Here is a 98,929-nt window from a genome sequence, read left to right on the forward strand (position 1 = left end):
GCGAGCGCTCGGGCGACGGGCGACTACACCATCGCACGGCCCGCGCCCGGTCCCGGCCGGCAAACGTTGCGGGGGCCGGAGTGCAGGGGGCGATCCCGCAGCCACGGGCGCTACTGTCTGAGCGCGCATGCGCTTACTCCGAGCTTTGCTCGCCGGGTGCCTCGGCGGGCTGGCGGCCGCGCGTCGTCGGCGCTGCCTGATCGGGGCGCAGCGGCCGCACGCCGACCTCGCCGAGCTGCACGGCCTCACCGTCTGGCAGGGCCAGGACGGCGTCGGGCCAGTCCTGACGGGGTGTGCTGAGCGCCATGCGCACCTTGTGCGGCAGGCGCCGCTGGTAGGCCCACTCCTCCAGCCATTCCGGCTCGGTCTCGCCCTCGGGGACGCCGAAATAGGCGAGCTCGAAGGTCTCCACCTGCGGTAGCAGCACGGTGCGCCCATAGGCGCCGGCCGCGATGTCTCTATCCAGCGGCCCGGCATCGGCCAGGGTGGCGCCGCTCTCGAACAGGGGCTCCCAGGGCGGATAGTCGTCTCCGCCCTCGAGCACCTCCGGATGCAGCAGCCAGCGCACCAGCACCAGGCGGTCGTGCTCGCCGGCGGGCTCCAACACCAGGCGCAGGATGTAGAGCCCCGGGATGCCCACATGCTCGGACAAAGGCGCGGCGAGCTCTAGGCCCTCTGTATCGCCCGCGAAGATGGGCCATTGCTCGCCATCGAAGACGACGCTCGCCGGCCGTGCCTGACGCAGGGTGCGCTCGATGAAGTTGCGGGCCACACGCAGATCGTTGACCCGATCCGAGACGGTCTCGACCCCTTCCCAGGCGCGCGAGCCGAGCCGCAGCCCGGAGAACATGAGCACGGTGATGACGCTGATGAGCACCAAGGCGATGAGCAGCTCCACCAGGGTGAAGCCCCGGAACGAGCGCCGCGGCGAGCGCCGCCGGCTGTGTCGCTGCGCGGGAGCCATTGCCGACACGCGGCTCAAAGGCCGGGCGTCAGCGGCTCGGCGAGCCGCACCGAGCGCAGCGTCACCTGACGGGCGCCGTTCGGGGTGGGGAGCGAGGCCACCGCGGTGACCTGCAGAGGCGTCAGCGGCGGGGCGAAATCCCCGCCCAGCCAGCCCTCGGGCTGATAGGGCTGGATACTAACGATCCAATCCATGCCATTCTCCGGATCACCGGTATGGACGCCTTCCTCCAACGGGATATCGCCGCCAACGGCGGTGAGCTTGGCTTCCGCCAGAGCGACGATGCGACTGTACTCGCTGCTCAAGGCGGTCGTGGTCATGGCGCGCTGGAAGATTTGCATCAGCACACCCAGGCTGAGGGCGAGGATGGCGAAGGCGACGAGGACTTCGAGGAGGGAGAAGCCCTGAGCGCGGCGCCGACCTCGCGTGGTACGGAGTACGGCGTACGAAGTACCTCGGGCCTGTCGCGAGCCCCGCCCGTACTGCGTACTCCGTACTCCGCACTCGTATTGCCGCCCACCGGTCGTCATGCGTCTCACTTCAAACTTCACCCTTCAAACTTCCCTCATTCCTCCCACTCCGCAATCAGAATCCGCCCCGTCAGCCAGTTGACGCCCACTTGGTAGCCGCTGTCGCCGCGCTTGAGGATCACCCGGCCGCCGGAGGAGCTGCCGTCGGGGTAGAAGCGGATAGCGCCGACGGACTCGGTCTGCATCTCTTCCTCCGCGGCCACCAGCTCCAGATCCAGGCCGCCGGGCAGACGACCGCCACGCGAATCGCCCTCGATGCTGTAACGGTTCTGCTCCACGTCCACCACCCAGGCGGCGTCGCGGCCCTGGGCGACCGCGATCTCACGGGCGAGCCGCAGCCCGGCCGCGGTGCGGCGCGCGGCGGCCTTGTGCTCGACTCCCGGCATGACCGCCGTGATCAGCGGCGGCGTCACCGCCAGCAGCAGGCCGCCGATGGCGAGCACCACCAGCAGCTCCACTAGGGTGAAGCCTCGGCCGGCGGAGCGCCCGACGACGCGGTTGCACTGCGACGTCGGGGCTCGCATCAGCCCGCAAGGGCGCCGACGGGGATGGCTCGCGGCGCGCCGGATTCAGGCACACCCGATTCAGGCACGTTGAGACCAGCTGGTGACGTCGCTGTCTTCGCCTTCGCCGCCCTCCTGGCCATCGGCACCCAGGGACCAGATATCCACAGGCCCGTGCTGGCCCGGGGCGCGGTACTGGTATTCGTTGCCCCAGGGGTCCTTAGGGACCTCGCCTTTTCGCAGATAGGGGCCGTTCCAATTGGGCGCGTTACCCGGGTCCTGCACCAGGGCGTCCAGGCTCTCGGGATAATTACCGATCTCCAGCCGGTACAGATCCAGGGTCGCGGCGAGGTCCTCGATCTGCAGCGCCGCTGTCTTGGTCTTGGAGGTGCCGAGGAATTTCATCACCTGCGGGCCGACGAGGCCGGCCAACAGGCCCAGGATGGCCAGCACCACCAGCAGCTCCACCAGGGTGAAGCCAGCGCTGCGGCGCGGGTGGCGCGATGTGCGCTTGAACATCGTTGTCTCCTCAATGCGTCGGAATTGTCATGCGCGCGGGCAGAGCCGGCTGCGCGCGAGCGGCGATGCGGGAGATGATACAACGCGCGCCGGTAGACGCCCTGCCGACAACGGAGCGGGGCGTGCTTCTCACCGACGAGCCCAAGCGACGGGTGCGGGCTTCAGTCGTTGCCTTCGGGGTCGATGCCCAGCTCCCGCAGGCGCTTGGCATAACGCTCGGCGCGCTCCTTGGCCTGCTGAAGGTGGTCCTCGGCCTGCTTGCGCTCCTCGGCCTCCTGCCGCCAGCGCTGCTCGAGCGCCGCGGCGCCCAACAGCGGCTCGCCGGTGGCGGCCTCGACGATGACCACGCCGCGGTGGCCGGGCTCGGTGGCAAACTCGAGCCCGGTGGCGCGGCTCAGCAGACGGCCGCGGGCATCGGGCAGCATCGGCCGGTAGCCAGCGTCCACCAGGCGGTAGCCCTGCACGGAGTAATTGACGACGCCCACCGGCTCGAAGGTCTTGACGATCAGGTATTCGGCAATACCGGCGCGGCGGTAGATCTCGACCTTGTCGGTCTCATCGCCGTCCTGGTAGGGGGAGACCACTTCGATCACCAGGCTCGGCCGTGTCCCTTCCGTGGGCACATGGAAGGCCTGGCGTGGTCGATCACGATCCCGGATGTCCGGGATCACGGCGACGTCGGGGGCCGGCTCCTTGAGGCCGGGCATGCCCCACTTGATCTTGACGTCGCTGTAGACCGCGCGGGTCGGGTCGTTGCGGAAGTGATGGCGCAGCCGCGCGGCCAGGTCGATGACGCAGAAGTCGTGCTCCGTCCCCTGGATCAAGTGGTCGCCCTCCTGCGGGTCGAGGAAGGCGTCCGGCGGCAGCGGCTCCTCGCGATAGCCGCGGGAGCCGTCCGGCCGGCGCACCGGCACCTCGCGCCAACCGGGCGGCGCCGATTCGTGCTCGACGGAGATCGCATGCGGCTGCATGGCACTGCCTCCAGGCTCCAGTCGGGGTGGATGTATGCCTCAGTATAGCAACGAGGTTTTCTCGCGCGCCGCCGCGCTGGCGCGCTTCATGCGCGATGCAGCGGTCAGAGCACCAGCTCGTTCGCGCCCAGAATAGCCATCAGGATGGACACGATGATGCCAGCGATGACGATGCCGAGGCCGATGATCAGCACCGGCTCCAACAGGGTCAGCATGCGCTGCACGCTGGCGCGGGTTTCGCGGTCGAAGATGTCGGCCACCTTGGCGAGCATCGCATCCAGGGTGCCGGATTCCTCGCCGACGCGGATCATCTGCAACGCCAGCTCCGGCAGCACCTGCCGGGTGGCCATGGGCTCGGCGAGGCCGCGGCCGTGCTTCAAGCCGTCGGCAACCTCGTTTAGCCCCTCGCCGATCTTGCGGTTGTCCACCACCTCTTTCGCCAAATTCAAACCGGAGAGCAGCGGTAGGCCGTTCTTGAGCAGGGTCGAGAGGGTGTGACAGAAACGGGCGGTCTCCATTTTCCAGATGAGATCACCCAACAGCGGCAGCGCCATGACCCAATAGTCGAAGCGTCGTCGGTTGTCCGGATTCATGAGCCAGCGCTCGAGAAGCAAAGCGATGACGGCCACAGCCACCAGCAGCGCCCACCAGTAGCCGCGGACGATCTCCCCGGCGCCGACGACGATGCGCGTCGGCAGCGGCAGGGCCGCACCCATGTCATCGAACAGCACGGTGAACTGCGGCACCACGAATACCAGCAGCAGGATCACCGACAGCCCGGCGACGAAGAGCAGGATGGACGGATAGACAAGGGCCGAGGTCACGGTACCGCGCAGCTCGGCGCTGCGCTCCAGGTAGTCCGCGAGCCGAAGCATGACCTCGTCCACGGCGCCGCTGGCCTCGCCGGCGCGCACCATGTTGACGTAGAGCTTCGGGAACTGGCCGTCCTGGGCCTCCAGCGCCGTGGACAGGGTAGAGCCGCCGCGGACCCGGTCCTGAAGGTCCGCTAGCACCCGCACCACATGCTCCTCTGTGGTGAGCCCGGCCAGCACGGTCAGCGCACGGTCCAGCGGCAGGCCGGCCTGCAGCAGCGTCGCCAGCTGGCGAGTGACGATCTCCACGTCCTTGGCCGACAGGCGCTTGCGCCGGCGCCGTGCGAGCGTCGCCGTGAGGCCGCCGGCGGAGCGGGTCTGTAGAGGGATCAGCCCTTCGGCCTGAAGGTGGGCGACTAGTGCGCCCTCGTCCAGGGCCTCCTGCTCGCCCTCGACCTCTTCGCCGTCGAGCTTGACTGCTTTGTAGAAATAGCGGGGCATGTCGGTGCAGCAATGCTGCTCGGCTGTGGGCGCCAGCGCGCTACCGGACGTCCCACGGGTTGATCAGTCGGACACCCGTCGGCCGAAAATCTTCGACATCACGGGTGGCAACCGCCATGCGTTGCGCCAGCGCGATGGCCGCGATCTGGCCGTCGCCGACCCGGACGCTTCGCCCGGCGCGCTCCGCAGCAGCGACGGCAAAGCCGTAGCGCTCCGCCGCCGGGACATCGAATGCGAAGGTGCGGCCGGCGAATCGCCGCCGCGTCTCCTCCCAGAAGCGCAGCAGACTGAGGCGGCGCCTGCCTTCGGCCAGACGCTCGATGCCATAGCGCAGCTCCGCCAAGGCGACGCTCGGCAAGCTGAGGTGCGGCTCGTTACTCCGCCAGCCAATCGACCACTTGCGGCGCTGGCCGTGGCTTGGTGAGCTCTGAGAGCACGTTCGTGTCGAGCAGGATCACAGCTCGACGGGACTCTGCTGCTCGTGCTGTTCCGCAATCAGGGGCTCGATATCCGCACCGGGCTCCAGCAGCGCGATCAGGTCGTGCGGAAAGCGTACGGCAGACGTGGGTTGCGGCGCGCCTGCTGCCTGGTCCAGCAGGCTGCGCACATGGGCCTCAAGGCTTCGGCCGCTGGCGACCGCCTGCTGGCGGAGCCTGGTTTTGGTTTCCTCGGACAGGTTGCGTACCGTGATGCTGGTCATGACAAGGCCCTTTACGCCGTTCGTCACCGCGAATGATTGCATGCAATCATTTCCTCGACAAGCAGACTGATGGCGGCACAGCATCATCGCACCCCCGCGCGGCTGCACGTCCAGCTGCCAATCCATCAGTCATCCGCCACGGACGCCACCCGCAGGACCTCTTCCACGGTCGTGTGCCCGGCGGCGGCCTTGCGTAGGCCGTCTTGGTACATGGTGAGCATGTCCTGCTCGATGGCGATGCGCTGGACTTCGGTGGCCGTCGCGTGGTTGAGCACGGCCTGGCGGATGCGGTCGGTCATCACCAGCACCTCGGCGATGACCAGTCGGCCGCGGTAGCCGCTGCCTTGACAGGCGTCGCAGCCGCGCGGGTGGTAGAGCATGAGATCGGACTCGTCGACGCCGGGCAGGCTCAGGAAGCGCGCCGCCATCTCCGGGCGCGGGCGGAAGGGCTCACGGCAGTCGGGGCAGAGCCGGCGCACCAGGCGCTGGGCGAGGATGCCGTTGATGGTGCTGGTGAGCAGGTAGTCCTCCACACCCATGTCCAGCAGGCGGGTGACGCCGCTGGCGGCATCGTTGGTGTGCAGGGTGGACAGCACGACGTGGCCGGTGAGGGCGGACTGCACGGCGATGCGGGCTGTCTCCAGGTCGCGCATCTCGCCCACCATGATGACGTCCGGGTCCTGGCGCACGATGGCGCGCAGGGCATGAGCGAAGGTCATGCCGATGCTGGCCTTCACGGGGATCTGATTGATTCCGGCTACCTGGTATTCCACCGGGTCCTCGACGGTGATGATCTTGCGCGCCTCGGTGTTGAGCCGCGACAGGGCCGTGTAGAGCGTGGTGCTCTTACCGCTGCCCGTGGGGCCGGTGACCAGGAAGATGCCGTAGGGCTGCTCCAAGATTTCGAGCACCCGCTCCCGCGGCGGGCCGTCGAAGCCGAGCGCATCGAAATCGAAGCGCACGGATTCCTTGTCCAGCAGGCGCATGACCACGCTCTCGCCGAACATGGTGGGCACCGTGGACACGCGCAGGTCCAGCTCCTTGCCCTGGATGCGCAGCGGAATGCGACCGTCCTGGGGCAGGCGGCGCTCGGCGATATTGAGCTTGGCCATGATCTTGATGCGGGAGATCACGGCGGCCGTGGAGCGCACCGGCGGCGATTCGGTCTCTTTGAGGATGCCGTCGATGCGGTAGCGCACCTTGAGCTCATCGGCGAAGGGCTCGATGTGCACGTCCGATGCGCGCGACTCCACCGCCCGCTGCATGATCTGGTTCACCAGCCGGATCACCGGCGCCTCACTGGCGAGGTCGCGCAGGTGCTCGATGTCCTCTTCGGAGAAGTTGCCGAGGTCGGCATCCATGTCCGCGTCCGCCTCGGCGGGCTCGGGGGTCTCGTACAGGCGCTCCAGCGCCGCCTCGATCTCCGTCGGCAGGCCCACGCGCAGCCGCGCCGGCCGCCCCGCCGCCATTTCCACGGCGCGCACGGCGGAGTCGTCCACCGGGTCGGCGACCGCCAGCTCCAGGGCGTCGGCGTGCTCGCGCAGCGGCACCATCCGCACGTCTTTGAGAAAGCGCAGACTGAGCTCGTCCTCCGCCACCGGGGCATCCGGATAGTCCTCGGCGGCGATAAGGTCCAGATCCAGCACCGCCGCATAGGCCGCCGCCATGTCGCGGTCCGACACCAGGCCGAGGCGCACGAGCATGGTGCGCAACGGCTCGGCGCCGTCGTCGGCGAGCTTGCGGGCACGGGCCAGATCGCCGTCGGAGAGCTTGCCGTGGCTGCGCAGATAGGCGATCACGCCCGCCTCCGGCGTATCCGCGGCCGCGGCCGGGACGCCAGCCATGGCCGCCGGCATGTCGCCCTCTGCCGCGATCTGCTGGCCCGGTGCTGTGCCGGCACCGAGGTCCGGCGCCGGCGCTGCGTGGTCGACAGCCACCGACGGCGCCTCGGCGACCTCGCCGCCCGCGTCTTCGGCGGGCGCTTGACCTTCATCGGGCTGATGCCACGGCTGCAGCGCAGTGCGCTCCGCCGCCCCGGCCTGTGCCTGGGCGAGTCCCAGCTCAGCGGCTGCCGGTTGCTCCGCGAGATCCGCGTCGGCGGTCTCGGTCGGCTCGGGCGGCGGCCCGGCCGGGTCGACAAGCGCATCCGGCGTCGCGGGAGCGGGCGCCGATCCTGTGTTGGCGCGCCGCTGCGCCTGCCGCTGGCGGTACTCGGCCTCTCGGGCTTCGAGCGAGGCGGCGTCCAGCAGCTCGTCCTCGAAGTCCAGGTTCAGATCGATGCTCGGCTCCGGGGGGGCGCCGGCGTCGGACATGCTGTCGATGTCGAGATCGTCGTCGAACATCGGATCGGTGGCCGCGGGGGGCCGGTCTTGCTGGCGCTGCCGGCGATGGAGGACATCAGACATGAGTCGCCTCGGGCATTTCCACGGGTCGCGGTGCGGCGTCGGCCTGCCATTGCGGAACGACCTCCCGCAAACGGGCCGTGAGTGCCGCAGTGTCGCACTGCTCGATACAGGCTTCCAAGCCGGCTCGCCAAGCGGCGACCGCATCGGCGTCGGCGGCTTCGCGCCGGGCGATACGAATCTTCGGGTGCAGGGTTTCGGCGAGCGCTTCGACGTCGTAGAACAGCTCCTCGAAGCGCTTCTCCCCGGGACGCATGCCAATGTAGCGGATCTCGATGTCATGGCCGGGCTCGCATCCCGCCAGGCGGATCATGTGCTCGGCCATGTCGCGGATCTTCACGGGCTGCCCCATGTCCAGCACGAAGATCTCGCCGCCGGCGCCGATGACCGCCGCCTGCATGATGAGCTGGCAGGCCTCGGGGATGGTCATGAAGTAGCGCTCGACGTCGGGGTCGGTGACGGTCACGGGTCCGCCGCGCTCGATCTGGCGCTGAAACAGGGGCACGACACTGCCGGCAGAGCCAAGCACATTCCCGAAGCGCACGGTCATGAACCGCGTGCTCGAGCCCGCCGCCAGACCCTGACAGAGGATCTCCGCGGCGCGCTTGCTCGCGCCCATGACGTTGGCCGGATTCACCGCCTTGTCGGTGGAGATGAGCACGAAGCGCTCCGCACCATGACGGCGCGCAGCCTCGGCGACGACACCAGTGCCGAGGACATTGTTGCGCACCGCCGCGCGCAATTGGTCTTCCAGCAGGGGCACATGCTTGTAGGCGGCCGCATGGAAGACGATCTGCGGGCGCTCGCGCGCGAACAGGGCATGGACGCCGGTGCGGTCGCCCACATCCAGCAGATAGCGCCCGAGGCCCAGGGTCGGATGGTACTCAGCGAATTCCTGCTCCATGCGGTAGAGGTTGAACTCGCAATTGTCCAGCATCAGCAGCCGTCGCGGCGCCGCCGCCACCACCTGCCGGCAGAGCTCGGCGCCAATGGAGCCGCCGGCCCCGGTGACCAGCACCACCCGGTCCGCGAGCCCGTCGCGCAGCCCGGCCCAGTCCAGGGTCACCGGGTTGCGGCCAAGCAGATCCTCGATGGAGACGGGGCGCAGCTGGTTGATGCTGACCTGGCCGGTCATCAGGCTCTCCAGCTGCGGCACGGTGCGAAGGGGCTTGCCGGCGGCCTCGCACAGACCCACCACCCGCTGCATCTCCGCCGTCGTGGCGCTGGGGATGGCGAGCAGGATCAGATCGATGGCGAGCTGCTCGCACAGCTCCGGGATCAGCTGCGTACCGCCGCGAATGGGCACGCCATGGATGTCGGCACCATGGCGGCGGAGCTTGTCGTCGACGAAGGCCACCGGCTCGTAGCGGCGCGCACCAGCGCGGCGCATGTCGCGCACGAGCATCTCGCCGGCGCGCCCGGCGCCGACGATCAGCACCCGCTCGCCGCTGCCGAGGGATAGGCGATGGTCCTTGAGCCAGCGGTACAGCACCCGCGGGCCGGCGAGCAGCACCAATTGGAACAGCAGGAACAACAGCGGCACCGAGCGCGGCAGGTTCGCGCTGCGATTGATGACGAACAACACCACCACGACGGCGAGCGTGGTGGCGGCAACGGCCTTCAGGATGCGCAGCAGATCCGGCAGGGAGGCGAAGCGCCAAACGCCGCGGTAGAGCCCGAAGGTCCAGTACAAGACGGCGCACAATGCCATCACCACCGGCAGCATCTGCACGGCCGTCCCCAGGAACTCCGCCGGGATGTGCTCGAAGTTGAAGCGGGTCCAGTAGGCCAGCAGCCAGGCCACCGGCACCATCAGCAGGTCGTGTGCGAAGGCGGCGGTGCGCGAGCGCAGGCGATCCACCCAGGGCGTCATCGCGGCGGCATCCTCAGGGTCGGTCCGGCGCCGCGGATTGACCACGCTCGACCAAGTCGACCCGCAGATGCACCAGACCGTAGAGGCCGGCCCAGCCCGCAAGCAGCAGCCATTGCTCCGGCGCCGTCAGATCGCGGGCGCCGATGGCGCTGGCCGCGGCGGCTCCCATCAGCACATAGGCCCAAAAGAGGGTTCGCCGCGTGGACCAACCGGCCAGCACCAGGCGCTGGTAGTGATGCTCCCGGTGGGCCTGCCACACGGGCGCACCCCGTGCGAGGCGGCGCAGCAGGGTCCAGGTGGCGTCCACCAGGAAGGGCGAGAAGACCAGCAGGCCGAGCCAAAGCGGAAACAGGCCGCGGCCGGCACCCCAGAGCAGAAGCACGGCCGCCCAGAAGCCGAGCACCGTCGAGCCGACGTCGCCGAGGAAAATCCCGGCCCGCGGCAGGTTGTGCACCAGGAAGCCGCCGGCGGCAGCGGCGATGACCGCTGCCACCAGGGCGTAGTCCGCCGCGCCGGCGAGCATGCCGAGCACCGCCAGTGCACCGAAGCCGATGACCGCCATGCCGCCGGCGAGACCATCCATGCCGTCCATGAAGTTGTACAGGTTGATGATCCAGACAATCAGCACGAGGGTCAGGGCCGGCGCCAGCCAGCCGGGCAGCAGCAAGCCGCCGAGCCCCGGGAGGCCGAGCGCGCGCCAGGCGACGCCCGCGACCAGCGCCAGAGCCGCGGCCGTCAGCTGTGCCGCGAGCCGATAGCGCGCCGGCACGTGGTGATGGTCGTCCAACAGGGACACGCCCGCCAGTAGGGCGGTGGCGAGCACCAGGGACGCGACAGACCAGCCGGCAGCGGGGGCCAGCAGCCAGGGCAGGGTGAGCGCCAGTCCGCCGGCGGCGCCGAGCAAGACGCCGACGCCGCCCGTACGCGGGACCGGCGCTTGGTGAAGGGAGCGCTCGTTGGGCTGATCGAGGATGCGCAGCAGCAAGAGCCGGTTGCGCCGCAGCAGCCAAACCACAGACGCGGCTACCAGCAAGGCCAGCACTGGCGCGGCGATACCGATAGCGAGCGGCAATAGCGTGTCGGGTGCCACCGCCGAAGACAGGGTCGCCGCGTGGGCTTGCATGCACCGCCCCGCCGCGTCAGTGCGGGCGCATCAGCTTGGACTCCACCGTGTCGCGCTCTGCCCGGCCTGCCAGCAGCTCGATCAGGTGCAGGGCGAAGTCCATCGCCGTCCCCGGCCCGCGAGAAGTGACCACCTTGCCGTCGGTGACCACCGGCTCCTCGCTGAGGCGAATACCCGGGTGCTTATCGGTGTCCAGCGCGCCGGGGAAGCTCGTCGCCGTGCGGCCCTCCAGCAGGCCGGCGTCGGCGAGCACCAGTGGTGCTGCACAAACGGCGGCACACCAACGGCCCTGCTCGGCGTGGCGGGCGAGCAGCCGGTGCAGGCGCTCATCGGCATTCAGGTTGGTGGCGCCCGGCAGACCGCCGGGCAGCGCCACCATGTCGAAGTCCTCGCCGACGACGGCGTCCAAGGTGGTCTCGGGCACGAGCACCGTGCCGCGGCTCGCCTGCACCGGCGCTGCATCCAGGCCGGCGGTGATCACCTCGATGCCGGCGCGGCGCAGCAGGTCGATGATGGTGACGGCTTCGAGCTCTTCGCAGCCTTGGGCCAGGGGCACCAATACCCGGGTCATTGCGGATCGCCTCCTCCGCCTGCGGCGGTCGTGGCTGTTGTGGGGGTCGGACGGGGGATCATTCGCGCTTGGCCGCGGCGCCGCGGAAGAGGTTCAGCCCCTTCAGCACATTGAGCGCCTCGGCCAGCTGGTAGTCCTCGGCCACCAGCGGCGCATCGTCGTCCTGCTCGCCTTCGCCGACGGCCTCGCCGTTCTCAGGGTCTTCGAGATGGCGCATGAGGTCCGCCTCTTTGAGCGGCGCCACGTCCGGCTCGTCTTCCAGCGCGACCTTGCCGCGCACCAGCTCGATGTCCGGCTCGATACCCAGCGCCTGGATGGAGCGCCCGGACGGTGTGTAGTAGCGTGCCGTCGTGAGCTTGAGCGCGGTGCGATCGTCGATGGGCACGATGGTCTGCACCGAGCCTTTGCCGAAAGTCTTCTCCCCCATGATCACGGCGCGGCCCTGGTCCTGCAAAGCGCCGGCGACGATCTCCGACGCCGACGCGCTGCCGCTGTTGACCAGCACCGCCAGCGGCGCTCCGTCGAGCACGTCGTCGGGGCCGGCCTTGAACTCGAGCTTATTGTCTTCGTCGCGGCCCTGCGTGTAGACGATGAGGCCGCTGTCGAGGAAGGCGTCGCTGACGCCGACGGCGGCGTTGAGGACACCGCCGGGGTTGTTGCGCAGGTCCAGCACCACGCCCTTGAGACCGTCGCTGTTGTCGGACTTGAGCTCGGCGACCGCTTCCAGCAGGTCTTCGGTGGTGCCGGCCTGGAAGTTGGAGACCCGCAGATAGCCGTAGCCGGGGTCGAGGGTACGGCTCTTGACGCTCGCGACCTTGATGACATCCCGGACGATGCTGACCTGAAGCGGGTTGCCCTCGCCCTCGCGCACCACCGTCAGCTCGATCTCCGAGCCGGGCTTGCCGCGCATCATGGTGACGGCCTCGCTCAGGCTCAGGCCTTTCACGGGCTTGCCGTCGATGCGCACGATCAGGTCGCCGGCGCGAATGCCAGCCCGGGCCGCCGGGGTATCGTCGATGGGAGCGATGACCTTCACGAAGCCGTCTTCCAGGCCAACCTCGATGCCGAGGCCGCCAAACTCCCCCGTGGTGCCGACGCGAAGCTCGCGGTAGGCATCCGGGTCGAGATAGGAGGAGTGTGGATCCAGACCCCCCAGCATGCCGCGGATGGCGCTGGCGAGGAGCTCGCGGTCCTCCACGTCCTCGACATAGTCGCTCTTGATGCGGCCGAAGACTTCCGCGAAGGTGCGCAGATCGTCCAGCGGCAGGGTGTTGCCGTCCTCGGCGGCCGTGTCTGCGGCGGTATCTTCCGTGTCGGCAGCATCCGTAGCGCCATCCTCGGGCGCATCGCTCGGGCTCGCCTCGCCGTCGTCCGACTGCTCGGTGACAGCCGGGCTGGCGGGGGTTTTCGCGTCGCTCGGGCCGTTGGCATCAGCGGCCGGTGCATCGGCGGCGTCCGCCGGCGGCAGCTCTGTTGGCGGGGCCACGGGTGCCGGTGGCTGATGCGGCGCTGCCTGCGCTTGTGTCGTGAACGGCGTGTCCATCGGGGCTTGGCCCGCGCGCGCTGGGGTGGGGCGCGCGGGCGTCTCGCCCGCCGACAGCGGCAGGGCGCTCACGGTGAGCGCACCGAGCAGGGCAGCCAGGGCTGCGGCCGGCGCGCGATGGGATAATTGGGACATGGGCGTCTCGGGGCGCATCTGGTGCTGGTCAGGTCAGTTTGAATCTCGTCACGCCGGCGGCGCAGGGCGTGCGTCTCGGCGATGCTGTGCGGAGTTAGAAGCGCGGCCGGCGCGGGTGTTCCGCGTTGTGCACCCGAGCCGTTGTGCATGCCCAAGTGGCGGCGGCATCCGGCCACTCAGCCGGAGTCCGAGGCCAGCCAAGGGGCCGGATCGACGGGCGCACCCTCGCGACGAAGCGCGAAGTATAGCCTCCCGGCCGCCACAACCGCGTCAATGCGATCTATATCGGTGCTGGAAACGGTTCCGGAAAGGGCCAGGACATCGCCGGGATCCACCCATTCGCCGACTTCTTTGAGCAGCGCTTGGTTGTGGCCGTAGAGGGTCATGTAACCGTCGCCGTGGTCGACGACGACCAGTAGGCCGAAGCCACGCAGCCAGTCGGCATAGACCACTTGGCCATGGTGCACCGGGAAGACCTCGCTGCCCACGGGTGCGGCGAACAACACTCCGTCGGCATGCAAGTCCCCAGGGCTTGCCTTGCCGGCAAAAGGGCGCACCAGGCGGGCGTCGGTGATGGGCGGTGGCAATTGGCCGCGGCGGTGATGAATGGCCTCCTCGGTGATCGCGATCTCGTCGGCGATTTTGGCCCGCGCGCGCAGCTTGGCCACCACCGCGCGCAGGGCGGCGGCGTTGGCGTCCAGCTCGGCGACCTCTGCCCGGTCGTCGGCAATGGCCGTCTCGAGGTCCGCGAGCACGGCACGGCGGGCCCGGCTCGCGGCCTGCAACGCCGTCTGTGTGCGGCGCTCCTGGGCCGCCAGAGCCGCCAGCCGATCGGCTTCGCGCCCGGCCTCCCGCCGCAGATCTGCCAGCGCCCGGCCCAGGCGCTCGACGTCCGCCATGCGCGCGGCGCGCAATCGGCCCACAGCGCGGAAGTAACCGAGCTGACGCCCGGCTCGCGCAGGATCCTGTTGATTCAGCAACAGACGCAGCCGGTCACCAGGCCCCACGGCGTAAGCGGCGCGGATCAACGCCCTGAGCTGCTGGCGCACGGCGGCGAGCTCGGCGCGGGCCCCTGCCAGGCGCTCATCCAGATCGGCCACCAGGGCTTTTTGGTCGGCATGGCGCTCGGCGAGGTCGCGCACCGTACGGGCGAGAGCGGCGATATCGCGGTCGTTGCGCTCGAGCTCGGCGTAGAGCGCGTCCCGGTAGGCTTCGCGGTCCGTGAGCGTCTCGCGCAAGCCGGCAAGCCGAGCCTCGGCGGCGCGCAGCTCCGCCTCCTGCACTTCCAGCGGCTGGCCCTGCAAGGACGCCGCCGGCGCCGCGCCGTCACCGGCGCCGCCCGCCGCATCGGCGCCCGGCATCGCTGCGAGCAAGCCAAGCATTAGCCAGGCCGCCGCCACCCCGCCCATGCGCCCTGGAGCCCTGGTGTCGGCAGCCGCGGATACGCCGCGGACCGCGCCGGCAGGGATCTGCTTGGCAACCCGAAAGTTTATTATCGTTTGATGATGGATTGATATAGAATCCGAGTCCATGATGTCCGATGCTCCCGCCACGCCCAATCCAGTGCTGAACGAAGCGCGCCATGACGACGATGTCGAGCTGTTCGCAGACGATGCCGACATTGAGCGCGCGTCGCGCTCGCTCAAGGCCATGTCGCACCCGCTGCGGCTCAAAATCCTCTGCACCCTGGGCGCCGAAGAGGTGAGCGTCCAGGACATCGTCGAGCACGTGGGCACCTCGCAGAGCAACATCTCGCAGCACCTCGCTATCCTGCGTGACAAGGGCATCCTCGCCTCGCGCAAGGACGCCAACCGGGTGTACTACCGTGTCGGCGATGCCCGCACGCTACAGCTCATCGGCATGATGCGGGAAGTCTTCTGCCACCACGCGCGCTGAGCGCCCAACCCCGGCCGCCAGCACCGGCGGTCGAGATGACGGCCCGCGCGCACGTCTTTATACTCCCTGCTCCCTAGCAAAACCATTCCGCTCGGGCCGCCCAAGAGGCCCGAGATCAACCCGCACGGCTCGTCCCAATGCAGGCACAGATGATCGAGTTCATGGGCAACCATTGGGTGTTGTTCATGGCCCTGGGCGTGATCCTCGGGCTGCTCACCTACAACCTTCTGGTCGGTGACAAAGGCTCCGTCGACCCAGTGGCCGCCACCGCGCTCATCAACCAGCAAGATGCCGCCGTGGTGGACGTGCGCCCGGCCGCCGACTTCGCGAAGGGCCACATCCTGCACGCCACGAATATCCCGATGAACGGGTTCAAGAATCAAACCGGTGCGCTGGCCAAGTACAAGGATAAGCCCATCATCGTCACTTGCCGCTCCGGGTCGCAATCCCAAGCCGCCTGCCATGTGCTGCGCAAAGCGGGCTTCCCGGACGTCTACAATCTCAAGGGCGGCGTCCTCGCCTGGGAGAGCGCCAACCTCCCGCTGACACGCAAGAAGCGCTGAGGCAGCTCGCCGCTGCGCAAGCGCTCGCGTTCCGCCGCCGCAATCGGAGCACGCCACCGGAGCATCTGACCATGGCCGAAGACACCCAAGCCCAGGGCGGCGCCGAGCGCCAGTTCGCGCTGCGCACGATCTACATCAAGGACCTCTCTTTCGAGTCGCCGAACGCCCCCGAGGTCTTCCAGGGCGAGTGGAAGCCGGAGACCTCGCTGCACATGGACATCAAGGTGAGCCAGCTAGAGGCGCAGACGCACGAGATCGTGCTCACCATCACGGTGACGGCCAAGGCCGGCGACAAGACCGCCTACTTGGTGGAGGTTCAGCAAGCCGGTATCGTCGCCGCCCAGGGCTTCGAGCAGCAGGAATACGGGCCGCTGTTCTACGTCTACTGCCCGAGCATCCTCTTTCCCTATGCCCGCCAAGCGGTCACGGACGTGGTTGCCAAGGGCGGCTTCCCGCAGCTGGTGCTCCAGCACATCAACTTCGACGCCATCTATGCCCAGAAGGTTGCCGAGAAGCAGCAGCAGGAAGGCGCCGGCGGCGACGGCCAGCCCACCACCCATTGAGGCGGTGTCATGACCGAGCAGCCGCAGGAGCAGATCGCCGTGCTCGGCGCCGGTTCCTGGGGTACGGCGCTCGCGTTGCTGCTCTGCCGTAACGGTCACGGCGTGCGCCTGTGGGGGCACGATCCCGCCCACATCGACGCGCTGGCGCACGACGGCGAGAACCGCAGCTTCCTGCCGGGCTTTCCCCTGCCCGCAGCACTCGCCCCAATGGCGACGCTCGACGAGGCGCTGGACGGCGCCACGGCCGTGCTGGTGGTGGTCCCGAGCCAGTTCTTCGGCACTGTGCTCGCCCAGCTGGCGCCGGTGCTGCCCGCCGACCTCGGCCTCGCCTGGGCCACCAAGGGCTTCGAGCCCGACAGCGGCCGGCTGCTGCACGAGGTGGCACTGGAGCAGCTCGGCCCGCGGGAGCTCGGCATCCTGTCGGGACCCACCTTCGCGCGCGAAGTCGCCGGGGGTCTGCCCACCGCTATCGCCGTCGCCGCCTCGGCCCCGGCCTATGCGCAGCGCCTTGCGGACCTGGTGCATGCGCCCCGCTTCCGGGCGTACACCCAAAACGATCTCGTCGGCGTGCAGGTGGGCGGTGCCGCCAAGAACGTCGTCGCCATCGCCACGGGCATCGCCGATGGGCTTGGGTTCGGTGCCAATACCCGCGCCGCGCTCATCACCCGAGGACTCGCGGAAATCATCCGCCTCGGCGAAGCCTTGGGCGCCCGCCGCGAGACCTTCATGGGCCTCGCCGGACTTGGTGACTTGGTGCTCACCTGCACCGATGATCAATCCCGCAATCGCCGCCTGGGGCTGGCGCTGGCGGCCGGCAAGCCGGCGGCGGATGCCATGGCGGAGATCGGCCAGGAGGTGGAGGGCGTGGTGACGGCGCGGGCGGTGCATGCGATGGCCGCTAAGCATGGCGTCGACATGCCCATCTCCGATGAAGTCCATGCCGTCCTGTACGAGTCGCGCACACCGGGCGAAGCCACCCGACGACTCCTGGAGCGCGCCAGCAAGTCCGAAGTGGATCACTGAGTCAGCCATCGCCGTGGACGATGCCTGGACGCCGCTTGTCAGCACCGGGTCTCAGCGCCAGATCTCAGCGCCGGCGAATCCGCACTGGCGCCAGGCTTCGTAGACCACCACGGCGACTGCATTGGACAGATTCAGGCTGCGGCTCTCGGGCCGCATGGGCAGGCGCAGCCGCTGCGCGGGCGCCAGCCCATCCAGCACCGCCTGCGGCAGCCCGCGGGTCTCGGCCCCGAACAGCAGCGCGTCACCCGGTTGGTAGCGGCAATCGGCATAGTGGGCTCGCCCACGAGTGCTGAAGGCCAGGAGTCGGCGCCAGCGTACGGCCTCGGCGCAGGCCGCCAGGGAGTCGTGAACCCGCACCTCGGTATATTCCCGGTAGTCCAGCCCGGCCCGGCGCAGGCGTCGGTCGTCCAGCTCGAACCCGAGCGGGCCGACCAAGTGCAGCGCGGCCCCGGTGTTGGCGCAAAGCCGAATCACGTTGCCGGTGTTGGGCGGAATCTCGGGCTGATGCAGAATGACGTGGAACATGGGGCTCGGCGGCATCCCCCCGCGGCTGTGCCAAGTGCTGCGCCCGTGCTGCGCTAGACGATTGACCATCATCCGCCAAAGCGTGGTATATTAATAGTTCTGCATATTCCGGACCGGACAGCTGCACCGGAGCGCTCGCCCGAAGGTGTGCCCGATAGCGCACGCCAGAGAGCAAGCGAGAGCGCACCTGGCCGCTGGCCGACTCGGCTGAATCATCCGAAGACCCGATGGGGAGACGACCATGAGCGACATCGCTGCGCTGAAGCAAGAAAAGCAGGAGCTGATCGACAAGATGCTGGAGATGCAGAAGCAGTTCATCGATCACGAGCACGAGCACGGCGTGTCCGGCAAGGATTACTGGGCCTCCAGCGAGGGCCTGCTCGCGAGCTACCGCCAAGAGTACATGGATATGGCCAATCGCGTCGTGGACATCGCCCACGAGATCGTCGGCTCCAACCGCCTCTGATACAGCACGCATCCCAGCCGCGCGCTTGCGCGAGCGCGTACACCTGCGTTCCTGCGTTCCTGCTTGCGCAGACGCGCGAATGGGGATCGGCACGACTCGAAAGACCCCGCTGCGGCTTAGGCACAGCGGGGTTTTTTGAGCTGAGCCACCGCGCTAGCGCCCTCCGGCGGCCCCGCCTCAGTGCAGCAGGCCGGTCCAGCGCTCGCGATATTCGCCCTCGAAGAAGAACTCCGACTCGCCGAAGGCGGGCTTGAGCTCATCCAGCCAAGTCGCCTGCGGGTCGAACTGCGCGAAGAACGGCCGGTTGACCCAGTCCGGGTTGCGGGCCTGTAGGAAGCGCAGCACGAACACCTTCTCGCCCGCCACTTCCGTGACGCCCGTGATCTCGACCTTGCCCGGGCCGGCGCTCATGCTCGGCCCGCGGACGGTGCGCGCCAGGCCCGACACCTGTTGGATCGCCTCGCGGTAGACCTCCCAAGCACGCACCAGCGGCACCTTGAAGTGGTGGTGGGCGCCGGTATCACGCTCCACGAACATGTAATAAGGGATGACGCCCAAGCGCACTTGCTGGCGCCAGAGCGGCGCCCAGGCATCGGGGTCGTCGTTGATGTGGGCGAGCAGCGGGCCCTGGCTTCGAACCTCCGCGCCGGTGGCGCGGATGCGCTCGATGGCCCGCTCGCAAATGTCCGTGTCCATCTCGCGCCAGTGGTTGAAGTGCGCCATCAATGCCACATGCTTGCCGGCGGCCACCAGCCGCTCCAGCAGCGCCAGCAGGGCATCGCTGTCCGGATCTGTCACGAACCGATAGGGCCAGAAGCTCAGCGCCTTGGTGCCAAGACGGATGGTTTGGACATGATCGAAGTCCCGGTGGAGCAAGGGCTCCAGATAAGTCTCAAGGTGGCGGGTCTTCATGACCATGGGGTCACCGCCGGTGACCAGCAGGTCGGTGACGCAACGATGCTGGCGCAGGTAGGCGTGCAGGCCCTCGGCCTCGTTGGTGGCGATGCGCAGCTCCTTATCGCCGACGAACTGCGCCCAGCGGAAGCAGAAACTGCAATACGCGTGGCAAGTCTGCCCCTGGCTGGGGAAGAACAGGACCGTCTCGCGGTACTTGTGCTGTAAGCCTGTGACCACGTCGCCGTTGGGCAGGCGCGGCGTATTGAGCTCGCGCTGACCGGCTGGATGCGGGTTCAGCTCCTCGCGGATCCGCGCCACGGTGGCATCGAGCTCGGCTTCCACGGTACTTGGACCTATGTTGGAGCTGGCGTCGCGGCGCAGCAGGTCGGCGACCTGCGCATAGTGCTCCGGCGACAGCATCCCGGGCTGGGGGAAGGTGAGCTGGAAGATCGGGTCATCCGGCACATTGGCCCAGTCGATGAGTCGCTCGATGACGTATTCGTTCACCCGAAAGGGCAACACCGTCGAGACGACCTTCATCGCAAAACGCTGGTCCGCCGGTAGATGGCGAATCGCGGTGATGCGATCGAGGTCGCGCTGTGTGTAGACACGGAAGGGCCGTCCCTGTTCGGGCACACTGGCACCGATCTCGCCCGTCTGGAGCAGGTTTGTTGCGGTCATGGTCGTTTCTCCTTCCTGCAGTGTCAGCCCGGCGACCGCAGCGGACAGTCCTGCGTGCTCGCAGTGCTGCGCGCGACGTTGCGGTGGTGGGCTTCGAGAGCACCCGCGGTGCCGGATCTGTGCCCGGTGCGAACCCGAGGTGTCGGGAGTCCCGCGAAACGGCGGGTGGGTGGCAGGCAGTCTAGTCGTGTTTCACCGAGGCTTTGTCACGATCCAGTGACAGCGCTCGGCGAGGGTCCCTTATGTGACCCTACAGGGTAGCACAAGCCTCTGGCTCGACAACACTCCCAGTCGCGGCTATCAGCGTCGAGATCGGCCGTCCGTCCAGGGGTCTGCTTGGCCGGTTGGCGTTGCCAGGGCGGCGGGCTCTTGGTGGTGGCTGCGTGCTGGTGGGCCGTCGTGGTGGGCCCTCGCCGCGGCGCTGGCTATTCGTCGCGGATGTGGCGTTGGTACTTGGGGACGTCGTGCATCTTGAGCTCGATGGCGCTGCCGCTCGCCACCAAATCCGGCGCCTCGCCTTGGAAGTGCAGCTCGACCCGGATAGCACCCCGACTGGACAGAGGCAGCGGGATCATATCCCGGTAGGTGTAGATGTTGTCATCGATGTCCCCGCCCGCGCAGGCGAGCGGCCCTTCTGGCACCGGCCCGTCCAGCTCCGGTGCATCCAAGAGCAAGTCGCCGCTCTGCCACCAGAGTGTCTTCTCGGCCGATCCGGTCATGGTCTTGATGATGACGGCCCGCGAGAAGTGAATCCGCAGGCGCTCCGCGGTGTGCTCGATGCTGTCGATGTGAGAGTCGGCGAGCTGGATGCTGCTGCTGTCCATGATTGTTCTTACTGTCTACGAACCTGTGGCGGCGGCCTCGATGATGGGGAGATGTCGATGCCGAAGGCCCGGCATTCAACCCGGACACGGCCCACAGGCGCGGCTCAACACCCGGGCCTCAGGCGGCGTCCTCGTCATCCTCGCCGCCGTTGCCCGTGCCAAAGTCCATATTGAGGTCCTTGATCTTGCGCGTGAGGGTGTTGCGCCCCCAGCCCAGGAGCCTGGCCGCCTCCTGGCGGCGCCCGCCGGTATGCTCCAAAGCGACTTGGATGAGGATGCGCTCGAATGCGGGCAACGCCGACTCCAGGATAGCGCCGTCACCCTGGCGCAGCCGTCGGCGGGTCCAGGCCCGCAGGGCTGTCTCCCATTGCTCGTCGTTGCCGCCGGCACCCTCCGACTCGCACAGATCCGGCGGTAGGTCATTGACGTGGATCTCCTTGGTGGAGGCCATGACCGTAAGCCAGCGGGCAGTGTTCTCCAACTGGCGCACGTTGCCGGGCCAATCGAGCCGCTCCAGGTGGGCAAGGGCGTCCGGCGCGATGGTCTTCGGCTCGCAGCCCAGCTCCTGGGCCGCCTGAGTGAGGAAATGGCGCATGAGCAGGCCGATGTCCTCGCGACGCTCGCGCAGGGCCGGCAGGTGAATCCGAATCACATTGAGCCGGTGGAAGAGATCCTCGCGGAAGCGGCCCTGGCGTACGTGCTCCTGGAGGTGCTGGTGGGTGGCGGCGATGATGCGCACGTCCACCTTGATGGGCGACAAGCCGCCGACGCGGTAGAACTCGCCGTCGGCGAGCACCCGCAGCAGCCGGGTTTGCAGCTCCGCCGGCATGTCGCCGATCTCGTCTAGGAACAGGGTGCCGCCGTCGGCCTGCTCGAAGCGCCCCTCCCGGCGGGTCTGGGCGCCGGTGAAGGCCCCGCGCTCGTGGCCGAACAGCTCGGACTCCATCAAATCGCGCGGGATGGCCGCCATGTTCAGCGCGATGAAGGGGGCGCCCGAGCGCGGGCTGTGCCGGTGCAGCGCGCGGGCGACCAGCTCCTTGCCGGTACCGGACTCGCCGTTGATCAGCACCGTGATGTTGGAGCGCGCCAGGCGGCCGATGGCGCGAAACACCTCCTGCATGGAGGGCGCCTCGCCGATGATGTCCGGGCTGTTCTCCAGGGATATGGCGCCTTCGCCCGCCTGCTCCTGTGCCCGGCAGGCGCGGCGCACCTGGTCGACGGCCTCGTCCAGATCGAAGGGCTTCGGCAGGTACTCGAAGGCACCGCCATGGAAGGCCGAGACGGCGCTATCGAGATCCGAGTGCGCCGTCATGATGATGACGGGCAGGCTCGGATAACGGCTGTTGACCTGCTGGAGCAGCTCCAAGCCGTCGACCCCAGGCATGCGGATGTCCGACAGGATCACGTCCGGGCGGTCGCGATTGAGCGCGTCCATGATGCCCACGCCGTTGGAGAAGCAGGTCACATCCATATCCGCCTGTCGCAGGGCACGCTCCAGCACCCAGCGGATGGAGCGGTCGTCGTCGATGACCCAAACGCTCGGCACCTTCGTCATCGCTGACCTCAGTCTTCGTTCGGCTCAAGGGGCAGGTAGACGAAAAACCGGGTGCTGCCCGGCCGGCTCTCGCACTCGATGAGCCCCCCGTGTTGGTTGATGAGCTCCTGGGCAATGGGGAGCCCGAGTCCGCTGCCGCCGGTGCGTCCCGACACCATGGGGAAGAAGATACGGTCCAGAAGCTTCTCCGGGATACCCGGCCCGGTGTCCTCGATCTCCACCCGCAATACCAGCCGGTGCAGCTCGTTGCCGAGCGTGAACTGCCGCAGCACCCGGGTGCGAAAGCTGAGCTCGCCGTTGTCGCCGGCTGCCTCTGCGCCGTTGCGGGCGATGTTCAGGAGCGCCTGGATGAGGCGATCCGAGTCCGCGCGCAGATCCGGGATGCTCGGATCATAGTCTCGGCCGATAGCGGGTCCGCCCGGATACTCTGCGCTGAGGAGACTGCGCACGTGCTCCAGCACATGGTGGATGTTGACCTCGCGCAGCTGGGGCAGCTGATTCGGGCCGAGCATGCGGTTGAGCAGCCCCTGGAGGCGATCTGCTTCGTCGATGATGATGCGTGTGTACTCGCGCAGATCCTGACTCGGCAGCTCGCGCTCCAGCAGCTGCGCCGCACCGCGCAGCCCGCCCAGCGGATTCTTGATCTCGTGCGCCAAGCCGCGCAGCAACGCCTGGGTGGCTTGATGCTGAGAGATCAGATGCTCTTCACGGGTGATGCGGATCTGCCGGTCCACCTGATGCAGCTCCATCAGGAGATCGGCACCCGACTCGAATTGGTGCACCGGCAGCACCGTACAGTTCACCCGAATCAGCTCGCCATCCGGCCTGCGCAGCTCCACTTCGCGCTCGGTGAAGGGCTGGCGGGTCTTCTGGGACTCCCTTAACCGTTCTTCCACGGGCTCTGCCGGACAGGGCACCAAGTCACCGGCGGTCTTGCCGAGCACGGCATTGGCGCTGACGGCGAGCAGGAGCTCGCCGGCGGAGTTGATGTAACAAAGCCGTAGCTCCGCGTCGAACAACAGCACCGCGGTGTTCAGATTGCCCAGGATCGAAGATGCCAATTGATTGTTTTCCAAAGTCTTCTGCTTCATGGAGCTGACTCGATCCGCGAACGGGCAGCGGCGTGCGCCGCCGGCAAGGGCACAGGGCCATTGTCGGCGGCGAAACCACCGCGAGTGCCGCCGGCCGCTTGAGCAGCCAAGGCAGCGCGGACTGAGATCAAGCAAGAACTGCACCAGCCTAATCCTTGCCGGTATCCGCCGACGAGGACACGGCCTAGCGGGCGAGTCGCTCGCCGCCGCCTCGCGTGCCTGGCGGGCTTGCACAATGTTAGTGCGCACGACGCCCTAGACCAGGGCTGTTTGTCGGCTCAAGGAGCGAGCATCCGCGCCGACATGGGCAGCGCCCGAGCTTGCGGGCGTGCTCCGGCTCTGGGGCTCTGGGGCGGGGCGTGATGATGGATGGCCGCAGCCGGCTCCAGGGCAGCGCGGGCGGCGGCCGGCCTGATCAGGGCTTCGCCGCTTCAGGCAATGGTGGGAGCACGTGGACGTGAATGGGCGGCGTCGACGCGACGACGGCAGCCGCGGCATCCTGAACGACGGCGCGGATGCGGTGCGTACCCAGCGCGAGCCCCCGCAGGAGCACTTGGCTGGGGCTCGGCAAATCGCCCTCGGCGGGCACGCCGTCGACTTCCACCACCAAGCGGTGCCCTTCCATCAGTGCCGGAGAGATCACGAGCGATACCGCAAGCTCCCCCTCGGCATCGCGGATGCGGTGCTCGTCGGCGGGGGCGACAATCTCGAGCATGTCGTAAGGACCGAGGAAACCGGCATCCTCGGACCGAGCAGCTTGGGGCGTCGCCTCCGCCGGGCCGTCGCCCGGCAGCGGGATGTCCAGCGCACGCGCGTTGGGCGACGGCCTGTCCGTGAACACGGGGCGCCCATCGGGCCCCACCGACTGGTAGACCTGTGCCTGGGCCAATGGCGCCAAGAGCGCCAGCAGGAGCATCGCCGGGGGTGCGCGCATGATTGCCTCCGCGGCTCGCGGCGTCATTGACAGCTGTGCAAGTGGAGCGCGGTGATTCGCCCCCCACGGCGGCGTTCTAACCCAGCACAGGCGGGTCGTACAAGCCGAGACGGCGCGAGCTGAGACGGGCATCGCGGCGGTGGCGGACGGGATCGGCAGGCTGCGCAGCCGGATGAGCGGATGCCGTTGCGGTGGGCACTCGGTGGCAGGCAGGCCCCTCGCGCAGAGACCAAGGGCAGGCGCAGCCGTTGGCTAGGGAGGTGGCCGCGCCGGGGCGAGGGGGGCAAGCGGGCATCCTGCCCGAGGCAGTGCTCCGATAGCGATGCTCCGATATGGCGAGATTGGGCAAGTAATGCCAGTCGCTGCGGCGATCGCGCGAGGGATCGGTCGGGGTTAGCGACGGCGTAGCCCGACAATCAACCGATCGGGAGGGCCGCATCGGGTTAGGCTGCGCTAACCCGATCGACACGGCCTTGATGTTTGCCCAGTCCCTGCCGCGGCGCCCTTAGAGGCTGTAGTACATGTCGAACTCGATGGGATGGGTGGTCATGCGCAGCTGCGTGACCTCGCCCATCTTGAGTGCGATGTAGCCGTCGATGACGTCATCGGTGAAGACACCGCCCTGGGTGAGGAACTCGCGGTCGTTGTCCAGCGCCTCCAGCGCCTGGTCCAGGGAGTAGCAGACCTGCGGGATGGCCTTCTCTTCCTCGGGCGGCAGGTCGTAGAGGTCCTTATCCATGGCGTCCCCGGGGTGGATCTTGTTCTGGATGCCGTCGAGGCCGGCCATCATCATCGCCGCGAAGGACAGGTAGGGGTTGCCCATGCTGTCCGGGAAGCGGACCTCGATGCGGGTCGCCTTGGGGTTGGCATCGTGGGGGATGCGGATGGAGGCCGAGCGGTTCTTGGCCGAGTAGGCCAGCATCACCGGCGCCTCGAAGCCAGGCACCAGACGCTTGTAGGAGTTGGTGGAGGCGTTGGTGAAGGCGTTCAGGGCGCGGGCGTGCTTGATGATGCCGCCGATGTAGTACAGCGCCGTCTCCGAGAGCCCGCCGTACTTATCGCCGGCGAAGATGTTGGTGCCATCCTTCGCCAGGGACTGGTGCACGTGCATGCCGTTGCCGTTGTCGCCCACCAGCGGCTTGGGCATGAAGGTGGCCGTCTTGCCGTAGGCGTGGGCGACATTGTGGACGCAGTATTTCAGGGTCTGGTTCCAGTCGGCGCGCTTCACCAGGGTCGTGAACTTGGTGCCGATCTCACACTGGCCGGCGGTGGCCACCTCGTGGTGATGGACCTCCACGGGTACGCCCATCTCTTCCATAGCCAGGCACATGGCCGCGCGCAGGTCGTTCAGGGAGTCCACCGGCGGCACCGGGAAGTAGCCGCCCTTGACGCTCGGGCGGTGGCCCATGTTGCCGTCTTCGAAGACGCGCTCGGAATTCCAGTCGGCCTCATCGGAGTCCACCTTGTAGAAGGCGCCGCTCATGTCCGCGCCCCAGCGCACGTCGTCCAGCACGAAAAACTCGGGCTCCGGGCCGAAGAAGGCCGTGTCGGCGATGCCCGTGGACTTGAGGTAGGCCTCGGCGCGCTTGGCCACCGAGCGGGGATCGCGCTCATAGCCTTGCATGGTGGCGGGCTCGAGGATGTCGCAGCGCACGATCAGCGTGTTCTCGTCGGCGAAGGGATCCAGGATCGCCGTGTCCTCTTCGGGCATCAGCACCATGTCCGAGGCCTCGATGCCCTTCCAGCCGGCGATGGAGGAGCCATCGAACATTTTGCCGTCCTGGAACAGCGAATCCTCCACCATGCTGGCGGGCAGGGATACATGCTGCTCCTTGCCGCGGGTGTCGGTGAAGCGCAGGTCGACAAACTTCACGTCTTCGTTCTTGATGGTCTCCATGATCTTCGATGCCATACTGTCAGTCTCCCGTCGGTTCGATTGGGGTTGGGTGTGAGCCGGCATAGGGTCGGTGCGTCCGGACCCGGCTGCGCTCGGAGTGGATCGCGTCGTTGCGTCTCACGCTGTCTCAGCAAGTCGCATAGGCAGTTTTCGTGCCAGGAGCCAAGGCCGATGCCTACCTGTGCTCGGCGTCGGCTCGCCGCCGGCAGGCGGCCCCCGCGTGGATGACTGGACTCACGCGCAAGTGACTGACGGCTGGTTTGCGCTAGCGCACAACCCCGCCACAATCCCGCGCACGAAGGCCTGCTCACGCACGGCGGGCTGCCCCAAACCGGACGCGCACTGTTCGAATAAAGGGCGGCCTCGACTTAGTATGCACCATTACGGTGCGTTACACCGCGGTAAACGCTGACGCCGGCGAAGATAGGGTCCGCTGCAATGGCCGCACGGGCCCGCTCGGTGAGGGCCTGGAGTGCCTCTCCCTGGTGCGCGTCGGTATCGAACAGGAGCACTTCGACTTCGATGCGCCCGTCGAGGTAGTGCAGCTGCACGCGCCGGGGGCGCGCCAGCTCCGGCAGGTTGGCCCAGTGCGCCGCCAGTCGTGCCAGAGTCTCCCTGCGGCTCGGCAGGCCCATGGTGGGAGGCGCTGTGTCATCGTCTTCGGGGTCGATATGGACGGTGACGTCTTCGATCTCCTCGATACGCGTCTTGAGCTCCTGCTCCACCTTGACGCTGATCAAATGTCCCTCGGAGACGCTGATGTAGGGATCGACGAGGACGTGGACGTCCGTCGAGACGGTGCCGCCGATGCTGCGGGTGCGCAGCATGTGCAAGTCCCGGACGCCGCCCACGTTGAGGATGGTCTCGCGCACCGCGGCGAGGCGCTCTGGATCGAGGCCGGTATCCACCAGCTCGCGTGTCGCGTCGAAGCCGAGCTCCCAGGCGATGCGGGCGATCATGATGGCCACGACGAAAGCCGCCACGGCGTCCAGATAAGGCAGCCCGGCCAGGGTCCCGGCGATGCCGATCAGCACCACGATGGAGGAGATGGCGTCGCTGCGATGATGCCAGGCATTGGCGCGCAGCATGTCCGAGCGCACGCGCCGGGCATAGGCGAGGGTGTACCAGTACAGCCATTCCTTGACACCGATGGAGGCCAGCGCCGCGAACAGCGTCATCCACGCCGGCCTGAGCAGATCCTCCGGCGAGAACAGGCGCAGCGCGGCATCCCATCCCAGGCCGATGGCCACAGCCAGCAGCAACAGCGCCAGCACCAGGGTCGCCATGGTTTCGTAGCGCCCGTGGCCGTAAGGATGCTCGTCATCCGGTCCGCGACTGGCCTGGCGACCGGCGATCCAGACCAAGACGTCCGTGGCGAGGTCCGACAAGGAGTGAATGCCGTCGGCGACGAGGGACTGGGAGTGGCCGATGAGGCCGACGCCGATCTTCATCACCGAGAGCAGTAGGTTGGCAATGCCGCCCACCAGGGCGGTGCGGGTGACGGCGGTGTGCCTGGCCTGGAGGCGCTGGTCGTTGTTGCTGCCGGCGGCGGCGGATGTTCCCATGCGGCTCTCCTGCAACGACGGCGCGGGCGGCGGCTGTGAGTATCGGCGCGCGCGTGTGCCCGAAGGACTGCACGCCGGCCGGCTCGGCGCGATTATAGGCAAGACACCGTTGCTGGACATCGGCGGCTGTGGTCGGCTTGCCGATGTTGCCGATAGAATGCCGCTTTTCCCCTATGCTGCCGGACCAACCGCTTGACCTCACAACCCGCCTTACCCGCGACCTTCCAGGAGCTCATCTTTCGTTTGCAGGCGTACTGGGCCGAGCGCGGCTGTGTCGTGCTGCAGCCCTACGACATGGAAGTAGGCGCCGGCACCTTCCACCCGGCGACCTTCCTGCGCGCCATTGGGCCAGAGCCCTGGAACGCCGCCTATGTACAGCCGTCGCGGCGCCCGACCGATGGGCGTTATGGTGAGAACCCGAATCGTCTGCAACATTACTATCAGTATCAGGTCCTGCTGAAGCCCTCGCCGTTGGATATTCAGGACCAGTACCTGGAATCGCTGCGGCTGCTCGGCATCGATCCGCTGGTGCACGATATCCGCTTCGTCGAAGACAACTGGGAATCGCCGACACTCGGCGCCTGGGGTCTCGGTTGGGAGGTCTGGCTGAACGGTATGGAAATCACTCAGTTCACCTATTTCCAACAAGTGGGCGGTCTGGAGTGCCGGCCGGTAAGCGGCGAGATCACCTACGGCCTGGAGCGCATCGCCATGTATCTGCAGAGCGTCGAGAGTGTCTTCGACCTGAAATGGTCGGACACGCCCCAGGGTCCTGTGACCTATGGGGACGTCTTCTTGCAGAACGAGCGCGAGCAGTCCGCCTACAACTTCGAGCACGCGGACGTGGAGGCACTCTTCGCCGCGTTCGATGTCGCCGAGCGTCAGAGCATGGCGCTGATCGAGCACAGCCTGCCGCTGCCCGCCTACGAGCAGGTCCTCAAGGCCTCGCATCTGTTCAACCTCCTCGATGCCCGCGGCGCGCTATCGGTCACCGAGCGCCAGCGCTTCATTTTGCGCGTGCGCACCTTGGCGCGCGCTGTCGCGGAGGCCTATTACGCGAGCCGGGAGGCACTTGGCTTCCCGATGCTGGGGGGGACACTGACGTGAGCACCAAGCACACCGCCTTGGACCTGCTGGTCGAGATCGGCACCGAAGAACTGCCGCCGACGGCGCTCGCGGGGCTGTCCGCGGCCTTCGCGGAGCGCTTCGCAGCCCAGCTCAGCGAGCAATCCCTGCCGCACGGCGACATCCGTCCCTTTGCGACGCCGCGGCGCTTGGCGCTCATCGTGCGCGCCCTCGCGAGCCGACAGCCCGACCGCGAGCACGTGCGCCGGGGACCTGCCGTGCAGGCCGCCTTCGATGCGCAGGGCGCACCCACGAAAGCGGCGCTCGGCTTCGCGCGCTCCTGCGGCGTAGAAGTGGCGGCACTGGAGCGCGAAGACACGGATAAGGGGCAATGGCTGGTGCACCGCAGCGTCCAGACCGGCGACACCACGGACAAGCTGCTGCCGGGGCTGGTCGCGGCGGCCCTGGGACAGCTGCCCATCCCCAAGCGTATGCGTTGGGGCGACAGCGACGTCGCCTTCGTGCGCCCGGTGCATTGGGTCTGTATGCGCTTCGGCGGCTCCACCGTCGCCGGCGAGGTACTCGGCGTGCCCATCGGCAACACGACCCGCGGCCACCGCTTCCATGCACCCGACGCCGTTGCCGTAGCCGGCGCAGATGACTACGAGGCCATACTGCGCAGCGCCTATGTGGAGCCAGACTTCGCCATCCGCCGAACGGCGATCCGAGAGCAGGTCAGCGCCATCGCGCGCTCGGTCGACGGCGAGGCGAGCATCCCGGAGGGCTTGCTCGACGAGGTCACGGCACTCTGCGAATGGCCGGTGGCCTTGCTGGGTCGCTTCGACGAGGCGTTTCTCGATGTGCCGGCAGAAGCGCTCATTGAGACCATGCAGCATCACCAGAAGTATTTCCCCGTTCACGCCGCGGACGGGGGGCTGCTGCCGTATTTCGTCACCGTCAGCAATATCGAGAGCCGCGAGCCGGACGTGGTGCGGGCCGGCAACGAGCGCGTCATTCGGCCCCGGTTCAGTGATGCCCGCTTCTTTTGGGAGCAGGACCTGCGAACCGCCCTCGCCGATCTCCAGCCGGCGCTGGAGCGCGTGGTGTTCCAGCACAAGTTGGGCACGGTGGCCGACAAGTCGCGGCGGGTGGCGGCCACCAGCCGCGACATCGCGGCAAGGCTGGGATACGACGTGGCCCTAGCCGAGCGGTCGGCATTATTGGCCAAGTGCGACCTCGTCACGGCCATGGTCGGTGAGTTCGCGAGCCTTCAGGGGGTGATGGGCCGCCACTACGCCGAGCACAGCGGCGAGGACCCCTGTGTCGCCGCCGCCATGGAGGAGCAATACCTGCCGCGCCATGCCGGCGACCGACTGCCGGACTCCGACTGCGGGCGGGTGCTTGCCCTCGCAGACAAGCTCGACACCCTGGTGGGAATCTTCGCCATTGGCGAGCGACCCACGGGCGTCAAGGACCCTTACGGGCTCAGGCGCGCCGCCATCGGCGTACTTCGCATCCTCATCGAAACGCCGTTGCCGCTGGACCTGCGCACCCTGCTTCGGGATACGGCCGAGGCCTTCCCGGCGTCGGTGCCCGCGCAAGCAGCAGTGGAAGAGACCTATGGATACGTCATGGACCGGCTGCGTAGCTACTATGCCGAGCAGGGGATCGGGGCCGACGTCATCGACGCGGTCATGGCCGTCGATGCCGCCGCACCCAGCGACTTCGACCTGCGCGTGCGGGCGGTGACCAGGTTCAGCCAGCTGGAGGCCGCGGCGGCGCTGGCCGCCGCAAACAAGCGCATCGCCAATATCCTCAAGAAATCGCCGGCGCAGGCGCAGGACGCTGCGTTGGATGCGGACCTGCTCCATGAGGATGCGGAGCGACGCCTGGCGGAGAGCGTCGCGGCATTGCGCGAGCGCATCGCACCCTTGCTCGACACCGGCGACTATGCCGAGGCACTCGCCGCACTGGCGCAGTTGCGGGCGGATGTCGATCGCTTCTTCGATACGGTCATGGTCAATGCAGAAGATCCGTCACTGCGAGCGAATCGCCTCGCCCTGGTGCGCGACGTGCTCGCACTCTTCTCCAGCATCGCAGACATCGGCAGGCTCCGTAGTGCGGAGCCCGGTTGACGCCGCGGCCTGCACCTTAGGACCCGCCGGCGGCAGCGGTCTGAGCACCAGCCGTGCCCCTGCGGCGGCACAGGGTGCTGCGGCATGAAGCTCGTCATTCTGGATCGCGACGGTGTGGTCAACGAAGACTCGAAGGACTATATCCGCTCCCCAAACGAGATTCGCCCGATCCCCGGCAGCCTCGAAGCCATTGCCAGGCTCACGCAGGCCGGCATCCATGTCGCCATCGCTACCAACCAGTCGGGGCTCGCCCGGGGGCTATTCGATGTCGATACGTTGAATCGGATGCACAGCCTTCTGTGCAGCCGCGCCGCGGCCCTCGGCGGCCGGATCGATTTGATCGCCTTTTGCCCCCACGGCCCGGATGCGCGGTGCCAGTGCCGCAAGCCCGAGCCCGGCCTATTGCTGAGCCTCGCAAGGCGTTTTGCCGTTCCCCTCGCAAGCACGGCCTTCATTGGTGATTCGCTGAGGGACCTCGAAGCCGCGGAGCGTGCCGGTTGCCAGCCGCTGCTGGTGACAACGGGCAACGGCGCTAGGGCGGTCCAATCGCTGCCGCCGTCGCTCCAGGACGTGCCGGTGCTCGCGGACTTGCGGGCCGCCGTTGACGCCCTGCTGGCGCCCTAGAAGCCGACCCTGCTGAAGGGCGTCCTGATTGCCGCGCGCGCCCGCCAGCAGTCCCGCCCGGTGCTCCATGCGTGTGTGGCGCCCCCACGCCGCGCGGTCGCATCGACGGGGTCCAACGGCGTCGGGAGCCTCAGACGTCAAGGTTTTCGACGTACAGGGCGTTGCGCTCGATGAACTCCCGCCGGGGCTCGACATATTCACCCATCAGGGTCGTGAAGATCTGATCCGCGGCAACGGCGTCCTCGATGGTCACGCGCAGCAAACGGCGGGACGCCGGGTCCATGGTGGTTTCCCAGAGCTGGGCCGGATTCATCTCGCCCAAGCCTTTGTAGCGCTGGATGCTGTACCCCCTGCGTGCCTCTCCAAGGAGCCAATCGTAGGCCTCCGCAAAGGACGCCACCGGCTGTTGCCGCTCGCCGCGGGAGACGAGCGCGCCACTTTCCACCAAGCCGTCAAGCTTCTCCGCCAAGGTCGCGATGCGCTCGTACTCGGGTCCGTCGAAGAAATCGAAAAGCATATAGCTGGTTTCGGGAATGCCGTGTACCAGCCTAACCACTTGCAGCTGGGATTTGGCCGCAGGGTCGGCGGGTGTCTGCACCGCCAGTCGATAATCCAGGGCCGGGCCCGTGCGCCTGTTCATGCCCGCCGCAAGGGCGTCGACCCATTCTTGCAGCGCCGTCTCATCGGCACGAATGGCGTCGCTCAGTCGGGGCAGGGAAATCAGCTCCTCCATCAATAGCGCGTCATAGCGCCGCTGCAGTCGGGCGAGCATGGCGCGAAAGGCTTGGTACTCTGCGGCCAGCTGTCCCAACGCCTCTGTGGACAGGGGCGGCGCTTCTTCGCCGACGCGCAGGCTCGCCTTGTCCAGCGCTGCACGCAGCAGCGATGCACCGAGCTCCGCGTCGTCCAGCAAGTAATCCTCCTGCTTCCCCCGCTTGATCTTGTAGAGCGGCGGCTGCGCGATGAAGACATGCCCGCGCTCCACCAGCTCGGGCATCTGGCGGTAGAAAAAGGTGAGGAGCAGGGTTCGAATGTGGGCGCCGTCCACGTCGGCGTCGGTCATGATGATAATGCGGTGGTAGCGCAGTCGATCCGGGTCGTATTCGTCGTGGCCGATACCGCAGCCCAGCGCCGTGATCAAGGTCCCCACTTCTGCGGAGGAGAGCATCTTGTCAAAGCGGGCCTTTTCCACGTTCAGGATCTTGCCCTTGAGCGGCAGGATGGCCTGGAAACCCCGATCCCGTCCCTGTTTCGCCGAGCCGCCGGCGGAGTCTCCCTCGACGATGAAGAGCTCCGATTTCGACGGGTCCTTCTCTTGACAGTCCGCAAGCTTGCCCGGTAGCCCGGCGACGTCGAGGACGCCTTTACGGCGGGTCATCTCGCGTGCCTTGCGTGCCGCCTCCCGGGCCCTGGCGGCCTCCAGCATCTTGTTGGCGATGACCTTGGCTTCCGCCGGGTGCTCTTCCAGGAAGGTGCCTAGGTGCTCGACGAACAAGGACTCGACGATGGGCTTCACCTCGGAGGAAACCAGCTTCTCTTTGGTCTGTGATGAGAACTTCGGGTCCGGAACCTTGACGGAAACGACGGCTGTGAGGCCCTCGCGCGCGTCGTCTCCGACCGGGCGGGTCTTCTGGCTCTTGTCCAGCGCTTCGCGCTCGATGTACTGATTCAGCGTGCGCGTCAGTCCGGCACGGAATCCGGCGAGGTGCGTACCGCCGTCACGTTGGGGGATGTTGTTGGTGTAGCAGAAGATCGACTCCTGATAGGAGTCGTTCCATTGCAGCGCGATCTCCACCACCACATGGTCCCGCTCGGCGGAGAAATAGAAGACCGTTGGGTGGATGGGGGACTTGTTCTCATTGAGGTGGCGGACGAAGGCTCGAATTCCGCCGACATACTCGAAAACGTCCTCCCGCTGACTGCGCTCGTCGCGCAGCCGGATACGGACGCCCGAGTTCAAGAACGACAGCTCGCGCAGCCGCTTGGACAAGATGTCGTAGTGGAAGTCGCGGTCGGAGAATACGGTCGCGGCGGGCCAGAAGCGGATCACCGTGCCGCTGTGCTCGGACTCGCCGATGCGCGTCAGGGGCGCGTCCGGCACCCCGGCGGTGAAGCGTTGCTCGTAGAGTGCACCTTCCCGGCCGATGCGCATCTCCAAGCGCTCGGAGAGTGCGTTGACCACGGATACACCAACGCCGTGCAGGCCGCCCGAGACCTTGTAACTGTTGTCGTCGAACTTACCGCCGGCATGCAGCACGGTCATGATGACTTCGGCGGCGGAGCGTTGTTCCTCCGAGTGGGTGTCGACAGGGATGCCGCGGCCGTCATCGGAGACGGTGACGGAGTAGTCGTCGTGCACCACGACCTCGATTTCTGAGCAATGGCCGGCCAAGGCCTCGTCGATGGAATTATCGACGACCTCGAAGATCATGTGGTGCAGTCCTGTTCCGTCATCGGTGTCCCCGATGTACATACCCGGTCGCTTGCGGACGGCGTCCAGCCCTCGCAAAACCTTGATACTGGAGGAGTCGTATGTCATTGGCGTGTCTTGGGTCATCCTAACGGGTGTGACGAGCGCGCCGAAGGCTGCGTCGGGCGCAGCGTCGAGGCAACACGACATTGTAACGCGGTTGGGCGTGCCGAGCGGCGCCTGAGCGAAGCTCGGCGTCGGCCCGGGCGGTTCGACGGGGTGCGCTCGGCGCCGGCGGGGGCACTGCCAGGACGGACAGCAGTCACTGGCCGGTCCCACAGCGGCACGACCGCCGAGACGGGATACACCGGTGCGGGCTTGGTCGTAGAGCGCGCTCGGCTGGTGATGCGTGCGCTGGGACGGTCGAGTGCTCGCCCGATTAGCAGGCCGACGAGCGGAAACGCTCCAGAGACATCTGGCCTGGCGGCATTGGGGCGGCTTTGGGGCGGCACTAGGCCCGCAGAAAATCGCCTTGTTCCACGTGGAACATCATTGGGTCCAACGCGGCCGCAAGATCATCAGGCGGCGGCTCGAGACTGGTGACAATAACCTGCTCCGCCGCGCCACCCCAGGCCTGGATCACCGGAGCCACATAGGCCCTGCTGACCTCTGCATAGGGATCATCCAGCAACACGACCTGGCGGACCCCAGTGGCTTCCGTGACGACGCCTTGGATCGCCAGCTGTAGCAGCATGCCTGCGAGCTTGTTCTCTCCTCTGGACCCCGACCAAGGCGTGCCGTTTGAGCGAAACAACAAGTCCCCACGCGAGGGCGAGAGGAAGGTGTGCCCCCGCTCGACATCCCCTGCACGATGCATCTCGAGCAGAGCAGCAAGATCCCGATCTTGCCCCGTCCACCGCCAGCCGACGGAAAGCGCGCCCACCGGCAACAAGTCCGCCGTCAACGCCCGAAAGGCCGCATCGATGCGAGCGACGAAGGCGGTACGCCGCGCCCACACGCCTGCGAGCGCCTCAGCATAGGGTGCGTCCCAAACCGCCCTGCCGCGGCCACCAGACGCCAGCCAAGCATTGCGTTGTCTCTGGAGCCGCCGCAGCTTCGTCCATAAGCCACGCGCATCTGGTTCCACGTGGAACAATGACCAATCCAGAAATCGGCGCCGCAGTGCCGGATCGCCGTCGACGATACTGAAACTGGAAGCCCCAACAAAACGACTAAACGGCCACCCCAGCCCGTCCCTGCTTCCCGACTTGCTACTCCAGCGGTATTGCCTGATCCGCTCGCTGTCGCACACCCCGCCAGCGACCGCGGTAGCCGCTTCTCCCCTTGTGGTGACGGGCCCGCTTCGGCGACCGCGAAACGTCCGGCCTCGGTCGAGCAGATACACGGCCTCGAGTAATGTCGTCTTGCCGGCGCCATTGGCCCCGGCGACCCAGACGAGCCCCGACCCCAACCGCAGATCCGCGGAACGAATACACCGCAGATGGGCGATGCGGAGCCAATCCACGAACAAGGAGCCGGCCTTCTGGAGCCTCGCGCGCCTTGCCCTAGAGTCGCATGGGCATGACGACGAAGGTCTCGCGCTCACAGTCGAGCCCCCGCCAGATGGAGCTGCTGTCCGCGTCCTGAAACACCACTTCCACTTGCCCAGCGTCGATCGCCTGCAAGGCGTCGACCAAGTAGCCCACGTTGAAGCCGATGCTCACCGCATCGCCCGCATAGTCCGCCTCCACCTCGTCTTCCGCGACCTCCTGCTCCGGATTCTGCGCCTGCAAGCCCAGGGTGCCGTCATCGAAGTTGATGCGAACGCCTTTGTACTTCTCGTTCGACAGGATGGCGGCGCGCTGCAGCGCCGTGCGCACCAGGTCCCGATCCACAACCGCCCGCCGCGGCAGCCCCTTCGGAATCACCCGCTGGTACTCCGGATACTTACCGTCCACCAGCTTCGAGCTCAAAACCGTCTCACCGAAGGCCGCGACCACCGATCGCTCGCCCCAGCTGAAGCGCAGCTGGGTGTCGTCGTCGGCCAACAGCCGCCGTAGCTCCGCCACTGTCTTAGCCGGCAAGATCATCTGCCGGTTTTGCTCGTCCGCTTCGCCACCGGTGTCCAGCGCCACCGAGAACCGCGAGAGCCGATGCCCGTCTGTCGCCACCGCAACCAGCTCCGTCCCAGCCAGCTCCAACAGGACACCATTCAGGTAGTAGCGCACGTCCTGCTGCGCCATCGCGAACGCCGTCTTGTCCAGCAACCGCCTCAGCTGCATCGACGCCAGGGTCAGGCTGGCCATCCCTTCTTCCGCCGCGATGCTCGGAAAATCCGCCGCCGGCAGTGTCGACAGCGTGAATCGCGTACGCCCGCTCGCGACGACGCACCGCTCCCGCTCCGTCCGCACACTGACCTGCGCACCTTCCCGCAGCGACCGGCACAGATCCATGAGCTTGCGAGCCGGGACCGTCACCGCACCGGGCTCCGGGATGGCCGCCGCGCCCACCTGCGTGCTGATGGCCAGCTCCAGATCCGTGGTCGCCAAGCGCAAGGTCTCCCCGTCCGTCTCGAGCAGCACATTGGCCAGGATCGGTAACGTCTGACGCCGTTCTACGACGCCGGCGACGATGCTCAAAGCACCGAGGAGGTCGTCCCGCGGGATTTCGATCTTCACGCTGTTCCTGCCTCGCTGGTCTATTACTGGAGTAAAGATATCACCACCATCATTGTAATAACGCCTGCGGATAACTCCGGTGGTGCTTGTTTCGCCTTGTGCCTCAGGCCCTTGGCGCTCGCTCTTCCTGTTGACTTTTCGCGCTAGGGCTGTGGATAAGCTGTTGACAGATCGCGCCGCACGAACTGCGCACAGGTTATCCACAGTTAGCTCGTCAGTGTTCTCAACAGGATTCGATAGTCCTCTTCGATCATGGTATCGCTGGCGCGTAAGGCCTCGATCTTGCGCGTCGCGTGGATCACTGTGCTGTGATCGCGCCCGCCGAAGGCGTTACCGATCTCCGGCAGGCTTGCCTTGGTCAGCTCCTTGGCCAGCGCCATGGCCACTTGGCGAGGGCGGGCGATATTGCGGGTGCGCTTGGCGGAGGTCAGGTCCGAAACCCGCAGCTTGTAATAGTTGGCGACCGTCTTCTGGATGTTCTCGATGGTGATCTGGCGATCCTGCGCCACGAACATATCCCGCAGCACCTCGCGCGTGAAGGCGAGGTCGATGCTGGCGCCCATAAACTGTGAGTTGGCCACCAAGCGCCGCAGTGCACCTTCCAGCTCCCGGATGTTCGAGGTCATGCGCTTGGCGATGAAGTAGCCCACGTCCTCGGGCAGCTCAATGTTCAGCAGCGCCGCCTTGCTGTGCAGGATGGCGACCCTGGTCTCGAAGTCCGGCGGCTCGATGCCCACCGTCAGCCCCCAGCCGAAACGCGACTTCAAGCGTTCTTCCAGGCCGGAGACTTCCTTCGGGTACCGGTCGCTGGAGAGCACGATCTGCTGCTTGCTCTCGAACAGGGCGTTGAAGGTGTGGAAAAACTCTTCCTGCGAGCGGTCCTTGTTGCCGAAGAACTGCACATCGTCGATGAGCAGCGCGTTGACACGCCGATACCGCGCCTTGAACTCGTCGATCTTGTTGTGTTGCAGCGCCCGGATCATGTCCGAGACGAAGCGCTCGGAGTGCACATAGATGACCTGCGCGCCCGGATTGGAATCCAGAATCGTGTTGCCAACGGCGTGCATCAGGTGGGTCTTGCCGAGGCCGACGCCGCCGTAAATGAACAGCGGGTTGTAGGCCGTGCCCGGGTTCTTCCCAATCTGAACGGACGCGGCCCGTGCAATCTGATTGGACTTGCCTTCTACGAAGGTGGCGAAGGTGAACTCCTTGTTCAGATTGCTCTCGGCGCGCCGTCGATCCAGATTACCCTCGCCGCCGGCGCGACCGCCGCTGGTGCCGCGCGTGACGGGCGCCGCACGATCGTCGCCGAGGGTCCCGATCTCGAAGCGCACCTGTTGGATCCGCCCGCTGCTGATCTCGGCACAGAGGCGGCTGATGCGCTGCTCGTAGTGCTGCTTGACCCAATCCTTGACGAAGCGGTTCGGTGCCAACAGGCACATTGCCTCGTCCTGCTCCTGCGCTTGCAGCGGCATGATCCAGGTACTGTATTCCGCACCGGTCAGGTCCTGCTTCAAGGCTGCGGCACAGGCATCCCAGAGCTCGCTCATGCTGGCTTGATCCCCCTTTGTCGTTGCCCGGGGCATTCGCCGGATGAAACGCCGCCGCCCGGCGACGCCGCTGTCGGGCGTTGCGGTGCCGCGGCGCCCTGTCGAGCCCGAGTGCGGCGAGTCTATCCACATGACCGCCGGTTATCCACAGCCATCCGACCAGCGCAAACGGGCCCGGCGCATTGCGCCGCCTCAGGCTTACCGGTATCCTACGCGGTCTTTTTGGGGCAGTAATCGCCGCCGGCGCCGCCGCCCTTTGCCCGATGGTCCGTTTTCTAGGAATTCTACCGTGAAACAAACATTTAACCCCAGTCGCCTAAAGCGGGCCCGCACTCACGGCTTCCGTGCCCGCAGCGCAACCCGTAACGGCCGCAAAGTGCTTCAGGCCCGGCGGGCGAAAGGCCGCGCCCGCCTTGCGACCTAACGACTGTCCACAAGCGTCGCTTTGCGAGCGTGCTGCACCAGGAGCGCCGGCAGGACTCAGTGTCTGAGCGCGCGCACGACAGCGCCCTGCCAAGGTACAAGCGCCTGCTGCGGGCCGCAGACTTTAGCCACGTCTTCCAGCGGCCGGCACGCAGCACGGACGCCCGCTTCAGCGTAGCTGCGCGGCGTCGGCGTGACGCAAGCACCGCACCGACAGCACCGCCCAGGCTGGGCCTGGCGGTGTCGCGCAAAGCCCTACCCCGGGCCGTAGATCGCAACCGCGTGAAGCGGATCGTGCGCGAGTCGTTCCGACACATGGGCCTTTGCCCGGGCATCGACTTCGTCGTGGTGGCCCGGGCAGGTCTTCGCGATGCCGACAAGCTCGCAGTCAGACGCGCCATCGACGCGCATTTCACGGTCCTTCGAGACCGTCTGTGCTCGCAACGGAACCACGGCTGATCCGGCGCCCGCCCGGGTCGGATGCGCTGCCGCGCCAGGCTCCCTCGTGGCCCTGACGCGGTGCGCCCACGACCTGCAATCTTTTTCTCACACCGCCGCCTGCTGCTGACCGATGGACAATTTCCGGCTCATACTTCTGCTGTCTTTGGCCGCCGTCCTCTTTCTGATCTATCAGGCATGGATGGAAGACTACGGCCGCCAGCAGCCCGCCCCTCAGGCGTCCGCACAAGCACCGGCTACCAGCCCGGCGACCACCGATGCACCGGCAGCACGGCCGAGCGGCGCCGGCGATGCGCCCGAGGTGCCGACCGATGCGCCGGACGCGCCACCGGCCCAGCCCAGTACGACCACGGCGGCGGACACCGACCCGAGCACCGACGCCGCTGGCGTCCCCGCCCTGGTGACTGTGGAAACCGATGTCTTGCGGGCGGAGATTTCCACTCGCGGCGGCACCATTCAGAGTCTTAGGCTCAAGGATTACGCCGCCGATGCCGATCGCCCCGACATCCCCCTGCAGCTGCTGAAGCCGGCCCCGCCGAACATGTTCATCGTGCAATCCGGTCTGCTCGGCGGCGGCGAGCAGACCCTGCCTACCCATAATGCGCAGTTTGTCCCCGAGGCCACCAGCTACCGGCTGGCGGAGGACAACGACGATCTGCTAGTGGAGCTGGTCTGGCAGGAGGAGGATGGTCTAACAGTCACCAAGCGCTACCGCTTCGAGCGCGGCAGCTATCTCGTGCACGCCGAGCAGCGCATCGACAACGCCGGCACCGAGCCCATTGCGCTGCGCAACTACGACCAGCTGCAGCGCACCGAGCTGGTGGACCCGAACAAGTCGAGCTTCATCCACACCTACACCGGCGCCGTCTACTACGGGCCGGAAGAGAAGTACAAGAAAGAAAAGTTCGGGGAGATGACCAAGCGGCCCCTGGACGTGACCATCAGCGGCGGCTGGATCGCGATGATCCAGCACTACTTCATGGCCGCCTGGATACCCCAGCCCGACGAGGCCCAGACCTTCTACAGCAAGGTGGTCGGCGACGGTCGCTACATCATCGGCCAGTACTCGCCGGCGGTCACCATCCCCGCCGGCGGCAGCCATACCTTCGAGAACCGGCTGTTCATGGGGCCCAAGCTGCAGGACAAGCTGGACCAAATCGCTCCGGGTCTGGAGCTCGCCGTCGACTACGGCTGGCTGACGGTTCTCGCCAAGCCCATCTTCTGGCTCCTAGACCTGATCCACAGCCTGGTGGGCAACTGGGGCTGGTCCATCATCATCCTGACCATCCTCATCAAGGCCGCGTTCTACAAGCTCTCGGAGACCAGCTACAGGTCCATGGCCAACATGCGCAAGCTGGCGCCGCGGCTGAAGGCGCTCAAGGACCGCTACGGCGACGACAAGGAGCGCATGAATCAGGCCATGATGGAGCTCTACAAGAAGGAGAAGATCAACCCGCTCGGCGGCTGCCTGCCCATCCTGGTCCAGATCCCGGTCTTCATCGCCCTGTACTGGGTGCTGCTGGAGAGCGTGGAGCTGCGCCATGCCCCGTTCATCCTCTGGATCGACAACCTGACGGCGCCGGACCCCTGGTTCGTGCTGCCGGTGATCATGGGCGTGTCCATGTTCGCACAGCAGAAGCTGAACCCGCCGCCGCCGGACCCGATGCAGGAGAAGATCTTCATGGCCCTGCCCTTCGTGTTCACCGTGTTCTTCGCCTTCTTCCCGGCGGGGCTGGTGCTCTACTGGACCGTGAACCAGCTCCTGTCCATTGCCCAGCAGTGGTACATCACACGCCAGATCGAGCAGGCCGAGGCGGCCAAGCACAAGAGCTGAGCCTGCGGGCGCCTGCCAACCCTAGGCACGCAACTGCCTGCGGCCTGCCATGAGCGGGCGCGAGACCATCGCCGCCGTCGCTACCCCGCCGGGGGTGGGCGCGGTCGGTATCGTGCGGGTGTCGGGGCCTGCGGTGCCGGACATCGCCCTGCATCTGCTCGGGCGATTGCCGGCGCCCCGCCAGGCGCTGCTGGCGGATTTTCGCGCCGACGACGCCGAGTCCATCGACCAGGGTCTCGCCCTCTACTTCCCGGCGCCCCACTCCTTCACCGGTGAGCATGTCCTGGAGCTTCAGGGCCACGGCGGCCCCGTGGTGCTGGACCGCTTGCTGGCGCGGGTGCTCGCGCTCGGTGCGCGCGCGGCCCGCCCCGGCGAGTTCAGCGAGCGCGCGTTCCTGGAAGGCAAGCTGGATCTCACCCGCGCCGAGGCTATCGCCGACCTCATCGCCAGTGGCACCGAGCAGCAAGCCAGGCTCGCCGCCCGCTCCCTGAGCGGTGCCCTCGCAAGGCAAGTCGATGAGTTGCTGGAGGCCCTGACCCGGGTGCGTGTGCTGGTGGAGGCCAGCCTCGATTTCCCGGACGAGGATCTAGACCCGGATCTGCCGTCCGGCATCGCCGCGGACCTCGGGCGGCTGCGCACCGACTTGGATACGCTCCTCATCACCGCCCAGCGCGGCGAGCGGCTGCGCGACGGACTCATGGTGGTGCTGGCAGGGGCGCCGAATGCCGGCAAATCGAGTCTGCTCAACGCCCTCGCGGAGACCGATCGCGCCATCGTCACCCCGGTGCCAGGCACCACCCGTGACCTCCTCCATGCGGACGTACAGATCGACGGCCTGCCGCTGCGGGTGTTCGACACGGCTGGGCTGCGCCTGTCGCCGGACCCCGTGGAGCAAGAAGGCGTGCGCCGCGCCCGGGAGCAGATCGACCGCGCCGACCTGGTGCTTTGGATCGTCGACGACGCAGACCAAGCTGGCGATGCCGCCCCGCCCACGGACCTGCCCCCGCAGGTACCGCTTCTCACCATCCACAACAAAATCGACCTCACCGCTCGCGCGCCCGGTGAGCACCCGCGTGCAGACGGCACGATGCAGCTCGCCTGCTCCGCCACCACCGGCGCCGGCCTGGACAGCCTGCGTCGTGCCCTGACGCGGCACGCCGGTCTCGGCACCGACGCCGGCGGCGACTTCAGCGCCCGCCGCCGCCACCTCGACGCCCTGCGCCGCACCCGCGAGCACCTGGCGGCCGCCGCGCAGGCCCAAGCCGACGCGGCACCGCCCGAGCTGCTGGCAGAGGACCTGCGCCTGGCCCAGGACAGCCTCGGCGAGATCACCGGCGCCGTGTCCTCGGACGACCTGCTCGGGCGCATCTTCAGCGAGTTCTGCATCGGCAAATAGACTCGGTGCCGGAGTCTTCCGCACTCTTTCACAAGACGCCAGCAACCTCCCGTCTAGTCTGACTGGCCCATACGCTGCCGCAAGTCACAAAGCGTGGCAGCCGCCCCCCATCGACTCGATGCCATCGGCTAGACTCCAGGCCGTGAGAGTGAACCGCGGGACCAGCGGGCCTGGAGCGGTAGTCCGCGCGCCGGGTGGTAGCCGGATCGATCGATTTGCGGGACAGGATATGGCGTTGGCGCGAGGATCAACGTGCACGGAGCAAGCGCGTCCCGCGGGTATCTGGATCAATCTTGTGCCCCTTGCAAGCAGGACTTTGCGGACCGCCTCCGTAGATCTTGCTCGCTGCGTGGCCTGAGCTTGAGCGGCGTTCATCCTGGCGAGAATGACTAGGGCCGTCGATCCATGCCAACCTGTGAGCACAGGCGCCGTTCGATGAGGACCAAGGGAGACGGCTAGCAGTGTTCGCAACTGAGCATACGGGGGCGTTGCTTCGATTCGGCTTCAAGTTTGGCAGAGGCGGCGCCCACGCGGCACGGACCATGATGCTCGCGGAGCTGCAGCATCTGCTGGAAGCCCTGCCCGAGGATGCTCAACGTGCCGACTACCGGGCCGCAGTGGTTGACACCAACGTGCTCGACAAGCCCACGCTGAAGGCGCGCAAGCTCACCTTCGAGCATCTGTGCGACCTCTACGCCCTCGATCCCAATGTTTGCCTGTTTCGCGTACTGCGGCGCTTGTGGCACGGTGACGCACCGAGTCAGCCGGTGCTGGCGCTGTCGATGGCGCTGGCGCGGGATGCGTTGCTTCGGATCAGCGCACCGCTCGTCCTCGACGCCCGACCCGGCGTCCATCTATCCCGAGACCAGATGGCGGAACGGTTCGCCGCTTGGGGGGAAGATCGCTTCAGCGCCGCCTCGGTCGAGGCTGTCGCTCAGCGCGTGAACGGCACCTGGACCCAGGCCGGCTACTTGCAGGGGCATGTCCACAAGGTGCGCGCTGCCCCTGTCGTCACACCCGTCAATGTCGCCTTCGCGCTGTTCCTCGGCTACCTCGATGGCCGCCTCGCCCGGAGGCTCTTCACCAGCGATTGGGTGCGCCTGCTCGATCTCCCCGAGGAGCGGCTGATCGAACTGACCCAGGCGGCAGCACAGCGCGGGCTGCTGGTATTTCGCCGCACCGGTACCGTGATCGAGGTCCGCTTTCCCGACTATCTGACCGAGCAGGAGCAGGAGTGGCTCAGTGAGCAGGCTTGACCGACTCATCGAACGCTACGCCGAGCACATCGCAACCCCTTGGCCCGAGGGGCTCTCGGGGATCGAGCGCGTCATCTTCGTCGTCTACCCGCCTGCCGACGAGCTGCGCTTGCGAGTCTACATCGACGAGTTCGAGTTGCGAGCCCGCGATGCCGGCCATGGCTGGAAGCTGCTCGATCTGACCGATGCCTTCCCGCAGTGGATGGCAGCCCACCGCTACCGCGACAAGTACTTCCGCCGTCCCGCGCTCTTGGCCGGCTACACCGAGGGCCGCCTGAGCGAGTTCACGGCGCACCTCGTCGAGCAAACCCGGGCGCAAGTCGCCGAGGCGTCGGCGAACGACGTCGTCGTCCTTGCCGGCGTCGGCACCCTGTTCGGCGTGTCCAGCGTATCCGAGGTCGTCAACGGGGCCGCGTCTGCCATCAACGGGCGCCTGGTGGTGCTCTTCCCCGGCGAGAAGGACGACAACATCTACCGCTTGCTCGATGCCCGCGACGGTTGGGACTACATGGCACACGCCATCACGGCGGACTGACGCAGGAGCTGATCATGACCATGAAGAACCAGGAGATCTATAGCAAGGACCCATTGGCCAATCGGCTGATCAACAACGGCGTCGCCGAGGTCTCGGAAGATCGGTCCCGGGCGGCGCTCGAGATGCTCCGCTACGAGCTGGAAACCTTCGTCTGCGACGGCGAGTACGCGAAGGGCCTGCGCAAGATCCTGGAGACCTTCCTCACCAACCTGGGCTTTGCCCCCGAGCAAGCCAGTGTCTGGATCAGCGGCTTCTACGGCAGCGGCAAGACCCATCTGGCGAAGATGCTGCGGGCGCTCTGGGTCGATATCGTCTTCGGCGACGGCGCCACGGCGCGCAGCATCGCTCGGCTCCCCGCCGAGATCAAAGACCATCTGCGCGAGCTGAGCACCCAGGCGAAGCGCTACGGCGGCCTGCACGCGGCGTCGGGCAAGCTCGGCTCGGGCGCCGGCAACAACGTGCGCCTTGCCCTGCTCGGCATCGTGTTCAAGTCCGCCGGCCTGCCGGAGAAGTACAACCAGGCGCGCCTGGTGCTTTGGCTCAAGCGCGAAGGCATCCTCGAAACTGTCGAGAAGACCCTAGAGGGCAAGGGCACGAGCCTGGAGCAGGAGTTGCCGGATCTCTTCGTCTCCGACGACCTGCACGCGGCCCTGGTCGCCGCCAAGCCCGAGCTGGCCCCGGACGCCATGAGCGTGGGCGACCGCCTCATCGCCCAGTATCCGGAGGTACAGGATGTCTCGAACGACGAGATGATCCGCGCTGTCAAGGATGCGCTCACGAACGATAACGGCTTCCCGCTGACCCTCATCGTGCTCGATGAGGTCCAGCAGTTCATCGGCAACAGCGGCGACCGCGCCTACAGCATCCAGGAGGTGGTCGAGTCCTGCAGCAAGCACTTCGGCGGGCGCCTGCTCTTCGTCGGCACCGGGCAGACCGCCATGTCCGGCACCCCGTCACTGCAGAAGATCAAGGGCCGCTTCACGGTGCCGGTGCAGCTCTCCGACACGGACGTCGAGGCCGTCATCCGCAAGATCATCCTGCAGAAGCAGCAGGGCGCGGTTCCCGCGATCCAGACGACCCTGACCGACAACCTCGGCGAGATCTCCCGCCACCTGCGCGGCACCAAGCTGGAGCACACCACGCAGGACGAGCACATCATGGTCGCGGACTACCCGCTGCTGCCGGTGCGCCGGCGGTTCTGGGAGAAGGTCCTGCACAAGCTCGACGAGTCCGGCACCATCTCCCAGCTCCGCAACCAGCTCCGCATCGTCCACGAGGCCGCGTGCGCCACGGCCCAGCAGCCTCTCGGCCAGGTGGTCTCCGGCGACTTCATCTACGACCAGCTCAGCACGGACCTGCTGCAGACCGGGCTGCTCTCACGAGAGGTCTACGACCGCATCGGCAAGCTCGCCGCCGGCGACGCCGACGCGCAGCTCAAGGCCAGTCTGCTCAAGCTCATCTACCTGATCGGCAAGCTGCCCACCGATCCGATGGCGGACATTGGTCTGCGTGCCACCGAGGACAGCCTGGCGGACCTGCTGGTCACCGAGCTGGCGGGCGGCTCCAGTGCCCTGCGCAAGCGCATCCCCGGTCTGCTGGATGAGCTCCACAACACCGACGGGCTGGTGATGGCCATCGCCACCGCCTCGGGCACCGAGTACCGCCTGCAGACCGCCGAGAGCAGCGCCTGGCACGACGAATATCGCAAGCAGGTCTCCGAGCTGTCGTCGAATACCCAGCGCCTGGAGATGGAGCGTATCGACCTCTTCAAGACCGCCTACCGGGAGGCGCTCAAGGGCGTGCACCTGACCCAGGGGCAGACCAAGGAGGTGCGTACCCTCACACCCTGCTACGATGACAGCCTGCCGGCGGACGCCGACAAGCAGATCGTCGCCTGGCTCCGCGACGGCTGGAGCAGCTCCGAGGCCGAGATCAAAGGCGATGCGCGCAACGCCGGCCCCACCAGCCCGACCATCTTCATCTTCCTGCCGGCCCAGAGCCGCAACGAGCTGCGCTCGGCCATCATCGAGCACAAGGCCGCCCGGCTCACGTTGGACACACGCGGCGTGCCGGCGACGCCCGAGGGCCAGGATGCCCGCTCCGCCATGGAGACTCGCCGCAACGACGCGGACCGCCGTATTGCCCAGATCGTCAAGACCGTCGTCGGCGGCGCACAGGTCTATCAAGGCGGCGGCTCGGTCGCGGATGGCAACGACCTGAGCGACAAACTGCAGGCCGCCGGCGCTGCGTCCGTCGTGCGGCTCTACGGTGACTTCGACACCGCCGACCAGGTGGGCTGGGACAAGGTCATCGAGCGCTCGCGCAAAGGCGAGACCCAGCCCCTACAGCCCATCAAGCACAGCGCCGACACGGACCAGCACCCGGTCTGCGCCGCCATCCTCAAGCACCTGGGTGCCGGCAAGAAGGGCAGCGACGTGCGCGAGCACTTCAAGGCACCGCCGTACGGCTGGCCGCAGGATGCCATCGACGGTGCCCTCTATGCCCTGCTCGCCAGCGGCCACGTGCTGGCGCTGAACAACCTCGGCAAAGTGGTGGACGCCAAGGGCCTGGAGCGCAAACAAATCACCCAGAGCAGCTTCAAGCCCGAGACCGTCACCATCAGCCCGGTGCAGAAGATCCAGATCCGCAAGGTCTTCCAGGCCGCCGGCGTCGGCTGCCAGCCAGGCCAGGAGGTCGACAAGGGGCCGGAGCTGCTGCGTACCCTGCGAGACCTGGCCAGCAAGGCCGGCGGCGAGGCGCCGAAACCGGCGGTGCCGGACCAAAAGCTGCTCGACGACCTGGGGGCGCTGGCAGGCAACGCCTTGCTCGCCGAGCTGTACAGCCAGCGCGATACCCTGATCCAGCACAGCAAGGACTGGACAGCCACCGGCGAACAGATCGCGAAACGCTGGCCGACCTGGACCCTCGTTCACGACCTCTTGAGCCACGCCAAGGACCTGGGTCCATCCGAGGAGCTGCAGGCAGAGGCCAGGGAGATCGAGCAACAGCGGGCACTGCTCGCCGACCACGACCCGGCTCAAGCCCTGCTCGACAACACGGTGGACCTGCTGCGCAGCAGTCTCAACCACCACGTCGAGGCGTATCGAAAGACCTACGACGCGGAGATGGCGGCACTGGATCACGACAGCGATTGGCAGCAGCTGTCACCCGATCAGCGCACCGCGATTCTGGTCAAGCACGGCCTCGACCAGACCGTCTCGGTGGATGCCTCCACCGCCGAGAGCATCCTCGATGAGCTGGAGCACTGCTCGCTCTCCCAGTGGGCCGACCGCACCCGGGCGCTCAAGAGCCGGTTCGAGCAGGTGCGCCTCGAAGTCGCCAAGCTATTGGAGCCCAAGGTGCAGCGCGTGGATCTCCCCCGCCGCACGCTGCGGGACGAGGCGGAGCTGGCCGCTTGGCTCAAGGAGGCCGAGGAGCGCATCCGGGGCAAGCTCAGCGACGGGCCAGTGATGATTTAAGGTCCGCGCCCGGACCCTGCTCTGCCTGCTGTTGCGTGTAACGACCCTGCCACCTAAACTGTTGCATGTAACGCAACTACCTGGGGAGGGAGAGATGGCATCCACGCACGTCAACACACGCGTCCAAAAACACCGCGCGGCGCTGCGCAGGGCTGGGCTGCGTCCGGTGCAGATTTGGGTACCCGATACGCGCCGGGAAGGCTTTGCGGAGGAATGTCGACGACAGTCTCGACTCGCCGCCGAAGCGGATGCTGCGGACAGCGACATGCAGCAATGGATGGACGAAGCCCTGACCGACCTGGATGGCTGGTCCGCATGACACGTGGCGACCTGGTGACCATCGCCCTACCCGGTGATTTCGCCAAGCCGCGGCCGGCGTTGATAATCCAGGCCGATCCGTTCCACGAGCATGCCACCCGCACTGTGCTGCCGGTGACCAGCACACTGGTGGCGGCGCCGCTGTTCCGCATCACGCTCGAGCCCAGCGGGGAAAATGGCCTAACGAAGCCATCTCAGGTGATGGTGGACAAAGCAATGACCGTTAAGCGGGACAAAGTCGGCCCGGTGCTCGGGCGGATCGATCTCGACAAGCTGGTGGAGATCGAGCGCGCCCTGGCCGTATTTCTGGGCATTGCCAAATAATCAATGTGCGAATCACGGTCCATTGGGCTGCAACCCGCATGTTCACTTCGATTGACGGCCATTGACCACCCGCCGATGATAAGCAGCAAATCACTTGCGTTTTGGTTGCCCCATGCCTGCCGTCACCATCAAAAACCTGCCGGATGGGCTCTATCAGCGCCTCAAGACCAACGCCCGGGCGCATCATCGCAGCCTCATCGCCGTCGCCTGGGATCTCGGCACCGGGTGCGGCCTCCGCATAATGTGAATCAGATGGTGCCATGTCGCGCAGACGACCCAAGAAAAAGAGTTCTCGCGCAGAGACGCAAAGGCGCAGAGAAGAAGACAAGGAGAAGAGACGAGCACTGGGGGCATCGAGCTGTGCGCGTTCTTCCTTTGCGCCTCTGCGTCTTTGCGCGAGCTTCTTCTTATCGTCCTTCTGCGCGAGCCTCCGCTTGCCGCATCGCAACGGGTTTCGACATCATTGCGAGGCCGCACTCTCGGCACCCCTCTGTTCACGGCCGACAGCGGTCTACGCAAGGCATTTCCTGACATTGCGCAGGGGCTCCCGCCCGGAGCCCAACGCGCGCCCGCGCAAGCCCAGCCCGATCCATCACCAAGGAGCTTTCCTCATGGACCCCCTCGCCAAACCCCTGCGCAGGCAACTGGAAGAGGCCGTCGTCGACGCCCGCGACACGGCGGAAGAGGCCGCCCGCGCCGCGCTGCTGCACCTCGGCGTCGCCGACGCGGACGCGCCCAAGCATCTGACCGACGCCGAGCGCGCCCTGCGCCGCCGGCTGCGCGCCCACGGCCGCCAGCTCGGGGATCAGCGCCGTCCCGACGCGCATCAGGCTATCGACAAGCTGGTGCAGGAGACCGCCTACGAGCACTGGCACCGCATGCTCTTTGCCCGCTTCCTGGCCGAGAACGGCCTGTTGATGCACCCCGACGGCGTTCCGCTGACCCTGGACGAGTGTAACGAGCTGGCCCGGGACGAGGGCGCCGCGGACGGCTGGGAGCTGGCCGGGCGCTATGCCTCCCGCATGCTGCCGCAGATCTTCCGCCCGGACAGCCCAGTCCTGGCCCTGACGCTTGCCCCTGAGCACCAGCGCGCCCTGGAGCATCGGCTGGCCGGCCTGCACCCCGACACCTTCCAGGCCTCCGACAGCCTCGGCTGGGTCTACCAGTTCTGGCAGACCAAGCGCAAAGACGCCGTCAACCGCTCCGAGGTCAAGATCGGCGCCGACGAGCTGCCCGCCGTCACCCAGCTCTTCACCGAGCCCTACATGGTCGCCTTCCTGCTCGACAACAGTCTCGGCGCCTGGTGGGCCGCCCGACGGCTGAGCGCGGAAGACCTGCGCACCGCCGAGAGCGAGGAGGTGCTGCGCCGCAAGGCCACGATCCCCGGCGTGCCGCTGGAGTACCTGCGCTTCGTCAAGGACGAGGACGAAACCTGGACCCCCGCCGCCGGCACCTTCGACGCCTGGCCCGAGCACCTCAGCGAGCTGAAGGTCATGGACCCCTGCTGCGGGTCCGGGCACTTCCTGGTCGCCGCCTTCCAGATGCTCGTACCCATGCGCATGGCACTGGAGGGGCTGAGCGCGCGGGAGGCCGTGGACGCCGTGCTGCGGGAGAATCTGCACGGCCTGGAGCTGGACCAGCGCTGCGTCGAGCTTGCTGCATTCGCCCTGGCCCTGACCGCCTGGCGCTGGCCCGATGCTGGCGGCCACCGCCCGTTGCCAACGCTGAACCTCGCCTGCTCCGGGCTGGGGATTCATGCCAGCAAGGCCGACTGGCTGCAACTGGCCGAAGGCGATGTCGATCTGCAGCATGCGCTGGAGCGGATCTATGAGCTGTTCCAGGACGCGCCGACGCTGGGCAGCTTGATCGATCCGCGCCGGGCGTTTCGCGATGATGATCTGATCGACCTGGGTCCGCAGCGGGGCTGGGAACGGGTCGCCCCCCTGGTCGAGCGGGCGCTGGCGTCGGAGGATGAGCAGCAGCGCGAGCTTGGGGTGGTGGCGGCTGGTTTGGCACGGGCCGCGCAGTTGCTGGCCGACCGCTACCAGTGCGTCATCACCAACGTGCCCTATCTGACGCGCGGCAAGCAGCAGGAACGGTTGCGGGACTTCTGCGAGCGCCACCATGCGGAGGCCAAGAACGATTTGGCGACGGTCTTTCTCAAGCGCTGTCTGGGGCTCTGTGTCGAAGGCGGCACCACCAGTGTCGTGCTGCCGCAGAACTGGCTGTTCCTGACCAGCTACCGGAAGTTGCGCGAGAAGTTGCTGAAGCAGGAGTGCTGGCACCTGCTCGCGCGTTTGGGAGGCGGTGCAGAGGCATTTGAAAATGGCCCTGGGAATATCACAAATATCTGTATGACTGAGATCAGTAGAGGCAACCCGAAAACCGAATCGGGCGACCTCTTTCGAGATGCGGAAGGCGGCAGTCTGATGCGTGGGTTGGATGTATCCGAATACCGTAATGCGAGTGAGAAAGCCGACCGTTTGCTGGGTGCAGAGGTCAAAAGTGTCGAGCAAGTAGCTCAGTTGAGTAACCCGGATAATATTATTTCCTTTGAAATAAGCCCTGATCTGCACCTGCTGGGCGAATACGTCGATTCAATTCAAGGGCTGGGAACAAGCGACAACCCGCCTTTCGTTCGATTCTTTTGGGAACTAGAGGATCGGAAAACGGGGTGGGAATGGTTGCAGAGTGCTCCGGATCACTTACTAGAGTACCGTGGCCTTCAACTCTTAATTCGCTGGGAAGATGGGAAAGGGTTGTATTATAAACATGCTATGGCTCTTAAGAAAGAGCGCCGCCTCGGTGGCTGGAAATCCGGAAAGGAGGCGTGGGGAAGCCTAGGGGTTTCCGTCTCCGAAATGGGAGACTTGCCAGCAACGTATTATTTAGGCACGATGTATGACAATACCGCGCACGCCGTGATCCCAAAAAGCAAAGCACATTTAGCGGCTATATGGTGCTTTTTCTATCACAAAGAACTGAGCAATGCTGTCAGGGAAAAATTCCAAAGCCTCAAAGTAACTAACCACACTCTGAAGAAGGTCCCCTTCGACCTGGACCACTGGTCCCGGGTGGCCGCTGAACAATATCCCAACGGCCTCCCTAACCCCTACTCCGACGACCCGACCCAATGGATCTTTCACGGCCACCCCTGCGGCTCGGTCACCTGGGACGAGGAGACCAAATGGACCGCGATTGCACCGAAGCGCACAAATGACGCCGTGCTCCAAACCGCCGTCGCCCGCCTGCTTGGCTACCGCTGGCCCGCCGAGACCGACGAGGCAATGGAGCTGTCGGACGAGTCCCGCACCCTGGTCGCCGAGGCCCGCAAGCTCGAAGCCTTCAGCGACGACGACGGCATTTGCTGCCTGCCCCCCATCCGCGGCGAGCCCGCCGCCCACGAGCGCCTGCTGCGCCTGCTGGAGGCGGCCTACGCTGACGACTGGAGCGCTGGCACCCTGGGCAAGCTGTTGGCCGAGTCCGGCGCCCAGGGCAAGGGCCTGGACGTCTGGCTGCGCGATGCCTTCTTCCAGCAGCACTGCAAGCTGTTCCATCACCGCCCCTTCATCTGGCACATCTGGGACGGGCTCAAGGACGGCTTTGCGGCACTGGTCAACTACCACAAGCTCGACCGCGCCAACCTGGAGCGGCTGGTCTATACCTACCTGGGCGACTGGATTCGGATGCAGGAGCGCGCCGGCGCCGACGGGCAGCAGGGCGCCGACGAGCGCCTGGCCGCCGCGAAGGGCCTCAAGGCCAAGCTGGAGGCCATCCTGGAGGGCGAGGCCCCGCTCGACATCTTCGTGCGCTGGAAGCCCATCAAGCAGCAGCCCATCGGCTGGGAGCCGGATCTCAACGACGGCGTGCGCCTCAACATCCGCCCCTTCATGCTCGCCGACGACGTCAGCAAGAAGGGCGCCGGCGTACTCCGCGCCAAGCCGGACATCCACTGGAAGTAGGACCGCGGCAAGGACGTCGAGAGCGCCCCCTGGTACCCCGTTTTCCACGGTGAGCGCATCAACGATCACCACCTGACCCTAGCCGAGAAGCGCGCCGCGCGGCATACGAGCGAACGATCAGGCTCGGCATGAACAGCAGCGAAGAGCCGTGATCCTCAAGAGGTGACACGACACCGCGACCGCCAACCGCGCTGAGTGTCGTGATCTGCAATAACGGGCCATGCCGCGGGCCTTATTGCAGAAAATCGGCACTAACCGATAATAAGAGGCCCGCCGGACGTCCCTTATGACGGAATCCAGCAATATGGAGGCCCCTGCGCCTGCTTGGCGTGCTGGCCGCTACGAGCCCCAGCCGGGCGGACATTCGGCATTCCTGCCGGCGCCATTGCCGCCGAACCCTCCGCTGCGCATCGACACGGGTCTGCTCGGCGCCTTGTCCCGGGCCGACCGGGCGCTTGGCCGGCTCGACGGGGCCACTGAGACGTTGCCGAATCCCGACCTCTTCGTGTTCATGTATGTGCGTAAGGAGGCGGTCCTGTCGAGCCAGATCGAAGGCACCCAGGCGTCGCTACTGGACGTGCTCGAGGTCGAGGCCCGCCTCAAGACAGACAATCCCTTCGATGTCGAAGAGGTCATCAACTACGTCGGCGCCATCAATCATGGCTTGGCGCGTCTGGCCACGTTGCCGGTTTCGCTAAGGCTGATTCGGGAAGTCCACGAGCACCTCCTCGCTGGCGTGCGTGACAGCCAGCGCAACCCCGGCGAGTTTCGCCGCGTTCAGAACCACATCGGGCCGCCGGGCTGCAGCCTGGAGCAGGCGCGTTTCGTCCCGCCGCCACCGAGCCGGCTGAATGAGTGCTTGGCTGAATTGGAGCGGTTCATCCATGCTGAGGATGAGATTCCGGTCCTGATTCGAGTCGGCTTGATCCATGCCCAGTTCGAGACGATCCATCCATTCCTCGACGGCAACGGCCGTGTCGGCCGGTTGCTGATTACGCTGCTGCTCTGCGATCGCGAGACCCTGCGTCGCCCACTGCTGTATCTGTCGTACTACTTCAAGCGCAACCGCACGGAGTATTACGACCGACTTCAGCGCGTTCGCGATCACGGAGACTGGGAAGGGTGGATCGCCTTCTTTCTGCGCGGCGTCTTCGAGGTAGCGCAGGAAGCAACCGCCGTGGCCAGGCGTATCGTGCAGATGCGCGAGGCCCACCGGGATGCGCTGATGGCGAGCGTTGGCCGTGCCGCAGGTAGCGCGCTGCGCGTCCATGAGCAGCTGTTCCATCAGCCCGTCATTACGGTTCAGCAGGTCTCGGATCTGCTCGAGGCGAGCTATAGCAACGCCAATGCGCTGGTGTCTCAGATGCAGGGCATCGGCATACTCGCCGAGATCACCGGCCAACGCCGCAACCGCCGCTTTGCCTACGCACCCTACCTGGCCCTTTTCGACGACAACGAATCCGGCATCCCTGACCTGGCCAAAGGATCGCGTCCTCATGACTGACACTGTCACCGACCGCCTCATCCAGCCGTTGTCGAGCGTTGCCGACATCCGCCCGTTCCTGCTCGCCGGCGACGTCGGCAAGAAGGGCGCCGGCTTGCTGCGCGCCAAGCCGAACATCAAATGGACCAAGGACCGCGGCAAGGACGTCGAGAGCGCCCCCTGGTTCCATCGCTTCAACGGTGAGCGTATCAACGACCACCACCTGACCCTTGCCGAGAAGCGTGCCACGAGGAGCGACCCATGAGCAGCTATCAGGGTATGCGCTGGTTCAAGTGCGATCTTCAGGTCCAAACACCAGCGGATCGGGCAAACTGGCGGGGCTCCCCCATGGGAAAGGGAGAGGAGGCCGAACGCGCGGCTGCTGAAGCCTACATTCGTCGTTGTTATAAAATTGGTCTCGAAGTCATCGCCGTAACGGATCACAACTTCCTGTCTAAAGGGTTCATTCCGTACCTGCGCCAGGCGATCGATGCGATCTCCGTGGAGTACGCTTACAGAATTGTCCTGTTTCCGGGCTTCGAGTTTGAGGCGGACGTAGGAAAAGGCTGCCATGTGCTCGCCTTGTTTGAGCCTGATGCGGATCTCGACGAGATTGATCATTACCTGACGGAATGTGGAGTTACCTATCCGCGCGTCCAGAACGGTGTGTTGAAGAAGTCCACCAAGCGGCTTCCGGAAATTCTCGACATCGTTCAGCGGACCACTCCAGAGGGTGTGCAGCGGGGGTTGATCATCTTGCCCCATGTTATGGGTGACGACGGACTGTTCGACTCTGGAAGGATCGGAGATTGGCTCCAGCAGGAGGAATTCGTCAATCCCGGCCTGCTCGCCGTCGAAGTGCCAAAACCTGTATCGAGGATGTCCAGCGGTTTCCAGAAGCTCTTCGGGGCAGGAGAAGACTGTGACCCGGGCTGGCGCCGCAGGCGCTCGATTGCCTGCGTTATGGGTTCGGACGCGAAGGCCTTGCGGGCGGAGGAGAATTCGGAGAACCCTCTGGGTAAGCGCTATACCTGGATCAAGATGTCGGCGCCCTCGATCGAATCCCTGCGCCAAGCCTTTCTGGATCATGACTCCCGTATTCGCCTCCCGGAGGACCCGGCGACGGACGTGAATCCAGCGGATCGGCAGTACCAAGCCCGCATCCTCTCCCTAAGCGTGGAGGGCGCGGCCTTCGTTGAGGATCAGCAGGTCGATTTCTCCCCCAATCTCAACTGCATCATCGGCGGTCGCGGCAGCGGTAAGTCGACGCTGTTGGAGTATTTGAGGTTGGCCCTTCGCAAGGATCGGTCGGATCGCGTACAGGATGACCGTACCAAAGAGAAGATTGAGCGTATCCGCAAGACGCTCGCTGGGCCGGACTCCCGGGTACGGGTCCAATGGCGTAGTCGGGACGGCGTTGAGGACGAACTGGTGCTCGCTTCCGGGGAAGCGAGCGTGGCGGGACGGGAGGTCGTGGACGCCGATACCTTCTTCCGCGGGCTGCCGGTGCGGTTCTTCAGTCAACAGCAGCTGACCCAGCTGACCGAGAAGGACAGTAACAACCTCCTGCCGCTCATCGACGATTTCGCCCGGGCGGACATGGATGCCCTCGAGGCCCGCGAGCGGGAGTTGCGCGCCGAGATCGCCAGCCTGTTCCAAACCCGGCGCCAGCAGGTGGTCCTCCAGGGCGAGCACCAGCGGCTTTCGCAAGAGGTTGCGGAGCTGACCCGCCAGCGCAGCGCCCGTGCCGGTCTTCAGGCCGCGGCCGACGCCCACTTGCGGCTCCAGGCGGAGAATAAGCTGGCGGAACGCATTCGATCGCAGGCCAGCGAGCCGAAGGCTTGGGTTGAGCTGGCGGAGGACTTCGCCGAGAGCCACTCTCCACTCGGATCAGTTGCCGACACCTGGCCCCACGGGGACTGGTTCAAGACCTTGGACAACAAGGTGGAGCAGGCGAAGCAGGCGTTGCTGGCCTCCATCAAGGCTGCGGTGGAGACCTATGTGCAGGAGGTTTCTGACCTGTTCGATAAGGACGCGGCTTGGCCGGGCATCGCTGACGCCCTTGCCAAGGCGGATGCGGAGTTTGCTATAGCATGCAGGGCGCAGGGCCTTTCGCCCGAGGAGGTTGCCAGAGTTCAGGAGATCGACAAGGAGTTGCGTGCTAAACAGGTAGAGCTCGAAGGCAACCAGCGTAAGCTCGACGCCTTGGAGACGGAGGTGGCGCCGTTGGAGGATCGCTATCGTGATCTGCTAAAAATCTGGCGGGAGCAGCACCGACTTCGTGAAGCGGCCGCGGACAAGGCCAATCGCGAGAGCGCCGCTTTGCAGCAGCGGTTCCTGGAGGTGACAGTGCGCTACTCCGGTGAACGCACCGCCTTCAATGCGATCTGGAATGGGCTTGCGCCCAAGGATCGTAGGACGAAGTTGGCTAAGCAGTGGGAGTTTCTCGGGCAGGCCGTTTTTGAGTACGCACGAGATTTCCATAAAGATTCACCCTGGCACGCCCTGTCAGAGCTGTTTAAACAATCTCAGTCGCTCACCGGCGAACTAGCGGACTGGCTTGATGAGCTGAAGCAACACCTCAGTTCCGCGGAGATGCTGCCCGAGTGGGAGAACACGCTCGTCAAGCGCGTGCCGGACTTGGTGGACGTAACGCTCTATCGCTCCGATGGCTCCCGGGCCGGCTCCATCCATGACGGGGGGCTATCGGATGGTCAGCGTAACACCGCGGCCCTGGCCTTGTTGCTGGCCCAGGGCAATGATCCTATCGTCATCGACCAGCCAGAGGACGAGCTGGATTCCAGCTTCATCTACCGCGACTTGGTGCCGATGCTCCGGCGCATGAAGGACCAGCGACAGCTGATTTTCGCGACCCACAACGCGAATCTGCCGGTCAATGGGGATGCGGAGCTGGTGTACGCGTTGGAAACCCGCAACGGCCGCGGGTGTCTGCTCGCCGAGGGCGGGCTGGATCGGCCCGGCGTTTGCGGCGCCGTGTTGGATGTGATGGAAGGCTCCAAGGAGGCGTTCCAGCGCCGGCGCGAGAAGTACCATTTCTGACTGCTGCCGCGAACCCAGGTCCTCGGACCGTAGGCCGATAGCCGATGCTCTACGACGACAAAGATGAGCTGCTGGGCGAGATCACCGCCGGCGAGGACACGCTGCTTGAGTTCAAGGAGGTGATCTTCAAGGGCGACCAGGTCCGGTTCGCGAGTGAGGAGGGCAGGGCCAGCAAAGTCATCGCCGAGGTCTTCGTCTCGATGGCGAACACGGAAGGCGGCCTGGTGGTGTTCGGCGTAAACAAGCTGGGCGACGTGGTCGGCATCGATCCCGCTAAGCGGGATAAGCTGGAACAGTTTGTTGTGCAGTGCGCCCTGGATCATTGCGTGCCGCAGATCGAGCCGGCCCTGGATTGGGTGCAACTGCCTGGTTCGGACGGTGCCCGCCGGCTGTGCCTCAAGGTCTACATTCCGCGAGCCCGCTACTACGTCCACCAGACCAGCGACGGGCGCTTCCTCAAGCGCGTGAGCAGTCACCGCAAGCCGATTCCGCCAGAGCAGTTGGGGCGGATGCTCGCGAGCCGCCAGCTCTTGTTGCCCTTCGAGGAACGCCCAGTGTTCGGGGCAGAGCTGGAGGTACTGAGCCGCAGCCGCTTCGAGCGCTACCACCGGGAGCGTTTCGACCGGTCCCTTTCCGAGACCGGGCTCCCCTACGAGCGACTTTTGGCCAACCTCAAGCTCGCCGTACACGAGGAGGACCGCCCGTGGCGGCCCAGCAACGTCGGTCTGCTGCTGTTTGCCGATCAGCCCGAGACTCATCTTCCAGGCGCTTACGTGGACGTGGCGGTCTACGATCACGACGTCGCCGATGGCAACACGCTGGACACGAAGCGGATCACCGGCCCGATCCCGGACCAGATCGAAGGGGTGCTGACGTATCTGCGGACGAGCCCGTTGGTGGCGGTGCGGTCGCAGAAGGACGGGCTCGGTCGGCGGGACCGGCCTGCATACAGCGAGCACGCGCTCCAGGAGGCCATTGTCAACGCCCTAGCCCACAGGGACTATGAGATCACCGGCGCTCAGGTCATCGTGACCCTGTTCCCGGACCGCATCGAGATCCGCAACCCAGGCGGTCTGCACAACACGCTGACCGAGGAGAATCTCTACGCTGGCTGCCAGCCGGTGCGCCGCAACCAGATACTGGCCGGCTTCCTGCGGGATTATGGCAACCTGACAACCGGGCGACGTTATATGGAGACGCGAGGCGAAGGCTTCTTGACGCTGGTCAGGATCAGCACCGAGCTGTCCGGTCGACGCCCGGACTTGGAGAACACGGGCGGGGCAGTGAAGCTGACACTCTATGCGGCGCGACTCGATGCCTGAGACCGTCCTCGACCGCGTTCTCGGCTCCCTGCGCAGCGCCGCGAACGTGAGCCGCGCCTACCAGGTGCGGCCCGCCGCCGTGCTCTGGACCGACCACGAGGCGCAGTGGCGCAGGTTGGCCGAACGGCTGCGCGAGATGCTGCCGGAGCTGCTGGTGCTCGGGGACCACGCGCCGGGGGAGCGCCGCGGACCGGCTATCTGGATCAAGTGCATGCTGGCGCGAACCCTAGACGAGGCCGATTGGCCGGCGACGGCAGTGCCCATCATCTACTTACCTGGCGTGTCCCGCTCGGACCTGCGCGCTATCGAGACCTGCCCGCGGGAGCTGCAGCCGCTGGCGGAGCTTCAGTACCGGGGCGTGTTCTGGAGTCAGCTCAACGGCAAGGACTGGACCGTCAACGCCTTCCTGTCCAGCAGCCACGGCGGACTCAACCTGGACCTGTCCGCCGACCAGGCGACGCGCCTTGCCATGCACCGGGCGCTCGACGTGCTCCTCGACACCCCGGTGGAGGACCTCAAGGGCCGGCGGCTGGAAGCGGCAGATTTCGACGCCTTACTGAGCGCTGATCCCGTGCGCGATGTACTGACCTGGATGAACCATCCTGAAGGCGTTGCCCAAGAGTGGCAGGGGGCCCGCTGGGACGCCTTCCGCAGCCGCTGCAAAGCGGACTGGAAGCTCGACCCCGAGGCCGACGGTGTGTTGGTCGCTGCCGAGCGCATCGCAGAGGCGCGCCCGGAGTGGGGCTCGGTTTGGGAGCGCTACCAAGGTGGCTGGCGCGCCTTCCCGAAGGTGATCGAGCGGTTGCGGCTCGCATCGCTGCCGGTGCATCCGGATCTCTTCACGGAGCTGAGCCGCTACCCGAACGCCAACGACGAGGCGGAGGAGAAATTGCGGTCCGAGCTGACCGCACTGGCTGGCTTAGAGCCGGGCGAGGCGGCAGCAAGGCTGCAGACGCTCGAACAACATCACGGGACACGCCGACAATGGCTGTGGGCGGAGATGGGTCAGGCGCCTTTGGCACGGGCGCTGGAGCCGCTGTCGCGGCTGGGAACGCTGGTCGGCAAGCCCTTCGGCGGACAGCATCTGGAGGACATGGCCGCCGCATACCAGGACGAGCTCTGGCAGGTCGACGCAGCAGCCCGGCAAGCCCTTGCAGGTGTGCGGACCAAGGCCGATGCCGAGGCCGTAAGCACCGCGCTACAGGCCGTCTACGTGCCCTGGCTGGCCGAGGCGAACCAGCGGTTCCAGGACCTGCTGCGCAAAGACGGCTATCCGGGCTCCTCAGTCGTTCAAGAATCGAGAGGCGCCTACCAAGCCGGTGGGGAGTGCTGGCTGTTCGTGGACGGGCTGCGCTTTGACGTTGCTCAGGACCTCGCGGCCGCCCTCAAGCGCGAGGGGCTGGAGGCAGGCATCGCGGTCGATTGGGCGCCGGTGCCCTCGGTGACCGCTTCCGGCAAAGTGGCCTGCTCACCGGTCGCACACCTCGCCCAGGGTCGCATGACCGACCAGGACTTCGTGCCCAGCCATGGCAGCCAGGATAAGCCGCTCAATACGGCGTTGCTCCGAAAGGCGCTCAAGGACGAGAGCTGGCAGGTCTTGGGCGGCAGCGACACGGGTGATCCATCGGGCCGGGCCTGGACCGAAATGGGTGACCTGGACCACTACGGCCACGAGCACGGCCTGCGCCTCGCCCGAGAGGTGCCGGTGATCCTGGAGTCCATCGTCGAGCAGATCCGCTACCTGATGGACGCCGGCTGGAAGCAGATCCGGATCGTCACCGACCATGGGTGGCTGCTGGTGCCCGGCGGCATGCCGAAGACGGAGCTGGCGAAGTTCCTCACCGCCACGCGCTGGGGCCGCTGCGCCGCCCTCTCGGACACGGCGAAGCCGACCGCGCTGACGCTTACCTGGAGCTGGTGCAAGGACGTGCGCATTGCCCTGGCGCCGGGGATTTCTAGCTTCATCGCCGGTCAGGAATACGGACACGGGGGCCTGAGCCTGCAGGAGAGCATCATTCCGGTGGTGACCGTGACGCGCCCGGCGGGCGTCGAGGACGCGATGTGCGTGAGCGTGCAGGAGATCAAGTGGACCGGGCTGCGCTGCCGTGTCACCGTCGAGGGTGCGCAGGCGGGCTTCACGGCAGACCTGCGGCAGAAGGCGAACGACCCGAAGACCAGCAAGACCGGCGGCGGCAAGCCGCTCAAGGCCGGGAAGGCGTCGCTGATGGTCGAGGACGAAGAGCTGGAAGGCGAGGCCATCTCGTTGGTCATCCTGGATGGGAATGGGCAGGCGCTCGCCAAGATGCCAACCGTGATCGGCGGAGAGTGATGCGATGCAGCTGGACGAGCTCGACCGAAAGGCCGCCGAGCACTTCGAAGGCTATGTCGTGCGCAAGGACCTGGTGCGACAGTTCAGCCGCCAGTTCCCGGTACCGACCTATGTGGTGGAGTTCCTGCTCGGGCGCTATTGCGCCACCATCGACGAGGAAGAGATCAACGAGGGTCTCGACATCGTCCAGCGCCAGCTCGCCTCGCGCACGGTCAAGGCGGGTGAGCAGGAGCTGTTCAAGGCCCGCGCCCGTGAGGAGGGGACGGTCAAGCTGATCGACCTGGTCAGCGTCCGCCTGGATGCCAAGACGGACTCCTATGTCACCATCCTGCCGAGCCTGCAGCTCAAGGACGTGCGCATCGCCCCGGAGATGGTGCGCGCGCACGAGCGGCTGCTGACCGGCGGCTTCTACGCCGAAGTGACGCTGAGCTATGACTCCGCCATCGCCCAAGAGGCCCATGGCCGGCCATTCGGCATCGATGCCCTGCGTGCGATCCAGCTCTCCAAGCGGGACGTGCTGGATGTACTGGCGCAGGCACGGGAGGGCCTGAGCAGCGCCGAGTGGAAGGATTTCCTGTTGCGCAGCGTCGGGCTTGAGCCGGCCCAGCTCAGCGCGCGGGCCAAGGACGCCCTGTTGCTGCGCATGGTCCCCTTCGTCGAGCGCAACTACAACCTGGTGGAGCTGGGACCGCGGGGCACCGGCAAGAGCCACCTGTTCCAGCAGGTCTCGCCCTATGCCCACCTGATCTCCGGTGGCAAGGCGACGGTGGCCAAGATGTTCGTCAACAATTCCACCGGACAGCGGGGTCTGGTCTGCCAGTACGATGTGGTCTGCTTCGACGAGGTCTCAGGCATCTCCTTCGATCAGAAGGATGGCGTGAACATCATGAAGGGATACATGGAGTCCGGCGAGTTCAGCCGTGGCAAGGAGAACATCCGCGCCGACGGCTCTATGGTGCTGGTGGGCAACTTCGAGGTGGACGTGGAGCACCAACAGCGCGTCGGCCACCTGTTCGGGCCGTTGCCGCCGGAGATGCGCGACGACACGGCCTTCATGGATCGCATCCATGCCTATCTGCCGGGCTGGGACGTGCCAAAGATGCAGCCGACGCTGTTTACCGACCACTTCGGGCTGGTGAGCGACTTCCTCTCGGAGTGTTTCAGCCGGCTGCGGATGGAAAGTCGACTGCCGCAGCTCCAGGGCCGGATTCACCTGGGCGGTGCACTCAGCGGGCGTGACATCAACGCCACCAACAAGACCGCCAGCGGGCTGCTGAAGCTGCTCTATCCCGCTGCCCGGTCACATATCTCTGACGAGGACCTGGAGTGGGCGGTGCGCCTGGCGCTGGAGGTGCGCCGGCGCGTGAAGGAGCAACAGAAGCGCATCGGCTCCGCGGAGTTCCGCAACACCCACTTCAGCTATCTGCTCGGCGAGGAAGGCGTCGAGAAGTTCATCGTCACCCCGGAGCTGACGAGCGAGAACAGCATCGGCGCCGACCCACTGGAGCCGGGGCAGGTGTGGACACTGAGCCCCGGTGGTGCGGACGAACACCCGGGCCTGTATCGGATCGAGGTGAACGAGGGACCGGGCAACGGGCTGCGCATCCTGAACAAGCCCACGCCGCCGGCCTTTCAGGAGTCAGTGCGCTATGCCGAGCAGAATCTCTACGCCCGCGCCGCCCAGCTGGTTGGCGACCGCGACCCGCGGGCGCACGAGTTCTCGGTCCAGCTTCGGAGCTTCGACGCTGCCAAGACCGGGAGCCAGGTCGGTGTGGCGGCTCTGATCGCCCTTTGCAGCAGCCTGCTCAAGAAGCCCCTGCGCGGCGGTCTGGTCGTCATCGGCGAGATCAACCTGGGCGGCTCCATCGAGCCGCTCCACAACGCCGTCACCCTCGTCGAGCTGGCCATCGAGAAAGGGGCGCAGGCCGTGCTGATGCCGGTATCGAGCCGCCGGCAGCTCTTCGACCTCTCCGACGACATGGCGACCAAGGTCGACACGCAGTTCTACCAAGACGCCAGGGATGCCTTGCTGAAGGCGTTGGTGGAGTAGTCGCAGCTTGGGTCCACCCGGATGCCGCGACAGAATTCCTTCATCGATGGCGCGCGACTATCCGTGATTGCAGGTGGCGTGAAGTGCGCCTTGCCGCTTCCCATGTGCGTCGAGGCCCGCCAGAAACTGCGTCGCCGCGCCGCCGGTTCGACAAGGGCCCCGCGGGCCAAGCGACAGCCCGCACTCACTTTGCGCCGGTCGGCATGGCGAGTGAGCGGTCCAGATCGCAACCGGCTGCAGACCGGGCGAGGCCGGTGACTGCCTCAGCTATGCTTGCATCTGCCCGCCCCCGTATAGACGATCCGAATCGTGCACATCCGCCGGCCGCCGGCCGCAGGCCGTGCAGCGCGGCGGTGCCGGCAGCTCCGGAATCCTCCTAGGATCGATGGAGGCCGCGCGGCCGCATGCCTCACAGGACGCGATCAGGTCGGACTGCCAGGGCGGGTAGGTGTCGGGCGTATTGGCGGTCTCAAGCATCCGGGTGCGCCGTGCTGGGATGATATCGTAGCCTGGGTTTGAGACAGAGGCGTTGCCCAAGCGCATGAGCGCATCCCAGCTATCACAGAACACCTGCAACCTGACCTGCCGCGCGGTCCCATGAAGGCCAACCGCCGCGGAGCTTCGCCGAGGCCGATAGGGCGACGCTCGGGCTGCTGTGGCGTGATCGACCGCCGTTTGCCGAGGCTGTCGCGGGCCGAGCGTTTACGGAGCCGTCTGGCGAACCCCCGACCCTAGATGTTCTGAAAGACGCGCGGAACCGATGGACGGCCGAGCTGACGACCTATCCTGAACCGTTGCGTGAGGCTATCGGGACCAACTGCGAGGCGCTGTTCGAAGGGGCGGAGCGGTGGTGTCCAATGGGCGGGCGCACACCGTAGCGTGGGGTGGGCTCTGGACGAAGCCAGAAATCGCCGGCTTTCTGGCAGACAGCGGCCGCTCAGAACAGGCTGCGCTGACGGCAGCATGCGGCCAGTAACAGACTTGACGCCGCACTGCCCGACGGACAGCATAAGGAACTTAGCAACGCACATCGAAAGCGCCGCGAACCCGTTGATTCACTGTATGTGCTGCCCCTTCCAACGGCGGATGCCCGGCGGAGATATGCTGTCAATCGACCACTGTGCGGCTCATATGCGGCCAACTCGCCGCATATGCCGGCAAGTGTGCAGCCCCCGTTCGGCCGTAAGCCTCTGGACAAGCGCGAGATCTTGTGGCTAAGCTCATGTGCGGGTGCGGCACATGCGGATCATTGCGCCGCCCAATAGATGTTAGGCCTCTTATTCCTCACTATGAGCGCGTCGGTCCTCTACTACCCGCACATTGAGATTGCAGACCCAAAGTGGCTGAAGACAGCACTACTATTGTGGGACAACGTTTATCGAATAGTGCCGACAACCTATGCGCCTGCAGATGATGACGACACGAAGCGAGCCGTCGATGCGGGACATGTCAGGCCAGTAACCCTTGAGAAGCCCGATCTGCAGGGCATTGCGGATGATTTCCGCGGGTTTCTCCAAGCACTCCCAGATTTGCCTGCCGGCCTTGAGCCAGGTGGAGAAGTCTCGCAGCTGCATCCCGAGAAGGTCGACGCCACGCTTTACCCCTTGCTTGATCAGTACGCTCAGGGTGGCAGCAAGGGTGGATGGATTGAACTGCCGAGCGAGATCGTTCGTGGATACATGTTCTATCTGTCGGCCAAGGTTGCGGAGAGGCGACAACTACACCGCTGTACGGATAGCAAGTATTCGTACGCTATCTCTACCTACTTCACCGAGGAAGCAAATTTTGACGAGTATCTGTACAACCGAGAATCGCCTGGCTTCTATGCATCACTAATACTTCAAGACGTTTTGCCTATCAATGTAGAGGGTGTACCTATGGACCACATCCTCCGTGTAGCTCAATCCTCGCGAGACGAGCGCCTCATATTTCGAAACGAGCTTCAACGGTTTACAGACGGACTCAGGGACTGCCGGAGCAAGGATCACGCAGAGACGGTCTTGAATGATTACAAGCAGGATCTCCTGCGAGCCAAAGACAACCTAAAGCGAGCACAGGGATTTCTGGGAGAACATGATCGGGGCAGTCTCTTGACGATGGGCGCCCCGGTGGCACTTACCGCCTTCGGAGGCCTTGTAGCAGCTGGCGTAGATCCATTTGATCTTTTGACTCTTTCTTCATCTTTGCTGCTGGGCGCAATGGCGGCGTACACAGACTTCAGCAGAGCCACGGCAGCCTCAGCCAACCCGTACGGGGCATCCTATCTTGTCTCGCTTGAGCGAGAGTTCGCCGGTACTGGCAACTTTCCTGCCTTTGACCGGTATCTTGAAGAGTTCGTCAACGACTGAGCCGAGAGGCCTAACCCCTCGCTCAAGCTGACCCGCTACGGCAGGCGCTGTAATCCCCGCCTGAGCCAGTCGTACCATCGTCTCAGTCCAGGCTTACAGTACCTGCTTCCGCGGGCAGCAGGTTAGCTTGAACGTTATGTCCGCTGAGGGTCGGTACCTGTCGCCGCCGGACAGTCCGTCCAGCGTCAGCTCAGGGACCGTAAGCCTACGCTGACCGTGAGTCGCCGGCAGACGGATGTCGGCCACGCGCGGACGTCGACGGGTAGACCAGGCAGACAGCCACAAGCCCCGACATCGGCCCACCCTCGCGGTCGAGGCGATGGACAAGCTCCTAGGGCAGAAAGAGCCGGGCCGCGGCTGACGGGTTCGACGGGAAGTAGAGGTGCAGATAGCTCGCGCGCACAGGCCCCTGCACATAGAAGGGCTCGCCTGCCCGGGTGCCGTGCTGGCGCAGCGCGTGGCCCACGGGCTGCACCGGCGTGGTCATCCGGGAGTGATGGAAGCTGTGCCCGCGGATCTCGCCGTCGTCCGTCCACAGCGCCTGCATGCCGAGGCCCGCGAGCCGCGGCTGCATCTGTGCCTGCCCCGGCAGCAGGCCGGCGAGGTCCGCGCCATGGCCGGATTTGTCTGTCAGGCGCTCCAGCAAGTAGAGCATGCCGCCGCACTCGCCGTAGACGGGCCGGCCCGCCGCCACGTGGTCCCTGAGCGCGGCATGCATGGCCCGGTTCGCAGCCAGCGGGGCCAAATGCAGCTCCGGATAGCCGCCCGGCAGGTAGAGGGCGTCCGCTTGTACGCCTTGGTCCGCCAACGGCGAGAAGAAGGCCAGCTCGGCCCCCAGCGCTTCCAACACCCGCAGGTTCTCGGGGTAGAGGAAAGAGAAGGCCGCATCCCGCGCAACGGCGATGCGCCGCCCGCTCAGCAGCGGCGGCGGTCGGGGTGCAGCCGGCGGCACCCGAAAGCCCACCGCCGGCGGCAGCGAGGCGAGGGCAGTGCCGACGAGCGCATCCGCGGCGGCATCCAGCCGGCGCTCTAAGTCCGCGATTTCCGCCGCCTGCACCAGTCCCAGGTGACGGCTCGGCAGCGCCGCGTCGTCGAGGCGCGGCAGTGCCGCCAGCAGTGGCAGCCCGTCCGGCAGTCCGGCGGTGAGCATTTCGCGGTGGCGGGCGCTGCCGACGCGGTTCGCGACCAGGCCCGCGAGCCGCAAGCCTGGCCGCCGGGTCGCGAGGCCCAGGGCCAGCGCGCCGAAGGTCTGCCCCATGCCGCGGGCATCCATCAGCGCGGCCACCGGCAGGCCGAAGCGCAGGGCCAGGTCCGCGGCGCTGGGCTCGCCGTCGAAGAGCCCCATGGCGCCCTCCACCAGGATCAGGTCCGACTCGCCCGCGGCCTCGAACAGCAGCCGCTCACATTCCGTCGCGCCCAGCATCCACAGGTCCAGCACCAGCACCTCGGCGCCGCTCGCCTGGGCCAAGATCATCGGATCGAGAAAATCCGGGCCGACCTTGAACACCCGCACCCGCCGGCCTCGGCGCGCATGGTGGCGGGCCAGCGCAGCCGTGAGCGTCGTCTTGCCCTGTCCGGACGCGGTGGCCGCCAGCAGCAATGCCGGGCAATGCCTGGCCGAAGCCCGGTCTGCGCCGCCGGACAACTGGGCCTCAATGGGACGGGTTTGCATTCGCATTCTGGCTCCCACTCTCATCTGGCTGACGGACGGCATCCTCTTCCAGCGACCAGGGCACGATGTAGCTCTGACCCGCATGCACCCCGGTCACCGCATCGATCCCATAGACCGCGCGCAGGTTGGCGGGCGCCAGGACAGCGTCCACCGCTCCGGTCGCCACAGGCTCGCCCCGATCCAACAGCAGCAGGCGGTCGCAGAAGCGGCTGGCCAGCGTCAGGTCGTGGAGCACCACGATGGCGCCGCCGCCGTCGGCGCAATGCCCGCGCAACAGCGCCATGACCTCCAACTGGTGGCGCGGGTCCAGCGCCGCCACCGGCTCGTCGGCGAGCACCAGGGGCGCCTGCACCGCCAGCACCCGGGCGAGCCGGGCCCGTGCGCGCTCCCCGCCCGAGAGCTGATCCGCGCGGCGCCGGCGCAGGCTCCAGACATCCGCGGCCTGCATGGCTGCGTCGACGGCGGCCAGATCCCCGGCACCCGGCGCGCCCCCCCAGCCCGAGCGATGCGGGTAGCGGCCCAGGGCCACCAGCTCCGCCACCGTGATGGGCCATTGGACTTGGTCGTCCTGACTGAGATACGCCAACCGCCGTGCCCGCGCCCGGGCACCCAGGCGAGCGATGCGCTGCCCGTCCAGGCGGATCTCGCCTTGGTGGGGCAGCACCTGGGCGACGGCCTTCACCACCGTGGACTTGCCGGCGCCGTTGGGGCCGATCAGCCCCAGGATTTCGCCGTGCTCCACCCGCAGGTCGACCTCCTGCACCAGCGCGCGCCCGCCCAGGTGCACCGACAGACCCGTGACGGACAAGAGACTCTTGGACTCTCGGCTCACGGATGGGACGCTCAGGGATTGCGCGCTCAAGGTATCGCCCGCCGGCTCTTCAGCACCAGCGCCAAAAAGAAGGGCGCCCCCACCAGCGCCGTCACCACGCCCAGCATCAGTTGCTGCGGGGTGTCCAGCAGCCGGATGGCCAGGTCCGCCGCCAGCACCAGCAGCGCGCCGCCCAGGGCGCTCGGCACCAGCAGCCGGCCGGGCCGGTGTCCCACCAGTCCGCGCAGCAGGTGGGGCACCACCAGACCGACGAAGCCGATGGTGCCCGTCACGGACACACAGGCGCCGACGGCCAGGGCGGAGCCAGTGATCACCAGCCCGCGCAGCCGCGGCAGGTGCACGCCGAGGCTGGTCGCCTCCGCCTCGCCGAGGGTCAGCAGCGTCAGCGACGGCGCCGCGGCCAGAAGCAGCGCCAGACCCACGGCGACGAAGGGCAGTACCAGGCGCACGTCGGCGAGGCTGCGATCCGCGATGGACCCCAACAGCCAGAGCACGATGTCCTGTACGCTCGCCGGATTCGGCGCCAGGTTCAGCGCCAGGGAGGTCAGGGCGCCGGCCAGGGACGACAGGGCCACCCCGGCGAGGATCAGCGTCAGGTTCGAGGCCCCGCCGCGCGTCAGCGCATAGAGCAGCAGTGTCGCCAGCAGGGCGCCGGCCATGGCGGCCGCCGGCAGCGACCAGATGCTCACCGCCGTCAGCCCGAAGTAGAGCGCCAGCACCGCGCCCAGCCCGGCGCTCGCGGAGATGCCGAGCAGACCCGGCTCCGCCAGGGGGTTGCGCAGCAGCCCCTGGAGTGCTGCACCGGACATGCCGAGTGACGCCCCTAGCAGCCAGCCCAGCAGCACCCGCGGCAAGCGGATCTGCTGCACGATGAGCCGGTGCTCCTCGTGGCCGGTGCCGAGCAACCCGCCCAACACCTCGCCCCAGGTCAACGGCGCCGCACCGAAGCCGAGGGAGACCAGGCTCAAGCCCAGCAGGCCCAGGGTCAGCAGCCCGACGAGCCCCATCGCACCGGACAAGCTGGTCGCGGCCACGGCGCCCGTCTCGGTCTGCGGTTGGCCGCAAGGCACGGCAGCGCGGGAGACTGCGCTCATGGCCCGCCCTCTGCATCCGGCAGCGCCCGCAATTGCGCGGCGATGGCTTCCGCGGCGCCCACCAGCTCCAGCCCGCCGCAGCCCCAGATGCGGCTCGGCACCTGGACCGTGGGCCGCCGCGCCAGCAGGTCCTGCAGCAGTGGGTGACGGGCATAGGCGGATGCGCCCGGCGGCTCCTGCTGCTCGAAGTAGCCGAGCAGGAAGACATCCGGCGGATTCGTGATAATTCGCTCCAGCGGATAGGCGCCCCAGCCGACATGACCCTGCTCGGCGGCGAGGTTCACCAGCCCCAGGCCTGTCAGCACGTCATCCACATAGGTGCCGGCCCCGGCGCTGCCGCCCCCGGGTCTGAGATAGAGCGCGCGCAGCGGCGGCAGATCGTGAGCCAGCTCCTGCATACGCCGCTCGGCGGCACCGGCCAGCGCCGCACCGGCCTCGGCGCGGCCGATTTGTGCCGCGACACTGCGAGCCGTGGCCAGGGCATCGTTCCAATCACGGGGATAGGGCACCTCGATGAGCTCCGTACCCTGGCCGGCCAGCAGCTCACCGAAGCGACCGCCGGTCCAGCCGGAATACACCAGCGCCTTGTCCGGCTGGTAATAGAGCAGGTCCTCGACGCCGCCGTCGTTGGCGGGATAAGCCGCCGCGCGCTCGGCAATGGGCGACAGCTCAGGGTCCCGGCTCTGACGCGACAGGGAGACGACCTGCGCCGGTGCCGCCACCGACACCAGCAGCAGATCCGCGCACAGGTTGGTGCCCATGACCCGGGGCAGCCCCTCAGCGGGCGCCGCCATAGGGGTCAACAGCCAGAAGAGCAGACCGGTTACCAGGGCGGTCAGCGGTCGCGTCGGTATCGGGCGCAGTCGCCCGCAGCCCCGCGGCCTGTGCAGATCGGCAGCGCGGGCGCACAGTGTGAATCGATACATCGGTGCCGATGGTAGCGTGAAACAGACACGAGGGAGACCCGCAACCGGGTACGGCTTTTGACAACCTGAGACACTACGGTGCCGAGTCACGTCGGCAGCGTCGGTCTGCGACCCGCAGGCCCACAGGCCCGTATGGGAGGGTGGATGAGCGAAGCGAAATCCACCCGAGCGAATGCCCGACTCCCCAGCCCCCGTCGCTGGTGGACTGCGCTTCGCTTGTCCACCCTACGACGCCGAGCCCTCATCCATGTGCGCCCGCCGTGCAGGTCGGCCCCGACTTACCCCGGCATCAGCGCTCTGCGACCCGCCGCAGGCAGCGGCCCAGCGGCAGCAGCACATAGCCGAGCAGTGCGGTGCCAAGGGCCGCGACGCAGAGCGCCTGCAGCGCAGGCCCGGCCGCCGGGTAGCCGCCGTCGTCGACCCAGAGCCCGACGCTGACGATGGCGGCAACCGCGACGAAGGCCAGGTGCACCGAGCCGTCATGGATGCCCCATTGGCTGCGCCGCGCCAGCCGCACGCCGATGACGGCCGCAAGCCAGCCGCCGCCGAGGCCGAAGGCTACGTCCACCGGCCAGTGCACCCCGAGCGCCGTGCGGCTCAGCCCTGCCGCCACCGCCGCCAGCAGGAACACCGTCCGCCAAGCCCGTCGCCGCGCGAACAGCGCCAGCACGCCGAAGAGAACCCCCGCCGTGACACTGTGCCCGGACGGGAAGCTCTCGCCCCGGTGACCCGGCCCGATGAGGTTGAAGCTGCCGGGCGGGAGCACCGCCGGCGGACGGGCCGCGTCCAGCAGCGGCTTCAGCCCGCGGGAATACAGGGCCGCCACCAGGCCGGCGACGATGAGCGCCCAGAATACCCGCGGATGGCGACGCGCGAGCAACAGGCCGAGTGCAAAGGCCACGCGCTCGTCGCCGAGCACCGTGAGCCCCTGCCAGAGCCAGTCGGGCAGCTCCGCGGCGGCGCTGTTGAGGGTCGCGAAGCCCCCATGGTACCCCGCCAGCAGCCAAAGGCCGGCCCCCAGCACCAGTGCGGCGAGGGCGGCGACGGTGAGCCAGGCCGTTGCCGCCGGGCCGGGCCAGGGATCGCGGGCAGCGCCGCGGAACAGGGCCGCATCCAGCTCGCCGCCGAGCGCCGCCCACAGGCGCAGGACCAGACCCCGCCGCCCGCGCGCGCCGTCAGCCATCGTCGCGCCCGCTAGCACCGCCGCGCGCGAAGGTCGCCAGGGCCACGGGTCCGCGGCGATAGACCGTGACCAGCCGGTCTTCGGGCCGGGTGGCGGCGAGGTCGTCCAGCTTGTCCACGCGCAGGAACACCAGCTCGCCGGGCTCGGGGCGGTCCACCTGCGGCGTGACGGCCTCGCGGTAGACGCTGAAGCTCGGCATGCTGGTGCGGAACACCACCGTCGGCTGATCCAGCTCCCGCGCAATCAGCGCCGCCTGCTTCACCGGCGCCTGCATCACCGCGAACACCCGCGGCACCAGGGCGCCGAACACCACCAGGGTTTGCACCACCCCCGCCAGCAGCAGCCTTTGCCAGACGGGGATGCGTGGGACGAATGCCAGCACCAGCAGGGTCGCGAGCCCGGCGAGGGTCGTCAGCACATAGGCCCAGTCCAGCACGCGGGCGCCCTCGGCGAACAGGGCCTGCTCATGGGCCCGGTCCGCCTGTCCCGCCAGCAGCGGCAGCACCAGCGGCAGCGCCGCCAGCAGCGCCATGAACGCCAGCGGCGGGCCGAAGGCGAGCCAGCGGCTCGTGAGCGCATCGCGATGGCGTGCCATCAGCAGGAACAAGGGCGTGATGCCATAGACCATATAGTGCGGCAGCTTGGTGTCCGAGAACGAGAAGGTGACGAGCACGAAGCCGAACCACAGCAGCAGGAACCGATCCAGCGGGTCCGCCCAAAGCCCCCGCGCCATGGGCAGCAGGCGCAGAAACCAGCCGGTGAAGGGCAGCAGCACCACCGGCAGCATGACCAAGTAGTAGCCCGGAAAGCCCGCGTGGCCGTGCTTGACCCCGCCGTAGCGCCCGAGGTTGTGCTCCAGGAAAAAGCTCTGGAAGAAGCCCGGCCCGTCGTCGAGGTAGATCGCCAGATACCAGGGCCCGGCGACGGCGATGAACACCAGCCAGCCAAGCGGTGCGAAGACCGCCGACAGCCAGTCCCTGAAGCGCCCCAGCGACAGGCAGTAGGCAAAGCTCACCAGCAGCGGGAAGAACACCGCCACCGGCCCCTTGGTGAGGAAGCCTAAGCCCAGCCACAGATACACCCGCAGCAGCAGCCCCCGCCGCGGTCGCTCCAGCCAGCGATAGATATCGAAGAAGGCCAGCGCGATGAACAGGTTCAGCACCGCATCGGCCACCGCCGCCTTGCCGATGATGGCCACCTGGAGCCCGAAGGCCATGATGAGCGCGGCAACCGTGGCCGTGGTCGCATCTAGGCGCGGGCGGGCGAAGCCCCACAGCGCCGCGAGCCAGAGCGTCGCGGCGATGGCCGAGGGTAGGCGCAGCGCAAGCTCGTTCAAGCCCAGCACGGACACGGACGCCGCCTGCAGCCAGTAGATCAGCACCGGTTTGTCGTAGCGGGGCTCGCCGTCGCGGTGCGGCGTGATGAAGTTGCCGGAGGCCAGCATCTCCCGCGTGGCCTCGGTGAAGGCGCCCTCGTCCAGGTCGTAGAGCGGTACCGCGCCGAGCTGCCAGAAAAAGCCCAGCCACACCGCCAGCGCCAGCAGCGCGAAGGCCGCCGGCGGGCGAAGCAGGGCGTCGCCCCATGGGCGCCGCGCTTCCGCCGGGCTCACGCCGCCCCCGTCCAGCCCGAGCCTTTCCAGCCTGCCTGGCTCGGGTCCGACTGCCAGCGGATGCAGTGATGGGTGCGCTCGTGCGAGGCGAAGAAGGTCCGCGACAACACCTCCGCCAAAACGCCGGTGGTGAGGAACTGGATGGATGCCACCAGCAGCAGGATGGCCATGAACAGCAGCGGGCGCTGGCCGATGTCCTCGCCGAAGCCGAACTTGACGATCATGAGCCACACCATCGTCAGCCCGCCGACGGCGCCGAAGCCGAGCCCGATGGCGCCGAAGAAATGCCCCGGCCGCGCGCCGTAGCGCAGAAAAAAGAACGCCACCAGCAGGTCCAGCAGCACCCGAAAGGTGCGCGAGATGCCGTACTTGGACGCGCCGCGCTCGCGGGCGCGGTGGCTGACCTCGGTCTCGCCGATGCGCGCCGGGTCCGTAATGCCCGCCACCCACACAGGAATGAAGCGGTGCATCTCGCCGAACAGCCGCACCTCCTTGATGATCTCGGCGCGGTAGACCTTCAGGCTGCAGCCGTAATCGTGCAGCGTCACGCCGGTGACCCGACCGATGAGCGCATTGGCGATGCGCGAGGGCAGCTTGCGCTTGACCAGCGCATCCCGGCGGTCCCGGCGCCAGCCCTGGAGCAGGTCCAGGTCCCGGTCCATGAGCTCATCGACCATGCGCGGGATGTCCGCCGGGTCGTTCTGGAGGTCCCCGTCCAGGCTCGCCACCAGGCGTCCCCGGGCGGCATCGAAGCCCGCCTGCATCGCCGCCGTCTGCCCGAAGTTGCGCCGGAAGCGGATCACGCGCACATGCCGGCCGTAATGGTCCGCCTCTGCCTGCACGCGCTCGGCGGTGCCGTCCCGGCTGCCGTCGTCCACCAGGATCAGCTCCCACGGATGCCGGTAGTCCGCCAGCCCCTCGTGCACCCGCGCGAGCAGTGGCGCCACGTTGTCCGCCTCCTCATAGAGGGGGATCACGACGGAGAGGCTGCGCGGGTCTGCGGCCGAGTCAGCGGTTGCGGGCAAAGAGATGGTCGCCGCGTCGGGCAGGGCGTGGGGGTCGGGCTGAGTCATGGATGCTGCGAGCTGCTGGCGCCGCTGTGCCCTAAGAGGCCGGGCCCGCGGCGTGGCGCGCAGCTTAAGCCCAGCGCCCGAGGGCGTCCAGCTCTGCCAGCGTATCGGTCGTCATCGAGCGACCCCGGCGAGCTGAGCGCCCTGTGCCGGCGCGTCGGTCATCCCGGTGCGCCGCGTCCCGCAGCGCACGGCGACTTGGTTGCGTCCCGCGGCCTTGGCGTCATAAAGGGACTGGTCTGCGGTGCGCACCAGCGCGTCGCCGTCGCAGCCGCACTCGGTCTGCACGGCCACGCCCAGGCTCATGGTGACGACGCCGAACGGCGAGCGTGGATGGGGAAGCCGCAAATCGGCCACTCCCCGCCGGATGGACTCGGCGATGCGCAGCGCCGCCTCCAGGCTGGTCTGTGGCAGGATGACGACGAACTCCTCGCCGCCGTAACGAGCATAGAAATCCCCGCTGCGACGCACCGCGTCGCGCAGGACACCGGCCACGGAGCGCAGCGCCTCGTCGCCGGCTTGGTGGCCGAACGCGTCGTTGAAGTTCTTGAAGTAGTCGATATCGCCCATCACCACCACCAACGGCAAACTATCGTAGCGTAGCTCCGCCGTCAGCTGGTCGATGAAGAACCGCCGATTCGGGATCCCGGTCAGGGCATCGAACAAGGCCTCGCGACGCAGCCGGTGGTGGGCCCGCCCGAGCATGCGCCCGGTGACCAAGATCAGCGCCAGCCCCGCCGCGGCGACCAGCCCATGGCTCAGCAGCAGAGCGCGCAGGGGCAGCGGGGCCAGTTCCGGCAGCGTGATGCTGATGCCCCCGCGCACATCCCCGACATGCTCGTCCTCGTGGCAGGCCAGGCACGGCCGCTCGGCGTAGAGCGGCGCCATGTAGCGATAGCGCTCGCCCTCCTGACGGGGTGATTCCCACACCTCGTCGACACCCGTCGCGAACCGTCGCAAGGCCGCGGCCTCCCAAGGCTCCGGGGCATTCGCCGGGCGGATCGGGTCCAGGCTGGTAATGTGGAACTGCACGCCGGGCCCGTTGGTGGCGAGCTCGTCGAGCTGCCGGGTCATGTACGCGGGATTGATTTTGGTGAGGGTCAAGTCCGGTGCGACCCGGACGTCCCGCTGCGGACCATCCAGGTAGGGATTCGGCTGGGTATCCGGTGTCACCGGCACATAGACGCCGCCATGATCGGCGTTCCAGCGCCGGGTCAGCACCAGCAGCTGGAAGAAGGACCGCGCGGTCTGCAGGGCGAGGTCGTTGCGATGGTCCACAGCCTGGCCGAGGTTCCAGGCGAGCGAAACCGCCACCAGCGCCACCCAGCCCAGCGCAGCCAGAGACAGCCGCAGCGCTTGCCAGCGGTCGGCGGTGTGCAGCGACAGCAGTGCATGAAAACGACCGACGGCTCCCCCGTCGGCACCCGGCTCTTTACGCCCGATCATGTCGCGACCGTGATGCAGTCGTCTCGTCGTTGTGCCAACCGCCATAGGGTTTTGGCCAAATCTCAGCGCTTATCCCGTAAGCGGCGCAGGGAATAGCAAGAACTATAGCCGACCCAGCGCCCGCGGCTGGCTCGTGCATCACAATCGGCGGTATCGGTTCTTCAGCCCGAGACGCAGCGCGGTGCATTCGGCGCACCGCGCTGGACAGTCCTGCCCCGGAGCGACAAACTTCCGAGGAGAATTCGACGGATGAAGCTCATGCGACCAGTTTGCAGCGCCGAGTCGACCGAAGCCGTTGCCATCGCACGGCACTAGCCCGATGACCGAGCCCGACCGTGTCATCAGCCCCGCCGAGGCCGCCGACGACGGCGCGCTCGACCGCGCTATCCGCCCGCGCAAGCTGGCGGACTATGTCGGCCAGCCGGTGGTGTGCGAGCAGATGGAGATCTTCCTCCAAGCCGCCCGCGGCCGCGGCGAGGCCCTCGACCACACGCTCATCTTCGGCCCGCCCGGGCTCGGCAAGACCACGCTCTCGCACATCATCGCCCACGAGATGCAGGTCAACCTGCGCCAGACCTCGGGGCCGGTGCTGGACAAGCCCGGGGACCTCGCGGCGCTGCTCACCAACCTGGAGTCCGGCGACGTGCTCTTCGTCGACGAGATCCACCGGCTGAGCCCCGTGGTCGAAGAGATCCTCTACCCAGCCATGGAGGACTTCCAGCTCGACATCATGATCGGCGAGGGCCCCGCCGCCCGCTCCATCAAGCTGGATCTGCCGCCCTTCACGCTGGTGGGCGCCACCACCCGTGCCGGGCTGCTGACCTCGCCGCTGCGGGACCGCTTCGGCATCGTCCAGCGCCTGGAGTACTACAGCGCCGAGGACCTCACCCGCATCGTCCGGCGCTCGGCGCAGATCCTGGCCATCCACGCCGAAGCCGACGGCGCCGCCGAGATCGCCCGGCGCTCCCGCGGCACCCCGCGCATCGCCAACCGGCTGCTGCGGCGCGTGCGCGACTTCGCGCAGGTGAAGGCGGGGGGGCAGATCACGCGCGACGTCGCCGACCAGGCGCTCGGCATGCTCAAGGTGGACGGGCTCGGCTTCGACCACATGGACCGCCGCTTGCTCCAGGCGGTCATCGAGAAGTTCGACGGCGGCCCCGTGGGCGTGGAGAGCCTGGCAGCGGCCATCGGTGAGGAGCGCGGCACCATCGAGGACGTGCTGGAGCCCTTCCTGATCCAGCAGGGCTATCTGGTGCGCACCCCGCGGGGCCGGATGGCCACGCAAAGCGCCTATCGGCACTTCGGTCTGGCGCAGCCGCGGCGCGATGGCGCGCCGGTGCAGGACCTGTTCGAGCAGCCTCCCGGCCCCCCTGTGTCAGGGTAGTTGCCGCAACACCCTGCTGATCCGCACTTTTTCCGGGGCGACAATTGGAAAAGAGCTTTGACCTTGGCTCGCCCTACCCCACCATCTGCTCACCAGATACCCAGCGCACGCCAGTTTTCGGTTTCTTGTGCAGAAAACCTGCTGATCTGTCTTCTCCTCCTCGACCCTCGCCCCTCGAAACTCGCTACTTTCCGCCACAACGACAACGATGGTGACCACCGATGATGAGGCTGACTGCACTCCTGCTGCTGCTCGCGGCGAGCTATGCCCTGCAACCGGCGCTGGCCGCGAGCGATGCCGAGGTCCTCACCGAGCTCGAAAACCCCGGCTATCACTCCAAGCCGGACTGGTTCAAGAATTCCTTCCTGGACATCCGCGAGGACGTCTCTGATGCCGCCGAGGCCGGCAAGCGCGTCATGCTCTACTTCTACCAGGACGGCTGCCCCTACTGCGAGAAGCTGCTGCGGGAGAACTTCGCCGATCAGGAGATCAGCCAAACGGCGCGGGACGGCTTCGACGTCATCGCCATCAACATCTGGGGCGATCGCGAAGTGACCGACACGGCCGGTGCCGCGACCACAGAGAAACAGTTCGCCGCGGCGCTCGGCGTGCAGTACACCCCCACCATCCTGCTGTTGGACGAGGACGCCAATGCGGTGCTGCGCATCGACGGCTACTATCCGCCGCACCAGTTCCATGCCGGGCTGCAATACGTCGCCCTGAAGCGCGAGCGCGACGGCGAGTCCTTCCGCGACTTCTACCAACGCCAAGACGCCAAAGCGGCCTCCGGCGAGCTGCACCAAGAGCCCGGCTTCCTCGAGCCGCCGCTCAAGCTCGCCGACAACCGGGCCGAATCCGAGCGCCCGCTGGTGGTGATGTTCGAGCAGCCCGTCTGCACCGCCTGCGACGAGCTGCACCACGACATCCTGCGCCGGGACCCGGTGGCGCTGGCGCTCACCAACCTGGACGCAGTCGTGGTGGACACCTATTCCAAGGACAGCATCCAGACCCCGGACGGCCGCGACATGCCCATCCGCGACTGGGCCGCCGAGCTCGGTATCAACTACACGCCGAGCCTGGTCTTCTTCGATACCGAGGGCGAAGAGGTCTTCCGCACCGACGGCTATCTCAAGGCCTTCCACATCCACGGCCTGCTCGACTACGTCGCCACCGGCGCCTACGCGCACCAGCCCAACTTCCAGCGCTGGCTCCAGCACCGCACCGATGCCCTGCACGCCCGCGGCATCGACTACGACCTGATGCGCTAACCCAGGGCTCTGACTGATCTGACTCAGGGCTTGATATCCAGCACCGGCGTATCGGCGAAGGCATCGATGCCGTCGATCTCGATGACGTTGCCTTGTACGCCCAGCACGCGGCAGCGGCTCAACGCGATCAGGTTCGGACGCACCGGGGCGCGGGTCGCGAACACCCCGCGCAGGTGAGCCTGTCCCTCGGCGAGCGCGGCGAGCTGATCACCAAGGAGAAGCACGGCGAGCGCCTCTCCCGCAAGCACCGGCGCCTGCTCTGGAAGCCGAGCGCGAGTGCACCTTCCCGGCGCGCCTGCGCACGGACCCGTGCTTGATGGAGGACCTCCTCGCCGAGACCATGGACGACCTGGACTGGCCCCGCGAGACCCTGGTGGACTACGAGATCCAGCCGGATGCCGCAACCGTCTGGCTGGACGTGGATCTGCCGGAGATCGGCGACCTGCCCCAGCGCGAGGCGCGCATGGCCAAGCGCCGGCGCCGGCTCTTGGTCAAGGATAAGCCCAAGACCCGCCTGCGCCGGGAATATGCGCAGCATGTGCACGGCATCGTGCTGCGCACCGCAGGCACGGTCTTCGCGACCCTTCCCGGCGTGCAGCGCGTGGTGCTCTCCGGCTACTCCCAGCGCCTCGACCCCGCCACCGGCGTCGTCAACGACGACTACCTGCTGTCGGTGGACTTCGACCGCGACGGCTTCGCGCGTATCGACTTCGACGCCCTGGAGCGGGTGGACCCGGTGGCCGCCGTCGCCGCCTTCCCCCATCGGCGCCGGCTCCTGAAGCGCGACGGCTTTCGCGCCATCGAGCCCTTCGCGATGGCCGGCGCCCTTGACTAAGATGGCCGCAGCGCGAGCCCACCGGGGGCCCGCGAGCCGTCCCTTTGGAGACCTGCCGATGACCGCGTTGCAGCAAGACGTCACAGATATTCTGACGCGGGTCCACCGCCCCGGCGACTTCTATGCCGCCGGCACCATGGACCTCCATCTGCCGCGGTTGCGCGTGGACGGCGTCGGCACCGTCGCCTTGCCGCTGTTGCCGATGCAGGCGGAGCAGCTCATTGCCGTCGCCGAGCAGGCCCCCTATGGCCGCGGCACCGACACCCTGGTGGATACCGAGGTCCGGCGCACCTGGCAGATCGACGCCAGCCGCATAGACCTGGGCGGCCGGCACTGGGGCAAGGACCTGGCCCGCACCGTCCGCGACGCGGCCGCCGGCCTCGGCGTGCGCGGCGAGGTGCAGGCCGAGCTCTACAAGCTCCTGATCTACGACGCCGGCGGCTTCTTTCTGAGCCACCGCGACACCGAGAAGGCCCCCGGCATGTTCGCCACCCTGGTGGTGACCCTGCCCTGCGAGTACACCGGCGGCGAGCTGGTCATCCGCCACAAGGCCCATGAGGCGCGGCTCGATCTGCACACCGACGACCCGAGCCAGGCCGCCTACGCCGCCTTCTACGCCGACTGCCGCCATGAAGTCAGCCCCGTGGAGAGCGGCCATCGCCTGGCGCTGATCTACAACCTGCTGCGCCCCGAAGGCGAGCCCCTGCTCCAGCCGCCGGACCACGACCAAGAGCGCAGGCAGCTCGCGGAGCTGCTGAGCGCCTGGCAGGGCGCGAGCCCGGCGGCGGCGCTGCCGCATAAGCTCATCTATCCCCTGGAGCACAGCTACACCGAGGCCGAGCTCGGCTTCGCCACCCTCAAGGGCGCCGACGCCGCCGCGGCTGGGGTCGTGCTCGGCGCCGCCACCGATGCGGACTGCGACGCACAGCTCGCCATGGTCACCATCGGCGAGAGCGGCTGGGCCGAGCACTTCGGCGGCGGGTATTGGGACGACGAGGGCGGATTCGAGATCGGCGAGGTCATCGACAGCTGGCAGCAGCTGCACACCTGGCGGCTGCCGGATGGCTCGGCGCTGGATATGGCGCCGCTGCCCTTCGACGCAGAAGAGGTCTGTCCCCCCGACGCCTTCGCCGATAAGGACGCCCTGGAGCCGGACTTCGAGGAGGCCACCGGCAACGAGGGCGCCACGTTCGAGCGCATTTATCAGCGCGCCGCGCTGGTGCTCTGGCCTCGGCAAAGGCGTGCGCAGGTGCTGGCGGACGGCGGCCCCGGGGTCAGCGTGCCCTATCTGACCAACCTGGTGAGCCGATTGCCGGTGGATCAACCGCACGAGGCAGCCGCAGGCCGGGGTGCGGCCCTTCGGCAAGAGGCCCTGGACCTTGCGGGCTGCATCCGGGACACCTGGCCGGCATCGGAGTATGAGCGCCAGCAGCTCGGCAAGCGCGGCCACACCAGCGGCCTGCTCGATGCCCTGCGCCGGCTTGGTCAAGCCGACGCTGCCGCGCACTTCGTCGCAGAGGTCTGTGCCGCCGGCGGCTATACGGACGAGGACAACGCGGCCGTCGTGCACCTGTGCGCCGAGCTGCCCGCTGCGCGTGCCGCCAGCCTGCTGCAGTTGGTCATCGCCGGCAATGCAGGGCGCGACCCCGCCGCCTGCGCGCGGCTCCTCGCGCGCTGCACCGAGCAACTGCCGGAGGCGGCCACGGCAAACTTACAGCCGGCGGCATCCGCCTTGCTTCACGGCCTGCCCGATGCCGCTGGAGCGCCAGCACCAACACCGGACGGATTCGGCCCGGCCCCGCCGCAGCCGACTGCGGATCTGGTGCTCGGCGCGCTCTTGGGCCTGAGCCGCATCGACACCGACCTTGCCGACCGGGCCCTGCGCCACTGCTTGGAACGCCCCGCCTTATACGACCCGGACGCCATCCTCCTCCCCGCCTCGCTGGCCGTCGCCGCTACCCAAGACCGGGCCGATATGGCCGCCCTGCCCCCGGCGCTCGTCGGGCTGCGGGACGCGGTGCTCCGTCACCTGGACAACCGCCTCGGGGAAGCCCTCGCCCCGCCGCCGGACTGGCAGCGCGCCGCCGAGGTCCGCTGCACCTGCTCCGATTGCAGCGATCTGAACCGCTTCCTCGCCTCCCCCACCGAAGCCACCTGGAAGCTCAAGGCCGCCGAGCCCAAGCGCCGGCACGTCGAGCACAGGATCCGAAGCCACCGCTGCGACCTCGACACCCACACCGAAAAGACCGGCCGCCCCTACTCCCTGGTCTGCACCAAGAACCAAGCCAGCTATCAGCGCCGCGTGCAGCAGCGGCAGAAAGACATCGAAAACCGGGCGCTGTTGACCGGCGAGCGTCCGTGCTGACGCCCCAGTGGGGCTGGCAGCCCCCCGGCTGCTTCATTCTCACGCGAAGGAAAGCGGCCCAGAAAAGGCGCCAAGCGCAATTCATTATGCGAGGCCCGACGCCGGCCGCCAGCTTTGGTCTCGCCCATAACTCCAATCACTCGCATAAGCGCCGGCCAAGGAAGATAAGGGCGTACGGTGGACAAGGGGCGTAGGCGTAGGGTGGACAAGCGCAGCGCAGTCCACCAACTTACGCGAGGGGCCAAGGCCAATCGGCTGGGACCAGCACCGCTCAGGGAGTGTGCGTGCAGCCTGCACCTCGGCGGGCGCCGCCCGCTCGCGCGAAGGGCCGCGCCTTACCCGGCTGCGACGCGCCGGTCTGTGCGCCGCAGCCGGGCCCCGGATCAGACCTTGGAGTGCGTTGGCCGCCGACTCAGCTGGCGCGCACCGAGCCCAGCCAAGCCCAGGGCCATCAGGGCCGCCGTGCCGGGGAGCGGGGCGGTGGGGATTTGGCCGGGGCGAACTGCCCAACCGTAGTGTTCGGAGGACTTAAAGCCGTAGCTCTGGAAGCCAACGCCGGGGTTGAAGAGCCACGCGCGGAAGGGACTACCCGCGACGTCCGTACCCGACCAGTACAGGTTCTGTATGCCAGTCAGCGTAACGTCGCCGACCGTCTGCTCGCCGGTCTTGTCGTCCCCGTAGTTGCCCGGCAGGTAATAGCGATACATGTACCCCAGCTCGTTGTCGCGGCAGTTTGTCTCGGTGTCGGTCTCGCAATCGATGATCGAACCAAAACCAGCAGAGCCGGTGGGCGTGCCGGCAGCCACCGACATCGAGGCCAGCCGCCAGTCGTCGTAGCCCGCGTACTCCAGATCCGCGGCCCAATTCACCAATTCCTGCCAAGTCGCCGCGCCACCGAGCTGATCGTTGCTCAGCCCCGCATCCGCCACCCAGGTGATATCGAGTACCGTGTCGTTGACCAGGCCGTTGCCTGCGTCCACCAGCGCCGCCTGCGCCCCGCCAGTCGCCAGAAGCAGCCCCGCTGCCGCCATGCCTTGCCATGTCTTCATCGCTGCGATACTCCAGTCAGCTCGTAAGGATGTGGTGAGGCAGCCATACTGCGTTGCACAGTATGCGCGGGATCAGGGTACAGGCGGGCGGAATATCCGGTAAACCCTGACAGTCGAACACCGACAGAGGCGCGCATCGTTTACGGTGTTGGCCGACTAGCGGATGCAGCGACGCCGGCGCGCGCCGGGAGCGCCCCTCAGCACTCCGCACTCCGCCCTTCCCCCCCAAGGTCGGGGCCGCGCGCGCCCGCTCATCAGGAACGGTGAGCCCGAACCGCGCTGCCACCCGCCCGCTCGCAGGCGGCACCGGCCCCGGCGGCGTTTGCCGGGGCTGACGCCGCCGGAGGGCGCCCCGATCCCAGCAGGCCGCAACCCGGGGCGGCTATGCCTTCGTCGTCTTCTTCTTCTCGGCGATGAGCTTGGTTCTGTCGAACAGGGTCGTGACGACGTAGAGCACCGCGTAGACGGTCGCAACGCCGGAGACGAAGGCGCTGAAGCTGAAGGGGGCGGCCGCGGTGAGCAGCACTGCAAGCGCCACGAGCAGCACGAGGTAGGCCCCGTACGGCTTCTTCCCGCCATCAGGCTTGCCGTTGTACTTGACGACCGGCCAGCCCAGGCGCACCGCGAACCAGGCGATGAAGCCGAGCAACGGGATTCTGTTGACAGACTCCAGGATGTCGCGGAACAGCAGATCCGCGACGTGACGCTCAACCTCCACTTTCGTGCCGTCGTCCTTGGGGAGATAGCCGAATTTGTATGCGAAGTCGTGGACGATGGACGCTGTCAGCATCACGCCGAGGGGACGCAGTATGCCGAGCGTGAGCAGACTCATCAGCCAGGGCAGGGGGATGGAGGCACCATCGAAGTCGATCGGCTCGCCATCTTTCTCGCTCGGGATCCTGAACGAGCCGTTGAGGCGTGGATCGTAGGGGACCTTATCGAGCTGGATGCACCAGGGCTCGTGCAGTCTGAGCTCGCGCGGTTTGGTTGCCAGCACCAGCCGGTCGATCAGCGTCGGGTTCTCCTTCGGCTTGTAGGAGCTGAGGCGCACCGGCGGGATGTCGTTGAACCTGACGTAGATGGGGTGGTGATACTCTTCCGCCTCGGCATGGTATTCACAGGGTTGCATGGTCGCTCTCCCAATCCGTTCGGCGATCAACTGCGCCTCTTGATCGAGGCACCTTTCAATATAGCGCCCGGTCGGTCGACAGCCGGCTTCGACGGCGCGCCAGTCCGCCGCGGTCTCGATGAAATCCAGGGTCTCGCGGTCGTCTGCGTCTGCTTCGACCAGTGCAAGCTGACGCTGGAAAGATTCGCATCCGGCGTTGCGACCAACAGGTGGTAGTGGTTGGTCATCAGGCAGTAGGCGTGAAGCACCCAGTTGAAGCGTTCGCACGTTGCGCCCAGCACGTCGAGAAACACCGCCCAATCGCTGTCCTAGTCGACGAGTAAGATGCTCCGTCGCCCCTTACAGCGTGCTGTTACATGATACAGCGCGCCGGCGAGCTCCAGCCGCAGTGGTCTCGCCCTTTGCCCACGCCCGGAACGCCATCCCACCGCGAACGATAAGGCCCCGAGGCCGGCTGTGCAATGTGACACCCCAATTCCTTCTAGGACTGTCCTGGACATTCCTTTGCATTTCCTCTGCGGCAGGGCCGGTTTGTTACGCGGCGGATTCACGCTCAACGTTCCATCCCGGGAATACGAGAACGGACGGGTGGCACTTCAACGCTCGTGCAAGCTGCTTTGCGCGCTCGACGCCGAGGTTAATGCGATCCCGCTCGATAGCTGAAATCGTCGACTGCGGGATTCCCGAGAGCACGGCCAGTTCGTTCTGTGAAAGTTCTTGCAGCTCTCGGATGATTCGCACCGATTCCCCGGCGGAGACCTCGATGGTTCGCTTCGCTTTCCGATATTCACCCATGTCACTTCCTCCGGTAGTCGTGGGGGGTAACGCTCACGACCTCAACGACAACGGACTGGCTCTCGATACGATAGATCACGCGATACTGCTCATTGAGCCGAGACGAGCGATGGTCCTTCCACTCTCCTGACAGTGACTCGTCTCGGAACCCACGGATCAGCTGGAGGCCGGCAGGACCCGATACCTCAACGATGTCCTTCCACTTCTGATACCGCTTCAGGATTTCATCGGGAAGCCGCTTCAGCTCGCGAGCGGTTCGCCGATGCTCGAGGATCGTCCACATTCCTCAAGTGTATATACCAAAAAAGGTATGTCAAGAGGCTGGGCTCGGCTGCGCGATCAGCCGCTTCGGGCGTAGGCGCTCCGGTTAGCCGGAGCCCCCGCCACAGACCCGGACGCGCGGCTTTCTCGCATCCGGTTCCTCGGTTGTACTCGCTTTCGCGCGGGCGAAAGATCTCGTACAAACACCAAAGCGCGTTGCGCGCTCTGCGGTGTGATGATGCGCGGCCGGGCGACGCCGAGCCGCAACTGCTAATGAGGCCAAGCCTTGCGGCGCTCGACCTAGTACCCACACGTCATTTTGCGACGGTCTTGATCCTCCAGCTAGCGGAACCTGATGTTCGGGCATGCAGAACAGCGTTTCAATTCCTGCCAGCTCCGGTGCGCGGGCAAGCACCGCTTTTGCTTCGTGTGGGGTGTCTCCGGATTCTTCCCAGCAATGCGCAAGCGACTTTGCGGCGTTATCGGTTCTCCAGTGCTTATCGGGTTCGGCAAGAAACTGCTTCAGTACTCGGGTCCCGATCTAGGCATGAAGATTCTGTTCATTCCTGTAATTCTCCCGCTTCCACGGGCAACATTAACCGCCGCGGGCGCTAAACTGCGGCCACGCGCGCAGCGCCCGCCGCAGTTTAGCGCCGCGCCGGCGGACGCGTTGGGCATGCAATAGGGATGACGCACTCTTCGGAACCTTCCTTCCCCTTATTGCTTGGGGCTTCAGTTCGACCTTCATATGCGATGTGCGCTGTGTCGGGCTCTCCTGTTATCGGCAAACGCTAGCCGCAGCCCGCGTCAACCTGCGCCGGCGCGCCAAGCGCACGCCGCAGTAGGCCTCGGGCTGGCGGACTGCTTGGGCGCTCGACGAGGATAGTGAATCACGGTGCATGCGGCCAAGTCTGGGGGAGGTCTCACAGGTGAGACCCTGCCCCTCACTGCCCCTCAACGTGTGCTGGACTGCAAGACCCTCCACCCCTACTCCTCGTACTCCTGGTACTCCTTGCGTCCGCAAGGCTGACACGCTAACTTCCCCGGTCCGAGCTCGCCGCAGAGGCAAACCCATGCTGCAAAGTTACACCGCAAAATATACCCGCTTCCGTGGGGGGTATATGGGGCAATTGGTGGAGTGGCCAGAAGTCGTCACAGAAGGCGCGGATCTCGACGAATGTAGAGCCATGTTGCGCGACGCGCTGAACGAGATGCTGTTGGCATACCGTGATCTCGGAAAAGAGATTCCACCTGGCAATGCGCTCCTTGAACAATTGTCAGTGGAGTTAGATCGTGTCGGTGAAACGACGTGACCTGATTCGATACTTCGAGACCAATGGCTTCCATCTTCTTCGTGAAGGCGCCAACCATTCGATCTACGCCGACGGAAGGAAAGCGGTTCCAATAAAGCGACACAGCCAACTGGACCCCATAACAGCAAACGAGCTAGGCAAACAAGCCGGCCTTTCCCCGAAATACTGAGCTGCTCCGGTAATCAATAAAGGGTGACCCCTTTTCCCCGTACGGCGTAGGGTGGACAAGCGCAGCGCAGTCCACCAGCTTACGCGAGCGGCCAAGGCCAATCGGCTGGGACCAGCACTTGCATTCAATCACGCCGAAACCTCGAGGGCGCAATCGTATTGGAGCGGCGTTCAACGGCGAAACGTCACACGGCCCGTCTCATCGTTAGCCTTTTGGACGCCTACAATCAGGGCTGTCAAGCGAATTCGCGGCGGCCAACAGCAAGCATTTCGGTAATCGTCGAGGAAGCAGTGGCAGATGTCGCGGCGGAGGTCGAGCCGGTCCAGGCGCGAGCGGTACGGCAGGAGCCGGAAGTCATCCGGCAGGGCCCAGTCCTGCGCCTCCAGACGCGGGATGCCGTAAGACGACGCCGACGGAAACAGCAGCGAGCAGTGCAGCGCGTCGAAGCCGCCGGGCTTGCCGAGCCAGTTGTCCGAGCTGCGCGTGGTCACTGCTGGCCGCCGCCCCGCCCGGACCCGCCGGAGCCGCCCTGCCCCGGGCTGTCGTTGCCGCGGCCGCCGTCGACGAGCCGGTTCATGGGCATGCCCTCCGGGAACTGTATGAAAAGACAGTCTAGCCGGTCAGGGAGTGTGCGTGCAGCCTGCACCTCGGCGGGCGCGGCCCGCTCGCGGCAAGCGCCGCGCCTTGCCCGGCTGCGACGCGTCGGTCTGTGCGCCGCAGCCGGGCCCCGGATCAGCCGGAAGCCGTGTTTGGCCGCCGACTCAGCTGGCGCGCATCGAGCCCAGCCAAGCCCAGCGCCATCAGCAACGCCGTGCCAGGGAGCGGGGCGGCAGCGATCTGTCCGGGGCGGACAGCCCAAGCGTAGATCGGGTTGTCCTTACCGCCGTAAAACTGGAAGCCAGAGGACGTAGCGAAGTCCCACGCGTCGGACGCCGAGAACTCCGTACCAGACCAGTACACGTTGTCCTGCATATTTGTGAACACGTCGGTCAGGGCGACGCTGTCGTTGATGGAATCGAACTGGCTCAACCCGCCCTCGAAATAGAACAGATGCCCCAGTTCGCTGTAAGTGCAGTCCCAACCAGCGCACGGCTCGTCGCCGTTGCTGTCCAGCGCCGACCACAGCCGCCAGTCGTTGGCACCGGCATAGTTGGCCGCGTTCATGGCGTCTATCCAGAACAGGGCGCCTGGCCAGTTCATGGTGCCGTCGGTATTGATACGCCCTTGCTCGCCACTGCCTTCACCAGGGTAAAGACCGAGATCCGCCCCGGTGGACAGGCCGAAGGTGTTGCTCGCCGCCAGGTTCGCGTCCGCCGTCCACGTGAGTCCCGGGCTGCTAGCACCCACTGGGGTGTAGTCGTTGTCGAACACCAGGTCCACGCCGTCCGACGTGTAGGGCACCAACGCCGCCTGCGCCCCGCCGCCCGCCAGCAGCAGACCCGCTGCCGCCATGCCTTGCCATGTCTTCATCGCTGAGATACTCCAGTCAGCTCGTATGGATGTGGTGATGCAGCCATACTGCGTTACACAGTATGCGCGGGGTCAGGGTACAGGCGGGCGGAATATCAGGTAAACCCCGACAGTAAAACACCGACAGAGGCGCGCATCGTTTACGGTGTTGGCCGACTGGCGGATGCGGCGACGCCGGCGCGCGCCTGGAGCGCGCCTCAGCACTCCGCACTCCGCCCTTCCCCTCAATGCCGGCGCCGCGCGCGCCTGGACCGCGCGCCCACTCATCAGGGACGGCGAGCCCGAACCGCGCTTCCACACGCTCGCCCGCGGGCGGCACCGGCCCCGGCGGCGTGTGCCGGGGCTGATGCCGCCGGAGGGCGCGCCGATCCCAGCAGGCCGCAACCCGGGGCGGCTATGCCTTCGTCGTCTTCTTCTTCTCGGCGATGAGCTTGGTTCTGTCGAACAGGGTCGTGACGACGTAGAGCACCGCGTAGACGGTCGCAACGCCGGAGACGAAGGCGCTGAAGCTGAAGGGGGCGGCCGCGGTGAGCAGCACTGCAAGCGCCACGAGCAGCACGAGGTAGGCCCCGTACGGCTTCTTCCCGCCACCAGGCTTGCCGTTGTACTTGACGACCGGCCAGCCCAGGCGCACCGCGAACCAGGCGATGAAGCCGAGCAACGGGATTCTGTTGACAGACTCCAGGATGTCGCGGAACAGCAGATCCGCGACGTGGCGCTCAACCTCCACTTTCGTGCCGTCGTCCTTGGGGAGATAGCCGAATTTGTAAGCGAAGTCGTGGACGATGGACGCCGTCAGCATCACGCCGAGGGGACGCAGTATGCCGAGCGTAAAATCAGGTCGCGGAGCGCTCCCCTCGCGGTAGGGATGTTGCACGGGACGAGCGGGCCAGGGATCGGCCCGGCAAGGACAGCCCGCCGCCAAGAGTACCGCCGGAGCCGGTGCGCCGGCGCGGCCGTTGGGGTGTTTGCAAGGGCCGGGACAGGGCATTCGAGGACTCTGTAAAGCCTTCGTGCCTCGCCATCACGGACGATCACAGCAACCAGGTGGCTTAGCTGCTTGTGGATAAGCTGTGGGCAACCTGTTGGTGCCCAGCGGAGAAGGTTTGCCGCACACCTTGCCAAAACATCGCAAGGCGTATGTTGAGCAAAACTGCCTCCGCTATGTTCTAACCGCGAGCGCATCACGCGCTTTCTGCGGAAGATCGAGGGCAACAAAAAATGCGGAAGGGTAGAGGTAGTCTTCGGCAGACTCATCGATTACCCTCAACATGCCTTCTTTCTCTGCAGTACTGTCTGGGAGTACTTGATACACTTTACCCTTCTCAAGGTCTTCTGTACCGGATGGGTCGATGCACAGGGCAAATAACGGTGGGGAATCGGCCATAGTTTGAGTCTCAGTCGAGAAAACGTTTGATCTTCATTTTCCGCTTCCCAATTCCGTGGGCTTCGTACCAATGCACCTCGGCTCGCCGAACGTGTCCATTGCCGAGTTTGACATTTGTCGTGCCCTTAAGTTTACGCCACCTGCCCGGGCCAAATTGCTTCTTGAGCCGAGAAAGGTCGCGGATGCTGCTGCCAATTGCAATGGGTTCAATGTCCTCGATGGTGCCCTGTATCTCGAAATACATTAAACTTATCTCAATCGCCACAGCATCCTTTTTTTGCAAGCGCAACGTTATTCGGACCCCGCGCCCGCTTGGCTGCCGGCGCCTTAGCGCCGGCAGCCAAGCGGGCGTCGGAGGTGCCACAATGGTTAGGCATTCAATGCTTCAATGAACTCTTCTGATGACGCACTGGCTTACTTGAGGAACCCCGATAGAGTGCCGAGTTTCAGTTCGCGGTGGTCTGGCACAACGCAGCCCGACGAACCGCGGCGCATGACGATATGGCTCCCACGCTCGCGGGCGACAACGAAATCCGAGACGTTCCAACGCTCGAATCGTTTCTCGCCCGGAGACAACTGGGAGTTTAGGCACGTGAAGAGACTTCGAACGACGTCAGCAGGGGACGTCCGTGAATTGAGAGTGGGAATTCCTCCAGGTAGAGCTCGGTTGCCTCACGGAGGTTCGCCAACGCCTCTTCCACGGTCTCGCCTTGCGTCGTCGTACCGGTTTCCGGATTAAGCGCTACGTAGCCGCCTTCCGGGGCTGGGCTCAGGACTGCAGAAAGCTCCACATACACCTCCACTGAAGTTGGGGTTAATCTGGCAAGTCTGACCCTGAGATTATCATTTGTTTTGGATGATCGCTGGGGCGATGTACAGCTCTACGAATTCCATGCCTCCGCGATTCTCGGGCTGAGAAACGACCGCGACGCCCCCTTGCGGCTTCCAACCCTGAGAGATCGCTTGATTGACGTGCTGCTCAAAACGTGTCTCTCATTTGCCAGAAGTATATTGTACTCGGTCGCCATGGATGCTTTCTCCGCTAATGCCAACGTCAACCGCAGCCCCCGCCGAACTGCGGCGACGCGCGAAGCGCGCGCTGCAATATGGCGTCGGGGGCTGGCGGGCTAGTTGGGCGTTTTTCACTCAGCTTTCTCGACCGGTTGCGCATTCTGTATGGTGATCGTTGGGCTCGGCGTTGTAGGCGGAACTGGCCGGGCGATGTCCGACAAAAGTGCGGCATGCTCAGCCATTGCAAGCTTAGCTTGGTAAATACAGCCCTCTACGGAATGCCCAACTCCAGTAAAACCGGGCAAATCAGGAGAGAAGTACGTGAAGAAGTCCGGCTCTTCCGTTGCCTCGATAATAAGGGAGTAAGGGAGATCTATCATTTGAGAATGCCCTACTGTTGAATGCCTGCCGATTTTAGTATCGCACGGCATGTACCTTTCGGAATCTCTTTAGCGCCATGGTAGTCAACCCGGATCAGGTTATCGCAGCCGTCCTTTGCATAGTATGGGACGGACCCTTTCTGCTTGATCAGCCGAAACCCGTTCTTCTCCAGTAGGCGAACCAGCTCGCTGAACTTCATGTTCGTCTGCGTACAGAGTTAGAGACGGTTATGCGCCCAACGCCCAGCATCAGCGGCGGCGCGTAGCGCCGTCTGCTGCATGCTGTTGTTATGCGCCGCGCATGCCATTGCCAATGTCCCTCGGGCCAAAGTATTCGACGTCCACTGCGTCCCGACTCTCGCTGACGGTCGCGCGCACCACGTTACGGCGTGGGCGCTCCAAGGCGCTCACGAGCGAGCCGAGTGGCTCGAATGACGGTGTCAGCACCAGCCCGCCGCCGTCCGCTGGTTCCACGACTACGTGCTCGCCAACGTCCGGAGGTTCACTGTCCCACTTCACCCGTACTCGCTGCGTCTCGCGCCTCCACTTGCGCCGGTCGCCCTTGGCCTCGTCTTCGTAGAACTGTAGCCAAGCATGACGACTCTGAGGCGTTGGCCAGGTCTCGTCAGCGTGAAGCGCCTCGACCTCTTCGGACCCCAGCCACATCATCAGGCCGGCACGGTCCTCGAACGTGGCACCCGTCGATCTGACCGCCTCGAACGCTGCCTCTCTCGAGTTCAAGCCGGCCCGGAGGAGCACGATCACGCTCTTGTCGCAGCACCCGGCCTCCACGGCGAGTGCGGCCAACCCGGTGATGTCATCCGCTCCTTCGCAGGAGACTGCACTTGCGTGCACGCGGACGGCTTCCATCGCCCATGGAAGCCTGTACGTCAGCGCTTCCTGCAGGAAGTCGACCCCGTCGTCATCACAGATGCCGATGACGTCGGCCGATGACTTGCCCCGCATCCAGGCGTCCAGGGCATCGGTCCACTTGGCGGGCAGGTCCTTGGGCGCGCGGAACGGAGCCGCCTGGAAGACGAACTCTGCAAAGGCGACCACCGCGGACGACGCATCATCAAGATTGCCCTCGGAAATCGCAGTCTCGGCATTGCCGAGGAGCTCCACGAGGCCCTGCAAGTTCGCGTCGAGGAACTGGCCCGCCGTCAATCCAATACCGGCGGCGTGATAGCCCCTGCGCTGCGGCTCCGTCGTCTGCGCCCATACCCGAGCAGCTCGTGCCGTCACGAACCCGCGAATCAGCTTCTGCTCGGCTTCCTGATACTGCTCCACCTGCCGGGCAAAGAGCGAGCCGGCCAGCGCCTGATCCAAGCTGTTAGCGAGCTCGACGTCGTCGGTGCCCGCGTCCAAGAGCGCCAGTAGCGCGGCATCGAGCGACGCCAGATCGCGGTCCCAATCTGCGGCAGATACCTCCAGCTTCTCTGCCGCCGCGTCGCTGAATTCCCAAGCGCTGGAGTTGCCCATGACGTACTCGACGAGTTCCTCGACGGGAACTCCAGCTACCGCTGCGATTCTGTCATAGAATTTCAGGGAGAGTTGCAGGATCCCGCTCTGCACCAACGGCGCCTTGGCCTCGTGGACGAGCTTCTCCCAGTTCCGAACGACCTGCTTCGCCTTGCGCGTCGTATCTACCCAGACGATGTGAAGTACCAGCCCCTCAACATCAACGAAGGCCCGGCCTGCACGCCCCGCGACGTTGGCGAATTCCGCGGTCGGAATGATCTCCCGATTGCGCCAGATGGAAGGCACCAGAAGTACGCTCGCGGAGAGGTTGAGTCCTTGTGCCAGCGTCGGCGACGCCACCGTCAACCGGCTGTCGCCTGATCGCAGCAGGCGCTCCACCTCGGTGAGGAATGGACGCGGAAGCCCCCCGTGGTGCAGGGCGACTCCATGCTGTAGGCACTGCACCGCCGGATGGTCCTCGCCTAGCCACTCGGCCCCGGTTGCCATCGCATTCCGGATGCGCTCGTTGGGAGCTGCAAGCGCCACAAGAACCTCTTGCTTGATGCACTTGAGGATCAGCCGCCCCAGGGTTTCAACTGACTTTCGCAGCGAGCAGTAGATGAGGACGTCCTTCTCCTGGGCCACGAACCGCCACGCTGTGGCCAGCGTCAGCTCGTTCTTGTCGGACGGGAATGCCTTGCGTCGCCGGGACCCCTCGGGCGGGTCGGTGGGCTCGATGAAGCGCGGCACAAACGGGCTCTCGTCCTCGACCTTTACGTCGAGTCGGGCGGCGTTCGACATCCACCGCAGCACTCCGAAGCGCTGTCTCGTCGGTCGCCACATCGAATGGACGGGATCGCCAGGTTCGTCCTGGCGGATCCACGCCACCAGGTCACTCATCTCCTCCGGAGTCGGGAACAAAGCGGACAAGCAGACGATTCTCCGACCGTCGGCGTCGCCCCGGCGCAGCAGTCGCTGCACGAGCGCCTCGTAGCGAACCTCGCGCTCGTTCGGCCCAAGCATGTGCCCCTCGTCGAGCACGATGAGACCGACGTCGTCGATGATCGAGTTGTCGTTGCGAAGCGCGAAGTCGAGCTTCTCCGGGGTGGACACCACGATCTTGCCCTGGCGGAGAGTCTCTGCGTCGCCACTCTCGACGCCAGCAGAGCCATACAGGGACGACACCGAGAAGCCGAGCGGAGCAAAGGTCTCCGAGAGGTCGCGCTCGACCTGAGCCGAGAGCGCTCGCAAGGGGGTCACGTACACCACGCGCTGCTCGGACGCGAGCGTGCGCAGAATACAGAGCTCGGCGATCCGGGTCTTGCCCGCACTCGTCGGGAGAGCGACCACGAGGTCGTCGGTCGGTTCCACGGCCCGGCGCACTGCTTCCAGCTGCGAGGGCCAGAGCTCGATCGCCGATCGCTTGCCAGCGCGGAGCCGCTGGACGTAGTTTCGCCGGAGGCCGCTCCATCGCTCTGCATCGTCATGGTCGGGAGGTAGCAGCGGAACCTGTTGGTGCAGGCTCAATCCCCAGAGTTCATCGAGGAGATGAAGCGCAAGGGTTGTCGTCCACCAATGGCTGACGGCGTGCACATCGCGGGCTGTGTCAGCTGCACGCTGAAGGAGTTCCTTGGCTCCTAGCGCCGACACGTCCTCGCCGGTTGTAATCGCGTGGTCGAAGAGGGCCAGCGCGCGCATGAAGGCCGCAACGATCACTTCGCCACAGGCGTCCGCCGCGTCGAAGTCTTCGTCCTCGCGCAGGCGCTCGGCGACCCGGTCATCCGAGTGCTCCACGTCGAGGAGCCAACCTGCGTAGAGCTGATATAGATCGCCCAGCTTGCGACGCAGAAGCTGCACGAGCGCGGTCTCGGTCGGAGCAAGGTTCGTTGCTCCGGCCCCAGTCGGAAGCATCGAGTACGCCCTCGCGGAGTACCGTGCGAGATGAAAGGCCACCGCCGCACTGACTCGATGGAAGCCGCCCTCATGCCCATCCGCCCCGCGGTGAACGGCTGCTTCGATCGCTTCGCCCGCTACCAGAAATGGGCGCTCGAGATTCGCCTCTACCTTCTGCGATCGAAGCCGTAGTGCCATGTTCAGGACGGTGTGAGCATAGTCGAGCAAGTCCTCGGTCAGACTGTCCGGAAAGGCGGGCGAACCCGGCGGCATGACGCCGTCACGCCAGATCATCCCGCGGGCAAGCCCCTTGTCGAGAAGGCGTTCTCTGAAGCCCAGCGACGTTGCTGTGCCCAGGCGCTCCGTGAGGCGTTCGACCGACTCTGCCATCTACAGCCCCCCGAACAAGAGTTCGATGAACTTCGCGTGGTCCTTGATGCGAACGCCGATGGCGTGCCGGAGCCGCTTCTTCTTCGCGGCGCCCTTAAGGTGCACTTCGAGTAGGTTCTTCGGCGAACCGCCGGTGAGAACGAAGAGCATGTGGGCAACGGAGATCCCTCGGAAGCTCGCCAACACCGCATCCTCGAGTTCCTCGGCGAGGTCGTCCTCGCCCAACTCGCGAAGGCGCTCTGCGACGAACAGCACCGAGTGACGCGTTGGCCTGCCACGGTCGCTGTCCAGCGCCCCGCCGGCCTCATCAAGAACGGCCGTCGACAGCGTTGCACGGCTCTTCGACTCTCCTTTAAGGAGCAGGAGCTTGTCCTTGTTGGTGCGCCCGACGCCTATGATGTCGTCTCCGCGGAGCGCCATTTCTCGTCCGTCCTTCCATCGCAGGCGTCGGATCGGGACGTGGTACTGAAGCTCCAGTTCCGCGAACTCCGTCGCCAGTACCTCGCCCAGGTCGCCTGAGCGTGCCTTCTTCCTCGTCGGGACGTGCTCGCGCAAGAGCACGGCCGTCTTGGGGGCGCCCAGCGAGGCAATACGCTTCGCCGTGAGCTTCGGGTCCACGTAGTGCCCGCGGACCACGTCTCGCAGGTCATCAAGCACTTCTGAGCGGCTGCCATCGCGTTCGGTGAGCACCCGGAGCGAGTGGCGACCGATCGCTGAGGTCGCAGCCTGTAGCCATTGCTTAAATGGGTGCGGCTTCACCATAGCTCGGGATCCCGGCTGCCGCGGCGCTCGCCGTCAACGGCGGGCGCCGTGTGCGGCTTCACCATAGCTCGGAATCCCTGATTCAGTGTGCATAACGTACAAGCATGTTAACCGGCACGCGCCACACGCGGAGCTGGCCTCGTGCGCCGAGCGTGCCCGGCGCGCGTCGGTTAACTGTCGTTGAACTGACCGAGGCCGGAGTCTGGCGCCGGCGTATTCCGCGTGGTGCGTTGCGCGATGTAGGGGATTGTATTGCGGGCGGGGGTGTGAACCAAGGCGTGGACGACCAGAGGTTGGCGGCGGCGGGAGGCAGGGTCGCGAGTTTTGGTATGCGCTGCGGGTGTCAGCGGCAGTTGGCGTGGGCCGCCCGGACCGCTCGTGTGCGATTTTTCGGGCATCTGGGCGAGCGCGGGCGCCGAGCCGCGCGCACAAGTTGGCGCGGCCCGCTGCATCGCATGTGCGAAGCGGGCGGGGCGATCAGTCGTGCACATCAGCCTCCTTCGAGCCGGACCGGGCCGCCTGTGGCTGGGCGTGGCGGCAGCGGGGAGACGGCGCGCAGGCGCCCACGCTCGCAGTGCGGACAAGGCAGGGTGACGGGCGCCGGCGCGTCGCCGCTGCCTTCGCTGACGCTGCGCGGCGGCCAGGGCGTCGCGGATCTGTGCTAGGCAACGACTGCGGCAGCGGTTGGCGAGGAAGCCGAAATGCCTGATGCGCATAAACCCGACCGGTAGGACATGCAACAGGAAGCGGCGCAGCAGCTCCTCGGCATCGAGCGTCATGACCTTGCGCTGGTCGCCGTCGCGGTAGTCCTTGTAGGCCAGGTGCACCTGCTCGCCGGCGAAGCCGAGCAGGCGCCCGTCGGTCAATGCCGTGCGGTGGCTGTAGCGCCCGCCCATTTGCGAACAATTTCGTCCACCACCGTCTCCGCCCCGCTCACGCACGGCTTGGCGTAGACCACCCAGTCGGTGCGCATCAGCCGATCGAGCATCGCATCGACCTGCCCCGGCTCAATGCGCTCGAGCCGCCCGGCATCGGCCGCCCCCCGGAGCCGGCCGACGAAGCCCCCGCGTACATGCCGCGCGAGCGCGCGCACCGAAAACAGCATGGTGCTGCGCGCGTCGTGCCAGGAACCGTCGGCGGCGATGGCGCCGCCCGGGATCAGGCAATGCAGATGCACGTGCCGCGTTAGCGTCTGTCCCCAGGTGTGCAGCACCGCTGTCATGCCGAGGCGCCCGCCGAGCCGCCAGTAGGTCCGATGGGGATCGGCCGCGAAGGTGGACAGCGTCGCCCAGACCGCCTCGAACAGCAGCGCATAGAGCAGCCGGGGCTGTGCCTCGACCCAGGGGTTGAGGTCGTGCGGCAGCGTGAAGACCACGTGGTAGTAGGTGACCGGCAGCACCGCGGCGCGCTGGCGTGCGCACCACTGCTCGGAGGCGCTGCGCTGACAGCGCGGGCAATGCCGGTCGCGGCAGGCGTGATACAGATGCTGGTGATGGCCGCAGGCGTCACACACCCAATCGAAGCCGCCCAAGGCGGCGGTGCGGCAGTCGCCGATGTGTGCGCACACCTGCCATTGGCGCGGCGAGAGCCGATGGCCGTCCGCATAGCGATCCAGGCAGCGGTGGATCTCCGCCTGCAGAGAAGCACGCTCAGCCATGGGCGGCTCCCAAGCGGGCGATGAGGTCCAGCTCGCCTTCGCCCTCGCGGTAGCTCGGCATGGCTCGTTCCCAAATCGGGAATGTAGCGCAGCGTCGAGTGCAGGTCCGAATGCCCCAGCAGCCGTTGCAGGCGGTGCACCGGCAACCCCGCTTCCAACTGGTGGGTGGCGAACGCGTGGTGATTATGCCGCACGCGGCATAATCACCACAGCTTTGCAACACACTTGCTGGAGCGCGGTACGGACATCCGCACCATCCAGTCGCTGCTGGGCCACAAGGATGTGCAGACGACCATGGTCTACACCCACGTGCCGCGGCAGGGGGCGCAGGGCGTGGCGAGTCCGTTGGACGATCTGCTTTGAGTGCCGGCGGCCGGCGGGGCTCCCGCTGCTTCCGCTGCTCGACTCAAGCGCATGCGCGGCTCGCGCTGGCAGCCGGATACCGACTCGGCTGTTCTCTTGCTTCGAGTTGTTCTGCGTGGTGCTCACGTGCTTCGCGGTGAGCTGCGCTTCCTGCATTGATCAGTCAGTGCGCCTCGTCCCAGTTGTCGCCGACGCCGGTGTCGACGATCAGCGGCACCTTAAGCTCGGCGGCGCCCTGCATGATGCCCTTGATGCGCTCGGCGGCGGTGTTCACCGCGTCTTCGGCGACCTCGAGCACCAGCTCGTCGTGCACCTGCATGATCATGCGCACCGGCGGCTGCTCGGTCCGGAGCCAGTGGTCCACCTGGATCATGGCGCGCTTGATGATGTCCGCGGCGGTGCCCTGCATAGGGGCGTTGATGGCGGTGCGCTCGGCGGCGCTGCGCAGCTGGTTGTTACTGTGGTTGATGTTGGTGAGATAAAGGCGGCGGCCGAACAGGGTCTCGACATAGCGGTCGGTGCGGGCCTGCGCGCGGATGCGGTCCATGAACTCGCGCACGCCGGGGTAGCGTGCAAAGTAGAGATCCACGTACTCCTGGGCGACGCTGCGCTCGGTGCCGAGCTGGCGGGCGAGGCCGAAGGCGGACATGCCGTAGATGAGCCCGAAGTTGATGGCCTTGGCGCTGCGGCGCTGCTCGTCGCTGACCTCCTCGGGCGGCAGGCCGTGGATCTCGGCGGCGGTGGCACGATGGATGTCCTGACCGGCCTCGAAGGCGGCGAGCAGGCGCTCGTCGCCCGACAGGTGCGCCATGATCCGCAGCTCGATCTGGCTGTAGTCCGCCGCCAGCATCCGCACGCCCGGCTCCGGCACGAAGGCGCGGCGGATGCGCCGGCCGTCCTCGCTGCGGATGGGGATGTTCTGAAGGTTGGGGTCCGATGACGACAGCCGGCCGGTGGCAGCCACCGCCTGGTGGTAGCTGGTGTGCACCCGGCCGGTGTCCGGGTTGATCAGCGCCGGCAGCTTGTCGGTGTAGGTGGAGCGCAGCTTGGTGAGCCCGCGGTGCTCGACGATGAGCCGCGGCAGCTCGTAGCCGTCGGCGGCGAGCTGCTCCAGCACGGCCTCCGATGTGGACGGCGCGCCTTTGGGCGTCTTGGCCACCACCGGCAGCTTCAGCTCGTCGAAGAAGATGGCGCCGATCTGCTTCGGCGAGCCCAGATTGAACTTGCGCCCGGCCTCGGCATAGGCACGCTCCTCCAGCGCGGCCGCGCGCTCGGCGAGGTCCGCGCTCTGGGCGCGGAGCTCGTCGGCGTCGATGCGCACGCCGCCGCGCTCCATGCGGGAGAGCACCGGCACCAGGGGCAGCTCGATGTCCTGGTAGACGGAAGCAATGCTCGGAATGGCCTCGATCTTCGGCCACAGCTCCCGGTGCAGCGCGAGGGTGATGTCGGCATCCTCGGCGGCGTAGTGGCCGGCCTGCTCCAGCGGAATCTGGTCGAAGGTGAGCTGCTTGGCGCCCTTGCCGGCCCCCTTTTTCCCCGCAAGGTCCTCGAAGTGGACGGTGTCCCGGTCCAGGTACTTCTTCGCCAGCGAGTCCATGTCGTGCCGGGTGGCGGTGCTGTCCAGCACATAGCTCTCCAGCATGGTGTCGTGGGCACAGCCGGCGACCGCGATGCCGTAGTTGGCGCAGACGCTGATGTCGTACTTCAGGTTCTGGCCCACCTTGGCGTGCGTCGGGTCCTCCAGGATGGGTTTCAGCCTGCCGAGCACCTGCTCGCGCTCCAGCTGCGCCGGTGCGCCGGGATAGCTGTGGGCCAGGGGCACATAGGCGGCCTCGAGGGCGCCGTCGGTGTCCACCGCAAAGGACACGCCCACCACCCGGGCGCGCATGTAGTCGAGGTCCGTGGTCTCGGTGTCGAAGGCGAAGAGCTGGGCGGCCTCCAGCTTGGCGAGCCAGGCGTCCAGCGCGGCCTCATCCAGCACCAGGGCATACTCGGCCTGCGGCTTGGTCGCGGCGGCCTCGCCGTCGGCGCCCGTCTCGCTCAGGCTCGCCAGCAGGCGCTTGGACTCGATGCGCTCGTACCAGTCGCGCAGGGTCTCGGTGTCCGCGGCGTCCGGCGTCAGGTCCTTGGGCCCGAAGTCCAGCGCGACATCGGTCTTGATGCTGGTGAGCTCGCGCGACAACGGCAGCCGCGGAAGGCTCGCCCGCAGGCTCTCGCCGATCTTGCCCTTGATCTGGTCGGCGTTGGCCATGACGCCGTCGAGGTCGCCGTACTGCTGGATCCACTTGGCCGCCGTCTTGGGGCCGCACTTGGGCACGCCCGGGATGTTGTCGATGCTGTCGCCCATGAGCGCCAGGTAGTCGACGATGTGCTCCGGGGCCACGCCGAACTTCTCCTTGACGCCCGCGGGGTCCAGCACGGTGTCGGACATGGTGTTGACCAGGGTGATGTGGTCATTCACCAGCTGCGCCATGTCCTTGTCGCCGGTGGAGATGAGCGTCGGCACGCCGTCCGCCGCCGCGTGCTTGGCGAGCGTGCCGATGACGTCGTCCGCCTCCACGTCCGCCACCTCCAGCAGCGGCAGGCCCATGGCGCGGATGATCTCCTTCAGCGGCCCCAGCTGCTCGCGCAGGTCCTCCGGCATGGGCGGGCGGTTGGCCTTGTAGTCCTCGAAGAGGCGGTCGCGGAAGGTGGGCCCGGAGGCGTCGAAGACCACGCCGATGTACTCCGGCCGCTCTTCGTCGATGAGCTTGCGCAGCATGCTCAGCACGCCTATCAGCGCGCCGGTGGCCTTGCCGCGGGAGTTGGTGAGCTTGGGCAGCGCATGGTAGGCGCGGAAGAGATAGCCGGAGGCGTCAACGAGGACGAGCGGGTACCGTTCGGGCATCGGTCTGTCAGGGGCGGCTCGAAAGCCGCAACGTTAGCACGCGGCGGGCGCCACCGCGCAGCGCCTGAGCCCAGCGCTGGGGCCCAAAGCTGGGGCCCAGCGCTGAGGCCTGGCCTGCCTGTGGGGCGCGATAGCGGCTGCCGCCCCCGGGTGCGATCAGGCGCAGGCGGCCTCGCGCAGCGGTGCCGGTGCCGGGGTGGC

83 protein-coding genes and 5 pseudogenes are annotated in these 98,929 nt (G+C 66.6%); 33 read left to right on the plus strand and 55 right to left on the minus strand.

Features of this window, described 5'->3' with window-relative positions; genetic code table 11:
- Positions 1-133: 133 nt before the first annotated feature.
- The 15 genes and pseudogenes from CKO31_RS02115 to CKO31_RS02180 all read right to left on the minus strand — a co-directional run bounded on the left by CKO31_RS02115 (position 134) and on the right by CKO31_RS02180 (position 14,529).
- On the minus strand, positions 134-964 hold the full coding sequence (locus CKO31_RS02115; RefSeq protein WP_200233605.1) for a prepilin-type N-terminal cleavage/methylation domain-containing protein: 831 nt from the start codon (positions 962-964) through the stop codon (positions 134-136).
- 14 nt (positions 965-978) lie between these two features.
- Positions 979-1,284, minus strand: coding sequence for a hypothetical protein (locus CKO31_RS26645; RefSeq protein ID WP_242475098.1), 306 nt, complete (start codon positions 1,282-1,284; stop codon positions 979-981).
- A gap of 33 nt (positions 1,285-1,317) precedes the next feature.
- Positions 1,318-1,494 (minus strand): annotated as a pseudogene (locus CKO31_RS26650) (prepilin-type N-terminal cleavage/methylation domain-containing protein); the annotation flags it as partial.
- A gap of 35 nt (positions 1,495-1,529) precedes the next feature.
- A complete protein-coding gene (locus tag CKO31_RS02125; protein WP_200233607.1) occupies positions 1,530-2,018 on the minus strand; it encodes a GspH/FimT family pseudopilin in 489 nt (162 codons plus the stop codon).
- 60 nt (positions 2,019-2,078) lie between these two features.
- Positions 2,079-2,516: a type II secretion system major pseudopilin GspG gene (gene gspG, locus CKO31_RS02130; RefSeq protein WP_200233608.1), complete on the minus strand. Its 438-nt coding sequence runs from the start codon at positions 2,514-2,516 to the stop codon at positions 2,079-2,081.
- Positions 2,517-2,677: 161 nt separating this feature from the next.
- A complete protein-coding gene (locus tag CKO31_RS02135) occupies positions 2,678-3,487 on the minus strand; it encodes a Uma2 family endonuclease (RefSeq protein ID WP_200233609.1) in 810 nt (269 codons plus the stop codon).
- A 104-nt stretch (positions 3,488-3,591) separates the two neighbouring features.
- Complete coding sequence (locus CKO31_RS02140) at positions 3,592-4,800, minus strand: type II secretion system F family protein (protein WP_200233613.1); 1,209 nt, start codon at positions 4,798-4,800, stop codon at positions 3,592-3,594.
- A gap of 40 nt (positions 4,801-4,840) precedes the next feature.
- Positions 4,841-5,191: a PIN domain-containing protein gene (locus tag CKO31_RS02145; RefSeq protein ID WP_322789078.1), complete on the minus strand. Its 351-nt coding sequence runs from the start codon at positions 5,189-5,191 to the stop codon at positions 4,841-4,843.
- 63 nt (positions 5,192-5,254) lie between these two features.
- Positions 5,255-5,542, minus strand: coding sequence for a FitA-like ribbon-helix-helix domain-containing protein (locus tag CKO31_RS02150; RefSeq protein ID WP_200233620.1), 288 nt, complete (start codon positions 5,540-5,542; stop codon positions 5,255-5,257).
- An 83-nt stretch (positions 5,543-5,625) separates the two neighbouring features.
- Complete coding sequence (gene gspE, locus CKO31_RS02155; protein WP_200233755.1) at positions 5,626-7,356, minus strand: type II secretion system ATPase GspE; 1,731 nt, start codon at positions 7,354-7,356, stop codon at positions 5,626-5,628.
- A gap of 541 nt (positions 7,357-7,897) precedes the next feature.
- Positions 7,898-9,775 (minus strand): polysaccharide biosynthesis protein, encoded by a 1,878-nt coding sequence (locus CKO31_RS02160; RefSeq protein ID WP_200233621.1) that lies wholly within the window; start codon positions 9,773-9,775, stop codon positions 7,898-7,900.
- A gap of 13 nt (positions 9,776-9,788) precedes the next feature.
- Positions 9,789-10,898: an MraY family glycosyltransferase gene (locus CKO31_RS02165; protein ID WP_200233623.1), complete on the minus strand. Its 1,110-nt coding sequence runs from the start codon at positions 10,896-10,898 to the stop codon at positions 9,789-9,791.
- Positions 10,899-10,914: 16 nt separating this feature from the next.
- Positions 10,915-11,469 (minus strand): DJ-1 family glyoxalase III, encoded by a 555-nt coding sequence (locus CKO31_RS02170; protein WP_200233625.1) that lies wholly within the window; start codon positions 11,467-11,469, stop codon positions 10,915-10,917.
- A 58-nt stretch (positions 11,470-11,527) separates the two neighbouring features.
- The gene (locus CKO31_RS02175; RefSeq protein ID WP_242475073.1) at positions 11,528-13,147 is read right to left on the minus strand and encodes a S41 family peptidase; all 1,620 of its coding nucleotides are present in this window, start codon (positions 13,145-13,147) and stop codon (positions 11,528-11,530) included.
- Between the two features lie 176 nt (positions 13,148-13,323).
- Complete coding sequence (locus tag CKO31_RS02180; protein ID WP_200233627.1) at positions 13,324-14,529, minus strand: murein hydrolase activator EnvC family protein; 1,206 nt, start codon at positions 14,527-14,529, stop codon at positions 13,324-13,326.
- 151 nt (positions 14,530-14,680) lie between these two features.
- Between CKO31_RS02180 and CKO31_RS02185 the strand changes: the two genes are divergently transcribed.
- The 4 genes from CKO31_RS02185 (at position 14,681) to CKO31_RS02200 (ending at position 17,192) form a co-directional block, all read left to right on the plus strand.
- Positions 14,681-15,043, plus strand: a complete 363-nt coding sequence (locus CKO31_RS02185) for an ArsR/SmtB family transcription factor (RefSeq protein ID WP_200233629.1) — start codon at positions 14,681-14,683, stop codon at positions 15,041-15,043.
- Positions 15,044-15,192: 149 nt separating this feature from the next.
- Positions 15,193-15,606, plus strand: coding sequence for a rhodanese-like domain-containing protein (locus tag CKO31_RS02190; RefSeq protein WP_242475074.1), 414 nt, complete (start codon positions 15,193-15,195; stop codon positions 15,604-15,606).
- Positions 15,607-15,677: 71 nt separating this feature from the next.
- Positions 15,678-16,169: a protein-export chaperone SecB gene (secB, locus tag CKO31_RS02195; protein WP_200233632.1), complete on the plus strand. Its 492-nt coding sequence runs from the start codon at positions 15,678-15,680 to the stop codon at positions 16,167-16,169.
- 9 nt (positions 16,170-16,178) lie between these two features.
- Positions 16,179-17,192 carry an NAD(P)H-dependent glycerol-3-phosphate dehydrogenase gene (locus CKO31_RS02200; RefSeq protein WP_200233633.1) on the plus strand — a complete coding sequence of 338 codons (1,014 nt, stop codon included), beginning with the start codon at positions 16,179-16,181 and terminating at the stop codon, positions 17,190-17,192.
- Between the two features lie 51 nt (positions 17,193-17,243).
- On the opposite strand, the gene CKO31_RS02205 is transcribed toward CKO31_RS02200, so the two are convergent.
- Positions 17,244-17,717, minus strand: coding sequence for a tRNA (cytidine(34)-2'-O)-methyltransferase (locus CKO31_RS02205; RefSeq protein ID WP_200233635.1), 474 nt, complete (start codon positions 17,715-17,717; stop codon positions 17,244-17,246).
- Positions 17,718-17,958: 241 nt separating this feature from the next.
- On the opposite strand from CKO31_RS02205, the gene CKO31_RS02210 reads away from it, so the two are divergent.
- Positions 17,959-18,183, plus strand: a complete 225-nt coding sequence (locus CKO31_RS02210) for a hypothetical protein (protein ID WP_200233637.1) — start codon at positions 17,959-17,961, stop codon at positions 18,181-18,183.
- Between the two features lie 177 nt (positions 18,184-18,360).
- Here the strand turns inward: CKO31_RS02210 and CKO31_RS02215 are convergent, their stop codons facing one another.
- From CKO31_RS02215 to CKO31_RS02245, 7 genes are all read right to left on the minus strand, one after another.
- Positions 18,361-19,761 carry a KamA family radical SAM protein gene (locus CKO31_RS02215; RefSeq protein WP_200233639.1) on the minus strand — a complete coding sequence of 467 codons (1,401 nt, stop codon included), beginning with the start codon at positions 19,759-19,761 and terminating at the stop codon, positions 18,361-18,363.
- Positions 19,762-20,186: 425 nt separating this feature from the next.
- A complete protein-coding gene (locus tag CKO31_RS02220; RefSeq protein ID WP_200233641.1) occupies positions 20,187-20,585 on the minus strand; it encodes a hypothetical protein in 399 nt (132 codons plus the stop codon).
- Between the two features lie 118 nt (positions 20,586-20,703).
- Complete coding sequence (gene ntrC, locus CKO31_RS02225; RefSeq protein WP_200233643.1) at positions 20,704-22,140, minus strand: nitrogen regulation protein NR(I); 1,437 nt, start codon at positions 22,138-22,140, stop codon at positions 20,704-20,706.
- A gap of 8 nt (positions 22,141-22,148) precedes the next feature.
- Positions 22,149-23,231, minus strand: a complete 1,083-nt coding sequence (glnL, locus tag CKO31_RS02230; RefSeq protein ID WP_200233648.1) for a nitrogen regulation protein NR(II) — start codon at positions 23,229-23,231, stop codon at positions 22,149-22,151.
- 415 nt (positions 23,232-23,646) lie between these two features.
- Positions 23,647-24,165 (minus strand): DUF4124 domain-containing protein, encoded by a 519-nt coding sequence (locus CKO31_RS02235; RefSeq protein ID WP_200233649.1) that lies wholly within the window; start codon positions 24,163-24,165, stop codon positions 23,647-23,649.
- Positions 24,166-24,670: 505 nt separating this feature from the next.
- Complete coding sequence (glnA, locus tag CKO31_RS02240; protein WP_200233652.1) at positions 24,671-26,077, minus strand: glutamate--ammonia ligase; 1,407 nt, start codon at positions 26,075-26,077, stop codon at positions 24,671-24,673.
- 353 nt (positions 26,078-26,430) lie between these two features.
- Complete coding sequence (locus CKO31_RS02245; protein ID WP_200233653.1) at positions 26,431-27,627, minus strand: cation diffusion facilitator family transporter; 1,197 nt, start codon at positions 27,625-27,627, stop codon at positions 26,431-26,433.
- Between the two features lie 192 nt (positions 27,628-27,819).
- Here CKO31_RS02245 and glyQ point away from each other — a divergent pair, with 192 nt between their 5' ends.
- The 3 genes from glyQ (at position 27,820) to gmhB (ending at position 31,451) form a co-directional block, all read left to right on the plus strand.
- Positions 27,820-28,734 (plus strand): glycine--tRNA ligase subunit alpha, encoded by a 915-nt coding sequence (gene glyQ / locus CKO31_RS02250; RefSeq protein ID WP_200233654.1) that lies wholly within the window; start codon positions 27,820-27,822, stop codon positions 28,732-28,734.
- A complete protein-coding gene (gene glyS, locus CKO31_RS02255) occupies positions 28,731-30,827 on the plus strand; it encodes a glycine--tRNA ligase subunit beta (protein ID WP_200233655.1) in 2,097 nt (698 codons plus the stop codon). The genes glyQ and glyS overlap by 4 nt, the downstream gene beginning before the upstream one ends.
- Before the next feature lie 84 nt (positions 30,828-30,911).
- On the plus strand, positions 30,912-31,451 hold the full coding sequence (gmhB, locus tag CKO31_RS02260; protein WP_200233656.1) for a D-glycero-beta-D-manno-heptose 1,7-bisphosphate 7-phosphatase: 540 nt from the start codon (positions 30,912-30,914) through the stop codon (positions 31,449-31,451).
- Between the two features lie 130 nt (positions 31,452-31,581).
- On the opposite strand, the gene gyrB is transcribed toward gmhB, so the two are convergent.
- From gyrB to dnaA, 4 genes are all read right to left on the minus strand, one after another.
- Positions 31,582-33,990: a DNA topoisomerase (ATP-hydrolyzing) subunit B gene (gene gyrB / locus CKO31_RS02265; protein ID WP_200233657.1), complete on the minus strand. Its 2,409-nt coding sequence runs from the start codon at positions 33,988-33,990 to the stop codon at positions 31,582-31,584.
- Between the two features lie 382 nt (positions 33,991-34,372).
- Positions 34,373-35,386 (minus strand): DNA replication/repair protein RecF, encoded by a 1,014-nt coding sequence (gene recF, locus CKO31_RS02270; protein ID WP_322789079.1) that lies wholly within the window; start codon positions 35,384-35,386, stop codon positions 34,373-34,375.
- A gap of 40 nt (positions 35,387-35,426) precedes the next feature.
- Positions 35,427-36,539 (minus strand): DNA polymerase III subunit beta, encoded by a 1,113-nt coding sequence (gene dnaN, locus CKO31_RS02275; RefSeq protein WP_200233661.1) that lies wholly within the window; start codon positions 36,537-36,539, stop codon positions 35,427-35,429.
- A gap of 206 nt (positions 36,540-36,745) precedes the next feature.
- Positions 36,746-38,089: a chromosomal replication initiator protein DnaA gene (gene dnaA, locus CKO31_RS02280; RefSeq protein WP_242475075.1), complete on the minus strand. Its 1,344-nt coding sequence runs from the start codon at positions 38,087-38,089 to the stop codon at positions 36,746-36,748.
- 289 nt (positions 38,090-38,378) lie between these two features.
- Here dnaA and rpmH point away from each other — a divergent pair, with 289 nt between their 5' ends.
- The 10 genes from rpmH (at position 38,379) to CKO31_RS27130 (ending at position 48,360) form a co-directional block, all read left to right on the plus strand.
- Positions 38,379-38,513, plus strand: a complete 135-nt coding sequence (gene rpmH / locus CKO31_RS02285; protein ID WP_200233666.1) for a 50S ribosomal protein L34 — start codon at positions 38,379-38,381, stop codon at positions 38,511-38,513.
- 59 nt (positions 38,514-38,572) lie between these two features.
- Complete coding sequence (rnpA, locus tag CKO31_RS27585) at positions 38,573-38,971, plus strand: ribonuclease P protein component (protein WP_207147921.1); 399 nt, start codon at positions 38,573-38,575, stop codon at positions 38,969-38,971.
- 112 nt (positions 38,972-39,083) lie between these two features.
- A complete protein-coding gene (yidC, locus tag CKO31_RS02295) occupies positions 39,084-40,805 on the plus strand; it encodes a membrane protein insertase YidC (protein WP_200233667.1) in 1,722 nt (573 codons plus the stop codon).
- A gap of 49 nt (positions 40,806-40,854) precedes the next feature.
- Positions 40,855-42,201, plus strand: a complete 1,347-nt coding sequence (mnmE, locus tag CKO31_RS02300) for a tRNA uridine-5-carboxymethylaminomethyl(34) synthesis GTPase MnmE (RefSeq protein WP_200233668.1) — start codon at positions 40,855-40,857, stop codon at positions 42,199-42,201.
- 542 nt (positions 42,202-42,743) lie between these two features.
- On the plus strand, positions 42,744-43,457 hold the full coding sequence (locus tag CKO31_RS02305) for a hypothetical protein (protein WP_242475076.1): 714 nt from the start codon (positions 42,744-42,746) through the stop codon (positions 43,455-43,457).
- Positions 43,444-43,992, plus strand: a complete 549-nt coding sequence (locus CKO31_RS27475) for a BREX protein BrxB domain-containing protein (protein ID WP_200233671.1) — start codon at positions 43,444-43,446, stop codon at positions 43,990-43,992. Before CKO31_RS02305 ends, CKO31_RS27475 begins: the two co-directional genes overlap by 14 nt.
- A gap of 14 nt (positions 43,993-44,006) precedes the next feature.
- Positions 44,007-47,471, plus strand: a complete 3,465-nt coding sequence (gene brxC / locus CKO31_RS02315) for a BREX system P-loop protein BrxC (RefSeq protein ID WP_242475077.1) — start codon at positions 44,007-44,009, stop codon at positions 47,469-47,471.
- 94 nt (positions 47,472-47,565) lie between these two features.
- Positions 47,566-47,790 (plus strand): antitoxin MazE family protein, encoded by a 225-nt coding sequence (locus CKO31_RS02320; RefSeq protein ID WP_200233673.1) that lies wholly within the window; start codon positions 47,566-47,568, stop codon positions 47,788-47,790.
- Entirely contained in the window at positions 47,787-48,113 is a 327-nt protein-coding gene (locus tag CKO31_RS02325) for a type II toxin-antitoxin system PemK/MazF family toxin (protein ID WP_200233674.1), read from the plus strand. The genes CKO31_RS02320 and CKO31_RS02325 overlap by 4 nt, the downstream gene beginning before the upstream one ends.
- Positions 48,114-48,225: 112 nt before the next feature.
- Positions 48,226-48,360 (plus strand): FitA-like ribbon-helix-helix domain-containing protein, encoded by a 135-nt coding sequence (locus CKO31_RS27130; protein WP_274607669.1) that lies wholly within the window; start codon positions 48,226-48,228, stop codon positions 48,358-48,360.
- Positions 48,361-48,607: 247 nt separating this feature from the next.
- On the opposite strand, the gene CKO31_RS26660 is transcribed toward CKO31_RS27130, so the two are convergent.
- A complete protein-coding gene (locus CKO31_RS26660) occupies positions 48,608-48,988 on the minus strand; it encodes a hypothetical protein (protein WP_242475078.1) in 381 nt (126 codons plus the stop codon).
- A gap of 3 nt (positions 48,989-48,991) precedes the next feature.
- Here CKO31_RS26660 and CKO31_RS02330 point away from each other — a divergent pair, with 3 nt between their 5' ends.
- The 8 genes from CKO31_RS02330 to CKO31_RS02365 all read left to right on the plus strand — a co-directional run bounded on the left by CKO31_RS02330 (position 48,992) and on the right by CKO31_RS02365 (position 64,667).
- Positions 48,992-52,075, plus strand: a complete 3,084-nt coding sequence (locus tag CKO31_RS02330) for an Eco57I restriction-modification methylase domain-containing protein (RefSeq protein ID WP_242475079.1) — start codon at positions 48,992-48,994, stop codon at positions 52,073-52,075.
- Between the two features lie 304 nt (positions 52,076-52,379).
- Positions 52,380-53,579, plus strand: a complete 1,200-nt coding sequence (locus CKO31_RS02335) for a Fic family protein (protein ID WP_200233676.1) — start codon at positions 52,380-52,382, stop codon at positions 53,577-53,579.
- Positions 53,572-53,823, plus strand: a complete 252-nt coding sequence (locus CKO31_RS02340; RefSeq protein ID WP_200233677.1) for a hypothetical protein — start codon at positions 53,572-53,574, stop codon at positions 53,821-53,823. Before CKO31_RS02335 ends, CKO31_RS02340 begins: the two co-directional genes overlap by 8 nt.
- Positions 53,820-56,618 (plus strand): TrlF family AAA-like ATPase, encoded by a 2,799-nt coding sequence (locus CKO31_RS02345; RefSeq protein ID WP_200233678.1) that lies wholly within the window; start codon positions 53,820-53,822, stop codon positions 56,616-56,618. The genes CKO31_RS02340 and CKO31_RS02345 overlap by 4 nt, the downstream gene beginning before the upstream one ends.
- Positions 56,619-56,662: 44 nt before the next feature.
- The gene (locus CKO31_RS02350) at positions 56,663-57,940 is read left to right on the plus strand and encodes an ATP-binding protein (protein WP_200233679.1); all 1,278 of its coding nucleotides are present in this window, start codon (positions 56,663-56,665) and stop codon (positions 57,938-57,940) included.
- A complete protein-coding gene (gene pglZ / locus CKO31_RS02355) occupies positions 57,933-60,269 on the plus strand; it encodes a BREX-1 system phosphatase PglZ type B (RefSeq protein ID WP_200233685.1) in 2,337 nt (778 codons plus the stop codon). The genes CKO31_RS02350 and pglZ overlap by 8 nt, the downstream gene beginning before the upstream one ends.
- 4 nt (positions 60,270-60,273) lie before the next feature.
- Complete coding sequence (brxL, locus tag CKO31_RS02360) at positions 60,274-62,319, plus strand: protease Lon-related BREX system protein BrxL (protein WP_200233688.1); 2,046 nt, start codon at positions 60,274-60,276, stop codon at positions 62,317-62,319.
- 1,289 nt (positions 62,320-63,608) lie between these two features.
- Positions 63,609-64,667 carry a hypothetical protein gene (locus CKO31_RS02365; RefSeq protein ID WP_200233690.1) on the plus strand — a complete coding sequence of 353 codons (1,059 nt, stop codon included), beginning with the start codon at positions 63,609-63,611 and terminating at the stop codon, positions 64,665-64,667.
- Positions 64,668-64,998: 331 nt separating this feature from the next.
- Here the strand turns inward: CKO31_RS02365 and CKO31_RS02370 are convergent, their stop codons facing one another.
- The 8 genes from CKO31_RS02370 to CKO31_RS02405 form a co-directional block, all read right to left on the minus strand.
- Complete coding sequence (locus CKO31_RS02370; protein WP_200233697.1) at positions 64,999-66,339, minus strand: cobyrinic acid a,c-diamide synthase CobB; 1,341 nt, start codon at positions 66,337-66,339, stop codon at positions 64,999-65,001.
- Positions 66,320-67,201: an ABC transporter ATP-binding protein gene (locus CKO31_RS02375; protein ID WP_242475080.1), complete on the minus strand. Its 882-nt coding sequence runs from the start codon at positions 67,199-67,201 to the stop codon at positions 66,320-66,322. Before CKO31_RS02375 ends, CKO31_RS02370 begins: the two co-directional genes overlap by 20 nt.
- Positions 67,198-68,265: a FecCD family ABC transporter permease gene (locus tag CKO31_RS02380; RefSeq protein ID WP_242475081.1), complete on the minus strand. Its 1,068-nt coding sequence runs from the start codon at positions 68,263-68,265 to the stop codon at positions 67,198-67,200. The genes CKO31_RS02375 and CKO31_RS02380 overlap by 4 nt, the downstream gene beginning before the upstream one ends.
- Positions 68,262-69,191 (minus strand): ABC transporter substrate-binding protein, encoded by a 930-nt coding sequence (locus tag CKO31_RS02385; RefSeq protein ID WP_242475082.1) that lies wholly within the window; start codon positions 69,189-69,191, stop codon positions 68,262-68,264. Before CKO31_RS02385 ends, CKO31_RS02380 begins: the two co-directional genes overlap by 4 nt.
- Before the next feature lie 289 nt (positions 69,192-69,480).
- A complete protein-coding gene (locus CKO31_RS02390; protein WP_200233701.1) occupies positions 69,481-70,374 on the minus strand; it encodes a phosphatase PAP2 family protein in 894 nt (297 codons plus the stop codon).
- On the minus strand, positions 70,367-71,983 hold the full coding sequence (locus CKO31_RS02395; RefSeq protein ID WP_438873995.1) for an ArnT family glycosyltransferase: 1,617 nt from the start codon (positions 71,981-71,983) through the stop codon (positions 70,367-70,369). The genes CKO31_RS02390 and CKO31_RS02395 overlap by 8 nt, the downstream gene beginning before the upstream one ends.
- The gene (locus CKO31_RS02400; RefSeq protein ID WP_200233702.1) at positions 71,980-73,056 is read right to left on the minus strand and encodes a glycosyltransferase family 2 protein; all 1,077 of its coding nucleotides are present in this window, start codon (positions 73,054-73,056) and stop codon (positions 71,980-71,982) included. Before CKO31_RS02400 ends, CKO31_RS02395 begins: the two co-directional genes overlap by 4 nt.
- A gap of 111 nt (positions 73,057-73,167) precedes the next feature.
- Entirely contained in the window at positions 73,168-74,499 is a 1,332-nt protein-coding gene (locus CKO31_RS02405; RefSeq protein ID WP_200233704.1) for a GGDEF domain-containing protein, read from the minus strand.
- A gap of 319 nt (positions 74,500-74,818) precedes the next feature.
- On the opposite strand from CKO31_RS02405, the gene ruvB reads away from it, so the two are divergent.
- On the plus strand, positions 74,819-75,883 hold the full coding sequence (gene ruvB, locus CKO31_RS02410) for a Holliday junction branch migration DNA helicase RuvB (protein WP_200233709.1): 1,065 nt from the start codon (positions 74,819-74,821) through the stop codon (positions 75,881-75,883).
- A gap of 221 nt (positions 75,884-76,104) precedes the next feature.
- Positions 76,105-77,151 (plus strand): thioredoxin family protein, encoded by a 1,047-nt coding sequence (locus CKO31_RS02415; RefSeq protein WP_200233710.1) that lies wholly within the window; start codon positions 76,105-76,107, stop codon positions 77,149-77,151.
- A gap of 23 nt (positions 77,152-77,174) precedes the next feature.
- Here CKO31_RS02415 and CKO31_RS27480 read toward each other — a convergent pair whose 3' ends face one another.
- Positions 77,175-77,399, minus strand: coding sequence for a TrmO family methyltransferase domain-containing protein (locus CKO31_RS27480; RefSeq protein ID WP_322789076.1), 225 nt, complete (start codon positions 77,397-77,399; stop codon positions 77,175-77,177).
- Positions 77,400-77,467: 68 nt separating this feature from the next.
- Here CKO31_RS27480 and CKO31_RS02425 point away from each other — a divergent pair, with 68 nt between their 5' ends.
- A complete protein-coding gene (locus CKO31_RS02425) occupies positions 77,468-77,986 on the plus strand; it encodes a hypothetical protein (protein WP_200233711.1) in 519 nt (172 codons plus the stop codon).
- Positions 77,987-78,044: 58 nt separating this feature from the next.
- The gene (locus tag CKO31_RS02430) at positions 78,045-80,351 is read left to right on the plus strand and encodes a 2OG-Fe(II) oxygenase (protein WP_200233712.1); all 2,307 of its coding nucleotides are present in this window, start codon (positions 78,045-78,047) and stop codon (positions 80,349-80,351) included.
- A gap of 383 nt (positions 80,352-80,734) precedes the next feature.
- Here the strand turns inward: CKO31_RS02430 and CKO31_RS02435 are convergent, their stop codons facing one another.
- The 6 genes and pseudogenes from CKO31_RS02435 to CKO31_RS27845 form a co-directional block, all read right to left on the minus strand.
- Entirely contained in the window at positions 80,735-81,400 is a 666-nt protein-coding gene (locus tag CKO31_RS02435; RefSeq protein WP_200233713.1) for an Lcl C-terminal domain-containing protein, read from the minus strand.
- A gap of 382 nt (positions 81,401-81,782) precedes the next feature.
- Positions 81,783-82,529 (minus strand): DUF1353 domain-containing protein, encoded by a 747-nt coding sequence (locus CKO31_RS27140; RefSeq protein WP_274607675.1) that lies wholly within the window; start codon positions 82,527-82,529, stop codon positions 81,783-81,785.
- A 176-nt stretch (positions 82,530-82,705) separates the two neighbouring features.
- A pseudogene (locus tag CKO31_RS02445) lies at positions 82,706-82,957 on the minus strand (transposase); the annotation flags it as partial.
- Between the two features lie 106 nt (positions 82,958-83,063).
- Positions 83,064-83,324, minus strand: coding sequence for a helix-turn-helix transcriptional regulator (locus CKO31_RS02450; RefSeq protein WP_200233715.1), 261 nt, complete (start codon positions 83,322-83,324; stop codon positions 83,064-83,066).
- Position 83,325: 1 nt separating this feature from the next.
- The gene (locus CKO31_RS02455; RefSeq protein ID WP_200233716.1) at positions 83,326-83,607 is read right to left on the minus strand and encodes a type II toxin-antitoxin system mRNA interferase toxin, RelE/StbE family; all 282 of its coding nucleotides are present in this window, start codon (positions 83,605-83,607) and stop codon (positions 83,326-83,328) included.
- An 84-nt stretch (positions 83,608-83,691) separates the two neighbouring features.
- Positions 83,692-84,126 carry a DUF6946 family protein gene (locus tag CKO31_RS27845; protein WP_438873997.1) on the minus strand — a complete coding sequence of 145 codons (435 nt, stop codon included), beginning with the start codon at positions 84,124-84,126 and terminating at the stop codon, positions 83,692-83,694.
- A gap of 532 nt (positions 84,127-84,658) precedes the next feature.
- Here CKO31_RS27845 and CKO31_RS02460 point away from each other — a divergent pair.
- Positions 84,659-84,898, plus strand: coding sequence for a type II toxin-antitoxin system HicB family antitoxin (locus CKO31_RS02460; RefSeq protein WP_200233718.1), 240 nt, complete (start codon positions 84,659-84,661; stop codon positions 84,896-84,898).
- On the plus strand, positions 84,885-85,067 hold the full coding sequence (locus CKO31_RS27590) for a type II toxin-antitoxin system HicA family toxin (RefSeq protein WP_369075121.1): 183 nt from the start codon (positions 84,885-84,887) through the stop codon (positions 85,065-85,067). The genes CKO31_RS02460 and CKO31_RS27590 overlap by 14 nt, the downstream gene beginning before the upstream one ends.
- Before the next feature lie 170 nt (positions 85,068-85,237).
- Here the strand turns inward: CKO31_RS27590 and CKO31_RS02470 are convergent, their stop codons facing one another.
- The 11 genes and pseudogenes from CKO31_RS02470 to CKO31_RS02520 form a co-directional block, all read right to left on the minus strand.
- On the minus strand, positions 85,238-85,558 hold the full coding sequence (locus CKO31_RS02470) for a hypothetical protein (protein WP_200233722.1): 321 nt from the start codon (positions 85,556-85,558) through the stop codon (positions 85,238-85,240).
- A gap of 241 nt (positions 85,559-85,799) precedes the next feature.
- The gene (locus CKO31_RS02475) at positions 85,800-86,537 is read right to left on the minus strand and encodes an Lcl C-terminal domain-containing protein (RefSeq protein ID WP_200233724.1); all 738 of its coding nucleotides are present in this window, start codon (positions 86,535-86,537) and stop codon (positions 85,800-85,802) included.
- A gap of 394 nt (positions 86,538-86,931) precedes the next feature.
- Entirely contained in the window at positions 86,932-87,414 is a 483-nt protein-coding gene (locus tag CKO31_RS02480; RefSeq protein WP_200233725.1) for a DUF1353 domain-containing protein, read from the minus strand.
- Between the two features lie 285 nt (positions 87,415-87,699).
- The gene (locus CKO31_RS02485) at positions 87,700-87,924 is read right to left on the minus strand and encodes a hypothetical protein (RefSeq protein WP_200233727.1); all 225 of its coding nucleotides are present in this window, start codon (positions 87,922-87,924) and stop codon (positions 87,700-87,702) included.
- Between the two features lie 10 nt (positions 87,925-87,934).
- Positions 87,935-88,168, minus strand: a complete 234-nt coding sequence (locus CKO31_RS02490; RefSeq protein WP_200233729.1) for a hypothetical protein — start codon at positions 88,166-88,168, stop codon at positions 87,935-87,937.
- Positions 88,169-88,338: 170 nt separating this feature from the next.
- Positions 88,339-88,500: a type II toxin-antitoxin system HicA family toxin gene (locus CKO31_RS27850; protein WP_438873996.1), complete on the minus strand. Its 162-nt coding sequence runs from the start codon at positions 88,498-88,500 to the stop codon at positions 88,339-88,341.
- 267 nt (positions 88,501-88,767) lie between these two features.
- Positions 88,768-88,899, minus strand: a pseudogene (locus CKO31_RS27595) (hypothetical protein); the annotation flags it as partial.
- A 427-nt stretch (positions 88,900-89,326) separates the two neighbouring features.
- Positions 89,327-89,515, minus strand: a complete 189-nt coding sequence (locus CKO31_RS02505; protein ID WP_200233731.1) for a type II toxin-antitoxin system HicA family toxin — start codon at positions 89,513-89,515, stop codon at positions 89,327-89,329.
- 88 nt (positions 89,516-89,603) lie between these two features.
- A complete protein-coding gene (locus CKO31_RS02510) occupies positions 89,604-93,059 on the minus strand; it encodes a DEAD/DEAH box helicase (protein WP_200233735.1) in 3,456 nt (1,151 codons plus the stop codon).
- Positions 93,060-93,821 (minus strand): Hachiman antiphage defense system protein HamA, encoded by a 762-nt coding sequence (locus CKO31_RS02515; RefSeq protein WP_242475083.1) that lies wholly within the window; start codon positions 93,819-93,821, stop codon positions 93,060-93,062.
- A gap of 490 nt (positions 93,822-94,311) precedes the next feature.
- Positions 94,312-95,478: pseudogene (locus CKO31_RS02520) on the minus strand (IS91 family transposase).
- Positions 95,479-95,697: 219 nt separating this feature from the next.
- Between CKO31_RS02520 and CKO31_RS02525 the strand changes: the two are divergent.
- A pseudogene (locus tag CKO31_RS02525) lies at positions 95,698-95,841 on the plus strand (tyrosine-type recombinase/integrase); the annotation flags it as partial.
- 163 nt (positions 95,842-96,004) lie between these two features.
- Here CKO31_RS02525 and polA read toward each other — a convergent pair.
- The gene (gene polA / locus CKO31_RS02530; protein WP_200233739.1) at positions 96,005-98,728 is read right to left on the minus strand and encodes a DNA polymerase I; all 2,724 of its coding nucleotides are present in this window, start codon (positions 98,726-98,728) and stop codon (positions 96,005-96,007) included.
- Between the last annotated feature and the right edge of the window lie 201 nt (positions 98,729-98,929).

Source organism: Thiohalocapsa halophila (assembly GCF_016583825.1).
In the GTDB taxonomy this organism is placed as follows: Bacteria; Pseudomonadota; Gammaproteobacteria; order Chromatiales; family Chromatiaceae; genus Thiohalocapsa; species Thiohalocapsa halophila.

Coding starts and splice junctions, on each gene's coding strand:
- CKO31_RS02405 (WP_200233704.1), bottom strand. CDS start 74,499: ATGATCGGGCGTAAAGAGCCGGGTGCCGACGGGGGAGCCGTCGGTCGT.
- gspE (WP_200233755.1), bottom strand. CDS start 7,356: ATGCCGGCGGCCATGGCTGGCGTCCCGGCCGCGGCCGCGGATACGCCG.
- pglZ (WP_200233685.1), top strand. CDS start 57,933: ATGCCTGAGACCGTCCTCGACCGCGTTCTCGGCTCCCTGCGCAGCGCC.
- gmhB (WP_200233656.1), top strand. CDS start 30,912: ATGAAGCTCGTCATTCTGGATCGCGACGGTGTGGTCAACGAAGACTCG.
- yidC (WP_200233667.1), top strand. CDS start 39,084: ATGGACAATTTCCGGCTCATACTTCTGCTGTCTTTGGCCGCCGTCCTC.
- CKO31_RS02475 (WP_200233724.1), bottom strand. CDS start 86,537: ATGAAGACATGGCAAGGCATGGCGGCAGCGGGTCTGCTGCTGGCGGGC.
- ruvB (WP_200233709.1), top strand. CDS start 74,819: ATGACCGAGCCCGACCGTGTCATCAGCCCCGCCGAGGCCGCCGACGAC.
- polA (WP_200233739.1), bottom strand. CDS start 98,728: ATGCCCGAACGGTACCCGCTCGTCCTCGTTGACGCCTCCGGCTATCTC.
- CKO31_RS02140 (WP_200233613.1), bottom strand. CDS start 4,800: ATGCCCCGCTATTTCTACAAAGCAGTCAAGCTCGACGGCGAAGAGGTC.
- CKO31_RS02210 (WP_200233637.1), top strand. CDS start 17,959: ATGAGCGACATCGCTGCGCTGAAGCAAGAAAAGCAGGAGCTGATCGAC.
- CKO31_RS02505 (WP_200233731.1), bottom strand. CDS start 89,515: ATGAAGTTCAGCGAGCTGGTTCGCCTACTGGAGAAGAACGGGTTTCGG.
- CKO31_RS02460 (WP_200233718.1), top strand. CDS start 84,659: ATGCTGCAAAGTTACACCGCAAAATATACCCGCTTCCGTGGGGGGTAT.
- brxL (WP_200233688.1), top strand. CDS start 60,274: ATGCAGCTGGACGAGCTCGACCGAAAGGCCGCCGAGCACTTCGAAGGC.
- CKO31_RS02365 (WP_200233690.1), top strand. CDS start 63,609: ATGAGCGCGTCGGTCCTCTACTACCCGCACATTGAGATTGCAGACCCA.
- CKO31_RS02335 (WP_200233676.1), top strand. CDS start 52,380: ATGGAGGCCCCTGCGCCTGCTTGGCGTGCTGGCCGCTACGAGCCCCAG.
- CKO31_RS02380 (WP_242475081.1), bottom strand. CDS start 68,265: ATGAGCGCAGTCTCCCGCGCTGCCGTGCCTTGCGGCCAACCGCAGACC.
- CKO31_RS02390 (WP_200233701.1), bottom strand. CDS start 70,374: ATGGCTGACGGCGCGCGCGGGCGGCGGGGTCTGGTCCTGCGCCTGTGG.
- CKO31_RS02180 (WP_200233627.1), bottom strand. CDS start 14,529: ATGCTTGGCTTGCTCGCAGCGATGCCGGGCGCCGATGCGGCGGGCGGC.
- CKO31_RS02415 (WP_200233710.1), top strand. CDS start 76,105: ATGATGAGGCTGACTGCACTCCTGCTGCTGCTCGCGGCGAGCTATGCC.
- CKO31_RS02455 (WP_200233716.1), bottom strand. CDS start 83,607: ATGTGGACGATCCTCGAGCATCGGCGAACCGCTCGCGAGCTGAAGCGG.
- CKO31_RS02400 (WP_200233702.1), bottom strand. CDS start 73,056: ATGACTCAGCCCGACCCCCACGCCCTGCCCGACGCGGCGACCATCTCT.
- CKO31_RS02435 (WP_200233713.1), bottom strand. CDS start 81,400: ATGAAGACATGGCAAGGCATGGCGGCAGCGGGGCTGCTTCTGGCGACT.
- CKO31_RS02125 (WP_200233607.1), bottom strand. CDS start 2,018: ATGCGAGCCCCGACGTCGCAGTGCAACCGCGTCGTCGGGCGCTCCGCC.
- glnA (WP_200233652.1), bottom strand. CDS start 26,077: ATGGCATCGAAGATCATGGAGACCATCAAGAACGAAGACGTGAAGTTT.
- secB (WP_200233632.1), top strand. CDS start 15,678: ATGGCCGAAGACACCCAAGCCCAGGGCGGCGCCGAGCGCCAGTTCGCG.
- glnL (WP_200233648.1), bottom strand. CDS start 23,231: ATGAAGCAGAAGACTTTGGAAAACAATCAATTGGCATCTTCGATCCTG.
- CKO31_RS02510 (WP_200233735.1), bottom strand. CDS start 93,059: ATGGCAGAGTCGGTCGAACGCCTCACGGAGCGCCTGGGCACAGCAACG.
- gspG (WP_200233608.1), bottom strand. CDS start 2,516: ATGTTCAAGCGCACATCGCGCCACCCGCGCCGCAGCGCTGGCTTCACC.
- CKO31_RS27130 (WP_274607669.1), top strand. CDS start 48,226: ATGCCTGCCGTCACCATCAAAAACCTGCCGGATGGGCTCTATCAGCGC.
- CKO31_RS02340 (WP_200233677.1), top strand. CDS start 53,572: ATGACTGACACTGTCACCGACCGCCTCATCCAGCCGTTGTCGAGCGTT.
- CKO31_RS02135 (WP_200233609.1), bottom strand. CDS start 3,487: ATGCAGCCGCATGCGATCTCCGTCGAGCACGAATCGGCGCCGCCCGGT.
- CKO31_RS02220 (WP_200233641.1), bottom strand. CDS start 20,585: ATGGACAGCAGCAGCATCCAGCTCGCCGACTCTCACATCGACAGCATC.
- CKO31_RS02305 (WP_242475076.1), top strand. CDS start 42,744: ATGATGCTCGCGGAGCTGCAGCATCTGCTGGAAGCCCTGCCCGAGGAT.
- CKO31_RS02150 (WP_200233620.1), bottom strand. CDS start 5,542: ATGCAATCATTCGCGGTGACGAACGGCGTAAAGGGCCTTGTCATGACC.
- CKO31_RS02485 (WP_200233727.1), bottom strand. CDS start 87,924: ATGGCCGATTCCCCACCGTTATTTGCCCTGTGCATCGACCCATCCGGT.
- CKO31_RS02245 (WP_200233653.1), bottom strand. CDS start 27,627: ATGGGAACATCCGCCGCCGCCGGCAGCAACAACGACCAGCGCCTCCAG.
- CKO31_RS02370 (WP_200233697.1), bottom strand. CDS start 66,339: ATGCAAACCCGTCCCATTGAGGCCCAGTTGTCCGGCGGCGCAGACCGG.
- CKO31_RS02205 (WP_200233635.1), bottom strand. CDS start 17,717: ATGTTCCACGTCATTCTGCATCAGCCCGAGATTCCGCCCAACACCGGC.
- CKO31_RS02490 (WP_200233729.1), bottom strand. CDS start 88,168: ATGTATTTCGAGATACAGGGCACCATCGAGGACATTGAACCCATTGCA.
- CKO31_RS02235 (WP_200233649.1), bottom strand. CDS start 24,165: ATGCGCGCACCCCCGGCGATGCTCCTGCTGGCGCTCTTGGCGCCATTG.
- CKO31_RS02515 (WP_242475083.1), bottom strand. CDS start 93,821: ATGGTGAAGCCGCACCCATTTAAGCAATGGCTACAGGCTGCGACCTCA.
- CKO31_RS02170 (WP_200233625.1), bottom strand. CDS start 11,469: ATGACCCGGGTATTGGTGCCCCTGGCCCAAGGCTGCGAAGAGCTCGAA.
- CKO31_RS02325 (WP_200233674.1), top strand. CDS start 47,787: ATGACACGTGGCGACCTGGTGACCATCGCCCTACCCGGTGATTTCGCC.
- CKO31_RS02175 (WP_242475073.1), bottom strand. CDS start 13,147: ATGTCCCAATTATCCCATCGCGCGCCGGCCGCAGCCCTGGCTGCCCTG.
- CKO31_RS02330 (WP_242475079.1), top strand. CDS start 48,992: ATGCTCTTTGCCCGCTTCCTGGCCGAGAACGGCCTGTTGATGCACCCC.
- CKO31_RS02165 (WP_200233623.1), bottom strand. CDS start 10,898: ATGCAAGCCCACGCGGCGACCCTGTCTTCGGCGGTGGCACCCGACACG.
- CKO31_RS02215 (WP_200233639.1), bottom strand. CDS start 19,761: ATGACCGCAACAAACCTGCTCCAGACGGGCGAGATCGGTGCCAGTGTG.
- ntrC (WP_200233643.1), bottom strand. CDS start 22,140: ATGACGAAGGTGCCGAGCGTTTGGGTCATCGACGACGACCGCTCCATC.
- CKO31_RS02160 (WP_200233621.1), bottom strand. CDS start 9,775: ATGACGCCCTGGGTGGATCGCCTGCGCTCGCGCACCGCCGCCTTCGCA.
- dnaA (WP_242475075.1), bottom strand. CDS start 38,089: ATGAGCGAGCTCTGGGATGCCTGTGCCGCAGCCTTGAAGCAGGACCTG.
- gyrB (WP_200233657.1), bottom strand. CDS start 33,990: ATGACATACGACTCCTCCAGTATCAAGGTTTTGCGAGGGCTGGACGCC.
- mnmE (WP_200233668.1), top strand. CDS start 40,855: ATGAGCGGGCGCGAGACCATCGCCGCCGTCGCTACCCCGCCGGGGGTG.
- brxC (WP_242475077.1), top strand. CDS start 44,007: ATGACCATGAAGAACCAGGAGATCTATAGCAAGGACCCATTGGCCAAT.
- CKO31_RS02350 (WP_200233679.1), top strand. CDS start 56,663: ATGCTCTACGACGACAAAGATGAGCTGCTGGGCGAGATCACCGCCGGC.
- CKO31_RS02345 (WP_200233678.1), top strand. CDS start 53,820: ATGAGCAGCTATCAGGGTATGCGCTGGTTCAAGTGCGATCTTCAGGTC.
- CKO31_RS02430 (WP_200233712.1), top strand. CDS start 78,045: ATGACCGCGTTGCAGCAAGACGTCACAGATATTCTGACGCGGGTCCAC.
- CKO31_RS26645 (WP_242475098.1), bottom strand. CDS start 1,284: ATGACCACGACCGCCTTGAGCAGCGAGTACAGTCGCATCGTCGCTCTG.
- CKO31_RS27140 (WP_274607675.1), bottom strand. CDS start 82,529: ATGCAACCCTGTGAATACCATGCCGAGGCGGAAGAGTATCACCACCCC.
- CKO31_RS02320 (WP_200233673.1), top strand. CDS start 47,566: ATGGCATCCACGCACGTCAACACACGCGTCCAAAAACACCGCGCGGCG.
- CKO31_RS02190 (WP_242475074.1), top strand. CDS start 15,193: ATGATCGAGTTCATGGGCAACCATTGGGTGTTGTTCATGGCCCTGGGC.
- CKO31_RS02450 (WP_200233715.1), bottom strand. CDS start 83,324: ATGGGTGAATATCGGAAAGCGAAGCGAACCATCGAGGTCTCCGCCGGG.
- CKO31_RS02200 (WP_200233633.1), top strand. CDS start 16,179: ATGACCGAGCAGCCGCAGGAGCAGATCGCCGTGCTCGGCGCCGGTTCC.
- CKO31_RS02115 (WP_200233605.1), bottom strand. CDS start 964: ATGGCTCCCGCGCAGCGACACAGCCGGCGGCGCTCGCCGCGGCGCTCG.
- CKO31_RS02185 (WP_200233629.1), top strand. CDS start 14,681: ATGTCCGATGCTCCCGCCACGCCCAATCCAGTGCTGAACGAAGCGCGC.
- CKO31_RS02425 (WP_200233711.1), top strand. CDS start 77,468: ATGGAGGACCTCCTCGCCGAGACCATGGACGACCTGGACTGGCCCCGC.
- CKO31_RS02385 (WP_242475082.1), bottom strand. CDS start 69,191: ATGTATCGATTCACACTGTGCGCCCGCGCTGCCGATCTGCACAGGCCG.